The organism is Enterobacter sp. 04-C-12-SI-ECC, assembly GCF_047530715.1.
Lineage (GTDB): Bacteria > Pseudomonadota > Gammaproteobacteria > Enterobacterales > Enterobacteriaceae > Enterobacter > Enterobacter bugandensis.
This window is the reverse complement of record NZ_JBLKDI010000003.1, coordinates 54,950-167,961: the sequence shown is the minus strand read 5'-3', so window position 1 is coordinate 167,961 and position 113,012 is coordinate 54,950. Positions and strand designations below refer to the sequence as shown.

112 protein-coding genes and 1 pseudogene (2 of these 113 running past the window's edge) are annotated in these 113,012 nt (G+C 55.7%); 46 read left to right on the top strand and 67 right to left on the bottom strand.

What is annotated here, in order from left to right; genetic code table 11:
* From kduD to tcyP, 3 genes are all read left to right on the top strand, one after another.
* A protein-coding gene (gene kduD, locus ACMWL8_RS06750) for a 2-dehydro-3-deoxy-D-gluconate 5-dehydrogenase KduD (protein WP_045261586.1) crosses the window boundary here: on the top strand, window positions 1-197 show its end. 565 nt of this gene lie to the left of the window's left edge; the window shows 197 of its 762 coding nt (coding positions 566-762); the start codon falls outside the window, past its left edge; the stop codon is at window positions 195-197.
* Between the two features lie 94 nt (window positions 198-291).
* Window positions 292-882 (top strand): metal-dependent hydrolase, encoded by a 591-nt coding sequence (locus ACMWL8_RS06745; protein WP_032644865.1) that lies wholly within the window; start codon window positions 292-294, stop codon window positions 880-882.
* 129 nt (window positions 883-1,011) lie between these two features.
* Window positions 1,012-2,403 (top strand): cystine/sulfocysteine:cation symporter, encoded by a 1,392-nt coding sequence (tcyP, locus tag ACMWL8_RS06740; protein ID WP_041910456.1) that lies wholly within the window; start codon window positions 1,012-1,014, stop codon window positions 2,401-2,403.
* 48 nt (window positions 2,404-2,451) lie between these two features.
* Here the strand turns inward: tcyP and cedA are convergent, their stop codons facing one another.
* The gene (gene cedA, locus ACMWL8_RS06735; RefSeq protein ID WP_223239595.1) at window positions 2,452-2,727 is read right to left on the bottom strand and encodes a cell division activator CedA; all 276 of its coding nucleotides are present in this window, start codon (window positions 2,725-2,727) and stop codon (window positions 2,452-2,454) included.
* Between the two features lie 168 nt (window positions 2,728-2,895).
* On the opposite strand from cedA, the gene katE reads away from it, so the two are divergent.
* The gene (katE, locus tag ACMWL8_RS06730; RefSeq protein ID WP_045261587.1) at window positions 2,896-5,145 is read left to right on the top strand and encodes a catalase HPII; all 2,250 of its coding nucleotides are present in this window, start codon (window positions 2,896-2,898) and stop codon (window positions 5,143-5,145) included.
* Between the two features lie 111 nt (window positions 5,146-5,256).
* On the opposite strand, the gene chbG is transcribed toward katE, so the two are convergent.
* The 7 genes from chbG to osmE all read right to left on the bottom strand — a co-directional run bounded on the left by chbG (window position 5,257) and on the right by osmE (window position 11,108).
* Complete coding sequence (gene chbG / locus ACMWL8_RS06725) at window positions 5,257-6,006, bottom strand: chitin disaccharide deacetylase (protein ID WP_045261588.1); 750 nt, start codon at window positions 6,004-6,006, stop codon at window positions 5,257-5,259.
* An 11-nt stretch (window positions 6,007-6,017) separates the two neighbouring features.
* Entirely contained in the window at window positions 6,018-7,373 is a 1,356-nt protein-coding gene (locus ACMWL8_RS06720) for a 6-phospho-beta-glucosidase (protein ID WP_045261589.1), read from the bottom strand.
* A 109-nt stretch (window positions 7,374-7,482) separates the two neighbouring features.
* A complete protein-coding gene (chbR, locus tag ACMWL8_RS06715) occupies window positions 7,483-8,325 on the bottom strand; it encodes a transcriptional regulator ChbR (RefSeq protein ID WP_028012801.1) in 843 nt (280 codons plus the stop codon).
* A gap of 5 nt (window positions 8,326-8,330) precedes the next feature.
* Window positions 8,331-8,678, bottom strand: coding sequence for a PTS N,N'-diacetylchitobiose transporter subunit IIA (chbA, locus tag ACMWL8_RS06710; protein WP_028012800.1), 348 nt, complete (start codon window positions 8,676-8,678; stop codon window positions 8,331-8,333).
* A 47-nt stretch (window positions 8,679-8,725) separates the two neighbouring features.
* Window positions 8,726-10,084 carry a PTS N,N'-diacetylchitobiose transporter subunit IIC gene (gene chbC / locus ACMWL8_RS06705; protein ID WP_028012799.1) on the bottom strand — a complete coding sequence of 453 codons (1,359 nt, stop codon included), beginning with the start codon at window positions 10,082-10,084 and terminating at the stop codon, window positions 8,726-8,728.
* Window positions 10,085-10,164: 80 nt separating this feature from the next.
* On the bottom strand, window positions 10,165-10,482 hold the full coding sequence (gene chbB, locus ACMWL8_RS06700; RefSeq protein ID WP_014883474.1) for a PTS N,N'-diacetylchitobiose transporter subunit IIB: 318 nt from the start codon (window positions 10,480-10,482) through the stop codon (window positions 10,165-10,167).
* A gap of 281 nt (window positions 10,483-10,763) precedes the next feature.
* Entirely contained in the window at window positions 10,764-11,108 is a 345-nt protein-coding gene (gene osmE / locus ACMWL8_RS06695; RefSeq protein ID WP_003857836.1) for an osmotically-inducible lipoprotein OsmE, read from the bottom strand.
* 232 nt (window positions 11,109-11,340) lie between these two features.
* Here osmE and nadE point away from each other — a divergent pair, with 232 nt between their 5' ends.
* Together nadE and cho are read left to right on the top strand one after the other, a co-directional pair.
* Window positions 11,341-12,165, top strand: coding sequence for an ammonia-dependent NAD(+) synthetase (gene nadE / locus ACMWL8_RS06690; RefSeq protein ID WP_028012798.1), 825 nt, complete (start codon window positions 11,341-11,343; stop codon window positions 12,163-12,165).
* 121 nt (window positions 12,166-12,286) lie between these two features.
* On the top strand, window positions 12,287-13,165 hold the full coding sequence (gene cho, locus ACMWL8_RS06685; protein WP_032644984.1) for an excinuclease Cho: 879 nt from the start codon (window positions 12,287-12,289) through the stop codon (window positions 13,163-13,165).
* Here the strand turns inward: cho and ves are convergent.
* From ves to ACMWL8_RS06650, 7 genes are all read right to left on the bottom strand, one after another.
* Window positions 13,143-13,700, bottom strand: a complete 558-nt coding sequence (gene ves, locus ACMWL8_RS06680) for an environmental stress-induced protein Ves (protein WP_045261590.1) — start codon at window positions 13,698-13,700, stop codon at window positions 13,143-13,145. The genes cho and ves overlap by 23 nt on opposite strands.
* 297 nt (window positions 13,701-13,997) lie before the next feature.
* Complete coding sequence (gene spy, locus ACMWL8_RS06675; RefSeq protein WP_045261591.1) at window positions 13,998-14,492, bottom strand: ATP-independent periplasmic protein-refolding chaperone Spy; 495 nt, start codon at window positions 14,490-14,492, stop codon at window positions 13,998-14,000.
* Between the two features lie 337 nt (window positions 14,493-14,829).
* A complete protein-coding gene (gene astE / locus ACMWL8_RS06670; RefSeq protein ID WP_045261592.1) occupies window positions 14,830-15,795 on the bottom strand; it encodes a succinylglutamate desuccinylase in 966 nt (321 codons plus the stop codon).
* 10 nt (window positions 15,796-15,805) lie between these two features.
* Entirely contained in the window at window positions 15,806-17,131 is a 1,326-nt protein-coding gene (gene astB, locus ACMWL8_RS06665; protein WP_045261593.1) for an N-succinylarginine dihydrolase, read from the bottom strand.
* Entirely contained in the window at window positions 17,118-18,605 is a 1,488-nt protein-coding gene (gene astD / locus ACMWL8_RS06660; RefSeq protein WP_045261594.1) for a succinylglutamate-semialdehyde dehydrogenase, read from the bottom strand. Before astD ends, astB begins: the two co-directional genes overlap by 14 nt.
* Window positions 18,602-19,636, bottom strand: coding sequence for an arginine N-succinyltransferase (gene astA / locus ACMWL8_RS06655; protein ID WP_028012791.1), 1,035 nt, complete (start codon window positions 19,634-19,636; stop codon window positions 18,602-18,604). Before astA ends, astD begins: the two co-directional genes overlap by 4 nt.
* Window positions 19,633-20,853 (bottom strand): aspartate aminotransferase family protein, encoded by a 1,221-nt coding sequence (locus ACMWL8_RS06650; protein WP_028012790.1) that lies wholly within the window; start codon window positions 20,851-20,853, stop codon window positions 19,633-19,635. Before ACMWL8_RS06650 ends, astA begins: the two co-directional genes overlap by 4 nt.
* A gap of 433 nt (window positions 20,854-21,286) precedes the next feature.
* Here ACMWL8_RS06650 and xthA point away from each other — a divergent pair, with 433 nt between their 5' ends.
* From xthA to ACMWL8_RS06620, 6 genes are all read left to right on the top strand, one after another.
* Entirely contained in the window at window positions 21,287-22,093 is an 807-nt protein-coding gene (xthA, locus tag ACMWL8_RS06645; protein ID WP_241276960.1) for an exodeoxyribonuclease III, read from the top strand.
* A 6-nt stretch (window positions 22,094-22,099) separates the two neighbouring features.
* Window positions 22,100-22,783 (top strand): TVP38/TMEM64 family protein, encoded by a 684-nt coding sequence (locus tag ACMWL8_RS06640; protein ID WP_045261595.1) that lies wholly within the window; start codon window positions 22,100-22,102, stop codon window positions 22,781-22,783.
* Between the two features lie 15 nt (window positions 22,784-22,798).
* Window positions 22,799-23,959, top strand: coding sequence for an ABC transporter substrate-binding protein (locus ACMWL8_RS06635; protein WP_375151291.1), 1,161 nt, complete (start codon window positions 22,799-22,801; stop codon window positions 23,957-23,959).
* Window positions 23,932-25,461, top strand: a complete 1,530-nt coding sequence (locus ACMWL8_RS06630; RefSeq protein WP_045261597.1) for a thiamine ABC transporter permease — start codon at window positions 23,932-23,934, stop codon at window positions 25,459-25,461. The genes ACMWL8_RS06635 and ACMWL8_RS06630 overlap by 28 nt, the downstream gene beginning before the upstream one ends.
* A complete protein-coding gene (locus ACMWL8_RS06625) occupies window positions 25,461-26,081 on the top strand; it encodes an ATP-binding cassette domain-containing protein (RefSeq protein WP_045261598.1) in 621 nt (206 codons plus the stop codon). Before ACMWL8_RS06630 ends, ACMWL8_RS06625 begins: the two co-directional genes overlap by 1 nt.
* 73 nt (window positions 26,082-26,154) lie before the next feature.
* Window positions 26,155-27,462, top strand: a complete 1,308-nt coding sequence (locus ACMWL8_RS06620) for a sulfurtransferase (RefSeq protein ID WP_045261599.1) — start codon at window positions 26,155-26,157, stop codon at window positions 27,460-27,462.
* On the opposite strand, the gene ACMWL8_RS06615 is transcribed toward ACMWL8_RS06620, so the two are convergent.
* Window positions 27,459-28,076: a CDP-alcohol phosphatidyltransferase family protein gene (locus ACMWL8_RS06615; RefSeq protein ID WP_045261600.1), complete on the bottom strand. Its 618-nt coding sequence runs from the start codon at window positions 28,074-28,076 to the stop codon at window positions 27,459-27,461. The genes ACMWL8_RS06620 and ACMWL8_RS06615 overlap by 4 nt on opposite strands.
* Window positions 28,069-28,638: a carboxymuconolactone decarboxylase family protein gene (locus ACMWL8_RS06610; RefSeq protein WP_045261601.1), complete on the bottom strand. Its 570-nt coding sequence runs from the start codon at window positions 28,636-28,638 to the stop codon at window positions 28,069-28,071. Before ACMWL8_RS06610 ends, ACMWL8_RS06615 begins: the two co-directional genes overlap by 8 nt.
* Window positions 28,639-28,713: 75 nt before the next feature.
* Here ACMWL8_RS06610 and ACMWL8_RS06605 point away from each other — a divergent pair, with 75 nt between their 5' ends.
* On the top strand, window positions 28,714-29,130 hold the full coding sequence (locus tag ACMWL8_RS06605) for a pyrimidine (deoxy)nucleoside triphosphate diphosphatase (protein WP_045261602.1): 417 nt from the start codon (window positions 28,714-28,716) through the stop codon (window positions 29,128-29,130).
* On the opposite strand, the gene ACMWL8_RS06600 is transcribed toward ACMWL8_RS06605, so the two are convergent.
* The gene (locus ACMWL8_RS06600) at window positions 29,090-29,362 is read right to left on the bottom strand and encodes a YnjH family protein (RefSeq protein WP_028012780.1); all 273 of its coding nucleotides are present in this window, start codon (window positions 29,360-29,362) and stop codon (window positions 29,090-29,092) included. The two genes, ACMWL8_RS06605 and ACMWL8_RS06600, sit on opposite strands and share 41 nt — an antisense overlap.
* A gap of 227 nt (window positions 29,363-29,589) precedes the next feature.
* On the opposite strand from ACMWL8_RS06600, the gene gdhA reads away from it, so the two are divergent.
* Complete coding sequence (gdhA, locus tag ACMWL8_RS06595; RefSeq protein ID WP_028012779.1) at window positions 29,590-30,933, top strand: NADP-specific glutamate dehydrogenase; 1,344 nt, start codon at window positions 29,590-29,592, stop codon at window positions 30,931-30,933.
* 71 nt (window positions 30,934-31,004) lie between these two features.
* Here the strand turns inward: gdhA and ACMWL8_RS06590 are convergent, their stop codons facing one another.
* The 3 genes from ACMWL8_RS06590 to ACMWL8_RS06580 all read right to left on the bottom strand — a co-directional run bounded on the left by ACMWL8_RS06590 (window position 31,005) and on the right by ACMWL8_RS06580 (window position 34,628).
* Window positions 31,005-32,912, bottom strand: coding sequence for a DNA topoisomerase III (locus ACMWL8_RS06590; protein ID WP_045261603.1), 1,908 nt, complete (start codon window positions 32,910-32,912; stop codon window positions 31,005-31,007).
* Between the two features lie 4 nt (window positions 32,913-32,916).
* A complete protein-coding gene (gene selD / locus ACMWL8_RS06585) occupies window positions 32,917-33,960 on the bottom strand; it encodes a selenide, water dikinase SelD (RefSeq protein WP_045261604.1) in 1,044 nt (347 codons plus the stop codon).
* Window positions 33,961-34,076: 116 nt separating this feature from the next.
* Entirely contained in the window at window positions 34,077-34,628 is a 552-nt protein-coding gene (locus ACMWL8_RS06580) for an NAD(P)H nitroreductase (protein WP_045261605.1), read from the bottom strand.
* Window positions 34,629-34,795: 167 nt separating this feature from the next.
* Here ACMWL8_RS06580 and sppA point away from each other — a divergent pair, with 167 nt between their 5' ends.
* The 4 genes and pseudogenes from sppA (at window position 34,796) to ACMWL8_RS06560 (ending at window position 39,807) form a co-directional block, all read left to right on the top strand.
* Window positions 34,796-36,652: a signal peptide peptidase SppA gene (gene sppA, locus ACMWL8_RS06575; RefSeq protein ID WP_045261606.1), complete on the top strand. Its 1,857-nt coding sequence runs from the start codon at window positions 34,796-34,798 to the stop codon at window positions 36,650-36,652.
* Window positions 36,653-36,715: 63 nt separating this feature from the next.
* Window positions 36,716-37,732 carry an asparaginase gene (gene ansA / locus ACMWL8_RS06570; protein ID WP_028012774.1) on the top strand — a complete coding sequence of 339 codons (1,017 nt, stop codon included), beginning with the start codon at window positions 36,716-36,718 and terminating at the stop codon, window positions 37,730-37,732.
* Window positions 37,733-37,741: 9 nt separating this feature from the next.
* The gene (gene pncA / locus ACMWL8_RS06565; RefSeq protein WP_045261607.1) at window positions 37,742-38,383 is read left to right on the top strand and encodes a bifunctional nicotinamidase/pyrazinamidase; all 642 of its coding nucleotides are present in this window, start codon (window positions 37,742-37,744) and stop codon (window positions 38,381-38,383) included.
* 171 nt (window positions 38,384-38,554) lie between these two features.
* Window positions 38,555-39,807: pseudogene (locus ACMWL8_RS06560) on the top strand (glycoside hydrolase family 18 protein).
* Between the two features lie 51 nt (window positions 39,808-39,858).
* Here the strand turns inward: ACMWL8_RS06560 and ACMWL8_RS06555 are convergent.
* Complete coding sequence (locus ACMWL8_RS06555) at window positions 39,859-40,131, bottom strand: YeaC family protein (protein ID WP_045261608.1); 273 nt, start codon at window positions 40,129-40,131, stop codon at window positions 39,859-39,861.
* A gap of 41 nt (window positions 40,132-40,172) precedes the next feature.
* On the bottom strand, window positions 40,173-40,586 hold the full coding sequence (msrB, locus tag ACMWL8_RS06550) for a peptide-methionine (R)-S-oxide reductase MsrB (RefSeq protein ID WP_028012770.1): 414 nt from the start codon (window positions 40,584-40,586) through the stop codon (window positions 40,173-40,175).
* A 341-nt stretch (window positions 40,587-40,927) separates the two neighbouring features.
* Between msrB and gapA the strand changes: the two genes are divergently transcribed.
* Both gapA and ACMWL8_RS06540 read left to right on the top strand, forming a co-directional pair.
* On the top strand, window positions 40,928-41,923 hold the full coding sequence (gene gapA / locus ACMWL8_RS06545; protein WP_006809136.1) for a glyceraldehyde-3-phosphate dehydrogenase: 996 nt from the start codon (window positions 40,928-40,930) through the stop codon (window positions 41,921-41,923).
* A 75-nt stretch (window positions 41,924-41,998) separates the two neighbouring features.
* The gene (locus ACMWL8_RS06540; protein ID WP_045261609.1) at window positions 41,999-42,883 is read left to right on the top strand and encodes a D-hexose-6-phosphate mutarotase; all 885 of its coding nucleotides are present in this window, start codon (window positions 41,999-42,001) and stop codon (window positions 42,881-42,883) included.
* 78 nt (window positions 42,884-42,961) lie between these two features.
* On the opposite strand, the gene ACMWL8_RS06535 is transcribed toward ACMWL8_RS06540, so the two are convergent.
* Window positions 42,962-43,708, bottom strand: a complete 747-nt coding sequence (locus ACMWL8_RS06535) for a MipA/OmpV family protein (protein WP_023335330.1) — start codon at window positions 43,706-43,708, stop codon at window positions 42,962-42,964.
* Between the two features lie 430 nt (window positions 43,709-44,138).
* On the opposite strand from ACMWL8_RS06535, the gene yeaG reads away from it, so the two are divergent.
* The 3 genes from yeaG to ACMWL8_RS06520 all read left to right on the top strand — a co-directional run bounded on the left by yeaG (window position 44,139) and on the right by ACMWL8_RS06520 (window position 48,037).
* Window positions 44,139-46,073 (top strand): protein kinase YeaG, encoded by a 1,935-nt coding sequence (gene yeaG / locus ACMWL8_RS06530; protein WP_014883443.1) that lies wholly within the window; start codon window positions 44,139-44,141, stop codon window positions 46,071-46,073.
* 74 nt (window positions 46,074-46,147) lie between these two features.
* Window positions 46,148-47,431: a YeaH/YhbH family protein gene (locus ACMWL8_RS06525; protein ID WP_028012767.1), complete on the top strand. Its 1,284-nt coding sequence runs from the start codon at window positions 46,148-46,150 to the stop codon at window positions 47,429-47,431.
* A gap of 99 nt (window positions 47,432-47,530) precedes the next feature.
* Window positions 47,531-48,037 (top strand): YbaK/prolyl-tRNA synthetase associated domain-containing protein, encoded by a 507-nt coding sequence (locus ACMWL8_RS06520; protein ID WP_028012766.1) that lies wholly within the window; start codon window positions 47,531-47,533, stop codon window positions 48,035-48,037.
* Window positions 48,038-48,042: 5 nt separating this feature from the next.
* Here ACMWL8_RS06520 and yoaI read toward each other — a convergent pair whose 3' ends face one another.
* Window positions 48,043-48,147, bottom strand: coding sequence for a small membrane protein YoaI (gene yoaI, locus ACMWL8_RS06515; RefSeq protein ID WP_088205013.1), 105 nt, complete (start codon window positions 48,145-48,147; stop codon window positions 48,043-48,045).
* A 144-nt stretch (window positions 48,148-48,291) separates the two neighbouring features.
* Here yoaI and ACMWL8_RS06510 point away from each other — a divergent pair, with 144 nt between their 5' ends.
* Window positions 48,292-48,738, top strand: a complete 447-nt coding sequence (locus ACMWL8_RS06510) for a DUF441 domain-containing protein (protein ID WP_045261610.1) — start codon at window positions 48,292-48,294, stop codon at window positions 48,736-48,738.
* On the opposite strand, the gene ACMWL8_RS06505 is transcribed toward ACMWL8_RS06510, so the two are convergent.
* Entirely contained in the window at window positions 48,722-49,513 is a 792-nt protein-coding gene (locus tag ACMWL8_RS06505; RefSeq protein WP_045261611.1) for an AraC family transcriptional regulator, read from the bottom strand. The two genes, ACMWL8_RS06510 and ACMWL8_RS06505, sit on opposite strands and share 17 nt — an antisense overlap.
* 99 nt (window positions 49,514-49,612) lie before the next feature.
* On the opposite strand from ACMWL8_RS06505, the gene ACMWL8_RS06500 reads away from it, so the two are divergent.
* The gene (locus ACMWL8_RS06500; RefSeq protein WP_045261612.1) at window positions 49,613-50,800 is read left to right on the top strand and encodes a CynX/NimT family MFS transporter; all 1,188 of its coding nucleotides are present in this window, start codon (window positions 49,613-49,615) and stop codon (window positions 50,798-50,800) included.
* Window positions 50,801-50,831: 31 nt separating this feature from the next.
* Here ACMWL8_RS06500 and ACMWL8_RS06495 read toward each other — a convergent pair whose 3' ends face one another.
* Window positions 50,832-51,539: a CTP synthase gene (locus tag ACMWL8_RS06495; protein ID WP_045261613.1), complete on the bottom strand. Its 708-nt coding sequence runs from the start codon at window positions 51,537-51,539 to the stop codon at window positions 50,832-50,834.
* Window positions 51,540-51,640: 101 nt separating this feature from the next.
* Between ACMWL8_RS06495 and ACMWL8_RS06490 the strand changes: the two genes are divergently transcribed.
* On the top strand, window positions 51,641-51,985 hold the full coding sequence (locus ACMWL8_RS06490) for a DUF488 domain-containing protein (RefSeq protein WP_041910484.1): 345 nt from the start codon (window positions 51,641-51,643) through the stop codon (window positions 51,983-51,985).
* Here ACMWL8_RS06490 and ACMWL8_RS06485 read toward each other — a convergent pair whose 3' ends face one another.
* Window positions 51,986-52,291, bottom strand: coding sequence for a periplasmic protein (locus ACMWL8_RS06485; protein ID WP_045261614.1), 306 nt, complete (start codon window positions 52,289-52,291; stop codon window positions 51,986-51,988).
* Window positions 52,292-52,371: 80 nt separating this feature from the next.
* Complete coding sequence (locus ACMWL8_RS06480) at window positions 52,372-52,626, bottom strand: DUF333 domain-containing protein (protein ID WP_045261615.1); 255 nt, start codon at window positions 52,624-52,626, stop codon at window positions 52,372-52,374.
* 308 nt (window positions 52,627-52,934) lie between these two features.
* Here ACMWL8_RS06480 and ACMWL8_RS06475 point away from each other — a divergent pair, with 308 nt between their 5' ends.
* On the top strand, window positions 52,935-53,954 hold the full coding sequence (locus ACMWL8_RS06475; RefSeq protein ID WP_045261818.1) for a sensor domain-containing diguanylate cyclase: 1,020 nt from the start codon (window positions 52,935-52,937) through the stop codon (window positions 53,952-53,954).
* A gap of 45 nt (window positions 53,955-53,999) precedes the next feature.
* Complete coding sequence (locus tag ACMWL8_RS06470; RefSeq protein WP_049003319.1) at window positions 54,000-54,098, top strand: YoaK family small membrane protein; 99 nt, start codon at window positions 54,000-54,002, stop codon at window positions 54,096-54,098.
* A gap of 126 nt (window positions 54,099-54,224) precedes the next feature.
* On the opposite strand, the gene ACMWL8_RS06465 is transcribed toward ACMWL8_RS06470, so the two are convergent.
* Together ACMWL8_RS06465 and ACMWL8_RS06460 are read right to left on the bottom strand one after the other, a co-directional pair.
* Window positions 54,225-54,473 (bottom strand): GlsB/YeaQ/YmgE family stress response membrane protein, encoded by a 249-nt coding sequence (locus ACMWL8_RS06465; RefSeq protein WP_028012758.1) that lies wholly within the window; start codon window positions 54,471-54,473, stop codon window positions 54,225-54,227.
* A gap of 278 nt (window positions 54,474-54,751) precedes the next feature.
* Window positions 54,752-56,236 (bottom strand): sensor domain-containing diguanylate cyclase, encoded by a 1,485-nt coding sequence (locus tag ACMWL8_RS06460; RefSeq protein WP_235428257.1) that lies wholly within the window; start codon window positions 56,234-56,236, stop codon window positions 54,752-54,754.
* A 172-nt stretch (window positions 56,237-56,408) separates the two neighbouring features.
* Between ACMWL8_RS06460 and ACMWL8_RS06455 the strand changes: the two genes are divergently transcribed.
* Window positions 56,409-57,908 carry an EAL domain-containing protein gene (locus tag ACMWL8_RS06455; RefSeq protein ID WP_045261616.1) on the top strand — a complete coding sequence of 500 codons (1,500 nt, stop codon included), beginning with the start codon at window positions 56,409-56,411 and terminating at the stop codon, window positions 57,906-57,908.
* A 1-nt stretch (window position 57,909) separates the two neighbouring features.
* On the opposite strand, the gene ACMWL8_RS06450 is transcribed toward ACMWL8_RS06455, so the two are convergent.
* The 3 genes from ACMWL8_RS06450 to icd form a co-directional block, all read right to left on the bottom strand.
* Window positions 57,910-58,155: a DUF2543 family protein gene (locus ACMWL8_RS06450; RefSeq protein WP_045261617.1), complete on the bottom strand. Its 246-nt coding sequence runs from the start codon at window positions 58,153-58,155 to the stop codon at window positions 57,910-57,912.
* Window positions 58,156-58,224: 69 nt separating this feature from the next.
* Window positions 58,225-58,572 carry a DUF1304 domain-containing protein gene (locus tag ACMWL8_RS06445; protein ID WP_028012754.1) on the bottom strand — a complete coding sequence of 116 codons (348 nt, stop codon included), beginning with the start codon at window positions 58,570-58,572 and terminating at the stop codon, window positions 58,225-58,227.
* 77 nt (window positions 58,573-58,649) lie between these two features.
* Complete coding sequence (gene icd, locus ACMWL8_RS06440; protein ID WP_003857898.1) at window positions 58,650-59,900, bottom strand: NADP-dependent isocitrate dehydrogenase; 1,251 nt, start codon at window positions 59,898-59,900, stop codon at window positions 58,650-58,652.
* Between the two features lie 117 nt (window positions 59,901-60,017).
* Between icd and rluE the strand changes: the two genes are divergently transcribed.
* The 8 genes from rluE (at window position 60,018) to ACMWL8_RS06400 (ending at window position 67,825) form a co-directional block, all read left to right on the top strand.
* Window positions 60,018-60,671, top strand: a complete 654-nt coding sequence (gene rluE, locus ACMWL8_RS06435; protein WP_045261618.1) for a 23S rRNA pseudouridine(2457) synthase RluE — start codon at window positions 60,018-60,020, stop codon at window positions 60,669-60,671.
* A 9-nt stretch (window positions 60,672-60,680) separates the two neighbouring features.
* Window positions 60,681-61,154: an NUDIX hydrolase gene (locus tag ACMWL8_RS06430; RefSeq protein ID WP_028012752.1), complete on the top strand. Its 474-nt coding sequence runs from the start codon at window positions 60,681-60,683 to the stop codon at window positions 61,152-61,154.
* 40 nt (window positions 61,155-61,194) lie between these two features.
* Window positions 61,195-62,307, top strand: coding sequence for a tRNA 2-thiouridine(34) synthase MnmA (gene mnmA, locus ACMWL8_RS06425; RefSeq protein WP_045261619.1), 1,113 nt, complete (start codon window positions 61,195-61,197; stop codon window positions 62,305-62,307).
* Window positions 62,308-62,333: 26 nt separating this feature from the next.
* On the top strand, window positions 62,334-62,963 hold the full coding sequence (gene hflD / locus ACMWL8_RS06420) for a high frequency lysogenization protein HflD (protein WP_013097081.1): 630 nt from the start codon (window positions 62,334-62,336) through the stop codon (window positions 62,961-62,963).
* Between the two features lie 19 nt (window positions 62,964-62,982).
* Window positions 62,983-64,353, top strand: coding sequence for an adenylosuccinate lyase (gene purB / locus ACMWL8_RS06415; RefSeq protein WP_014883421.1), 1,371 nt, complete (start codon window positions 62,983-62,985; stop codon window positions 64,351-64,353).
* 124 nt (window positions 64,354-64,477) lie between these two features.
* The gene (phoP, locus tag ACMWL8_RS06410) at window positions 64,478-65,149 is read left to right on the top strand and encodes a two-component system response regulator PhoP (protein ID WP_025911763.1); all 672 of its coding nucleotides are present in this window, start codon (window positions 64,478-64,480) and stop codon (window positions 65,147-65,149) included.
* Window positions 65,150-66,613: a two-component system sensor histidine kinase PhoQ gene (gene phoQ, locus ACMWL8_RS06405; RefSeq protein WP_045261620.1), complete on the top strand. Its 1,464-nt coding sequence runs from the start codon at window positions 65,150-65,152 to the stop codon at window positions 66,611-66,613.
* A gap of 90 nt (window positions 66,614-66,703) precedes the next feature.
* Window positions 66,704-67,825 carry a cupin domain-containing protein gene (locus ACMWL8_RS06400; protein ID WP_045261621.1) on the top strand — a complete coding sequence of 374 codons (1,122 nt, stop codon included), beginning with the start codon at window positions 66,704-66,706 and terminating at the stop codon, window positions 67,823-67,825.
* A gap of 42 nt (window positions 67,826-67,867) precedes the next feature.
* Here ACMWL8_RS06400 and pepT read toward each other — a convergent pair whose 3' ends face one another.
* A complete protein-coding gene (gene pepT / locus ACMWL8_RS06395) occupies window positions 67,868-69,091 on the bottom strand; it encodes a peptidase T (protein WP_032644861.1) in 1,224 nt (407 codons plus the stop codon).
* 237 nt (window positions 69,092-69,328) lie between these two features.
* On the opposite strand from pepT, the gene potA reads away from it, so the two are divergent.
* Genes potA through potD form a run of 4 tightly spaced genes read left to right on the top strand, consistent with a single transcriptional unit; the run spans window position 69,329 to window position 73,137 of the window.
* Entirely contained in the window at window positions 69,329-70,477 is a 1,149-nt protein-coding gene (gene potA, locus ACMWL8_RS06390; protein ID WP_167401640.1) for a spermidine/putrescine ABC transporter ATP-binding protein PotA, read from the top strand.
* Window positions 70,461-71,318 (top strand): spermidine/putrescine ABC transporter permease PotB, encoded by an 858-nt coding sequence (gene potB / locus ACMWL8_RS06385; protein WP_045261622.1) that lies wholly within the window; start codon window positions 70,461-70,463, stop codon window positions 71,316-71,318. Before potA ends, potB begins: the two co-directional genes overlap by 17 nt.
* Window positions 71,315-72,106: a spermidine/putrescine ABC transporter permease PotC gene (gene potC, locus ACMWL8_RS06380; protein WP_028012744.1), complete on the top strand. Its 792-nt coding sequence runs from the start codon at window positions 71,315-71,317 to the stop codon at window positions 72,104-72,106. The genes potB and potC overlap by 4 nt, the downstream gene beginning before the upstream one ends.
* Window positions 72,103-73,137: a spermidine/putrescine ABC transporter substrate-binding protein PotD gene (gene potD, locus ACMWL8_RS06375; RefSeq protein ID WP_028012743.1), complete on the top strand. Its 1,035-nt coding sequence runs from the start codon at window positions 72,103-72,105 to the stop codon at window positions 73,135-73,137. The genes potC and potD overlap by 4 nt, the downstream gene beginning before the upstream one ends.
* 39 nt (window positions 73,138-73,176) lie before the next feature.
* On the opposite strand, the gene cobB is transcribed toward potD, so the two are convergent.
* From cobB to lolC, 5 genes are read right to left on the bottom strand one after another with little or no spacing between them, the layout of a single operon-like run.
* On the bottom strand, window positions 73,177-73,998 hold the full coding sequence (cobB, locus tag ACMWL8_RS06370) for a Sir2 family NAD+-dependent deacetylase (RefSeq protein WP_041910499.1): 822 nt from the start codon (window positions 73,996-73,998) through the stop codon (window positions 73,177-73,179).
* A gap of 14 nt (window positions 73,999-74,012) precedes the next feature.
* Complete coding sequence (gene nagK, locus ACMWL8_RS06365) at window positions 74,013-74,924, bottom strand: N-acetylglucosamine kinase (protein ID WP_045261623.1); 912 nt, start codon at window positions 74,922-74,924, stop codon at window positions 74,013-74,015.
* Between the two features lie 54 nt (window positions 74,925-74,978).
* On the bottom strand, window positions 74,979-76,223 hold the full coding sequence (gene lolE / locus ACMWL8_RS06360; protein ID WP_045261624.1) for a lipoprotein-releasing ABC transporter permease subunit LolE: 1,245 nt from the start codon (window positions 76,221-76,223) through the stop codon (window positions 74,979-74,981).
* The gene (gene lolD, locus ACMWL8_RS06355) at window positions 76,223-76,924 is read right to left on the bottom strand and encodes a lipoprotein-releasing ABC transporter ATP-binding protein LolD (RefSeq protein ID WP_008500772.1); all 702 of its coding nucleotides are present in this window, start codon (window positions 76,922-76,924) and stop codon (window positions 76,223-76,225) included. Before lolD ends, lolE begins: the two co-directional genes overlap by 1 nt.
* A complete protein-coding gene (gene lolC / locus ACMWL8_RS06350; protein WP_028012739.1) occupies window positions 76,917-78,116 on the bottom strand; it encodes a lipoprotein-releasing ABC transporter permease subunit LolC in 1,200 nt (399 codons plus the stop codon). The genes lolD and lolC overlap by 8 nt, the downstream gene beginning before the upstream one ends.
* A 257-nt stretch (window positions 78,117-78,373) precedes the next feature.
* On the opposite strand from lolC, the gene ACMWL8_RS06345 reads away from it, so the two are divergent.
* The 3 genes from ACMWL8_RS06345 to ldtC all read left to right on the top strand — a co-directional run bounded on the left by ACMWL8_RS06345 (window position 78,374) and on the right by ldtC (window position 84,159).
* On the top strand, window positions 78,374-79,447 hold the full coding sequence (locus ACMWL8_RS06345) for an acyltransferase family protein (RefSeq protein ID WP_045261625.1): 1,074 nt from the start codon (window positions 78,374-78,376) through the stop codon (window positions 79,445-79,447).
* A gap of 149 nt (window positions 79,448-79,596) precedes the next feature.
* Complete coding sequence (mfd, locus tag ACMWL8_RS06340) at window positions 79,597-83,043, top strand: transcription-repair coupling factor (protein ID WP_045261626.1); 3,447 nt, start codon at window positions 79,597-79,599, stop codon at window positions 83,041-83,043.
* Window positions 83,044-83,193: 150 nt separating this feature from the next.
* Window positions 83,194-84,159, top strand: a complete 966-nt coding sequence (ldtC, locus tag ACMWL8_RS06335) for a L,D-transpeptidase LdtC (protein ID WP_045261627.1) — start codon at window positions 83,194-83,196, stop codon at window positions 84,157-84,159.
* Between the two features lie 152 nt (window positions 84,160-84,311).
* Here the strand turns inward: ldtC and ACMWL8_RS06330 are convergent, their stop codons facing one another.
* The 9 genes from ACMWL8_RS06330 to bhsA form a co-directional block, all read right to left on the bottom strand.
* The gene (locus ACMWL8_RS06330; RefSeq protein WP_045261628.1) at window positions 84,312-84,587 is read right to left on the bottom strand and encodes a hypothetical protein; all 276 of its coding nucleotides are present in this window, start codon (window positions 84,585-84,587) and stop codon (window positions 84,312-84,314) included.
* A complete protein-coding gene (locus tag ACMWL8_RS06325; protein WP_045261629.1) occupies window positions 84,587-85,963 on the bottom strand; it encodes a hypothetical protein in 1,377 nt (458 codons plus the stop codon). The genes ACMWL8_RS06330 and ACMWL8_RS06325 overlap by 1 nt, the downstream gene beginning before the upstream one ends.
* Complete coding sequence (locus ACMWL8_RS06320; protein ID WP_032639699.1) at window positions 85,963-86,220, bottom strand: PAAR domain-containing protein; 258 nt, start codon at window positions 86,218-86,220, stop codon at window positions 85,963-85,965. The genes ACMWL8_RS06325 and ACMWL8_RS06320 overlap by 1 nt, the downstream gene beginning before the upstream one ends.
* Window positions 86,220-86,930, bottom strand: a complete 711-nt coding sequence (locus tag ACMWL8_RS06315; protein ID WP_045261630.1) for a hypothetical protein — start codon at window positions 86,928-86,930, stop codon at window positions 86,220-86,222. Before ACMWL8_RS06315 ends, ACMWL8_RS06320 begins: the two co-directional genes overlap by 1 nt.
* 2 nt (window positions 86,931-86,932) lie before the next feature.
* Window positions 86,933-87,619 carry a hypothetical protein gene (locus ACMWL8_RS06310; RefSeq protein ID WP_045261631.1) on the bottom strand — a complete coding sequence of 229 codons (687 nt, stop codon included), beginning with the start codon at window positions 87,617-87,619 and terminating at the stop codon, window positions 86,933-86,935.
* 3 nt (window positions 87,620-87,622) lie between these two features.
* Window positions 87,623-88,333 carry a hypothetical protein gene (locus ACMWL8_RS06305; protein WP_045261632.1) on the bottom strand — a complete coding sequence of 237 codons (711 nt, stop codon included), beginning with the start codon at window positions 88,331-88,333 and terminating at the stop codon, window positions 87,623-87,625.
* A gap of 13 nt (window positions 88,334-88,346) precedes the next feature.
* The gene (locus ACMWL8_RS06300; RefSeq protein WP_045261633.1) at window positions 88,347-90,485 is read right to left on the bottom strand and encodes an effector protein Tle3 domain-containing protein; all 2,139 of its coding nucleotides are present in this window, start codon (window positions 90,483-90,485) and stop codon (window positions 88,347-88,349) included.
* A complete protein-coding gene (locus ACMWL8_RS06295) occupies window positions 90,482-92,995 on the bottom strand; it encodes a type VI secretion system Vgr family protein (protein ID WP_045261634.1) in 2,514 nt (837 codons plus the stop codon). The genes ACMWL8_RS06300 and ACMWL8_RS06295 overlap by 4 nt, the downstream gene beginning before the upstream one ends.
* A gap of 827 nt (window positions 92,996-93,822) precedes the next feature.
* On the bottom strand, window positions 93,823-94,080 hold the full coding sequence (gene bhsA, locus ACMWL8_RS06290) for a multiple stress resistance protein BhsA (protein ID WP_023332711.1): 258 nt from the start codon (window positions 94,078-94,080) through the stop codon (window positions 93,823-93,825).
* Window positions 94,081-94,324: 244 nt separating this feature from the next.
* On the opposite strand from bhsA, the gene comR reads away from it, so the two are divergent.
* Window positions 94,325-94,960 (top strand): TetR family copper-responsive transcriptional repressor ComR, encoded by a 636-nt coding sequence (gene comR / locus ACMWL8_RS06285; protein WP_045261635.1) that lies wholly within the window; start codon window positions 94,325-94,327, stop codon window positions 94,958-94,960.
* Window positions 94,961-95,019: 59 nt separating this feature from the next.
* Here comR and ACMWL8_RS06280 read toward each other — a convergent pair whose 3' ends face one another.
* From ACMWL8_RS06280 to hinT, 8 genes are all read right to left on the bottom strand, one after another.
* The gene (locus tag ACMWL8_RS06280) at window positions 95,020-95,559 is read right to left on the bottom strand and encodes a glycine zipper 2TM domain-containing protein (protein ID WP_028012731.1); all 540 of its coding nucleotides are present in this window, start codon (window positions 95,557-95,559) and stop codon (window positions 95,020-95,022) included.
* Between the two features lie 193 nt (window positions 95,560-95,752).
* Entirely contained in the window at window positions 95,753-97,057 is a 1,305-nt protein-coding gene (locus ACMWL8_RS06275) for an NAD(P)/FAD-dependent oxidoreductase (protein ID WP_028012730.1), read from the bottom strand.
* A gap of 237 nt (window positions 97,058-97,294) precedes the next feature.
* On the bottom strand, window positions 97,295-97,837 hold the full coding sequence (gene ycfP, locus ACMWL8_RS06270) for an alpha/beta hydrolase YcfP (RefSeq protein ID WP_008500781.1): 543 nt from the start codon (window positions 97,835-97,837) through the stop codon (window positions 97,295-97,297).
* 34 nt (window positions 97,838-97,871) lie between these two features.
* Entirely contained in the window at window positions 97,872-98,897 is a 1,026-nt protein-coding gene (gene nagZ / locus ACMWL8_RS06265; RefSeq protein ID WP_045261820.1) for a beta-N-acetylhexosaminidase, read from the bottom strand.
* Between the two features lie 11 nt (window positions 98,898-98,908).
* Window positions 98,909-99,733 (bottom strand): thiamine kinase, encoded by an 825-nt coding sequence (gene thiK, locus ACMWL8_RS06260; protein ID WP_028012728.1) that lies wholly within the window; start codon window positions 99,731-99,733, stop codon window positions 98,909-98,911.
* Window positions 99,714-100,358, bottom strand: a complete 645-nt coding sequence (gene lpoB, locus ACMWL8_RS06255) for a penicillin-binding protein activator LpoB (protein ID WP_088205017.1) — start codon at window positions 100,356-100,358, stop codon at window positions 99,714-99,716. Before lpoB ends, thiK begins: the two co-directional genes overlap by 20 nt.
* A gap of 13 nt (window positions 100,359-100,371) precedes the next feature.
* Entirely contained in the window at window positions 100,372-100,746 is a 375-nt protein-coding gene (locus tag ACMWL8_RS06250; protein WP_045261636.1) for a YcfL family protein, read from the bottom strand.
* A 1-nt stretch (window position 100,747) separates the two neighbouring features.
* Entirely contained in the window at window positions 100,748-101,107 is a 360-nt protein-coding gene (hinT, locus tag ACMWL8_RS06245; RefSeq protein ID WP_006809243.1) for a purine nucleoside phosphoramidase, read from the bottom strand.
* 340 nt (window positions 101,108-101,447) lie between these two features.
* On the opposite strand from hinT, the gene fhuE reads away from it, so the two are divergent.
* Window positions 101,448-103,637, top strand: a complete 2,190-nt coding sequence (gene fhuE, locus ACMWL8_RS06240; protein WP_045261637.1) for a ferric-rhodotorulic acid/ferric-coprogen receptor FhuE — start codon at window positions 101,448-101,450, stop codon at window positions 103,635-103,637.
* A 71-nt stretch (window positions 103,638-103,708) separates the two neighbouring features.
* Here the strand turns inward: fhuE and ptsG are convergent, their stop codons facing one another.
* The 10 genes from ptsG to fabD form a co-directional block, all read right to left on the bottom strand.
* Entirely contained in the window at window positions 103,709-105,142 is a 1,434-nt protein-coding gene (gene ptsG / locus ACMWL8_RS06235; protein ID WP_028012724.1) for a PTS glucose transporter subunit IIBC, read from the bottom strand.
* A gap of 297 nt (window positions 105,143-105,439) precedes the next feature.
* On the bottom strand, window positions 105,440-106,234 hold the full coding sequence (locus tag ACMWL8_RS06230; protein WP_028012723.1) for a metal-dependent hydrolase: 795 nt from the start codon (window positions 106,232-106,234) through the stop codon (window positions 105,440-105,442).
* Window positions 106,235-106,244: 10 nt separating this feature from the next.
* The gene (holB, locus tag ACMWL8_RS06225; RefSeq protein WP_045261638.1) at window positions 106,245-107,249 is read right to left on the bottom strand and encodes a DNA polymerase III subunit delta'; all 1,005 of its coding nucleotides are present in this window, start codon (window positions 107,247-107,249) and stop codon (window positions 106,245-106,247) included.
* On the bottom strand, window positions 107,246-107,887 hold the full coding sequence (gene tmk, locus ACMWL8_RS06220; RefSeq protein WP_041910511.1) for a dTMP kinase: 642 nt from the start codon (window positions 107,885-107,887) through the stop codon (window positions 107,246-107,248). The genes holB and tmk overlap by 4 nt, the downstream gene beginning before the upstream one ends.
* Window positions 107,877-108,899 carry a cell division protein YceG gene (yceG, locus tag ACMWL8_RS06215; protein WP_045261639.1) on the bottom strand — a complete coding sequence of 341 codons (1,023 nt, stop codon included), beginning with the start codon at window positions 108,897-108,899 and terminating at the stop codon, window positions 107,877-107,879. The genes tmk and yceG overlap by 11 nt, the downstream gene beginning before the upstream one ends.
* Window positions 108,896-109,711, bottom strand: a complete 816-nt coding sequence (gene pabC / locus ACMWL8_RS06210) for an aminodeoxychorismate lyase (RefSeq protein WP_045261640.1) — start codon at window positions 109,709-109,711, stop codon at window positions 108,896-108,898. The genes yceG and pabC overlap by 4 nt, the downstream gene beginning before the upstream one ends.
* A 122-nt stretch (window positions 109,712-109,833) precedes the next feature.
* Window positions 109,834-111,075, bottom strand: coding sequence for a beta-ketoacyl-ACP synthase II (fabF, locus tag ACMWL8_RS06205; RefSeq protein WP_045630098.1), 1,242 nt, complete (start codon window positions 111,073-111,075; stop codon window positions 109,834-109,836).
* A 91-nt stretch (window positions 111,076-111,166) separates the two neighbouring features.
* The gene (gene acpP / locus ACMWL8_RS06200) at window positions 111,167-111,403 is read right to left on the bottom strand and encodes an acyl carrier protein (RefSeq protein WP_003857954.1); all 237 of its coding nucleotides are present in this window, start codon (window positions 111,401-111,403) and stop codon (window positions 111,167-111,169) included.
* Between the two features lie 154 nt (window positions 111,404-111,557).
* Window positions 111,558-112,292 (bottom strand): 3-oxoacyl-ACP reductase FabG, encoded by a 735-nt coding sequence (gene fabG / locus ACMWL8_RS06195; RefSeq protein WP_010429699.1) that lies wholly within the window; start codon window positions 112,290-112,292, stop codon window positions 111,558-111,560.
* A gap of 12 nt (window positions 112,293-112,304) precedes the next feature.
* Window positions 112,305-113,012 carry the 3' portion of an ACP S-malonyltransferase gene (gene fabD / locus ACMWL8_RS06190; RefSeq protein ID WP_045261642.1) on the bottom strand. 222 nt of this gene lie beyond the right edge of the window, so 708 of the gene's 930 nt are visible here — the last part of the coding sequence; its start codon lies off the right edge, out of view; it ends in the stop codon at window positions 112,305-112,307.

Genomic DNA, 113,012 nt, shown 5'->3' with positions numbered 1-113,012 from the left:
GCTACATGGCGACGAACAACACGCAGCAGCTGCGCGATAACGAACAGCGTAACGCGGAGATCCTTGACCGCATCCCGGCGGGTCGATGGGGAGTACCGGATGACCTTCAGGGGCCGGTCGTCTTTTTAGCCTCCCCCGCATCAGATTACGTGAATGGTCACACCTTAGCCGTCGACGGCGGCTGGCTGGCGCGCTGAGGCGCCTTTGTGACAAACAGTTACACCGTCACCTCTTTCGCCCACTGTATAAAAACCCTATACTGTATAAATTGACAGTTTCGTGGGTTTTATCATGACGGCGGAAGGCCACCTGCTTTTTTCAATTGCGTGCGCAGTATTTGCCAAAAACGCAGAACTTACTCCCGTGCTTGCACAGGGAGACTGGTGGCATATTGTCCCTTCCGCCGTTTTAACCTGTCTGCTGCCCGATATTGACCACCCAAAATCCTTCCTCGGACAGCGCCTGAAGTGGGTGTCGAAGCCCATCGCCCGCGCGTTCGGCCACCGCGGGTTTACCCACAGCCTCTTGGCCGTTTTTGGCCTGCTTACGCTTTTCTATTTAAAAGTCCCTGAAAGCTGGATAGTGCCGGGTGATGCCATTCAGGGCATGGTGCTGGGTTATTTAAGCCATATCCTCGCCGATATGCTGACGCCCGCGGGCGTGCCGCTGCTATGGCCCTGCCGCTGGCGTTTCCGTTTTCCGATCCTTGCGCCGCAGAAAGGGAATCAGCTTGAACGCGTGCTGTGCATGGCGCTGTTTGCGTACGCCGTCTGGATGCCGCAAACCTTGCCCGAAAACAGTGCAGTGCGCTGGTCTTCCCAGATGATCAATTCGCTGCAATTTCAGTTCAATCGTTTTATTCATCACCAGATTGAACAGTAAACCAACAAAATCATTCCATTTGTCATAAACCATTCCATTTGGATATAAGCGCCACATCACACTTCTGCTAACCTTCCGCCAACAGGATCGGGAAAAACCGATCCCACATAATAAATCAGGAGAACGGGGATGAATTTTCCACTCATCGCGAACATAGTCGTGTTCGTCGTATTACTATTGCTTCTCGCGCAGGCGCGCCACAAACAGTGGAGCCTGGCGAAAAAAGTACTGGTCGGTCTGGTCATGGGTGTGGCGTTTGGTCTGGCCTTACACGCCGTCTACGGCTCCGATAGTCCGGTACTGAAAGAGTCGATTCAGTGGTTCAACATTGTCGGTAACGGCTACGTCCAACTGCTGCAGATGATCGTTATGCCGCTGGTGTTCGCCTCTATTCTGAGCGCCGTAGCCCGTCTGCACAACGCAACTCAGCTGGGTAAAATCAGCTTTCTGACCATTGGTACGCTGCTCTTTACCACGCTGATTGCCGCGCTGGTGGGGGTGCTGGTTACCAACCTGTTTGGCCTGACGGCCGAAGGTCTGGTTCAGGGTACCGCTGAAACGGCGCGTCTGACCGCAATTCAAACCAACTACGTGGGTAAAGTGGCTGATCTGACGGTTCCGCAGATGGTCCTCTCCTTCATTCCGAAGAACCCGTTTGCTGACCTGACCGGTGCAAGCCCAACCTCTATCATCAGCGTGGTGATCTTCGCGGCGTTCCTGGGCGTGGCGGCGCTTAAGCTGCTGAAAGACGACGCGCCGAAAGGCGAACGCGTGCTGACGGCGATTGATACCCTGCAAAGCTGGGTGATGAAGCTGGTCCGTCTGGTCATGCAGCTGACGCCATACGGCGTTCTGGCGCTGATGACCAAAGTGGTAGCCGGCTCTAACCTGCAGGACATCATTAAGCTGGGCAGCTTCGTTGTCGCCTCTTATCTGGGCCTGGGCATTATGTTCGTGGTGCACGGTATCCTGCTGGGCGTGAACGGCGTCAGCCCGCTGAAATACTTCCGCAAAGTATGGCCGGTACTGACCTTTGCCTTCACCAGCCGTTCCAGCGCAGCGTCTATTCCGCTGAACGTTGAAGCACAGACCCGTCGTCTGGGCGTGCCGGAATCTATCGCCAGCTTCTCTGCCTCCTTTGGTGCTACCATCGGTCAGAACGGCTGCGCGGGTCTCTACCCGGCGATGCTGGCGGTGATGGTTGCCCCAACCGTGGGTATCAACCCGCTGGATCCGGTCTGGATCGCCACGCTGGTCGGGATTGTTACCATCAGCTCCGCCGGCGTTGCAGGTGTCGGCGGCGGTGCAACCTTCGCCGCGCTGATTGTGCTGCCCGCGCTGGGCCTGCCCGTCACGCTGGTCGCCCTGCTGATCTCCGTTGAACCGCTGATCGACATGGGCCGTACCGCGCTGAACGTGAGCGGCTCCATGACTGCCGGTACGCTGACCAGCCAGTGGCTGAAGCAGACCGACAAAGCCATTCTGGAAAGTGAAGACGACGCCGAGCTGGCGCACCGTTAATCTCGATAGAAATAAAAAAACCGCCTGATGGCGGTTTTTTTATGGCTGTTATTCTTCAACCTCTTCATCCTGGCGGATTTGCGTCGCCCATCGCTGGGCTGACTCCGGCACGGAAAACGCCGGCGACCGGCGGAAATGTTCCCCCATCAGGACAAAAGCCACATATTTACCGCGAAGCAGCCAGACATCACGAAAACCATCCACTTTCAGGGCATGGTCAGGCGGCGCGGGCTCAACGCGGGGCACATAGCTAATAACCTGGCGGTTTTGTTGACGAAGAGGTTTCATAAGCGACGGATTCACTAAAGCAAATTCTTGAAGCAGGAAAATTCTATGATAGCCGATCCTGCTGCCTTACGTCGCGCTCCGAGTGGGTGAGATGGCTCCTTTCGTTAATAACGTCATGTGAAAAACGCTTAGTTAGCGAGCTATCTCACGACATTGTTCTATCCTTAATAGGGTTTTTAGCAATGGATAAAGGAGAAGCGTGCAATGTCGAACAAAGATAAATCACATCAATCACCGATTCATGGCACTGAAGAATCTCAACCGGGTATGGACTCTCTCGCCCCTGCTGACGGCTCTCACCGTCCCTCGCCGGGCCCATCAGCCCCTGGCGAACAACCAACCGCGCCGGGAAGCATGAAATCGCCGGACACCGGAAACGAGAAGCTGAAATCGCTTGAGCCACACCGTAAAGGCGGCGAAGGTTTTGCACTCACCACCAATCAGGGCGTGCGCATTGCTGACGATCAAAACTCCCTTCGCGCAGGCGCGCGCGGACCGACCCTGCTGGAAGATTTCATCCTGCGGGAAAAAATTACCCATTTTGACCACGAGCGAATTCCGGAACGCATCGTTCACGCGCGCGGTTCTGCGGCGCACGGCTACTTCCAGCCCTATAAAAGCCTGAAAGCGATCACCAAAGCGGATTTCCTCTCCGACCCGGATAAAATCACGCCGGTCTTTGTGCGTTTCTCCACCGTGCAGGGTGGCGCAGGTTCGGCAGATACGGTGCGTGATATCCGCGGCTTTGCCACCAAGTTTTATACCGAAGAGGGTATTTTCGATCTGGTGGGCAATAACACCCCGGTGTTTTTCATTCAGGATGCGCATAAATTTCCTGACTTTGTCCATGCGGTAAAACCGGAGCCCCACTGGGCCATACCCCAGGGACAAAGTGCGCACGATACCTTCTGGGACTATGTCTCCCTGCAGCCTGAAACCTTACACAACGTGATGTGGGCGATGTCCGACCGTGGGATCCCGCGCAGCTATCGCACGATGGAAGGGTTCGGTATTCATACCTTCCGCATGATCAACGCGGAAGGAAAAGCCACGTTTGTGCGCTTCCACTGGAAGCCGGTAGCGGGCAAAGCCTCGCTGGTATGGGATGAGGCGCAGAAGCTCACCGGGCGCGATCCGGACTTCCATCGCCGCGAACTGTGGGAATCCATTGAAGCGGGTGACTTCCCGGAATATGAACTGGGCTTACAGCTGATCCCGGAAGAAGACGAGTTTAAGTTCGATTTCGACCTGCTTGACCCGACAAAACTCATTCCTGAGGAGCTGGTGCCCGTTCAGCTGGTGGGCAAAATGGTGCTTAACCGCAACCCGGATAATTTCTTTGCCGAAAACGAGCAGGCCGCGTTCCACCCGGGCCACATCGTCCCCGGACTGGATTTCACCAACGATCCGCTCTTACAGGGACGTCTGTTCTCGTATACCGATACGCAGATTAGCCGTCTTGGCGGGCCGAACTTCCACGAGATCCCGATTAACCGCCCAACCTGCCCGTACCATAACTTCCAGCGCGACGGGATGCACCGTCAGGATATTGATACCAACCCGGCAAACTATGAGCCGAACTCCATCAACGACAACTGGCCGCGAGAAACCCCGCCGGGGCCGAAACGCGGCGGATTCGAATCGTACCAGGAGCGTATCGACGGCAACAAAATTCGCGAGCGCAGCCCCTCGTTCGGTGAGTATTACGCCCACCCTCGCCTGTTCTGGAACAGCCAGACGCCGATTGAGCAACAGCACATCATCGGTGGCTTTAGCTTCGAACTGAGCAAAGTTGTGCGCACCTACATCCGCGAGCGCGTGGTCGATCAGCTGGCGCACATTGATATTCAGCTTGCCCAGAGCGTGGCGGATAACCTTGGCATCACGCTAACGGACGAACAGCGCAACCTTGCGCCGCCGAAAGAGGTTAACGGCGTGAAGAAAGATCCATCGCTGAGCCTGTATGCGGTGCCGGGTGGTTCAATTAAGGGCCGCGTAGTCGCCATCCTGCTGAACGACAAAACCCGCGCCAGCGACGTGCTGGGGATTATGCAGGCGCTAAAAACCCAGGGCGTACACGCCAAACTGCTCTATTCCCGCATGGGTGAAGTGACCGCCGACGATGGTTCTGTGCTGCCGGTGGCGGCGACCTTTGCCGGCGCGCCGTCGCTGACCGTCGATGCGGTGATTGTGCCGTGCGGGGATATTGCCAGCCTGCTCAACAACGGTGATGCCATCTATTATCTGCTGGAAGCCTATAAGCACCTGAAGCCCATTGCGCTGTCCGGCGACGCGCGTCAGTTTAAGGCGCAACTGAAGGTTGCCGAGCAGGGTGAGGACGGCATTGTCGAGGGCGATAACGTGGACGATGCGTTTATGATGAAGCTGTTTGATTTGCTCGCCGCGCACCGTGTCTGGTCGCGCAGCAGTAAGATCGATCAGATTCCGGCGTAAAAACCATTCCCGGTTGTGCGGCCTGATGCCCTCACCCACGGGAGAGGGAGAAAACAATAAAAACGGTAACCCAGGTTACCGTTTTGCTTTTACCTCGCCACCCGGCACGTCTTATAGATCCCCAAACGTCCCCAACCGATACCCACGCTCGGCAATGGCGTACTTCAGCGACGGCGACGTCAGGACATCCAGCTCCGCCAGGCGCGGCCAGCAGTAGGCGCTCTTACGCACGGTGTTATCGACAAAGGCGGGATGCGCCATGACCTCCAGCGACCGTTCCCCCCGCGCGGCGGAATCATCCAGCACCTTCAGGAACAGCGCCTCGTCGATCTCGTCGCCGTAAAAGGCGCTGCTGAACCCCTCAGTTGTTGTCACGGCACAGTCCGGCACGCCCTGCGCCTCACGATCCACGCGCATCGCCACGCCTTTGCGTTGGGCAAACGCCGCAACAATCGGGAAAATCGCTGGGATCATGTGCACATGATGGTGGCTGTCGATGTGCGTCGGCGCCTTGCCAAAAAGATCAACAAAGCGGTTGTACTGGCAGTCCAGCTCACGGGCAATCTCTTCGAGCGGCAGAGCGTCCTGCTCCGCCAGATCCCAAATCCATTTGCCCAGCAGACCGTCACGCGTCAGGCCCGGCATGGGTGAAAGCGGCATCCCGAGCGTCAGCACAAAATGCATGCCGACACCCAGCTCTGGCACCTCGCGGCTCAGCTGCGCCGCGTGTTCAACCGCCTCACCGTTCACCAGTGCCGTTGTAGAGGTCACTACCCCGCGGCGACAGGCTTCAATAATGCCGTAGTTCTGGCCTTTCGAAAGGCCAAAGTCATCAGCATTAACGATCAGCAGGTTTTCCATTGTGCGTCCTCTCAGTGTTGTTTGAACTTCAGCTTCTCAATCGTGGCGGCAAAGTTCGGCAACCATTTTTCATGCGCCAGGATCATCTCGCTGGCCAGCTGCTCCGCATCGCGGTCGGAATGCACCAGCGGGCTGAGGTTCAGCGCCAGAAGCACGTCATTGAGTTCACCGCTCAGCGCCGCGTTGCTCGCCGCCACTTCAAAGCCTTTGATGGTGTGGATTAGGCCCATAACTTTGTCGTCGAAGTGGGTGATACGTGGATGCGGTTTAGCCCCCTCACGCCCCAGAATGCAGGTCATCTCGACGGCCCAGTCCGCCGGGATATTGTCGATATGGCCGTGATGCGGCACGTTAACATAGTGCTCCGCCTGCTTGTCGTTGTAGATGGCGTTGATCACTTCACACGCTGCATCGGAGTAATAGGCCCCACCGCGCTGCTCAAGCGCTTTCGGTTTGACGTTCAGGTCCGGATCTTTATATAAATCAAACAGCTGCTTCTCAACTTTCTGAACGATTTGCGCACGCGCGCCGCCCTTATAGTACTCGCCCATTTCGATAGCCAGCATCTCTTTCTGCTTGAAGTAGTAAAGCAGGTACGAGCACGGCAGCAGATTCAGCGAGCGGATCAGCCCTTCGCTGAACGGCAGGTCAAAGATGTTCTTCACGGAGGCCGCGGTCAGGCGACCGGAAGCCACGCCGTCGAGCAGTTCGGCAAAGCGCGATTTTCCGTTCACGATGACGTCTTTAATGAACACCATGTGGTTCAGGCCGAACAGATCGATTGAGAGATCGTCACTGTCGGTCAGCTCCAGCACGTCGCGGATAAACATCTTCATGCCGATCGGGATATTACAGACGCCGATAAAGCGTTTGAAATTGGTATGACGATATACCGCCTCGGTCACCATTCCGGCCGGGTTAGTGAAGTTAATCACCCACGCGTTCGGGCAGATCTCTTGCACATCTTTGACGATGTCGAAAATCACCGGAATGGTACGCAGGCCTTTGAACAGGCCGCCCGCGCCGTTGGTCTCCTGCCCCAGGTAGCCGTGGCTCAGCGGAATACGCTCGTCCAGCTCGCGCGCTTTTAGCTGGCCGACGCGCAGCTGAGTGGTAACGAAATCCGCATCTTTCAGCGCCAGGCGACGATCGAGGGATTTATGCACGGTCATAGGCACGCCCGCTTTCTCAACCATGCGCTTGCACAGGTCGAAAATAATATCCAGCTTCTCCTGACCTTCCTCAACGTCCACCAGCCATAATTCGCTGACTGGTAATTCATGATAACGTTTCAGAAAACCTTCAAGTAATTCCGGGGTATAGCTGCTGCCGCCACCAATGGTTACGACTTTTAATTTCTTTTGCATAATATCTCCCTTAGCGTATCAGGTTAATCGCCTGCAAGGTATAGCGTACTCTTCCCGCTATTTGGGCAAGCCATTAAAGCAATATTTATGGCGGGTAATCCGCCGAAAGTTAATTAATTACCGTTAAATTCTTCCGGTAGCTGTTCGGTGTGAATGAGGTCAACTTCTTAAAAGTTTTAATAAACAGGCTGGGACTGCTATATCCTGACTCATAAGCAATATCGGTGACAGAATAGTTGGTAATTTCCAGCTGTTTTTTGGCAAAATTAATGCGGATTTCATTAATTATTTGCACCGGCGTTTTACGATAATAACGCTGCGTCGCGCGGGTCAGATATTCCTGGGATTTCCCCGAGAGGGATACCATATTTTCCAGCGCATTTTCGCTGAACTGGCCTTTATCGTGCATCAGTTCCACGGTGCTGCGCAGCCACTGTGGAACATCATCCGTCACCTGCTGCTCTTCACGGTGATGCCGCAACCGGTTCATCACGTAGAAGGTCACCGTTTCAATAAATTCATCAAACTCATTGTCGCGGAAGTTAAGCGAGGCGATGACCGTTTCAATCCAGGTCATGAACTCGTTTTTCACACGATATACCTGGGACGCCACAAAGCAGAACGGCACCAGCGGCAGATAGTGCTTCTCAAAGAAGCGTCTGCTGACGCCCACGTTCAGAATGCGGGTCGCGCCAAATTCGTAAAAGCTCTGGTGATAGGAACCCATCGGCAGGAAGACAAAATCCCCTCGCTCCAGCAGGACGCGCTTACCGTTGATCTCCTGGTAGTAGCGGCCGGTCAGAACAATCGTGAACTCATAGTAGTCATGCTGGTGCAGACCGCTGGCGCTCTCCGTCTTGTTGTAGATAACCACGTGAAAATTTTTGCCATTAAACAGTTGCTGTTCAAATGCGGTTTTGATTTCCATCGTGCTGACCTCCTGCTGCTCAATCCGACCTAGTGCATTTTCTCGTGAAGCTCAATCAACTCCGCCACCAGCTCACGCGCCAGCATGGACGTCATCAGGTGATCCTGAGCGTGTACCAGCACCAGGCTGACCTTCATCTTCCCTTCGCCCTGGTCGCTTTCAATCAGCTTTGTCTGCACCAGGTGCGCTTCGTTCAGCGCCGTGCGGGATTGCTCCATCATGGTTTTCGCGGCGGCGAAATCTCCCTGCTTGGCCTGCTTCAGTGCGGCATACGCCAGGCTGCGCGCCTGCCCGGAGTTGATGATGAGGCCCATCACCACTTCTTCGAGATCGTTCTCTGCGGCTTCGTCTGCGACGATACTATCCAAATCTAACATGTTTTAGCTCCTTGTGGCTGGCGCGGGCTTCCCCGCGCCGGTCAATCTTAGAATTTCAGTGAGAGGGCAATTTCCTCTTCGCTCTCTTCTTCATCAATGATGGTGGCAGCTTTGTTCGCAATCGCCACGAACGGCATGTACAGCAGGGTGGCAATCCCGAGGTTGAATATCGCCAGCAGGAAGGCCGCGACGCTACCGTTGGTGTTAAAGAAGGCGCCCAGACCTGCCGGCATGGTCCACGGAGCAATGTTGGTGATCGGTGGAATAATACCCATGTAGTAGGCCGTCAGGGTGATCGCTGCCAGCAGCGGCTGCACCAGGATGAACGGGATAAACATTACCGGGTTCATGATAATTGGCAGACCGAACAGAATCGGCTCGTTAATCTGGAAGATGCCTGATGGCAGGGCCAGTTTCGCCACCTGACGATAGTCAGCGCGACGAGAGACAATAAAGACCGCGATGATCAGACCCAGGGTCGCCCCGGTACCACCCAGGAAGATATAGGAGTCAAGCATCGGCTTCGCCCACACATGGAAGGTTTTACCTGCCGCCAGCGCCGCGTCAACGGAGCCGTACTGCTGGTAAAGCGCAACGTTTTCCAGTGCCCATGGGGTCATAATTCCGCTGTCCAGCGCGGCCAGTGCCAGTGAACCGTGCACGCCGAAGAACCACAGCAGAGAGGTGAAAATCACATACGCCCAACCGACCACGCCACCCATCGACGCCAGCGGCGTAGAGATAGAGTCCATGATGATCTGGTGGAAGTTCGTGCCCCAGTGAGAGAGCGCCCAGGCGATAATCCCCATGATGGAGAGGATAATGAAGCCTGGGATCAACGCGGAAAATGAACGAGAAACGGAGGCCGGCACGCTATCCGGCAGTCGGATAACCCAGTTGCGACGGATAATAAAGGTGAACATTTCTGCCACCACCAGGCCGATAACAATACCGGAGATGATGTTGGCTCCGCCCAGCCAGTTTGCGCCAACGGCGTAGGCTTCACCCACGCTGTAAGGCGTGACGGTCATAAACGCGGCAACGGATAATAATCCGGCGGCCAGCGGATCCACTTTCCGCTCTTCAGCCAGCGCCATCCCAATAAAGAAAGGCGCCATCAGCGACATAATACCCAACGTACCGTTATATACGTTGCCGCCGATGGCTTTAAAACCATTAAGGGTTTCAATAGTGGAAGCGTCTAACCGAATTCCTAATGAATAAAAGAAGGAACCTTCACCAAAGCTCAGAAAAACGTTGTTAATTAAAACGAACATGGCCCCGGCCAGCGTCAACGGCATTAATTTAATAAAACCGTTTTTGATGGCATTAACGTGAGGCTGCTTTCCTATTTTAACAGCAAAAGGAAGGAGTACCTTTTCAAGTGAAGCGATGACTTTACTCATAGGAAAATACCCTTAAATGCCGTAACGCATGTTACGGCGTAATTGTGTGTGAAATAACTCTTTGACGGGAAAAATAAAAATTAATTAGCAGCTTTTTTAATGGCTGCCACAGCAGCTTTAAGTACACCTAAACCATCGATCTTGCCGTACAGCCCCGAGTCGATCACTTCGACCGGTTTATTCGGTAGCAGTCGTTGAATTTCGGGCAACATATAGGCAATTTGCGGCCCCAGTAACACCACATCGGCTTTCTGGCCTTTTTCGCCCGCCAGCGTTTCCGGAAACGCTTCAATCACCACAGGAACTTCATACTTTTCAGCCTGCGCGCGCATCTTTGACACCAGAAGCGAGGTTGACATGCCCGCTGAGCAGAACAGGTAGATATGTTTCTTTTCCATCATAATTTCCCTCTTGTATGACTACCTGCCGTCGCGCTATAACTCGACTCGCTGTCCCGGCAGACAGGTAGCTTGCGTACTGTTGTTTATCGTTGAAGTGAGTATACGCAATGGTACAGAGGGGAGATAATTCTGGATAGGCCTAAATTGTCTCTCATTGACCTGGCTTGTTGACTACCTTCACATTTCAGGCAAATAATTCGCGCAAAGAAATAAGATTAACGTATGAGTAAAAAAACCGGCCCAGAGGCCGGTTTGTTAACATCTTCAGGCAAGCAGGGTTACTGCGCCTTAGGTGCCTGCGGATCGGTGTCGTATTCAGCACAGGTCTGATAGCCGGAGTTAATCACATGTCCGGTATCATCCAGCGCGACGAAGTAGGTTTCTGCCTTACCATCACGTTGACCCAGGATATAAGTCTGACACGTACCGCGCGCGTGAATCATGGTCACTTCAGAAGAAGGCTTGCCGGCGATCGCAGCCACCTGCGAACGTGTCATCCCTTTTTTAACGTCTTTAACCACGGGCTGGGTAAACTGATCCTTGGTGCGATCGTAAGCCGTACACCCTGCCAGCATCGTCAGTACCGCCGCTGCGCTAAGAATTCCTGCTACGTTCTTGTTCATATTCCGTCCTCTTGTTTATCAGCGTGTTATCTAAGCATGGGATAAAAAGTACTATTGTTCAACTTTGTGATTTACGCCAGACGAATTTCGGAAAATTCTAATAAAACAACGATAAGCTGCTAAATCGCCGCAAATTAACGCACTCGAAACTGTGATCCTTGTCGTTTTCCGCCCAAAGGGTTAGTTTTAACAGTTAACACATTCTGTTTATGTTCTGCATACGGAGGGCATGATGGCTCTGCAACAAGAGATTATTCAGGCGCTGGGCGCTAAGCCTGCGATAGATGCACAGGAAGAGATCCGCCGCAGCGTGGATTTTTTAAAGTCGTACTTAAAAAAGAACGCTTTCCTGAAATCCCTGGTGCTGGGCATCAGCGGCGGGCAGGACTCTACCCTGACGGGTAAACTCTGCCAGATGGCGATTTCAGAGCTTCGTGAAGAGACGGGCGACGAAGCGCTGCAGTTTATCGCCGTGCGTCTGCCTTACGGGGTTCAGGCGGACGAACAGGATTGCCAGGACGCCATCGCGTTCATCCAGCCCGATCGCGTGCTTACCGTCAATATCAAAGCCTCAGTGCTGGCAAGCGAGCAGGCGCTGCGCGAAGCGGGCATTGAATTGAGTGATTTTGTGCGCGGCAACGAGAAAGCGCGCGAGCGCATGAAAGCGCAGTACAGCATCGCCGGGATGACCAAAGGCGTTGTGGTAGGCACCGACCATGCGGCAGAAGCGATCACCGGTTTCTTCACCAAATACGGCGATGGCGGCACCGACATCAACCCGATTTTCCGTCTCAACAAGCGTCAGGGCAAGCAGCTGCTCGCCGCGCTGGGCTGCCCTGAGCACCTGTACAAGAAAGCGCCAACAGCGGATCTGGAAGACGATCGCCCTTCCCTGCCGGATGAAGCGGCCCTTGGCGTCACCTATGACAACATTGATGATTATCTGGAAGGCAAAACGCTGGATGAAGGTACCGCGAAAATTATCGAGGGCTGGTACCTGAAAACCGAGCACAAGCGCCACACGCCAATTACGGTGTTTGACGATTTCTGGAAATAAACGCAAAACGTTAATCTTTGCTCCCTCTCCCCTTTAGGGAGAGGGCATCACGCTACCCGGCTCTTTTTTAACCACAGCACACCTGCTACACTGTATACCTGAACAGTATATGGAGCAGTATGTGAGCAGGCGTCAATCCGCCCCGCGTCTTGAGTTTGAAGCGGCGGCTATCTATGAATATCCCGAACATCTTCGCCCCTGGCTTGAGGCGCTGCCCAAACAGCCGGGCGTGTACATCTTTCACGGTGAAAGCGAGACCCTGCCGCTCTACATCGGCAAAAGCGTTAACATTCGCAGCCGGGTGTTATCCCACCTGCGCACCCCGGACGAGGCCGCCATGCTGCGCCAGTCGCGACGCATTACCTGGTTCCAGACGGCGGGAGAAATGGGCGCGCTGTTGCTGGAAGCCCGGCTGATAAAAGAGCAGCAGCCGCTCTTCAATAAGCGCCTGCGCCGCAACCGCCAGCTCTGCTCCCTGCAGATCGCCGACGGCAAGCCGCAGGTCGTCTACGCCCGCGAGGTCGATTTCTCCCACGCCCCGAATCTCTTCGGGCTGTTCGCAAACAAGCGTGCCGCCCTGCAGTCTCTGCAGGCGCTCGCGGACGAGCTGCAGCTTTGCTATAGCCTTTTAGGGCTAGAGGGCACCACGCGGGGCCGCGCCTGTTTCCGCTCCGCTCTGAAGCGCTGCGCGGGCGCCTGCTGCGGAAAAGAGAGCGTTGAGGCGCATCACGCCCGGCTCCTCGCGGGCCTGGCCGGGATCAGCGTCAACTGCTGGCCGTGGGACGGCGCCGTTGCGCTAAAAGAAGTGGGTGAAACCATGACGCAGTATCACATCGTCAATAACTGGCTCTGGCTGGGGGCTGTCGATGATTTAAGCGACGCGGCAACCCTGCTGCGCACCCCCGCGGGATTCGACCACGACGGCTACAAAATCCTCTGCAAGCCCGTATTAGCGGGCAAGTTCGAGATCATCGCGCTCAGTGACCCGGCAGCCAGTTAATTTCACTGAACAGCAGGGTGCCCTGAGACTCCAGCAGACGCAGAGTATGGGTCCCCTCCTGCCAACTGGCGCCCTGATCGGCCGTGAGCAATTTATCACCCAATTGCCACGCCCCGCTTAATACAAACACCACGCCCCCGCGCGAACCAAAGGTGGTAAAAGTACGATCGGCAACCCGCACCTTCGCCTGACAGCAGTCGCGCCGGGTCATGATGTTGAAATCCATCGCCATCCTGCCATCGGAAAGCAGCGCCTTCACCGGCAAATCGCCGGCAAAACTGTAAGGCTGATGCTGTTTAAGGGTATGGCAGAACGCCTGACCGGCATCCAGCGTCACCTCCCCGCCTTCCAGCAGGGTAATGACCCGGTCGACACCGGGAAACGAGGAGAATTCGCCGTTGCTGGCGATGGTCGCAATACTGGCACGCCAGAAAAAATCGCGCGTCGCGGGAGGGATACAGCAAATTTCTCGCGTTTCGCCGGCACCATTGCGCCAGAGGCTGACCGGCATCTTACGAATATCAAAGAACTCCATCACCACTCCTGAATGGCACAACCCGTGCCAGGGCAAGGATATCGCTACCCCTGCAGTCTTGTTTGTTATCGTTAGGTATTCACAGACACAGTATCGGCAGCAGAGCGGGCAGGCCTTAGCGGAACGTTAATAAAAATGCTAACGCCATGACTCTACAGACATTCTCTGAAGCGACTACAGGAGAATACCGCGCTGGCGGCGGCAGGCAAGAGGGCAGAATAGAAAAACCGCCGGTCCTGTCCACAGCGATTTCGCTTTTGTGGACAGGATCCCGGCGGTCTTAAGAGAGTGAACCGATTATTCGGTTGGTGCTGGCATTTTACCTTCCATCGCCGGACGTTCTGTCAGACGCTTCTCAAAATTGGCATTAAACTGTTTTTTCTGTTCCGGGGTCAGAATGTTGTAGATCTTGTTCTGGGTTTCCATGTGGGCCAGCATGCGGGCTTTGTGCTGCTCGGCCATTTTGTCGATCTGCGCTTCGGCTTTCGCCTTATCGAAGCTGTCGCTGGCAATAATGTCATGCATTGCGCGGCGCTCTTCCAGCGGAGGACGCTTCATCTGGTCACGCTGGCTTTTCATGATGTCGCGGATCTGCTGCTTCTGCGCGTCCGTCAGGTTCAAATCTTTGAACATCATCATCTCGTGGTGCATACCCGGCTTGCCTTTATGATGCATCATCATTTTGCCTTCAGTTGGCGCGGCGGTGGTGGTTGCGGTATCTGCGGCGAACGCCATGCTGGTAGCGCCCAGAGCCAGGGTAGAAGCAACAAACAGTGCAGTAAACTTACGCATAATTTATTTCCTTTCTTTCAGTTATTCTTCGGCGCTATGCCGTGTTGACGAGATTAACTTTACGGGGTTTATCGTCAATTAATCAGAGCAACGGTAAAACAATGAAAGTGTAAAAAACAATTTTTCGCCAAATGTGGAGGAAATAAGGATAAAGCGTGGAGAGTTGCAACAAGAAATATTCAATACGATGATTTTAAAGCTATTTAGCAGGAGTATAACGAAGTGACGGTGAATAATAAAGCAATTCGCCAGGAATATTCCGTAAAAGAAATCAGAGCGCTTTAATCGCTAAGAAAACATATTTACTTCCCCTCCCGGATGGTGAGAGGGGAAAGGTTCAGGTGAGTTTTTCCAGCATCAGACCGGCCCGCAGGCCAAACGCTACGGAGGGGTTGGGGAACAGCACATATTCGGTGGTTTTCTGCACCTCATAACGCTCTTCGCCATCTTCCGCCAGCAGAGCCCCTTTGCGAAACGGCGTGAAGTTCAGGGTGTGCGCGGCCATGTGAAGCTGGAAAGCCTCGCTGCGGCGGGTGATCTGCTGAACGACCCGGTACCGCTCAACGGGCTGATGTGCGTGCTCGGTAGCCGTCCCACCGAGCAGCGCCCGAAGCGCGAGCTCCGTTGGCACAAAGCGCGTGAGATCGTTCTGTCCGAACGGTAGCGCTTTTCCCAGCTCCAGCGTACAGGACAGCGCGCCAAACCGTTCGCAAGTGAAGTGAGTAAAGGTCCCGCCCGGCGACTGATGAAACACCAGCGCCTCCAGCCCGGCATCCCCCAGCCAGCTCAGAAACGCTTCATCCCACGGCTGATTGCGCTGCGGCAGAACGCCGAATCTGACATGGTAAGAGGCGCGGATCGCCGTATGCAGATCCAGATGCCAGCGCGCCGGTCCCGCCACGGCAAAAAACGTCGTCACGACGTTCTCCAGCCACTGCGCGCGCGCAGTTTCGTCACTCTGCGGAAACTGCGACCAGCGACCGCCGAACATGCGGTTAATGTCGCTAACCAGGTACCGTTTGTTTTGCGCCAGCGCAGGCGGATTGCCAAGCACCACCAGCACGCGGCACGCAAGGGATATCTCGCCGCGATACAGCGCGCGCAGCAGCCCATCGACGATCTCAACGGGTGCGGTTTCATTCCCGTGGATCCCCGAGGAAAGCAGCAGCGATAACGCACTGCTGGACTTCGGCGTCAGCTCAAGCACCCCGCGCCCCAGCCACCGCCAGCGGAATGAGGGGCCTTCCCCCTCACTCTGGTCCGGCGTTTCATCGGCCAGGGTCAGCGCCAGTAAATTTTCCATATCCACTCCTTTAGCGCTGGAACGGGTAAACCGAGCCCAGCTGCAGGATTGACGATAACGCGTCCAGCGCCTCGCGCCCTTCGCGCAGCAGCTGCGGGTCAACCAGATCGGCCTGCGTCAACCGGTCGCGATAGTAGCGGTCCACCCAGTCGTTCAGGGTGTTAAAGAGCGTCTCATTCATCATGACTGCCGGGTTAACGGCCTGTATTTCATTTGGCGTTAACACGACCCGCAGGCGCAGACAGGCGGGACCACCGCCGTTAGCCATGCTTTCGCGCAGGTCAAACACGCGCAGCTCGTCAATCGGGTTATCAGCCTTCACCAGTTCGGTGAGGTAGCGCCACACGCCCCGATGATCCCGGGACTCCTGCGGCAGCACCAGCATCATGCTGCCGTCATCGCGGCTCAGCAGCTGGCTGTTGAACAGATAGGTTTCGACCGCGTCCTGCACGCTGACCGCCTGCGTTGGCACCTGGATCGGCATAAAGCCGGGCACGCGTTCGTGCAGCGTGGCGAGCAGCTTATCCTGATGGGCAAAGGCCTGCTCATGGCAGAACAGCACCTGGCGGTTGGACACGGCAATCACGTCGTTATGGAACACGCCCTGGTCGATCACGTGCGGGTTCTGCTGGGCAAAAATCACCTGGGAAGGATTGACCTGGTTCAGGCGCGCAACCGCCTGGCTGGCCGCGAGCGTCTGACGCGCTGGATAACGGGTTGGCGCGGCGTGGCCGCCCTCTTCCCGCCCGTAGATAAACAGCTGCACGGCGGGATCGCCGTAATCGCCACCCAGCCGGTTATGGTTGGCCGCGCCTTCGTCGCCAAACATCGCCACCTGCGGCAGGGCCTGATGGATCTCAAAATGGGCGTCATGCTTGAAAATAGCGCGCAGCACGCGCTCGGTGGTGTCCGCTTCGGTGGCGCGATGAAACTTATTATTCAGGTTCGCCACCGTCAGATGGACTTTACCATCCAGCGTATCGGCTGACGGCGCGACGGTGGCCGCGTTTGCCACCCACATTGAAGAGGCAGAGCTTGCCGCAGAGAGCAAATGCGGCGTCTGCGTACCCGCTTTTTCGACGACCTGCTCGTCCGTACCACTAAATCCTAGCTGGCGCAGCACCGCCACGTTAGGGCGTTCCTGCGGCGGGATCACCGCCTGCGGGAAGCCGGCATCCGCCAGCGCCTTCATTTTTAGCAGCCCCTGCTTCGCCGCCAGCTTCGGGTTGGAGACCTGAAAGCGGTGCTTCGTCGAGGCTTCATTACCAAAGGAGAGACCGGCATAGTGGTGCGTCAGCCCCACCAGCCCGTCGAAGTTGACTTCACGCGCTTTCATGACCTTCTCCCTTCGTAAAATCGAGCCCCGGGTTAAGCGTCTCCGGCAGCGTCAGCGCCGGGGTTTCCAGACTCGCCATCGGCCACGCGCAGTAATCGGCGGCATACCAGGCGCTGGCGCGATGGTTGCCCGAGGCGCCCACGCCGCCGAACGGCGCGGTGCTCGCCGCCCCGGTCAGCGGTTTATTCCAGTTCACGATCCCGGCACGCGCTTCCAGCAGCAGTTGTTCAAACTTCTCGCGATGCGGCGATATCAGCCCGCTCGACAGGCCGTAGCGGGTGTTATTCGCCATCGCAATGGCCGCATCAAAATCGTCGTAACGCCAGACACACAGCAGCGGGCCAAACACCTCTTCATCCGGCACGCTGCTCGCACCGCTCATCTCAACGATGCCCGGCGTCAGCAGCGAGGTACCCGGCTGAACCTGCTTCGGCTCCAGCAGGGTTTTCGCCCCGCGCGCAACGTGGCCCTGCCAGGCGTTGAGCACGTTCAGCGCGGCCTGTTCGGAGATCAGCCCGCCGATAAACGGCTGCGGATCGGCATCCCACGCAGCAGGCACCAGCCGCGCGCTCACCTCTACCAGACGCTTCAGGAAGGCATCCCCCTGCGCGCCGCGCTTGACCAGCAGGCGGCGGGCGCAGGTGCAGCGCTGTCCGGCGGTAATAAAGGCGGACTGGATCGTCAGGTGCACCGCAGCGTCGATATCATCAGGATCTTCGACAATCAGCGGGTTGTTGCCGCCCATCTCCAGCGCCAGAATTTTCTCCGGCTGCCCCGCTAGCTGGCGGTGCAGCTGATAGCCCGTTCCGGCGCTGCCGGTAAACAGCAGGCCATCGATATCGCTCAGCGCGCTCAGCGCCTGACCGGTTTCCCTCCCGCCCTGCACGAGGTTCAGCACGCCCGGCGGCAGCCCGGCCTGCTCCCACAGCTTCACCACCGCCTCGCCGGTTAACGGCGTAAGCTCGCTCGGTTTGAAGATGACGGTATTGCCCGCCAGCAGCGCGGGCACAATGTGACCATTCGGCAGATGCCCAGGGAAGTTATACGGGCCAAACACCGCCAGCACGCCGTGCGGACGGTGGCGCAGCGTGGCCGCGCCGTCCGGCATCTCGGTATGCTGCTCGCCGGTGCGGGTGTGGTACGCCTTAACCGAAATAGCGATTTTATTGATCATCGCCGTCACTTCGGTCGCCGCTTCCCAGCGCGGTTTGCTGGTTTCGGACGCGATGATGCGCGTCAGCTCGGCCTTGTTGGCCTCCAGCAGTCCGGCAAATTTTTCAATAAGCGCCTGGCGCTCGGCGAATGGCCGTTTTGCCCACGCGGGAAACGCGTGTCGTGCGGAACGGCAGGCCTGCTCGACCTGCGCGACGCTGGCGTCATTTCCCTTCCACAGCACTTCTTTTCCAACTGGATTGGTTTTTACGCGCTGTTCGCCTTCGCCCGTTACCCAGTCACCGTTAATCCATAATGTCATGCTGTTTTCTCCTCAGGGCAGAGACGCACCAGGCGAACCGTATCGCCGGCGTTACATTTCAGGGCATCCAGCTCTGCAGCCGTCAGCACCAGACGTTCACATTTCGGGTTGGTCCGCACCAGCATGGCGCGGAAGTTGGCGTAATTTTCGTTCGCCACCAGGCATGCCGGCCAGTCACCCGGCGCGGGCTGGCCTTCGGATACCTCAACCAGGCGGCTTTTGCGGATGGCGCGCACGCGGTCGATATCGCACTCAAGCGTTGGCCCGCCGTCAAAGATGTCGACATAGTTACGGTAGCGGAAGCCCTCTTTCTCCAGCACCGCGCGGGCAGGCGCGGTTTGCGGATGCACTTCGCCAATTACCGCCTGCGCTTCAGGCGTTAAGAAATGGGTATAGATAGGATGTTTAGGCATCAGCTCCGCGATAAACGCTTTCTGGCCGGTGCCGCAGAGATAGTCCGCCCGGCTGAACTCCATCGAGAAGAAGCGCTCGCCCAGGCTCTCCCAGAAGGGCGAGTAGCCTTTGTCGTCGATCACGCCGCGCATCTCTGCCACCACTTTTTCGTTAAAGCGATCGCGGAAAGCGGCCATAAACATAAAGCGCGATTTGGAGAGCAGATAGCCGTTGCCCTCTTTGCGCCACGCCGGGTCGAGGAACAGCGTGCAGAGCTCGCTGGCGCCCGTGTGGTCATTGCAGAGAAACAGCGTGGGCAGCGCGTTATAGACGTTCAGCTCTTTCGAGGCGTGAACCATGGTGCCGACGCGGTAGTTGTACCACGGGTCGTTAAGCCCGACGGCCACTTCGATGGCGCAGATCCCGGCCACGCTCCCCGTATCGGTGTCTTCCAGCACGAACACGTAACCCTGTTCGCTTTTTGGCAACGTCCCCTGCCAGGTTTGCAGGGCGCGCTCAATGCGCGCCGACAGCGTTTTTTCATCGGCAGGAAGCGAGGTCAGCCCGCCTCCCGTCTTACCGGCAAGCTGCATGAGCCCGGCAATATCGCCGCGCTCAACGGGACGGATGACCATCATGATGACACCCCGGATTTCACCTTCTCACACGCCAGCGCAAAACGATCCAGACCGGTTTGTACCTCTTCCTCGCTGACAATCAGCGCAGGGGCAAAACGCACCACGTTGGCACCGGCAATCAGCACCATCACGCCCGCTTTTGCCGCTTCCTGTGAAATAAGCTTCGCTTTTCCGGCAAACTCAGCCGTGAGCTCGCAGCCGATCAACAGCCCCAGGCCGCGAATTTCTTTAAACAGGCCAAGCTTGCCGTTGATGGCGTTCAGGCGCTCAACGAACCACTCGTGACGCTGCTTAACGCCCTTCAGCACCTCAGGGGTGTTAATGATGTCGAGCACCTGTCCGGCGACGGCGGTGGCCAGCGGATTGCCGCCGTAGGTGGTGCCGTGGGTGCCCACGGTCATCACGCTGGCGAATTTATCGGTGGTCAGCGTCGCGCCAATCGGGAAGCCGCCGCCCAGCGCTTTGGCGGTAGAGAGAACGTCCGGCGTCACGCCGTAGTGCATATAGGCATACAGCTCGCCGGTGCGGCCCACGCCGGTCTGCACTTCGTCGAAAATCAGGACCGCGTCGTGACGGTCGCACAGCTCGCGCAGCCCCTGCAGGAATGCCTTTTGCGCCGGAAGCACGCCGCCCTCGCCCTGCATCGGTTCGACAATCACCGCGCAGGTGGTGTCGTTAATCAGCTCGCTGGCGGACTGAAGATCGTTATAAATGCCGTGGCGGATATCCGGCGGCAGCGGAGCGAAATCCTGCGAATAAGAAGGCTGGCCACCCGCGCTCACGGTAAAGAGCGTGCGCCCGTGGAAAGCATTTTTAAACGCCACAATCCCGCTCTTGTGCGTCCCAAACTTGTCGTGGGCATATTTGCGCGCCAGCTTCAGCGCCGCTTCGTTGGCTTCCGCGCCGGAGTTACAGAAAAAGACTTTTTCAGCGAAGGTCGCGTCAATCAGCTTTTTCGCCAGGCGCAGTGCGGGCTCGTTGGTAAAGCCGTTGCCGGTATGCCAGAACTTCGCCGCCTGGTCGTTCAGCGCCTGACGCAGCGCCGGGTGGGCATGACCCAGCGCATTCACCGCAATCCCCCCGGCAAAGTCGATATACTCTTTACCCTGCTGATCCCACAGGCGTGAGCCTTCCCCGCGAACCGGAATAAAAGCCGCCGGAGCGTAAACCGGCATCATCCATTCATCGAAATTTTCACGCGTAATTGACAGAGACATAGCGACCTCATCCGGTAAATAAAAAGTTATTTGAATGTTAAATAATTGAGTGTTTGCACTGTGAATGTAGATTGCAGCCTTCGTGCCAGCCAGCGATAAAAATGCATAAACGGGGTGAGGTAACAGAATATCAATAGGTTACAATATGGAGTTATTCACTGTTAGTGCATAAAAAGTGAATATTTTTACGACAAGCGGCGCTTTGCCGCATGAAAATCAGAAAGAGTATGCACAGGCCAAATATAATTCTGGAATTGTGATCGCTCGCGAAATTTATCGGCCCTTTACGCCCTGTTTGAGGGCGAAGCGCGTCAGAATGGTGCAAATATTGCACCACCGGCATTATCTGTCGCAGTTATTGGTCGAACCCGGTAACAGTTGACGCAAATTCTGCTACCATCCATGCACTATTCACCTTGCACTGGCAGCGACTATGAAATTTGTCTCTTTTAATATCAACGGCCTGCGCGCCCGCCCTCATCAGCTAGAAGCCATTGTTGAGCAACATCAGCCAGATGTGATCGGCCTGCAGGAGACCAAGGTTCACGACGACATGTTCCCCCTCGAAGAGGTGGCGAAACTCGGCTACAACGTCTTTTACCACGGTCAGAAAGGTCACTATGGCGTCGCGCTGCTCACCAAAGACACGCCGGTTTCCGTGCGCCGCGGCTTCCCCGGCGACGGTGAAGAAGCCCAGCGCCGCATCATCATGGCGGAAGTGCCCTCCGCGCTCGGGAATATTACGGTCATTAACGGCTATTTCCCGCAGGGTGAGAGCCGCGATCACGAGACAAAATTCCCGGCCAAAGCGAAGTTTTATCAGGATCTGCAGAACTATCTGACGACCGAACTGAAAAAAGAGAATCCGGTGCTGATCATGGGCGACATGAACATCAGCCCGACGGATCTGGATATCGGCATCGGCGAAGAAAACCGCAAGCGCTGGCTGCGCACCGGCAAATGTTCTTTCCTGCCGGAAGAGCGTGAGTGGATGGAGCGCCTGCTGGGCTGGGGCCTGGTGGATACCTTCCGCAATGCCAACCCGGAAACGCAGGACCGCTTCTCGTGGTTTGACTACCGCTCGAAGGGCTTTGACGACAACCGCGGCCTGCGTATCGATCTGCTGCTGGCGAGTACACCGCTGGCGGAGCGCTGCATCGAAACCGGGATCGACTACGACATCCGCAGCATGGAAAAACCGTCGGACCATGTGCCGGTATGGGCTAAATTCAAGCTGTAATCGCGCGTGAACATACGAAAAACACTCTTCCTGTGCGCCCTTCTGGGCGCATTTCTTATGACATTTGTCATTCTGCCGCCTGACACGCTCTCTCTGGCAGGAATTAAAACCCACCAGCAGACGCTACTCTCCCATGTCGATCACGCGCCGCTGCGTAGCGCGCTGATCTTCTTTGCGCTTTACGTGGCGGTTTCCGCTCTCTCGATACCCGGCGCGGCGGTTCTGACCCTGCTGGGCGGGGCGTTATTTACGCTGTGGGAAGGCACCGTGCTGGTTTCGTTTGCCTCCACGCTCGGGGCCACGCTGGCGATGCTCGCCAGCCGTTACCTGCTGCGCGACTGGGTGCAGCGGCGGTTTGCCCGACAGATGGCAACGGTAAATGCGGGCATGGCGCGCGACGGCGCGGGCTATCTTTTTGCCCTTCGCCTGATGCCGCTGTTCCCGTTTTTCCTGGTGAATTTACTGATGGGGCTGACCCGCATCACGGCCCGGCGCTACTGGTGGGTCAGCCAGCTCGCCATGCTGCCCGCGACGGTTATCTTTCTGAACGCCGGGCGGGAACTGGGAAAAGTGGCATCGCTGCGCGATATTTTGTCGCCGGGCGTGGTATTCGCCTTTACACTACTGGGGTTATTACCGCTGGTTACGCGCCGGCTGTTTTCCCGCTATCTCCCTGCTGATAAAAAGTGAGGCATTATGCGCCGTGTGCGTTTTTGCACGTTTCTGACCGGTCTGCTGCTGGCAGCCCCCCTCTGTGCCGCCGACGGCTGGCAAGCTATTCAACAGCAGGCCAAAGGCCAGACCGTCTGGTTTAACGCCTGGGGCGGCGATCCGGCGGTTAACCGCTACCTTGAGTGGGTCAGCGGTGAGATGCAAACGCACTATGCCATCACCCTAAAAATCGTCCCGCTGGCGGATGCCGCCGATGCGGTCAAACGTATTCAGACGGAAGCCGCCGTAGGGCGTAAGACCAACGGCTCGGTCGACCTCCTGTGGGTGAACGGCGAGAACTTCCGCACGCTAAAAGAGGCGAACCTGCTACAAACCGGGTGGGCGCAGGGTCTGCCCAACTGGCGCTATGTCGATACCCGTAAACCCGTTACGGAAGATTTTGCGATTCCAACCGACGGGGCGGAATCGCCGTGGGGCGGCGCGCAGCTGACTTTTATCGCCCGCAAAGCCAGCATGCCAATGCCGCCGGAGGATCCGCAGGCGCTGCTGGCGTACGCGCAGCAGCACCCGGGCAAGGTGAGCTATCCTCGCCCACCCGATTTTACCGGCACGGCCTTTCTTGAGCAGCTGCTGCTGACGCTTACGGCGCATCCCGAGGCGTTACAAAAAGCGCCTGATGATACGTTTGCCCAGGTTACGGCGCCGCTCTGGGCCTACCTCGATAAACTGCACCCGCTGCTGTGGCGTGAAGGAAAAGACTTCCCTCCCTCACCCGCCCGGATGGATGCCCTGCTCGCCAGCGGAAGTCTGAACCTGTCGCTGACCTTTAACCCGGCGCATGCGCAGCAAAAAGTGGCGAGCGGCGAACTGCCTGCCGACAGCTACAGCTTTGGTTTTCAGGACGGGATGCTCGGCAACGTGCATTTTGTCGCTATTCCGGCTAATGCCAGCGCGAGCGCGGGGGCGAAAGTGGTCGCCAATTTCCTGCTGTCGCCGCAGGCGCAGATCCGCAAGGCCGACCCGGCCATTTGGGGGGATCCGAGCGTGCTGGATGCGAAAACGCTGCCCGAAGGTGAAGCGAAACAGCTGCAGGCCCACACGCCTCAGGGGCTGCCGAAGGTGCTCCCGGAGCCGCAGTCCGCGTGGGTGAACGCGCTGGAGCAGGAATGGCTGCGTCGTTACGGCACCCGTTAGGCTGGCTTGTCTGGCTGGCGATGACGGTGATTTATCTGCCGATCCTGCCCGCTGGCACCGTGCTGTTCGCGCCGGCCTTTTCCGTGACAAACTGGCAGCGGCTGCTAAACGATCCTCAGCTGCCGCAGGCAGCCGTTGCCACGCTGGTCTCAACGCTTATCGCTACGCTGGGGGCCTTGTTTATCGCCCTTTCCCTCGTGGCTCTTTTCTGGCCCGGCACCCGCTGGCGGCGCCTCAGCACGCGCCTGCCGTGGCTGCTGGCGATCCCCCACGTGGCCTTCGCCACCAGCGCGCTACTGCTGTTTGCCGAGGGCGGACTGTTTTATCAGGTTTGTACCGTCTGTTCGCCGCCGTTTGACCGCTACGGCGTAGGGCTGGGCCTGACGCTCGCGGTCAAAGAGAGCGCATTCGTGCTGTGGGCCATTTACGCCGTGCTGCCGGAAAAAGGGCTTGCGCAGCAGAAGATCGTCCTGCAAACCTTTGGCTACGGACGTTTTCAGACGCTCAGCTGGCTGATCCTTCCGGCGATCGCGCCAGTCCTCGGGGCGGTGATGCTGGCGGTGCTGGCTTGGTCGCTGTCGGTTGTGGACGTAGCGATCGTTCTCGGGCCCGGCAACCCGCCCACGCTGGCCGTGCTGGCCTGGCAGTGGCTGAGCCAGGGAGACGCGCAGCAGCAGGTGAAAGGAACGCTGCTGTGCCTGGTGCTCCTTCTTTTGCTGGCCGCGCTTGCCGCGCTGGGGTACGGCCTGTGGAAGGTCTGGCGTCGCGCGATTCCGGACCTGAGCGGGACGCGCCGCAGGTTGCATCTCGTCCTGCCTGAACGCGCATTCAGCGGCTTTTTGCCCGCATGCGGCCTCCTTTGCGCCGCCGTGCTGTTGATGCTGGCGCAGCGGGACGACGTAGGTCCCGTGGGAACCAGCCTCTCCTTCGGTCTGCTTTCGAGCCTTATCGCCCTGATCGTCATTTTTCTCTGGCTGGAATGGGGGCCGCAGCGCGGCGCGGCGTGGGTGTGGCTACCGCTCGCCCTTCCGGCACTGCCGCTCGTCACCGGGCAATACGCGATTGCTTTGCATCTGGGTCTCGACGGAGGCTTTATCGCCGTCCTCTGGAGCCATCTGCTGTGGGTGCTGCCGTGGATGCTGCTGGTGCTGCAGCCCGCCTGGCGGCGGATCGATCCCCGGCTTATCCTTACCGCCAGAACGCTCGGCTGGCGGCGGGCAAAAATTTTCTGCCTGCTGAAATGTCCCCTGCTGGTGCGTCCTGCGCTGCTGGCCTTTGCCACCGGCTTTTCCGTCAGCATGGCCCAATATATGCCGACCCTGTGGCTGGGCGCGGGACGTTTCGCCACGCTGACCACCGAGACCGTCGCGCTCAGCAGCGGAGGCAGCATCCCGGTTCTCGCTAACCGTGCCCTGGGATTACTGCTGGTCACGGGCGTCGTATTCGGTCTTGCTGCGCTGTTATCCCGGCTCGCGGGCCGCTACCGTCAAGGATTACGTTAATGCTGAAGGTCAACGATCTCACCATCGAACCGCTTTTCCGCAAGGTCAATTTTTGCGTACCCCGCGGGGAGATAGTCACCCTGATGGGGCCGTCCGGCAGCGGCAAATCGACCCTTTTTGCCTGGATGGTCGGCGCGCTGTCAGAGGATTTTCAGGCGCGGGGCGAAATGTGGATCGGCGAACGCCGCTGCGACGGTTTGCCCGTCGAATCCCGCGGTCTGGGGATTCTTTTTCAGGACGCGCTGCTGTTTGACCCTTTCAGCGTTGGGCAAAATTTGCTGCTCGCCTTGCCTGAGCGGATCGCGGGACGCGCACGGCGAGAAGCGGTCGAGCAGGCGCTGGATTCCGCCGGGCTTGGCGGTCATTACACCAGCGATCCGGCCACCCTTTCCGGCGGAGAGCGCGCGCGGGTTAGCCTGCTTCGCGCCCTGCTCGCAGAGCCGCAGGCGCTGCTGCTGGACGAACCGTTCAGCCGCCTTGATAAAGCGTTACGCACGACGTTCCGGGCATGGGTATTTGACGCCGTCCGCGCGCGCAATATTCCGGTAGTGCTGGTCACCCATGACGAGGACGATATTCCACCCGGCGGCGAGGTGATGGAGATTTCTCGCTGGCAATAATGTGCTAACGCAATGTTTTTCGTTTCGGGAGAGACGACAATGCCCCCCTCTTTTACTGACGTCAGGTTATTCGATGAAACGTGTTTCTCAACTGACCGCGCTGGCCCTGATCTGCGGCCTCGCCTCTTTTTCCTCTCAGGCTGCTGATATGGCCAACGCGATGACGCTGTCTCAGCTTCAGGCGCAGCACGGCGCGGCAATCGACACCCGCCCCAGCGCCTTCTATAACGGCTGGCCGCAGACCCTCAGCGGTCCTTCCGGGCACGAACCCGCTGCGCTCAACCTGGCAGCCGCCTGGCATAGCGCCATGAGCGACGAGCAGATTGCACTTTGGTCAAAACAGCATCAGCTTACCCCTGCGACGTCCATCGCGCTGTATGGCGACGAGAACGATAACCAGGCGGTGAAAGCCCGTCTGGAGAAAGCTGGTTACCGCCACGTTTCGCTGCTCAGCGATGCTCTGCAGACGCCCGACCGCCTGAAGCGCCTGCCCCACTTTGAACAGCTGGTCTACCCGCAGTGGATCCACCGGCTTCAGCAGGGCAAACCGGTGACCGCCGCGCCGGCGGGCGAATGGAAAGTCATAGAGGCGGCCTGGGGCGCGCCGAAGTTTTACCTGCTTAACCACATTCCCGGCGCGGGCTACATTGACACCAACGAGGTGGAAAGCGAGCCGCTGTGGAACAAAGTCTCCGACGACAGGCTGAAAGCAATGCTGGCAAAGCACGGGATCCGTCACGATACCACCGTCATTCTGTACGGGCGCGACGTTTACGCCGCCGCGCGCGTGGCGCAGATCATGCTCTACGCGGGCGTGACGGATGTGCGCCTTCTCGATGGCGGCTGGAAGGCGTGGTCAGATGCCGGTCTGCCAGTTGAGCGCGGTACGCCCGGCAAAGTGGCTCCTGCCCCTGATTTTGGCGCGCCGATCCCCGGCCAGCCGCAGCTGATGGTGGATATGGAACAGGCGCGCGGCATGCTGCACCGTCAGGATGCCTCCCTGGTCAGCATTCGTTCGTGGCCGGAGTTTATCGGCGAAACCAGCGGCTACAGCTACATCAAGCCAAAAGGTGAAATTGCCGGTGCCCGCTGGGGTCACGCGGGCAGCGATGCCACCCATATGGAAGACTTCCATAACCCGGATGGCACCATGCGCAGCGCTGACGACATCGCCGCCCAGTGGAAGCGCTGGAATATTCTGCCGGAACAGCAGGTCGCGTTTTACTGCGGCACCGGCTGGCGGGCATCCGAAACCTTTATGTACGCCCGGGCGATGGGCTGGAAAAATATCGCCGTCTATGACGGCGGCTGGTACGAATGGAGCAGCCACCCGCAGAACCCGGTCACCGCCGGAGAGCGCGGACCAGAGAGTGCTCTCTAACGGGTGAGTGACTTCAGCGTCACGTAGCCGCTCCAGATGCGCGTTGTGGTGGTCAACCAGCACAGCGCGCCGAATATCCACGCGAACAGCGTAAACTGTGCCGGAAACAGGCAGCACAGCACGAACAGCGCGATGGTCTCCGTCCCTTCCGTTAACCCGCCGATATAGTAAAACGACTTATGCGCATAGCCGGGGTTGTCGATATCGTGCTTCGCCGCCAGCGCGGCAAAGGCGAGAAAACTGCTGCCGGTGCCGATAAATGCAAACAACAGCCAGGCCGCCGCCAGCGCATTCTCTGCGGGTGCAGCCAGCGCAAAGCCAAACGGCACCAGCGCATAGAACAGAAAATCGAGGGCGATATCGAGAAACCCTCCCGCATCCGTCAGCCCTCTCCGACGCGCCAGCGCGCCGTCCAGACCATCCAGCAGGCGGTTCAGGACGATGGCGGCCAGCGCCGCCGGATACCAGCCGAGGGCCAGAAACGGCAACGCCAGCAGGCCGATGGCAAACCCGGCAAGCGTTAATCCGTCGGGCGTAACGCCCGGCTTATCCAGCACGGATACCAGACGGTCCAGAGCGGGCTTTACCCGCGGGTGCAGGTGACGGTCAAGCATCAGGCTTCCCTTTAAACGTGGCGCACAGCCCCTGTGCCGGTATATCCAGCGCGGCATTAAACCGGGCCGAGAGATTCTGAAAGGCAATGAGCGCCGTCATTTCAGTGATGGCATCATCCGTAAAGTGGCGTTTCATCGCCGTTTTGATTGCTTCATCCACCCTGGGCGGCGTGGCGGTCACCGCCTCCGCATAGGCCAGCGCCGCGCGTTCCTGTTCACTGAACACGTCAGAATCAGCCCAGCCGCTTACGGCCTGGACTTTATCCAGCGCGCCGCAGCGCTCGGCCAGACGCAGGCTGTTGGCGTCAATGCAGAACGCACAGTGGCACAGCTGCGATACGCGCGTCATAAGCAGCGAGCGCAGCACTGGCGTCAGGCGCGCTTTTCTGCGCTCCAGAAACCCCACAAACAAAGCGACCAGCCAGAACAGACGCGGCATGCGTCCCCACCAGCGCGTGGGGTTCAGCACGGCGCCGAAGTGTTTTTGCTGCATGGCGGCAATGGGTTTTACGCTCGCCGGAAGGGTTGGGATGGGCTCTACCCAGGTGGACGTCTCTTTCACCTGATTCTCCTGATGGCTGGACTCTTTGAAAGGGCACGATAATATGGCGTTTTTCGCTATCAAGTATTGACGACCATGCTAAAAACAGTCGATGTCGTTGCGGCCATCATCGAAAAAGACGACAAAATTTTACTGGCGCAGCGCCCTGCTCACGCCGACCAGCCGGGAATGTGGGAGTTCGCTGGCGGCAAAGTGGAGGCCGGAGAAACCCAGCCTGAGGCGCTTATCCGCGAGCTGCGTGAAGAGCTGGGTATCGAGGCTCAGCCTGAGCAGTACGTGGCGAGCCATCAGCGCGAGGTATCACAGCGGTTAATCAACCTGCACGCCTGGCACGTACCCCGCTTCAGCGGAGAGTTAACGGCGCACTACCACAGCGCGCTGGCGTGGTGTACGCCGGAAGAGGCTTTCAGTTATGAGTTAGCTCCGGCGGATATTCCGCTGCTGGAGGCGTTTATTCTTTTACGCGACGCCAGACCAGCGGATTCGTGCTGATGGTACGTTCATCGCGCTGGCACTGCAGCAGCACGCCATCCGCCTTCACGACGGCCCCTTCAGAATAGTTTTGATCCTGGTAGATGCAGCACTGGTTACACGGCTGCGCGCGCTGGCCGCTGGAGCTAAACACCTCCGGCGGCACGTTCACTTCTACATCCGGGCGAATGCGGTCAGCCTGAGCGCCTGCGGTCAACATCAATGATAACGCGGCCATCACGTAACGGTTCATAGACTTCTCTTCCTGTTGTGTCCTGATAATGACTATAACGGTAAATCGCGCAGAATCTTTAATTTAGCGCGCCATCGCTTTTTGTTATGACGCGGCCCGGGTCATTAATTTCCCTTTCGGTCCACATTTCTGCTTGCTTCACAAAGCGGTACGGGTGGTATAGTCAAAAAAACAACACAAATCGCATAAGCAACATACATTAATTACTATAAGAGGTTCTTATATCTATGGATCAGACACGCTCTCTGGAAAGTTTCCTTGCCTATGTTCAGCAGCGCGACCCGCATCAAAGCGAATTTGCTCAGGCCGTTCGTGAAGTAATGACTACCCTCTGGCCGTTCCTTGAAGAAAACCCGCGCTATCGTCAACTGTCGCTGCTGGAACGTCTGGTTGAACCAGAGCGTGTGATCCAGTTCCGCGTGACCTGGGTGGATGACCGCAACCAGGTACAGGTCAACCGCGCCTGGCGCGTGCAGTTTAACTCCGCCATCGGTCCGTTTAAGGGCGGCATGCGCTTCCACCCTTCCGTGAACCTGTCGATTCTGAAATTCCTTGGCTTTGAACAGACGTTTAAAAACGCGCTCACCACCCTGCCAATGGGCGGCGGTAAAGGCGGGAGCGATTTCGACCCGAAAGGTAAAAGCGAAGGCGAAGTGATGCGTTTCTGTCAGGCGCTAATGACCGAGCTCTACCGCCACCTCGGCCCGGACACCGACGTACCAGCGGGGGATATCGGCGTGGGGGCCCGCGAAGTGGGCTTTATGGCCGGGATGATGAAAAAACTCTCCAACAACAGCGCCTGCGTCTTTACCGGCAAAGGGTTATCGTTTGGCGGCAGCCTGATCCGCCCGGAGGCGACCGGCTACGGCCTGGTTTACTTCACCGAGGCAATGCTCAAGCGTCACGGCTTAGGTTTCGAGGGGATGCGCGTGGCGGTCTCCGGCTCCGGTAACGTGGCGCAGTACGCTATCGAAAAAGCGATGCAGTTTGGTGCCCGCGTGGTGACTGCCTCCGACTCTAAAGGGACGGTAGTGGACGAAGCGGGCTTTACGGCGGAGAAACTGGCGCGCCTGTGCGAAATCAAAGCCAGCCGCGATGGCCGACTTGCCGATTATGCCGCGGAGTTTGGCCTGACGTATCTGGAAGGCAAACAGCCGTGGGGCGTGCCGGTGGATATCGCCCTGCCGTGCGCCACGCAAAACGAACTGGACGCGGACGCCGCGCGCACGCTGATTAGCAACGGCGTGAAGGCGGTGGCTGAAGGGGCGAATATGCCGACCACTATCGAGGCGACGGATCTGTTCCTGGAGGCGGGCGTGCTGTTTGCACCAGGCAAGGCTGCCAACGCGGGCGGCGTGGCGACGTCCGGCCTCGAGATGGCGCAAAACGCGGCGCGGCTCGGCTGGAAGGCGGAGAAAGTAGATGCGCGCTTGCACCACATCATGCTGGATATTCATCACGCCTGCGTGGAGTATGGCGGTGAAGCGTCGCAAACCAACTACGTGCGCGGGGCGAATATCGCCGGGTTCGTGAAGGTGGCGGATGCGATGATTGGGCAGGGTGTGATTTAAGGTTTATATCGTGCGGCCGGGAGCCCCCACCCCGGTCCTCTCCCACAGGGAGAGGGAGAAAACCGGGCGTATCAGGCCGCGCTCTTTTTCTTTTTGAACGGTTTCTTCGCGCCACCACCGGGTGCAACCATGCCTCTGAACCGCTTCACCGGCGTGCTGCGCGCCTGATCGATCAGCTGGTAAAGCGTCCCCACCAGCGGCTGCATAAAGTCCTGATAGCGGCACTGCTTTTCGCTGATTTGCGTCAGCACCGACTCCCAGTGCGCGGTCATGTCCGGCCTTGCGGCCAGCTCCGGCAGAGAGTGTATGAGCGCCCGGCCCGGTTCCGTTGAGTGGATGTAGCGCCCCTTTTTCTCAAGAAAACCTCGCTTAAAGAGCAGCTCGATGATCCCCGCGCGGGTTGCTTCCGTACCCAGTCCATCGGTGGCGCGCAGGATCTTCTTCAGATCTTTATCCTGCACAAAGCGGGCGATCCCGGTCATGGCTGACAGCAGCGTCGCATCGGTGAAGTGGCGCGGCGGCTGGGTCTGACGTTCAACCACTTCGCCCTTCTCGCACAGCAGTTCGTCATCTTTAGCGACCACCGGCAGCGGCGTGCCGTCGTTCTCCTCATCGCGCTCTTTGTTACCGAGGAGCGTGCGCCAGCCCGCTTCCGCGAGGAAACGCGCTTTAGCGATAAACTTGCCTTTGGCAATTTCCAGCTCGATGACGCACTTGCGGAACACCGCGTCCGGGCAGAACTGCATCAGGTACTGACGGGCGATCAGGTTATAGACCTTCGCTTCGTTGTCGGTCAGGTTGACGCTGCTGGCGCGCGCCGTCGGGATAATCGCGTGGTGGGCATCGACCTTTTTGTCGTCCCAGCAGCGGTTATGGGTGTCCGGGTTAACGACGGACTGCGGGAGCAGATCCGGCGCGTGGACGCCGATGGCATTCATCACCGAATGGCGTCCGGCAAAGTGCTCTTCCGGCAGATAGCGGCTGTCCGAACGCGGATAGGTGATCAGCTTGTGGGTTTCGTAGAGTTTCTGGCAGATATCCAGCACGTTCTGCGCGCTGAGGCCAAAGCGCTTCGCGGCCTCAATCTGCAGAGCAGAAAGGGAGAACGGCAGCGGCGCGGGTTCTGATTCCCGTTTATCGTTATAGCTGGTAACGATGGCCGGCTGGCCGGTAATACGGTTAACCACATGCTCCGCCAGCGGACGATGCAGCAAACGCCCCTCTTCATCCTGGTACGACTCGCAGGCGTCGCTCGGTTGCCAGACGGCGGTAAAGCGCTCGTCTTTAGGCGTGACGATATGCGCTTTCACTTCAAAGAAATCTTTGGCGACAAAGTTCTCGATCTCTTCGTCGCGACGCACCACCAGCCCCAGCACCGGCGTCTGCACGCGGCCCACGGAGAGTACGCCCTGATAGCCCGCGTTACGCCCGAGGATAGTGTAGGCGCGGGTCATGTTGATGCCGTACAGCCAGTCGGCGCGGGCGCGCGCTAAAGCAGAGACGCACAGCGGAATAAACTCGCTGTTGGAACGCAGGCGCGAGATCGCCCGCTCAACGGCCTGCGGGTTGAGGTCGTTGATCAGGCAGCGCTGCACCTGCTGGCGCTTTTCCGGCGCCAGCTCAAGATAGTCCAGCACTTCGTCCACCAGCAGCTGCCCTTCTCTGTCCGGGTCACCTGCGTGGACCACTTCCGTCGCCTCATGCAGGAAGCGCTTGATGACGTTAAGCTGTTTGGTGACGGACGGACGAGGCTGAAGACGCCACTTTTCCGGCACGATGGGCAGGTCGTTGAGGTTCCAGCGGGCGTAGCGGCTGTCGTAGACGTCCGGCTGCGCCTGTTCAAGCAGGTGGCCGATACACCAGGTGACCACCTGCCCGTTACCGCATTCGATAAAGCCGTCGCCTTTGCGATGCGGTTTAGGCAACACGTCGGCGATGGCACGGGCCAGGCTCGGCTTTTCGGCAATAAACAACCGCATCGAATTAACGGATCTCAATCATCGGTCGGCCGCCGCGGGCGGTCACCAGTTCGCCGATCGCCGTCAGGGTGATGCCAAACTCGGCGGCCGTGGCCTGAACCTCGGCTTCGGATTCCGGCGTCACCGCCAGCAGCAGGCCGCCGGAGGTTTGCGGATCGCACAGCAGGTTGCGCCATTCTTCAGGCATTTCGCCCATCAGGTGACCGTAGCTGGCGAAGTTGCGCTGGGTACCGCCCGGAACCGCGCCCTGGGCAATGTACTCTTCCACGCCAGGCAGCTTCGGCACGTCCTGATACCAGACCTGCGCCTGCACGCCCGCGCCCTGACAGACTTCAGAGAGGTGCCCCAGCAGGCCAAAACCGGTGACGTCGGTCATCGCCTTTACGCCGTCGATATTGGCGAACGCCGCGCCGGCGAGATTCATCTGGCACATGACTTCCGTCGCCAGACCTTTGTGCTCCGGTTTGAGCAGGGATTTTTTCTCAGCGGTGGTGAGCACGCCAATGCCCAGCGGCTTGGTGAGGAACAGCTTGCAGCCCGCCTGCGCGGTGCTGTTGCGCTTCACGCGCTCGGTCGGCACCACGCCGGTAACGGCCAGGCCGAAGATCGGCTCTGGCGCATCAATCGAGTGGCCGCCGGCCAGCGCAATCCCCGCCTGCTGGCAGGCGAAACGCCCGCCATCAATCACCTCGCGGGCGATTTCCGGTGGAATGGTGTTGATCGGCCAGCCCAGAATGGCGATGGCCATGATCGGCTTACCGCCCATGGCGAAGATATCGCTGATGGCGTTGGTGGCCGCGATGCGCCCGAAGTCGAACGGGTTATCAACAATCGGCATAAAGAAGTCAGTGGTGCTGATAATGCTGGTGCCGTTACCTAAGTCATAAACCGCCGCATCGTCACGCGTTTCGTTGCCGACAAGCAGGTTCGGGTCGACAAACTTCGCCTGTTCACTGTGCAGAATGGTCTCCAGCACTTTCGGGGAAATTTTACAACCGCAACCGGCTCCGTGGCTGTACTGCGTTAAACGAATGGTTTGCTCGCTCATGGACGTCTCCTGTCATCTCAATCGCGCTATGGTAGCGCTCATTCCATAAAGAGGTAAGTATGACTGTCTGAATTCTGCGGCGGATGCTCAGAATCCAGACAGTTTAGCGCGTGTAATTAAAAACGGCTGACGAAAGGCGTGGTGTCCGGCACGCTAATGGTGCTGGAGGCTTTAAGCTGCGGGGTGCCGAGGTAAAGGAAACCGACAATTTTGTCGTGCTCACCGCAGGAGAATCCTGCCCGCACTGCGGCGCTCTCGGTCAGCGGCCCGGTGCGCCAGATACCGTTAAAACCCTGCGCAACGGCGGCCATCTGCATCGCCATCACCGCACAGCCAGCAGACATTTCCTGCTCCCAGACCGGCACCTTATGGTCGGCCTGGCATTTCGCCACGACGGCAATAATCATCGGGGCGCGGAACGGCGCGTTACGCGCCTTGTCGATACCTTTCTCATCCTGCCCGGCGGCAACTGCCCCCTGCTCCAGCAGCTGGCTGAAGCGATCGCGGCCTTCGCCTTCAATCACAAAGAAGTGCCACGGCTGCAGCGTGCCATGATCCGGCGCACGCATGCCGGCGCGCAGAATGTTTTCCAGCTGCTCGCCCGCAGGGGCGGGTTCGGCCAGACGTGACGCGCTACGACGGTTAACAAGCAGTTCGAGTGCATCCATTGGTTAACTCCTTTCTTGAAATTTACTCACAAAATTAACACGACGGCAGATTTTGTTACAGCCTGGCAGGCGATTCCTGCTGACAAGTGGCGGTTGGGTCATTACGATAACCCAACATTACCGTCCAGTGGCGACGGAAACAGTCATTTTCTGGTTAGGGAGAATACATGCGAACCCTTTGGCGAATCTTTGCCGGTTTCTTTAAATGGACGTGGCGACTGCTCAACTTCGTCCGCAACCTGGTGATGAACATCTTCTTCATCCTGCTGGTACTGGTTTGCGCGGGCATCTGGATGCATATCAGCAACACGAATCAGGCGCAGCATTCGACTCGTGGGGCCCTGTTACTCGATATCACCGGCGTGATCGTTGATAAACCGTCCACCAGCAACCGTCTGGGGGTGATCGGCCGCCAGCTGTTTGGCGCGACGTCAGACCGCCTGCAGGAGAACTCCCTGTTCGATATCGTCGATACTATCCGTCAGGCCAAAGACGACCGAAACATCACCGGGATCGTTCTGGATCTGAAAGATTTTGCCGGCGGCGACCAGCCTTCTATGCAGTACATCGGTAAAGCGCTGCGCGAGTTCCGCGACAGCGGCAAGCCGGTGATTGCCGTGGGCGACAGCTACAGCCAGGGGCAATATTATCTGGCAAGCTTCGCCAATAAGATCTGGCTTTCGCCGCAGGGTACGGTCGATCTGCACGGTTTTGCCACCAACGGCCTGTACTACAAATCGCTGCTCGACAAGCTGAAGGTCACCACCCACGTCTTCCGCGTCGGCACCTATAAATCTGCCGTGGAGCCGTTTATCCGCGACGATATGTCCCCTGCCGCCCGTGAAGCGGACAGCCGTTGGATTGGCGAGCTGTGGCAGAACTATCTGGGTACCGTTGCCGCTAACCGTCAAATTACCGCTGAGCAGGTGTTCCCTGGCGCTCGCGGCGTGCTGGATGGACTGCGCAAGGTCGACGGTGATACCGCGAAATATGCCCTCGACAACAAGCTGGTTGACGCGCTGGGCACCAGTGCAGATATCGAAAAAGCCCTGACCAAACAGTTTGGCTGGAGCAAAGAGGACAAAAACTACAGCGCCATCAGCATGTATGACTATGCTGCGAAAAAGCCGGACGATAGCGGCGACAGCGTAGCCGTGGTGTTTGCTAACGGCGCTATCATGGACGGTCAGGAAACCCCGGGGAACGTCGGCGGTGATACTACCGCGTCGCAAATCCGCGATGCACGCCTTGATCCGAAAGTGAAAGCGATTGTCCTGCGGGTGAACAGCCCTGGCGGCAGCGTTAGCGCTTCCGAAGTGATCCGCGCCGAGCTGGCCGCAGCGCGTGCCGCTGGCAAGCCGATCGTCGTATCCATGGGCGGCATGGCCGCGTCTGGTGGGTACTGGATCTCCACGCCTGCCAACTATATTGTGGCGAACCCAAGCACGCTGACCGGCTCGATTGGCATCTTCGGGGTGATTAACACCGTGGAAAACAGCCTGGATTATCTGGGCGTGCATACCGATGGTGTTTCCACGTCGCCGCTGGCGGATGTGTCGATGACCAAATCTCTGCCGCCGGAAGTTTCAGAGATGATGCAGCTGAGCATTGAGAACGGCTATAAACGCTTTATCACGCTGGTTGCCGACTCGCGTAAGAAGACGCCGGAACAGATCGACCAGATTGCTCAGGGCCACGTCTGGACCGGACAGGATGCGAAGAGTAACGGTCTGGTCGACAGCCTGGGCGACTTCGACGACGCGGTGAAGAAAGCCGCCGAACTGGCGAAGCTCAAGCAGTGGCACGTTGAGTATTATCAGGACGAACCGTCGTTCTTCGATATGGTGATGGACAGCATGTCCGTCTCCGTACGCGCCATGCTGCCGGAGGCGCTGCAGGCGTACCTGCCGGCCCCGGTGACCACGGCTGCGAAAGCGATGAAGGCGGAAAGCGATAAGCTCGCGGCCTTTAACGATCCACAAAGTCGTTACGCGTTTTGCCTGACCTGCGCGAACGTCCGTTAAAAACCGTCCCCTCTTCCCGTGAAGAGGGGATTTTTTTCTTTTGAAGAACAAGAACTCACTACCATGCAGAAGAAATCGATTTATGTAGCCTACACTGGCGGTACCATCGGTATGCAGCGCTCTGAAAATGGCTATATCCCCGTCTCCGGCCATCTGCAGCGTCAGCTTGCGCTGATGCCTGAATTCCACCGTCCGGAAATGCCTGACTTCACCATCCATGAATACGAGCCGCTGATGGACTCCTCCGACATGACGCCGGAAGACTGGCAGCACATCGCGGATGACATTAAAGCCCATTACGACCAGTACGACGGCTTCGTGATCCTGCACGGCACCGACACCATGGCGTTCACCGCTTCGGCGCTCTCCTTCATGCTGGAGAACCTGAGCAAGCCGGTGATCGTCACCGGGTCGCAAATACCGCTGGCGGAGCTGCGCTCGGACGGGCAGATCAACCTGCTGAACTCCCTGTACGTGGCGGCGAATTACCCGATCAACGAAGTGTCGCTGTTCTTTAACAATCGCCTGTATCGCGGCAACCGCACCACCAAAGCCCATGCCGACGGTTTTGACGCCTTTGCCTCCCCTAACCTGCAGCCGCTGCTGGAAGCGGGTATTCATATCCGTCGTCTGGGAACGCCTCCGGCACCGAACACCGCCGGCGAGCTGATTGTGCATCCGATTACCCCGCAGCCGATTGGCGTGGTCACCATTTATCCAGGCATCTCCGCGGACGTGGTGCGCAACTTCCTGCGTCAGCCGGTGAAAGCGCTGATCCTCCGTTCCTATGGCGTCGGCAACGCTCCGCAGAACGGCGAATTTCTGAAGGAGCTTCAGGAAGCCAGCGAGCGCGGAATTGTGGTGGTAAACCTGACCCAGTGCATGTCTGGCAAGGTCAATATGGGCGGCTATGCCACCGGCAACGCGCTGGCGCACGCGGGGGTGATCAGCGGCTTCGATATGACCGTTGAGGCGACGCTGACTAAACTTCACTATTTACTGAGTCAGGATCTGGACATTCAGTCCATTCGCCGCGCAATGATGCAAAACCTTCGCGGCGAGCTGACCCCGGACGAATAAGGAGCTCTCATGAAGCAACGCGCCCTGCTACTGGTCGACTTGCAAAATGATTTCTGCGCGGGCGGCGCGCTGGCCGTCGCCGAAGGTGACAGCACCGTTGACGTGGCAAATACCCTGATTGGCTGGTGCAAAGCCCGCGGTGAAGCGGTTGTCGCCAGCCAGGACTGGCACCCGGCGAACCACGGCAGCTTTGCCAGCCAGCACAACGTTGAGCCTTTCACCCAGGGTGAACTCGACGGTCTGGCGCAAACCTTCTGGCCGGATCACTGCGTACAGCAGACCGAAGGAGCGGAGCTGCACCCGCTCCTGAATCAGAAGGCCATCGACGCGGTGTTCCATAAAGGTGAAAACCCGGTTATCGACAGCTACAGCGCGTTTTTCGATAACGGGCATCGCCAGAAGACGGCACTGGACGCGTGGTTACGTCACCATGAAATCACGGAGCTGATCGTGCTGGGTCTGGCGACGGATTACTGCGTGAAGTTTACCGTGCTGGACGCGCTCCAGCTGGGTTATACCGTTAGCGTCATCACCGACGGCTGTCGCGGGGTGAACATCCAACCACAGGACAGCGCCCAGGCGTTTATGGATATGGCCGCCGAAGGTGCAACGCTGTATACGCTGGCAGACTGGCAGGAAACGCAGGCGTAGCCTTTTAAGCCGGGTGGCGCTGACGCTTACCCGGCAAAACCCCTCCCAATCCCCATAAAGTGAACTCCCTCGCATCCTCAGCGAAGCGGCAATGCTATTCTCTTCAGGCTGTTTTTTCGCCACGCCTTTTCTGTGGCGTGGTTATTTTTATTAAGTCAAAGAGGAACTTGTATGAAACGTTTGCCCCTGCTGGCAGCATTACCCTTGCTTTGCGCGTCGCTTGCTTCCGCCGCGCCTCTGATGTCCGTGGGCTACTTTAACGGGGGTGGCGATGTCACCGCCGGACCGGGTGGCGATATCAATAAACTGGACGTTCGTCAGATCACCCACCTGAACTACTCGTTTGGGCTTGTTTATAACAACGAGAAAGACGAGACCAACCCCGCGCTGAAAGATCCGGCGAAGCTGCATCAAATCTGGCTGTCGCCAAAAGTGGCGTCCGATCTGGCCTTAATCCCCACTCTGCGTAAGCAAAACCCGAACCTGAAAGTCCTGCTCTCCGTTGGCGGCTGGGGGGCACGCGGTTTCTCTGGCGCAGCGGCAACCCAGGAGAGTCGCGCGGTGTTTATCCGCTCCGCGAAGGAAATTGTTGAGAAATACGGTCTGGACGGGATCGATCTCGACTGGGAATATCCGGTCAACGGCGCGTGGGGGCTGGTTGCAAGCCAGCCAGCCGACAGGGATAACTTCACCGCCCTGCTGAAAGAGATGCGCGACGCGTTCGGGCAGAAAAAGCTGGTGACCATTGCGGTGGGGCGAATGCGGAAAGTCCGAAAAGCTGGGTGGATGTCAAAGCCATCGCCCCGCTCCTCGACTACATCAACCTGATGACCTACGACATGGCGTACGGGACACAGTACTTCAACGCGAACCTGTATGACTCCAGCGCCTGGCCAACGGTGGCTGCCGCCGACAAATACAGCGTCGATTTTGTGGTGAACAACTATTTGGCCGCCGGCCTTAAGCCGAAGCAGATGAACCTCGGGATCGGTTTTTACGGCCGCGTACCGAAACGTGCGGTTGAACCGGGCATTGACTGGAGCAAGCCGGACGCGCAAAAAAATCCGGTCACACAGCCCTACTTTGGACCGCAGGAGATCGCCCTGTTTAAGTCGCTCGGCTATGACCTGACTAAAGATACCTACGTGAAGTACAACGATATCGTGAAGAAGCTGCTGAACGATCCGCAGAAACGTTTTACCGAGCACTGGGACGACCAGGCGAAGGTACCGTGGCTCTCGGTAAAGGGTGCCGATGGCAACGCACTGTTTGCGATTTCGTATGAGAATCCGCGTTCTGTCGCGATCAAGGCGGACTACATCAAAGAGAAAGGCCTCGCCGGGGCGATGTTCTGGGAGTACGGAGCAGACGACAATAATCAGTTAGCGAAACAGCTGGCGGAGTCGCTCGGGATCCCGCACTAAGGTGTATTGTGCCGGGTGGCGCTAACGCTTACCCGGCCTGCATGTAGAGCATTATTTGAAAGTCGCAATCGGCTTCGGCGTGATGCCAAAATCTTCCTTCAGCTCGCGCTTGCTCTTCATCACCATCTGACCGTTAGTGTCGATAGTCATGTGTTGCGCATCGGTGTTATTGCGCGCCTGCCACAGCATCACAAGCTGCAAACTGTTCTCTTTTTGCTCAGGCGTGAGCGCCACACCGTCCGGCCATTTTCCCAGCTCAACGGCGGTCACCAGACGCTGATAAACTTCCGGGGTCATCCCGTTAATCATGTCCTCAATATTCACGATCTCTCCCTTTCAAAGGAATAATTTGCTGAATCGTTTTTTCAACCCTTAATCTGGTCGCCGTTTTCATCATCGGTGAAGCTCATTGAGGCTGAATTCACGCAGAAACGCTCACCCGTTGGCTGAGGACCGTCCGGGAAGACGTGCCCCAGGTGCGCGTCGCAGTTACCGCAGCGAATTTCCGTGCGCACCATACCGTGCGACGAGTCGGTCAGATAGCGGATTGCGTCATCGCTCACCGGCTCGTAAAAGCTCGGCCAGCCGCAGCCGGAGTCGTATTTCGTTTGTGAATTGAACAGCGGGGCATCGCAGACCAGACAGTGATAGACACCGTCTCGCTTGTTGTGCAGTAATCGCCCGGTAAATGGCGGCTCCGTGCCGTGATTCTGGGTCACGTAAAACTGCATTTCGGTAAGGTTTTTTTTCAGATCGTCAGGGTTATGTTGGTTCGACATATGCTTACATCTCGCTGTAGAAACAGACATCTTTTAACCCGGATTCTAACAAAACATTAACACCCTTGCGTGCACTTTTGTTCTAAACTTATGTGTCGCGAAAAGGCGGTCAGGCAATTGTGATCACGTTCACATTTTTATCCTGCGAGGACTTTAAAATTCCGGGCGCAGCCCCCATGTGGTTGCAAGCTCAAAGGGAAAGTGAGGCGAGTCAGTCGCACAAACGTTAGTCACAGGATTGATTTGTCGCAATGATTGACACGATTCCGCTTGACGCTGCGTAAGGTTTTTGTAATTTTACAGGCAACCTTTTATTCACTAACAAATAGCTGGTGGAATATATGACTATCAAAGTAGGTATCAACGGTTTTGGCCGTATCGGCCGTATTGTTTTCCGTGCTGCTCAGAAACGTTCTGACATCGAAATCGTTGGTATCAACGATCTCCTGGACGCTGAATACATGGCGTACATGCTGAAGTACGACTCAACTCACGGTCGTTTCGACGGCACCGTTGAAGTGAAAGACGGCCACCTGGTTGTTAACGGCAAAACCATCCGCGTTACTGCTGAGAAAGACCCAGCTAACCTGAAATGGAACGAAATCGGTGTTGACGTTGTTGCTGAAGCAACCGGTATCTTCCTGACCGACGAAACTGCACGTAAACACATCACTGCGGGTGCGAAGAAAGTTGTTCTGACTGGTCCTTCCAAAGACAACACCCCAATGTTCGTTCGCGGTGCAAACTTCGAAACTTACGCTGGCCAGGACATCGTTTCTAACGCATCCTGCACCACCAACTGCCTGGCACCGCTGGCTAAAGTGATCAACGACAACTTCGGCATCATCGAAGGTCTGATGACTACCGTTCACGCGACCACCGCTACTCAGAAAACCGTTGATGGCCCGTCTCACAAAGACTGGCGCGGCGGCCGTGGCGCGGCTCAGAACATCATCCCATCCTCTACCGGTGCTGCTAAAGCTGTAGGTAAAGTACTGCCAGAACTGAATGGCAAACTGACTGGTATGGCGTTCCGCGTTCCAACTCCTAACGTATCCGTTGTTGACCTGACCGTTCGTCTGGAAAAAGCTGCTTCTTATGAAGAAATTAAGAAAGCAATCAAAGCTGCTTCCGAAGGCCCAATGAAAGGCGTTCTGGGTTACACCGAAGACGACGTTGTATCTACCGATTTCAACGGCGAAGTGTGCACTTCCGTGTTCGATGCTAAAGCAGGTATCGCACTGAACGACAACTTCGTGAAACTGGTTTCCTGGTACGACAACGAAACCGGCTACTCTAACAAAGTACTGGACCTGATCGCTCACATCTCCAAATAAGTTGAGATGAGTGATTGATCCAAAAAGGCGACTTCGGTCGCCTTTTTTATTGTTTTTTAGACAGAGGATTGCTTAATGATAAATAAAATTTTTGCACTTCCGGTAGTCGAACAACTTACCCCTGTGCTCTCCCGCCGTCAGATTGACGGTGCCGACGTTATCGTCGTTGACCACCCGCGCGTTAAAGCCTCCGTGGCGCTGAACGGCGCACACCTGCTCTCCTGGAAACCGGAAGGCGAAGCGGAGGCGCTGTGGCTGAGTGACGCCACCTCGTTCAAAAAAGGGGATGCGATTCGCGGCGGCGTACCGATCTGCTGGCCGTGGTTTGGCCCGTCCGTACAGCCGGGTTTGCCTTCTCACGGTTTCGCCCGTAACCAGCAGTGGACGCTGAAAGCGCATAACGAAGATGACAACGGCGCAGTGCTGACCTTTGAGCTGCAGGCTAATGATGAAACCCGCGCCCTGTGGCCGCATGATTTCACCCTGTATGCCCGCTTCAAACTGGGTCAGAGCTGCGAGATTGAGCTGGAAGCCCACGGCGAGTTCGAGACCACCTCTGCCCTGCATACCTACTTCAACGTGGGTGACATCAATGCAGTGAAGGTGAGCGGCCTGGGCGATACCTTTATCGACAAAGTTGATAACGCGAAGGAAGGTAAGCTGAGTGACGGCGTTCAGGCGTTCCCTGACCGTACTGACCGCGTCTATCTGCATCCGGAAGCGTGCAGCGTGATCCACGACGGTGCTCTGAACCGCGGCATTGAGGTGGTTCATCACCATCACAGCAACGTGGTGGGCTGGAACCCGGGGCCTGCACTCTCCATCAGCATGGCCGACATCCCTGATGACGGTTACAAAACGTTCGTCTGCGTGGAAACAGCCTGCGTGACGACCCCGCAAAAAGCGAGCGAGGAAAAGCCGTCTCGTTTAGGGCAGACAATTCGCATCGTTAAGCGATAAGGTCGCTGCACCACACCAAAGCAAACGGGGCGCAAGCGCCCCGTTTTGATGCAATGATTGCACCGCAATAATGCACAATCAGAACTTGTAGGTCACACCCACCGAGAAGATGCCAGCCCAGGACTTATCAACCATCGGGCTATCCTTCACTTCGTCGCTCAGACGCTCGTAACGGCCGGTACCGTAGACGCTCCAGTCGCCGAGGAAGTTATAGCTCGCGGTCAGCTCCAGGTAAGGATCCCAGCCATCATCGGCGCTGTAGCTTTTCAGCCCACTGCGGCGGGACTCGTTTTTAGAAACGCCGTAGTAATAGTCGTTGTAGTTTTCACTGTTGTACTGCACGCCGATACCCGGCGTCAGGGTGAGCCCACCGTTGGTATAGCGATACAACCACGCCAGATCCCAGATAAAGCCGTTGCTGTTATCCAGCGTATCACCCGCCAGGGCCGTACGGAGGAAGCCATACTGGGTGTTATGCACGTATGAAAGCCCGGCCATCATGGAGCTTTTGCGCTTGTCGAGCTGGCGAAGCGCGTGGCTGTCGCTGTCGCCCGGCTTGAAGTGCGTTGGATCGTAGTAGGCCATGATAGAAAGCTTATCGGCCGTATCGTTCCACAGATAGTAGCCGCCGCCGAGACCGCGGAACCAGAAGTTATCGCCTTCATAGGTGATAACGGGTACAGGATAAACATCGCGGTCATACTGTTTGTATGGGCTGTTAATGACGCCAACGCCCGCACCCACCGTCCACTGACTTTCCGCCTGAGCGGTGCTAACTGCGGTCGCGGCAAGGATGCCCAATGCCAGAAGTTTGAGTTTGGTCACAATCCATTCTTTCCTGTAGTCAAATAATCAGCGGGTGAAGTGTAACCGCCATTCCCGTACATCCCAAAATTTTTTGCCTGCTAATCAGTCTGATTAACCCATTATTTTTAACTTTTCAGATGACAACCCGCTTTCATTTATATGACCGCTGAATGAAAAACGTGCTTAAGCCTTATAACCAGGGTGGAAATTTTTGGATGAGTTATTGATATGTCATTGAAATTAGTTTTTCTCAGCATGCAAGTTTGGCAAATGCCATCTACGCTTAAATTTAAGAAGAGTTTTCCTGAACACCTGCGGTTCTTAGCGTCTGACCTGGCACACAGGTTGCTGCTCTGGCAGTGGGGTGCGAGAGATTCTCTTCCGGGAGCCTCCACTACTCATACGAACGGCTCTTATCCTGTGCTAAAAAACGAAAGGACGGCATGCCATGAATATATTCGATCACTATCGCCAGCGCTACGAAGCTGCCAAGGACGAAGAGTTCACACTGCAGGAGTTTCTTACCATTTGTCGGCAAGATCGCAGTGCCTATGCCAATGCGGCAGAACGGCTATTGATGGCTATCGGTGAGCCAAACATGGTTGATACTGCCCTGGAGCCACGGCTTTCCCGTCTATTTTCGAATCGGGTGGTCGCCCGATATCCGGCGTTCGAAGAGTTCTATGGTATGGAAGATGCCATTGAACAGATTGTCTCCTATCTGAAGCATGCCGCCCAGGGTCTGGAAGAGAAGAAACAGATCCTCTATTTACTCGGCCCCGTCGGCGGCGGTAAATCCTCGCTGGCTGAACGCCTGAAGTCGCTGATGCAGCGCGTACCGATTTACGTGCTGAGCGCCAACGGCGAACGCAGCCCGGTGAACGACCATCCGCTGTGCCTGTTTAACCCGCAGGAAGATGCGCAAATTCTGGATAAAGAGTTTGGCATCCCGCGTCGCTACCTCGGCACCATTATGTCGCCGTGGGCGGCAAAACGCCTGCACGAATTTGGCGGTGATATCACCAAATTCCGCGTCGTGAAAGTGTGGCCATCCATCCTGGAGCAGATCGCTATCGCCAAAACGGAACCGGGTGATGAGAACAACCAGGATATCTCGGCGCTGGTGGGTAAAGTCGATATCCGTAAGCTGGAAAACTTCGCACAAAACGACCCGGATGCCTATGGCTATTCTGGTGCGCTGTGCCGCGCCAACCAGGGGATTATGGAATTCGTCGAGATGTTTAAAGCACCGATCAAAGTGCTGCATCCTCTGCTGACGGCGACCCAGGAAGGGAACTACAACGGGACGGAAGGTATCTCCGCCCTGCCGTTTAACGGGATTATTCTCGCCCACTCGAACGAATCGGAATGGGTAACCTTCCGTAATAACAAAAACAATGAGGCCTTCCTTGACCGCGTGTACATCGTCAAGGTGCCTTATTGCCTGCGGATCTCCGAAGAGATCAAAATTTACGAAAAACTGCTTAACCACAGTGAGCTGGTGCATGCGCCATGCGCTCCTGGCACGCTGGAAACGCTCTCGCGCTTCTCCATCCTGTCGCGTCTGAAAGAGCCGGAAAACTCCAGCATCTATTCGAAAATGCGCGTCTACGACGGTGAAAGCCTGAAAGATACCGACCCGAAAGCGAAATCGTACCAGGAATACCGCGATTACGCCGGGGTTGATGAAGGGATGAACGGCCTCTCCACGCGTTTCGCATTTAAGATCCTCTCCCGGGTCTTTAACTTCGACCACGCGGAAGTGGCGGCCAACCCGGTTCATCTGTTCTACGTCCTGGAGCAGCAAATCGAGCGCGAGCAGTTCCCGCAGGAGCAGGCTGAACGCTACCTTGAGTTCCTGAAAGGCTACCTGATCCCGAAATACGCCGAGTTCATTGGCAAAGAGATCCAGACGGCCTATCTGGAATCCTATTCAGAATACGGGCAGAACATTTTCGACCGCTATGTCACCTATGCTGACTTCTGGATCCAGGATCAGGAGTACCGCGACCCGGATACCGGCCAGCTGTTTGATCGTGAATCCCTGAACGCGGAGCTGGAGAAAATCGAGAAGCCTGCCGGGATCAGCAACCCGAAAGACTTCCGTAATGAGATTGTGAACTTCGTCCTGCGCGCCAGAGCGCATAATAACGGGCGCAATCCGAACTGGACCAGCTACGAGAAGCTGCGCACGGTTATTGAGAAGAAAATGTTCTCCAATACCGAAGAGCTGCTGCCGGTGATCTCGTTTAACACCAAAACCTCAACCGACGAGCAGAAGAAACACGACGATTTTGTCGACCGTATGATGGAAAAAGGCTACACCCGCAAACAGGTTCGCCTGCTCTGCGAATGGTATCTGCGCGTGCGTAAATCGTCCTAAAACAAGTGCCCGGTAGCGCCTGCGCCTGCCGGGCCAACAAAAACGCAAGTTGGCAAATGCAGTACGGGGGGTATATGACCTGGTTTATTGACCGGCGTCTTAACGGCAAAAACAAGAGCACGGTGAACCGCCAGCGCTTCTTGCGCCGTTATAAAGCGCAAATTAAACAGTCGATCTCCGAGGCCATCAACAAACGCTCGGTGACCGACGTCGACAGCGGCGAGTCTGTCTCCATCCCTACCGATGACATCAGCGAACCGATGTTTCATCAGGGGCGCGGCGGCCTGCGCCATCGCGTTCATCCAGGTAACGACCACTTCGTTCAGAACGACAGAATTGAGCGCCCTCAGGGCGGCGGCGGTGGTTCAGGAAGCGGTCAGGGGCAGGCCAGCCAGGACGGTGAAGGCCAGGATGAGTTCGTTTTCCAGATTTCGAAAGATGAATATCTCGACCTGCTGTTTGAGGACCTTGCGCTGCCGAATCTTAAAAAGAATCAGCATCGTCAGCTTAACGAGTATAAAACCCATCGCGCGGGCTATACCGCTAACGGCGTGCCCGCCAATATCAGCGTTGTGCGTTCGTTGCAGAATTCTCTGGCGCGTCGCACGGCCATGACGGCAGGCAAACGTCGCGAACTGCGCGAGCTGGAGAGCAGCCTGAAGGTCGTGGAAAACACGGAGCCGGCGCAGCTGCTGGAAGAGGAGCGCCTGCGTAAAGAGATTGCCGAGCTAAGAGCGAAGATCGACCGCGTGCCGTTTATCGATACCTTCGACCTGCGCTACAAGAACTACGAAAAACGTCCCGAACCCTCCAGCCAGGCGGTGATGTTCTGTCTGATGGACGTCTCCGGCTCGATGGACCAGGCCACCAAGGATATGGCGAAGCGTTTCTATATCCTGCTCTACCTGTTCCTGAGCAGAACCTATAAGAACGTGGAAGTGGTCTATATCCGCCATCACACCCAGGCCAAAGAGGTGGATGAACATGAGTTCTTCTACTCCCAGGAGACCGGGGGGACCATCGTATCAAGCGCCCTGAAGCTGATGGATGAAGTAGTGAAAGAGCGTTACGACCCGGCGCAGTGGAACATTTATGCCGCGCAGGCGTCGGATGGCGACAACTGGGCCGACGACTCACCGCTGTGTCACGAGATCCTGGCGAAGAAAATTCTGCCGGTGGTGCGTTACTACAGCTATATCGAAATCACCCGTCGCGCCCACCAGACCCTGTGGCGGGAATATGAACATCTGCAGTCCATGTTCGATAACTTTGCCATGCAGCATATCCGCGATCAGGATGATATTTATCCTGTGTTCAGGGAGCTGTTCCACAAGCAATCTGCTACCAGCAATGCATAACCCAACAGCCAGCGAATCCGCTGGCTGTTTTCTTTCGACCCCGTTTATCCCGTGCTAATGTAGCAAGCTGCATACTGGATTATCACCGGGAAAATTGTGATGACTGACGACGTTATGGGGACAAGTACCCACCATCAGCTGATTACCTTACTCACCGAGCAGGGCGCGCGTTTTCGCGTCATGGAGCACGAGGCGGTGGGGAAATGCGAAGCGGTGAGTGAAATTCGCGGGACCGATCTGCGCCAGGGGGCAAAAGCCCTGGTCTGCAAGGTGAAGGGCAACGGCGTTAAAAAACATGTACTGGCGATCCTGGCCGCCGACCTGCAGGCCGATCTGAGCCAGCTTGCCAGCCATTTTGGCGGGCTTAAAGCCTCCCTCGCCAGCCCGGCCGAGGTCGATACCCTTACCGCCTGCGTTTTTGGCGCGATCCCGCCCTTTAGCTTCCATCCTGATTTGGCGCTGGTGGCCGACCCGCTGCTGTTCGAGCGTTTCGACGAAATTGCTTTTAACGCCGGTTTACTGGAGAAATCCGTGATCATGGACACCCAGGATTACCTGCGCATCGCCCGTCCTGAGCTTGTAAACTTCCATAAGGCGTCGTCGTGACGGCGCTAGCCTCTTCTTTCCAGAAACAGCACGGAGGCGACGAGAATCACGGCAATAGCGAAAAACGATGAGGAGATAATGAGCGTTTCAACAAACATGTGATCGTTCATGATGGCGATCCCTTTGCGATACCTGCCTTCGTTTTAATCCGCGTAAATGACAGGGTAATGACAGCGATAAAATCTTTTAAACGCTGTCCTCCGCCGCGTTTACGCGTACAGTAAGCAGAATAATTATTCTGGCAAGGATCCCCCATGTTTGACCCGACTCTGCTCATTCTTCTGGCGCTCGCCGCGCTCGGCTTTATCAGCCATAACACCACCGTCGCCATCTCGATTCTGGTGCTGATTATTGTGCGCGTGACCCCGTTAAATAGCTTTTTCCCGTGGATAGAAAAACAAGGCCTCACCATCGGGATCATCATTTTAACCATCGGGGTGATGGCTCCCATCGCCAGCGGCACCCTTCCCGCCTCAACGCTGCTGCACTCGTTTGTGAACTGGAAATCGCTGGTGGCGATCGCGGTGGGGATTTTTGTTTCGTGGCTGGGCGGACGCGGCGTGACGCTGATGAGCAGCCAGCCCTCGCTGGTGGCGGGCCTGCTGGTGGGCACGGTACTCGGCGTGGCGCTCTTCCGCGGCGTGCCGGTAGGCCCGCTGATTGCGGCAGGGCTGGTGTCCCTGTTTATCGGGAAGTCATAGTCAGGCTGGCCATGTAACGCGCCGGCGTCTGGCCCAGCCCCTTTTTGAACATGGTGATAAACGCGGTGGTAGAGTCATAGCCCAGAGACTGTGCCACCTGCTGCACCGATTTCCCGCTAATCAAATGCTGTAACGCCACGATCAGCTGAAGCTGGTGACGCCAGCGGCGAAAGCTTAAACCGGTCTCTTTGACCACCAGCCGCGCCAGGTTGCGTTCACTCATCGCGAAATGGCTCGCCCACTGTGCCAGCGTCTGCCAGGCGGCGGGCTCTTCCGCCATCTTCTCGCTCATCAGCCGGATTTTAGGATGGGGAGAGACGGGCAGCTGCAGATGCTCCTGGCGCTGGAGCGGCAACTCGTCAAACAGGACGTCCACCAGACGCGATGTGGCCGCAAGATGCAGCTGTTCTCGCGGTTTTTCCGCCAGGGATAAAATCAGCTCCCGCACCAGGGGAGAGATTTTCAGGGTGCAGCAGCGGTCGGGCAGGCTGGCGGCACCAGGCTCAATAAACAAAAAGCAGAGCTGCGCCCCCGGCGTGGCCCTGTTGCTGTGCGGCATTTGGCCTGGGATCCAGACGGCATACTGGGGCGGTACCATCAGCATCGCATTTTCCACTTCGCAGGTGATCGCGCCGCCAAGGGCCAGAATCAGCTGCCCCTTACGGTGTTGATGCTGCGGAATATATTGTTCTTCCGTCACCACGCGGATGCGAAACGCGACGGCCGCATCGTGCTGGCTATCAGGATCGTAGCCGTCCAGTCCCAGACCAATCATCAGGTTGTCCGATATTAGCGATAAACTGTCATTTTAGCCTGATTTCAACCGCTGAGAAAATCGGTATTGTGTGCGCTCGCTTGAACGTATGAGAACACAATGACTACTGCTCTTCGCACCTCAGGAAAACAGGGCGCGCTGTTGATCGCAGGCATCCTGATGATTGCCACCACGCTTCGCGTCACCTTTACCGGCGCAGCGCCGCTGCTCGACACTATTCGCCTTGATTATGGCTTAAGTACGGCGCAAACCGGTCTGCTGACCACCCTGCCCCTGCTGGCCTTTGCTCTTGTCTCCCCGCTCGCGGCGGGCGTTGCCCGGCGTATCGGCATGGAGCGCAGCCTGTTTATCGCCCTGATGCTGATTTGCATCGGGATTGCGGTTCGCTCCCTGCCTTCCGCTACCCTGCTTTTCATCGGAACGGCGGTGATTGGTTGCGGGATCGCGCTGGGGAATGTGCTGCTGCCCGGCTTAATTAAGCGTGATTTCCCAGGCCAGGTTGCCCGACTCACGGGCGCCTATTCCCTGACGATGGGTGTCTCTGCCGCGTTAGGCTCGGCGCTGATCGTACCTCTGGCTCAGGGTGATGCGGGCTGGCATGGCGCGCTGCTGATGCTGATGGCGTTTCCGCTGGTCGCACTGCTGCTCTGGCTGCCGCAGTGGCGTCAGAAACACGTCGCAACGGTAACGGGCGCAGGCGCGCTGCATAACCGCGCGATCTGGCGCTCGGCACTCGCCTGGCAGGTGACGCTCTTTCTGGGGATTAACTCGCTGATTTATTACGTCATCATCGGCTGGCTGCCGGCAATACTGCTCAGCCATGGCTTCAGCGAAGCGCAGGCCGGCTCGGTGCACGGCCTTTTACAGCTTGCCACGGCCGTGCCGGGGCTTGCCGTTCCGCTCGTCCTCCAGCGCCTGAAGGATCAGCGAACCATCGCCGGAGCGGTTGGGCTGATGTGCGCGGTTAGCGCGGCGGGTTTGTGGTTTATGCCTGAGATGGCGGTAATGTGGACGCTGGTGTTTGGCTTTGGTACCGGGGCAACGATGATCCTCGGCCTGACGTTCATCGGCCTGCGCGCCAGCTCCGCACACCAGGCGGCAGCGTTGTCCGGTATGGCACAGTCTATTGGTTATCTGCTCGCCGCCTGCGGTCCGCCGCTGATGGGTAAAATTCACGATTCGGCTGGAGACTGGCGGATCCCGCTTCTCGCCTGCGCGCTGGCCGCTGTCGTCATGGCCATCTGCGGCGTACTTGCCGGGCGCGACCGGGAAATCGCGCCCCGATAAACACGGTGGCAGACCATCGGGTCTGCCTTTTTTACCCGCGCGCCGCGCGCAGCATTGCCTGCACCAGCACCACCGGACGCCCTTCCAGCGCAGCACGCTCGTGCTGGAATAAGGTGATCACAAAGAACGGATGGGTCACCAGCTCCGCAGCGCGGATTTCCCCCTGCTCGTCCCAGCCCGTCACGCGCATATCACCGCTCTCCAGTTCCTGAGCAAATGCCGCCGATACGCCATAGTTACAGTGATAACCCTCTACGATTTCCGACTTTCCGTAGGCCTTCGCGATCAGCGTATTATTGCGCAGCTCAATGGCATCGGTTTTTTCCACCAGCGAGCAGGTCAGCGGCGCAATCACCATCGTGCCTTCGGTATCCGTCTCAGCATGTGCCGCGTCGCTCCAGCCCAGCACGTTACGGGCATACTCAATTAACGCATGCTGGAACCCACCGCAGGTGCCCAGGAACGGAATGCTGTTTTCACGCGCGTAGCGTGCGGCAATAAAGGCCGCCTCGGTATTTTTATAGGGGCTTGCTGGAACCAGCCAGATGGCATCGTAGCCCACCAGATCCTCAGAACTGGTTAATTCCGTGGTGGCAAGCCAGTCGTAATCGGCGGTGAGGTCAAGGACCGCGGCGGCGTCGTCAATGGCCAGCGGGATCGCCTTGTGTGCAATAACATCAGGATTGTAATCGCCAACCAGCGCAATGCGCAGCGTCGTTTTAACCGGGAGGTGTTCCATGAAAGGTTCCTTATGCCAGAGTATTATCAGATAACATAAGGAACCTCAGACTACCGATCTTCTGCAATTATCACAATACCTTAAATTGGGAGGGTGGAATTATGATTCAGTGCAAACGCGTCTATGAACAGGCGAGCCCGGGCGATGGCTATCGGGTTCTGGTGGACAGGCTCTGGCCCCGCGGGGTGAAAAAAACGGACCTCGCGTATGACGAATGGTGTAAAACACTCACACCGTCCAGCGCGTTACGCAAGGACTTTCATAGCGAAGCGATTGATTTCGCAGCCTTCACTAAAGCCTACAAGGAAGAGCTGGCGCAGCATAAGGACGAAGGAGAGCGTCTGGCGGCGCTGGCGAAAAAGCAGACCGTAACACTGCTCTACGGCGCGAAGGACACGAAGCAGAATCACGCTCTGGTCTTAGCCGACTGGCTGCGCCATCTGTGATCAGCTGACCGCCAGCTCATCCTGAATTTGCGGAGCTTCGTCCGGGGTGAGCGGCATCAGGTGTTCGGCGCGAACAAACGCAAAGCCGTGCTGATTGTCAAAGGCGTAGACGTCTCCCGTCACCAGCCAGAGCGCGCGGTCCGCGCTTGCGGGTAACTGCGTCATCACGCCGTTGACCGGGTTAACGAAACGCTGGCCGGGCTGGCAGAGACCAAATAGCTCCACAGATTTACCAATATTGCGACGGCCTGACGCCGTGCGGGCACCGACGATCATCGCCACGCTGCCCGGTTTAAGCTGAAACATACTTCTCTCGCGGTAACGGTAGCCAGAAATTGGCTAAGAATAATCCTAAAGAGAAGTGTATCGCAGCTACTGTCCCTCTGTCACCTGGCAGGTTGCGGATGATCGCGACGATAGAGCGTCCATTCGTCGATCACTTCGCCACCGGGCAGCTTGCACTCGGTGCGGACCCCCTGCGGGCTTTGAATTGGGACCTGTTCCCCGCCCTTTTCCAGGCAGTAAACGGAAGCCGGGTTCGCCATGCCCACGGCGTGCGGCGGTTTCGGGGCATCGGGTGGGGTTGTTTTTGCGGTGCAGGCAACCAGGGGAAGCGCCAGCGCCAGTAGCAGAAATCTCATCTTGTTGATCCTTTTGACATCATCATTGGCTAAGGGTAACGGCTTGTCGCCGCTTTCTCCATGATTTCTCCATTCTAACTGCACTTTTCAACGCTACAGTCTGGCATGTTCTCACTTTGACCAGAGAACATCATTCCGTAATCAAGATGTCTTTGCCCCGTTCTCAACAACGGGGCTTTTTTTCCCGCCTGCTGCCTACCTCTCCATATATTAAATTTTCTATATTCATGTTTTACTATGCCGGAAGCCTAAAAATTCAGCATAACATGCAGATGCAGACGTCTTCTGCCTGGGAGTCATTCTACGTCATGTCGGATCTTATCCTCGCTCGCGTTTCAGAAACCCTTGCCACCGAGCAATCCCTTGAAAGCCTCGTTCGTCAGCTGCTGGAGATGCTGGAAATCGTCACCGACATGGAGTCGACTTACCTGACGAAGGTGGATATAACAGCCCGGCTGCAGCATATCCTCTATGCCCGAAACAGCAAGCAGATGACTATCCCGGAAGGGTTAAGCGTGCCATGGGATGAAACGCTGTGTAAGCGCGCGCTGGATAGCGACACATTATTCAGTAACGATGTTCCCGAGCGCTGGCCGGAGTGTGAAGCGGCGAAAGCACTCGGCATTACCACTTACATGAGCATCCCCGTTCATCTTGCCGATGGCTCGCTTTACGGTACGCTCTGCGCCACCAGCACGGCAAAAAAACCGCTCAGCGAACGCGGTGAACAGATATTAAAACTTTTCGCCGGGTTGATCGGTCAGTACATTCAAAAAGAGTCTCTGGTCACCCAGCTTCGTGAAGCCAATGCGGCCCTCATTGCACACTCCTATACCGATGCTCTGACCGGTCTGCCCAATCGTCGCGCCATTTTTGAGGATTTAACGACCCTGTTTTCTCTGGCGAGGCATCTGAAACGTAACGCCATCATTGCGTTTATCGATCTGGATGATTTTAAACTGATTAACGATCGCTACGGGCATGAAGCAGGCGACCAGTTCCTGATTGAAGTGGGCAAGCGTTTGACCGCAGAAAAACAGCAGGACGATATCATCGGCCGGCTGGGCGGCGATGAGTTCCTGGTGGCCACTCTGAGCAACGTCGAGGATGAGGAGCAAATCCACCTTCTCAGAACGCGCCTCAGCGCCCGAATTGCGGGGGAATACTGGCTGGGTAGCATCAGCATCATTTATCCTGGCGCCAGCCTCGGCGTTATCGAAGTGGATCCCGGCGTAACCGATCCGGACAGTGCGTTACGTGCCGCAGATATCGCGATGTATCAGGATAAGAAAGGAAAAAGCAAAACAGGCTTTCTCGCGATGGATTAACCCCGTACACTCTACGGCGTTATAAAAACCGAAACAGGTGATGATATGAGAATAGGGATCCTCTTCCCGGTCGTTATTTTTATAACGGCGGTGGTATTTCTGACGTGGTTTTTTGTCGGTGGTTACGCTGCTCCGGGGGCATAAATGAGAAAAACCACCCTTATAATGTTGATCGTTGCCGTCGTGGCGTTTGCCGGCACGCAGTTTGGCTGGTGGTAAACCCGTTACGCAAAAAGGCCGCCATATGGCAGCCTTTTTAACGCTTCAGTATTAGCTTTTGATCTTTCTGTAGATAAACAGCACAACCAGCGCGCCGATTACCGCGACCGCGAAACTGCCGAAGTTAAAGCCATCGACTTTACCAAAACCGAACAGCGTACTGATCCAACCGCCGACTACCGCGCCGACAATACCCAGTATTATGGTGACGATAAACCCACCGCCATCTTTGCCCGGCATGATCCACTTCGCCAGAATACCCGCAATAAGCCCAAAGATAATCCAGGATAAAATTCCCATAACTTTCCTCTCTGTATGGTTTTTGTCATTAAATCAACGACACAAAAAGGATAGCACAGGATCTGAGAAAGGAAATTTGTGATAAGCCTCACAGAGAGAGTCTGCGCATTTCTTCATCAACATGCCCTTACACAAGAACTGTGGGGTTGCATCTTTTATTGAGAAAGATTATCTTTCTCAATACTGAATAGTTGAGATAAACACTCAGGTATTCAGTACGACATTGCTCACATTGCTTCCAGTATTTCTTGCCCACTCATGAGTGGGCTTTTTTTTGATCAAGCCCCAACGAAAGCGTACCGGTTGCGCCCGCCGCGTTTTGCCTGATAGAGCGCCTGGTCGGCAGCATTAATAATATTCTGCTGGCTACCCGCGATGTTGACAGCACGCGCACTGGAGACCCCTACGCTTACCGTGACCCGCCCGAAGGGGCTAAACGAGTGTTCAATTTGCTGAGAGAAAACATAGCGAATAATCGTCTGCGCAAGGCGGAGCGCCTCCTGGATATCCGTTTCAGGCAAAATCAGCGCAAACTCCTCCCCGCCATAGCGCGCCACAATCTGGTTGTCGCGGGTGAGACTTTCCCTGAGGCAGTTTCCCAGCAACGCCAGGCATCTGTCCCCTTCCGGATGACCGTAGTTATCGTTGTACTTTTTGAAGTAGTCCACATCCACAAGGAGCAGCGAAACCGGCGCGTCCTTTGCCGCACACGCCGCAATTTCCGAGACGATTTTTTCATCAAAGATGCGCCTGTTATAAAGCCCTGTCAGCGCATCCTCCGAGGCAATAATCTTTAGCGCTTTGTTATCCCGTGCTTTTCTGGATAGGTCGGAATAGAGGAAACAGGACGCCACGATGAGCGTCGCGGTAAACACCAAAATAAGTGCGGCAAGCTGAATCGCTTGCTTGCGCCACGGTGAAAGGGCTTCATCAATGCTTACCGCTACCGTCGTAACCAGTCCGTAGCGTCTGTTTTTCTCATAGGCATAAATGCGTTCGATTTTATCAAACCTGGAGACAGAGCTGGCTATCCCTGTATTTTGTACCTTGAGGTATTTTCTGAAGAGAGGTGAGTCAGAAAAAATCGTACCGATATAGTTATTTTTAAAGGGATAACGAATCAGTAAAACGCCTGCTTGCGTCGTTAAACCAATAACGCCCGCGTGACCAATATTAATCTGTCCATAAAGTGCCAGAAAATTTTCGATACCCAGCGTCACCACCACAACACCGTTAAATGCACCGGTGTGGGTTTCAAGGCGTCGGCTAAGAGTAATAACCCATTTACCATTGGTTCTGCTTATCACCGGCTCACCAATATAAATCTGCTGACTTTTATTTTCCTTGTGATAGACAAAAAATGCCCTGTCCGCGCCATTATGGGGGCCCGCAAAATTTTTGTGCAATGCAGTGAAGATATCCCCATGCGCATCATAGACAACCACATTATTAATCTGAGTAAGAAGATTATCCTGATTGCTTATCATTCGCTGAATATTGATCGCCTGTTGCGGGGTCATACCATAAATTTCGATTGTGTCGGAAACGGTGGTAATCAACATTTCACTTTGGCGAATGATCCCTTCCGTGTAGACGTTAAGGGTATGGCTCAGGTTGGCAACGCTGGTATTGATTTGCTGGATTGACTGCTGTCGGGACGTGGCAATCTGGACGGCAAGCGACAATGAAACAATCAATGAGACAATGATGACGGTAATGGTTGTTGTGTAAAAAGTATTTTTCACATGCACGAGCTTTTCCACCTTATCACGCCTGGCATCCCTGGCTGACAACTCTTGTCACTGTAACAAAGCTCAGGTTAAGAGGAAAACAAATTGCACTTAAGCATAACGGCTGCCGTTATTATCAGGCTTGTAGCTTGCACTGCCTGTGATAAGATTTGAGAGATGAGGGAGCGGACAGGGTATCTGGAAAATGAAAAAGATCATTGCCGTTACTATCGTTTCAGCGTTTCTGGTCTTCCTGTCTCTTTTTGCGGTTAATGCAGTTATCGGGAGCCAGCAGAAGAGCAAACAGCTTGAGATTTCCCGAACCCTTTTACAGCATTCAGAAAGTCTGACCCAGAGCGTGGCGCAGACGCTCAAAAACCTGACCACACAGGGATGCGACAGAGACAGCCTCGATCGCTACCGGCAGGTCAAGCTCGAAAGCCGCTATGTCGCTGACGTCGGTTTTATTGAAAAGGGAAAAATAGTCTGTACCGCTTTTTGGGGTAAACTCGTTAATCCTGTCCCGCTTCCTGAAGAGCTCCATGAAACGCCCAGAGGATTTCTCCTCGCGCAATTTTCGAGAAAAGATTTTTTTACCGGCAATGCGGCCATCTATAATAATCACATTATCTTCACCTCCCGCTATGCTTACGATAAATTCACCCCGGTTACGGAGAGCTATTCTCTGAGCACCACCACCAGGGACTTAAGCAGAACGTTTTTTTCGGCTACGCCTGAATTAAACCAACAGAGCGAACTGAATTCCTCCTTGTTTACCCTGACCCTCACCCGGTGCAGCACCACGTGGGATTTGTGCGTCATTGTGAAGCATCACAACGCGGGACTGGCCTCGTTATCTCCCGTTGTATTTATCGTTCTCGCGGTCATTTTATGTTTTATCTGGATTGCGATAACGCTCTTTTTCTTTCGACTCAACGAGGACCGGTTCTCCCTGGAGCGGACGCTGGTCAAAGCTGTTATCACTAATACTATCGGCGTTCATTACCAGCCCATTGTTCGGATTGAGGATAAAAAAATTGTAGGTGTGGAGGTCTTGTCGAGATGGCGTGACGCAAGATACGGTGACGTCTCCCCGGAACTGTTTATTCCATTAATCAAAAAAATTGGCCTGTATAAAAATTACTATATTAATATTCTCCAAAAATCCCTTTCGGATATCGCGCCACTTATTATTAAATATCATCTGGTTGTTTCGCTCAATGTTGGCCGAACGGAAATTGAAGACGGACAGTTTATCAGCATTTTGCGCCGTAGCTGTTTAGCTAATAACATTCCGCTCTCTCTGATCAAAATCGAGCTTTCTGAAAAAGCCATTTCAACGGGGAATATTCTGGAAGATTTCTGCAAGGATTTAAAAAACCTTGGCGTGAGAATATCCATTGATGACTTCGGGGTGCAAAACTCAAACCTGGCAAGGCTTTCGCTGCTTGAATATGATGAGATCAAAATCGACAAGTCGCTGGTCGATGGCATCAGTGAACATTACAAGCAGAACATTTTTGTCATCTTTAGCGACGCCCTCGCAAAACTGAATAAAACGCTTGTTTTCGAAGGCGTAGAGAGCGAAATACAGTATCGCTTTATTGCTGAAAGATACCCCGAGGCGCTGATTCAGGGATGGTATTTCTCAAAATCCGTCACCCGAAGCGAGCTTGCGAAGCGACTCGCTGGGATCGCGCGGTAGGTTACTCGTTTCCCCACTGATTGAGAAAGTTCGCAATATCATCAATACGATCGGCACGAACCCCGGCTTCACGCGCCATCTCCTGCTGAGCTTCCTCATCGATCTCCTCATTATTCGACAAACGCGTGAGAAGCAGCTGGAAATAATGCGCCAGCGAATCCTGCTCTGACTCACTCACGGGCTTTGTGGCTTCCGTCGCGTACTCTTCGACGATGTCATAATACTTCAGTGGGATTTCGTTATTCATAACAGCGTTAACCTTTGAGGGTGAAGCCACAAGTATATCCGACGACGTACGGTTAACCAACGCGTTGCGTCAGATAAGCAGGGCAAGCAGGGCTGCAAGAGCAGGTATGGCCTGAACGTACAGTATCTTTCGGCTGGCGGTCGCTGCGCCAAAGAGTCCGGCAATCAACACGCAGGTCAGGAAGAAGATGGCCACAGATATACCCTTTTCACCAAGCCAGAGGCTCCAGAGCAGACCCGCAGCCAGAAAACCATTATACAGCCCCTGATTCGCGGCCAGCACGCGGGTGTCGCGCGCAAAATCGGGACGCAGATTAAAGGCCTTGTGCCCTGTTCTGGTGTTCCACAGGAACATTTCCAGCACAAGAATGTAGATATGGATGAATGCAACGACAGCGATAAGAACAGTAGCGAGCATCGTGTTATTTCCCGTAGGCAGAGGCAAAAAAAACGGGAACCCTCAGGCCCCCGCTCTTGTTTAACCCAGAATCTGGATTACATGTTCGCGATAATCGCGTCGCCAAACTCTGAGCATTTCAGCAGCTTAGCGCCTTCCATCAGACGTTCGAAATCGTAAGTTACGGTTTTCGCGTTGATTGCGCCTTCCATACCCTTCACGATCAGGTCTGCGGCTTCGAACCATTCCATATGGCGCAGCATCATCTCTGCGGAGAGGATGATAGAGCCTGGGTTCACTTTGTCCTGGCCTGCGTATTTTGGTGCAGTACCGTGGGTTGCTTCGAACAGGGCGCACTCGTCGCCGATGTTCGCGCCAGGGGCGATACCGATACCGCCAACCTGTGCCGCCAGGGCGTCAGAAATGTAGTCACCGTTCAGGTTCATACAGGCGATCACGTCGTATTCAGCAGGACGCAGCAGGATCTGCTGCAGGAACGCATCGGCGATCACATCTTTAATGATGATCTCTTTGCCGGTGTTCGGGTTCTTGATCTTCTGCCACGGGCCGCCGTCGATCAGCTCACCGCCGAACTCTTCGGTCGCCAGCTGGTAGCCCCAGTCTTTGAACGCGCCTTCGGTGAACTTCATGATGTTGCCCTTGTGAACCAGGGTCACAGAATCACGGTCGTTGGTGATCGCGTATTCGATGGCCGCACGCACCAGGCGCTTGGTCCCTTCTTCAGAGCACGGCTTAATGCCGATACCGCAGTGCTCAGGGAAGCGAATTTTCTTCACGCCCATCTCTTCGCGCAGGAATTTAATCACTTTTTCTGCATCAGCAGAGTCCGCTTTCCACTCGATGCCCGCGTAGATGTCTTCTGAGTTTTCGCGGAAGATAACCATGTCGGTCAGTTCAGGGTGCTTAACCGGGCTTGGGGTGCCCTGATAGTAACGAACCGGACGCAGACACACGTACAGGTCCAGCTCCTGACGCAGCGCCACGTTCAGAGAACGGATGCCGCCGCCGACCGGAGTGGTCAGTGGGCCTTTAATAGCAACGCGGTAGTCGCGGATCAGGTCCAGCGTTTCTGCTGGCAGCCAGACGTCCTGGCCATAAACTTGCGTCGATTTCTCACCGGTGTAAATTTCCATCCAGGAAATTTTACGCTCGCCTTTGTAGGCTTTCTCAACAGCGGCATCAACCACTTTCAGCATTGCCGGGGTAACGTCTACACCGATACCGTCGCCTTCGATGAACGGAATAATCGGATTGTGAGGAACGTTAATCTTGCCGTTTTGCAGGGTGATCTTTTTACCTTCCGCCGGAACAACTACTTTGCTTTCCATTAACCTCTCCTTCGAGCGCTTCTGGTTGTTACTGATCTTATGTTAATAAATTGTAATGAGCCCTTCGATAGTACCTGATTGTCCTGCGCCATGAAAGGTCTTCGTTATTAGGCTATAATGCGGCAATTGATAACGCCTGAAAATACCATGAAGAAAACTTCTTTTACAAAACACCGGGTTGAGCGATTCAGCTCGCGACAAGCCGCCAGACGACCGCAAGAAACCCAGCCAAAGCGGGTTATTCTGTTCAATAAACCCTACGATGTTTTGCCGCAGTTTACCGATGAGGCCGGACGCAGCACGCTGAAGGATTACATCCCCGTTCAGGGCGTCTACGCCGCTGGTCGCCTGGACCGGGACAGCGAAGGACTTTTGGTCCTAACCAACGACGGCGCCCTACAGGCAAAGCTTACGCAGCCGGGCAAACGCACCGGCAAAATTTACTTTGTGCAGGTTGAAGGCGAGCCGGACGAAGAGACGCTGGCGAAACTGCGCAGCGGGGTGACGCTGAACGACGGTCCCACCCTGCCCGCTGGTATTGAACGCGTGAATGAGCCGGAGTGGCTGTGGCCGCGTAACCCACCCATTCGCGAGCGCAAATCCATCCCGACAAGCTGGCTCAAAATCACCCTGTATGAAGGCCGCAACCGCCAGGTGAGGCGAATGACCGCGCACGTCGGCTTCCCTACCCTACGTCTGATTCGCTACGCCATGGGCAGCTACACGCTGGATACGCTGGCAAACGGCGAATGGCGCGACGCTGCCCCTTAAGGAGAAACGATGTTTAAACCTCATGTTACGGTTGCCTGCGTGGTGCACGCGCAGGGAAAATTCCTCGTTGTGGAAGAGAGCATCAACGGCAGGGCGCTGTGGAATCAGCCTGCCGGGCATCTTGAAGCCAATGAAACGTTGCTGCAGGCCGCGAAGCGCGAGCTCTGGGAAGAGACCGGCATTCGCGCTGAGCCCCAGCACTTCATTCGCATGCACCAGTGGATTGCGCCCGACAGCACCCCATTCCTGCGCTTTTTATTCGCCGTTGAGCTTAGCGAAACGTGCGCCACAGAACCGCATGATGACGATATCGATCGCTGCCTGTGGGTCACCGCCGAGGAGATCCTGAACGCGCCAAACCTGCGCTCGCCGCTGGTTGCGGAAAGCATCCGCTGCTGGCAGTCAGGCGCACGCCTGCCGCTGGGTGTCATCGGAGAATTTAACTGGCCGTTTACAGAGGGTGTCAACGGTGGGGGGGCGTGATAGAATACGCCGCCTTGAAGTTCAATGTCGTGAGTATTCCATGTCAGATAACAGCCAGAAAAAAGTGATCGTCGGCATGTCCGGCGGTGTCGATTCCTCCGTTTCCGCCTACCTGTTGCAGCAACAGGGCTATAAGGTGGAGGGCCTGTTCATGAAGAACTGGGAGGAAGACGATGGCGAGGAATACTGCACTGCCGCAGCGGATCTCGCCGACGCGCAGGCCGTATGCGACAAGCTCGGCATTGAACTGCACACCGTTAACTTTGCCGCAGAATACTGGGACAACGTCTTTGAACTGTTCCTGGAAGAGTACAAAGCGGGCCGTACCCCGAACCCGGATATTCTGTGCAACAAAGAGATCAAATTTAAAGCCTTCCTGGAATTCGCCGCGGAAGATCTGGGCGCTGACTACATTGCGACCGGTCACTACGTGCGTCGTGCGGACGTGAATGGCAAAAGCCAGCTGCTGCGCGGCCTCGACGGCAATAAAGACCAGAGCTACTTCCTTTATACGCTGAGCCACGAACAGATTGCGCAAAGTCTGTTCCCGGTCGGCGAACTGGAAAAGCCGGAAGTGCGTAAAATTGCCGAAGAGCTGGACCTGATCACCGCGAAGAAAAAAGACTCCACCGGTATCTGCTTTATCGGCGAGCGCAAATTCCGTGATTTCCTGGGCCGCTACCTGCCTGCACAGCCAGGTAAAATTGTCACCGTTGATGGCGACGAGATTGGTCAGCATCAGGGGCTGATGTACCACACCTTAGGCCAGCGTAAAGGCCTCGGTATTGGTGGGACGAAAGAAGGCAGCGAAGATCCGTGGTACGTGGTCGACAAAGACGTCGAAAACAATATTCTGGTGGTGGCTCAGGGTCACGACCACCCGCGTCTGATGTCCGTTGGCCTTATCGCACAGCAGTTGCACTGGGTCGATCGCGAGCCCCTGAAAGGCACGCTGCGCTGCACGGTGAAAACGCGCTACCGCCAGACCGATATTCCTTGCACCATCACCGCGCTTGATGACGACCGTATTGACGTCCGTTTCGACGAGCCGGTCACCGCCGTTACACCGGGCCAGTCTGCTGTCTTCTACAGCGGCGAAATCTGCCTGGGCGGCGGGATCATTGAACAGCGCCTGCCGCTGCCCGCTGTTTAACCGATTGCACACATAAAGGAGACCGTGTGGCGAAGAATTATTATGACATCACCCTTGCGCTGGCAGGAATTTGCCAGTCTGCTCGTCTGGTGCAACAGCTGGCGCATCAGGGTCACTGTGACGCTGATGCCCTGCACGTTTCGCTCAACAGCGTTATCGACCTCAACCCCGGTTCAACCCTGGGCGTGTTCGGCGGCAGCGAAACCAATCTTCGTCTCGGTCTTGAAACCCTGCTTGGCGTGCTTAACGCCAGCAGCCGTCAGGGGTTAAACGCGGAACTGACCCGCTACACCTTAAGCCTGATGGTGCTTGAGCGTAAGCTGAGCGCGGCAAAAGGCGCGCTCAATACCCTGGGCGATCGCATCGCCGGGCTACAGCGTCAGCTCGACCATTTTGACCTGCAGTCTGAAACGCTGCTGAGCGCCATGGCGGGCATTTACGTTGACGTCATCAGCCCGCTGGGCCCGCGCATTCAGGTCACCGGCTCCCCTGCCGTGCTGCAAAGCCCGCAGGTGCAGGCGAAGGTACGCGCTTCCCTGCTGGCTGGGATCCGCGCCGCCGTGCTGTGGCATCAGGTTGGCGGTGGCCGCCTGCAGTTAATGTTTTCTCGTAATCGCCTGACTACTCAGGCAAAACAAATTCTTGCTCATTGTTAACCTCCCGGAGTTGCGAATTATGGAATTATCCTCACTGACCGCCGTATCCCCTGTCGATGGACGCTACGGCGATAAAGTCAGCGCGCTGCGCGGGATCTTCAGCGAATATGGTTTGCTGAAGTTCCGTGTTCAGGTTGAAGTACGCTGGCTGCAGAAGCTGGCCGCCCAGGCAGCAATCAAGGAAGTTCCTGCTTTTGACGAAAAGGCAAACGATTACCTTGATAAAATCGTTGCTGAGTTTAGCGAAGAAGATGCCGCGCGCATTAAGACCATTGAACGCACCACCAACCACGACGTGAAAGCGGTTGAGTACTTTCTGAAAGAGAAAGTGGAAAGCGTCCCGGCCCTGCATGCGGTATCCGAGTTCATTCACTTCGCCTGTACGTCCGAAGATATCAATAACCTGTCTCACGCGCTGATGCTCTCCACCGCGCGTAAAGAAGTGGTGCTGCCTTACTGGCGTAAAATCATCGACGCGGTGAAAGCGCTGTCCGTGGAATACCGCGACATTCCGCTGCTTTCCCGTACTCACGGCCAGCCAGCCACACCATCCACGATGGGTAAAGAGATGGCGAACGTGGCGTACCGTATGGAGCGCCAGTATCGTCAGCTGGAGCAGGTTGAAATTCTGGGTAAAATCAACGGCGCGGTCGGTAACTACAATGCCCACATTGCCGCGTACCCGGAAGTGGACTGGCATCAGTTCAGCGAAGAGTTCGTGACCTCTCTGGGGATCCAGTGGAACCCGTACACCACCCAGATTGAGCCGCACGACTACATTGCAGAGCTGTTTGACTGCATCGCGCGCTTCAACACCATCCTGATCGACTTCGATCGCGACGTGTGGGGCTACATCGCGCTGAACCACTTCAAGCAGAAGACCATCGCCGGGGAAATTGGCTCCTCCACCATGCCGCACAAAGTGAACCCAATCGACTTCGAAAACTCCGAAGGCAATCTGGGCCTGGCGAATGCCGTGCTGCAGCATATGGCGAGCAAGCTGCCGGTATCCCGCTGGCAGCGTGACCTGACCGATTCCACCGTGCTGCGTAACCTGGGCGTGGGCATTGGCTACGCGCTGATCGCGTATCAGTCCACCCTGAAGGGCGTGAGCAAGCTCGAAGTGAACCGTGACCGTCTTCTGGACGAGCTGGATCACAACTGGGAAGTATTGGCAGAGCCGATTCAGACCGTGATGCGCCGCTACGGTATCGAAAAACCGTACGAGAAGCTGAAAGAGCTGACACGCGGTAAACGCGTCGATGCCGAAGGCATGAAACAGTTTATCGACGGTCTGGCACTGCCGGAAGAAGAGAAAACCCGCCTGAAGGCCATGACTCCGGCGAATTACATTGGCCGCGCCATCACTATGGTTGATGAGCTGAAGTAATGTTCCTTCCCCCCCTTTCCGCCCGGAAAGGGGGTTGCTTTTCCCCGGTTTACTGAATGTTTATCCCCACAGCAACATAATCAGCGTTAAACTATTCATACTATTTATTCTGGGAGAAAAGATGATGCGCGTACTGGTTGTTGAGGATAACGCATTGCTACGCCACCACCTGAAGGTTCAGCTTCAGGAGATGGGACATCAGGTGGATGATGCTGAAGATGCAAAAGAAGCCGATTATTATCTCAATGAACACCTGCCGGACATCGCCATTGTCGATTTAGGCCTGCCTGATGAAGACGGCCTGTCGTTAATTCGTCGCTGGCGCAGCCATGACGTTTCCCTGCCGGTTCTGGTTCTCACCGCCCGCGAAGGCTGGCAGGACAAAGTTGAAGTGCTCAGCGCCGGTGCGGATGATTACGTCACCAAACCGTTTCACATTGAAGAAGTGGCGGCGCGCATGCAGGCGCTGTTACGCCGCAACAGCGGGCTGGCTTCACAGGTTATCTCCATTCCGCCTTTCCAGGTGGATCTCTCCCGTCGCGAGCTGTCGATTAACGATGAAGTGATCAAGCTCACCGCGTTCGAATACACCATTATGGAAACGCTGATCCGTAACAGCGGAAAAGTAGTGAGCAAAGACTCCTTAATGCTCCAGCTCTACCCTGACGCTGAGCTGCGCGAGAGTCACACCATAGACGTGCTCATGGGCCGTTTGCGTAAGAAAATTCAGGCGCAGTATCCGCAGGACGTGATTACGACCGTCCGCGGCCAGGGCTACCTGTTCGAATTACGCTAAATGAGACGGATTTTGCGCCACATTCTGCCCCTCTCGCTGCGGGTTCGTTTTTTACTGGCAACGGCCGCGGTGGTGCTGGTGCTGTCGCTCTCCTACGGTCTGGTCGCCCTGGTGGGCTACAGCGTCAGCTTCGATAAAACGACCTTTCGACTGTTACGCGGCGAAAGTAATCTGTTTTATACCCTGGCCACATGGGAAGACAACCACATCACCGTTGAAATGCCGGAGAACCTGGATCAACAGAGTCCTACTTTAGCCCTGATTTACAATGAAAAGGGAAAGTTGCTTTGGGCGCAACGCGATATTCCGTGGCTGGCGAAAAGCATTCGTCCGGAGTGGCTCAAAACCAACGGGTTTCATGAGATAGAAGCCGATCTCAATACCACCAGCACGCTGATTCGCGAAGATCGCTCGATGCAGCAAAAGCTCAATGAAATCCGGGCTGACGATGCCGAGACGGAAATGACGCACTCGGTGGCGATCAATATCTACCCGGCGACCATGAACATGCCGCAGTTAACCATTGTGGTGATCGACACCATTCCGGTTGAGCTAAAACGTTCCTATAAGGTCTGGGGCTGGTTCGTTTATGTTCTGGCCGCAAACCTGCTGCTGGTGATCCCGCTGCTTTGGGTGGCGGCGTGGTGGAGCTTGCGCCCTATTGAGTCCCTGGCGCGAGAGGTGCGCGAGCTTGAGGAACATCATCGTGAAAAGCTCAATCCGGAAACGACTCGTGAGCTGACCAGCCTGGTGCGTAACCTCAATCGCCTGCTGAAAAGCGAGCGTGAACGCTATGATAAGTACCGTACGACCCTGACCGACCTCACCCACAGCCTGAAAACGCCGCTGGCCGTAATGCAAAGCACCCTGCGTTCCATGCGCAGCTCAAGGCTGAGCGTCGACGATGCCGAGCCGGTGATGCTGGAACAAATCAGCCGAATCTCGCAGCAAATTGGCTACTATCTGCACCGCGCCAGCATGCGTTCCGGCAGCGCGCTGCTGAGCCGCGAGCTGCACCCGGTGGCCCCGCTGCTGGATAATCTCACGTCCGCCCTTAACAAGGTGTATCAGCGTAAAGGGGTCAACATCAGCCTCGATATTTCGCCTGAAATTAGCTTTGTAGGCGAAAAAAATGACTTTATGGAAGTGATGGGCAACCTGCTGGATAACGCCTGTAAATACTGCCTGGAGTTTGTTGAAGTATCGGCGCGCCAGACGGATAACGAGTTACACATTATCGTTGAGGATGATGGCCCCGGGATCCCGATTAATAAACGTGATGTGGTGTTCGATCGCGGTCAGCGAGCGGATACGCTGCGCCCCGGTCAGGGCGTGGGTTTAGCCGTCGCCCGCGAGATTGTCGACCAGTATGACGGAAAAATCGAAACCAGCGAAAGCTTGCTCGGCGGGGCCAGAATGGAAGTGATTTTTGGTCGTCAGCAGCCCACATCGGACGATAGTTAACCCGTTATGTGAAAAATGCGAGGATCTCGCAGCCGGGGGGCTGAGCTTCCGTTATAATCCGAGTCAGTAAGAGCCTGCGGATAAAAAAATATGGATTATCATTTAACACTTAACTGGCCCGAGTTTATTGAACGTTACTGGCAAAAGCGCCCGGTGGTTCTGAAACGCGGGTTCAGCAACTTTGTCGACCCTATCTCACCTGACGAGCTGGCCGGTCTGGCCATGGAAAACGACGTCGACAGCCGTCTGGTCAGCCACCAGGACGGGAAATGGCAGGTCAGCCACGGTCCTTTCGAAAGCTACGATCATCTCGGCGAAAGTAACTGGTCGCTGCTGGTGCAGGCGGTTAACCACTGGCACGAGCCGACTGCCGCGCTAATGCGCCCGTTCCGCGCCCTGCCAGACTGGCGAATGGACGATCTGATGATCTCCTTCTCCGTACCTGGCGGCGGCGTGGGTCCGCATCTGGACCAGTACGACGTGTTTATCATTCAGGGTACGGGCCGCCGCCGCTGGCGCGTGGGCGAAAAAGTGCCGATGAAGCAGCACTGCCCGCACCCGGATCTGCTTCAGGTGGATCCGTTCGAAGGCATTATCGACGAAGAGCTGGAGCCAGGCGATATTCTCTACATTCCGCCAGGATTCCCTCACGAAGGTTACTCCCTGGAGAACTCGCTGAACTACTCTGTCGGGTTCCGCGCGCCGAGCGGCCGCGAGATGATCAGCGGCTTTGCCGACTACGTCCTGCAGCGCGAGCTGGGAAGCTATCGCTACAGCGATCCGGATGTGCCTGAGCGCGAGCATCCGGCAGACATCGTGCCAGAAGAGCTGGATAAGCTGCGCGGCATGATGCTGGATCTGATCAACGAGCCGGAACATTTCAGGCAGTGGTTTGGCGAATTTATCAGTCAGTCACGCCACGAGCTGGACGTTGCACCGCCGGAGCCGCCGTATCAGGCAGATGAGATCTATGATGCGCTGCAGCAGGGTGACAAGCTGGTTCGTCTGGGCGGATTACGCGTGCTGCGCATTGGTGAAGAGGTCTTCGTCAACGGTGAGAAGCTCGACTCCCCGCACCGTCCGGCGCTGGAAGCCATTGCCAGCCATATGGTACTCACTGCAGAAACCTTTGGCGACGCGCTGGAAGATCCGTCATTCCTCGCGATGCTGGCCGCGCTGGTCAACAGCGGATACTGGTTCTTTGAGGACTGAGTTGTGACAATGCCCGGTGGCGCTGCGCCACCGGGCTTTTTCTTACCGCTTCGCGGTTAACTCGGCTATGCGCACAATCACCTTCACCGCCTTTTCCATCCCTTCCAGCGTCACAAACTCATGCTTGCCGTGGTAGTTATAGCCCCCGGTAAACAGGTTCGGGCACGGTAGCCCCATAAATGACAGCTGCGAGCCGTCAGTGCCGCCGCGAATCGGTTTTAAGACCGGTTCAATATCGCAGTCTCGCATCGCCTGCTGGGCGATATCCAGAATGTGCGGATGGGCCATCACCTTGTCGCGCATATTGTAATAGCTGTCTTCAATGATCAGCTCAATATAGCAGTCAGGATGCAATCCCTTCCCAACCTTCTTGGCGATCTCCATCATTTTGCGCTTGCGCGCCTCAAAGGCTTTACGGTCGAAATCGCGGATGATGTAGTGCATCTGCGCGCTGTCCACGGTGCCTTTGATGCTGGTGAGGTGATAAAAGCCCTCGTACCCCTCTGTCTGTTCAGGGCTCTCTTCCGCCGGGACTTCCGCATGAATACGCGACGCCAGCGACAGCGCGTTCACCATCACCCCTTTGGCAGATCCTGGGTGAACGTTGTTTCCGACAATTTTTATGGTCACCGACGCCGCGTTGAAGTTTTCATACTCCAGCTCGCCCACGCCACCGCCGTCGACGGTATACGCCCACTGCGCGTTAAAAGCGTCCACGTCGAAGTGCTTCGCGCCCTTACCCACCTCTTCATCTGGGGTAAAAGCAACGCGGATGTCCCCGTGCGGGATGTTTTTACCTTTCAGCACCGCCAGCGCCGTCATGATTTCAGCGATGCCCGCCTTGTCATCCGCCCCCAGCAGCGTTTTGCCGTCGGTGGTGATCAGCGTCTGCCCGAGCAGCTGGTGCAGCACCGGGAACATCACCGGAGAGAGCACTTCGTCGCCAATCCCCAGCGCGATATCACCGCCGCGGTAGTTTTCCACGATCTGCGGGTTCACGTGTTTGCCGCTAAAATCAGGTGAGGTATCGACATGAGAAATAAAGCCAATCGCCGGAATATCACCCGGCACATTCGCCGGCAGCGTTCCCATCACAGTGCCTTTTTCGCTTAACGTGACGTTGACCAGCCCCATGGCCTCAAGCTGCTCTTTAAGCAGGTTTAACAACTTCCACTGGCCTTCGGTGCTTGGCACCTGGCGGACACCCGGCTTAGATTGGGTATCCAGCGAAACATACTGTAAAAAACGCTCAAGTAATTTATCCATGCAGTCACCCTCACTTTTTGTGACAACATTATCAGTAAGCATCAAAACGCAAATATTGCGTCAGGTCACTTTTATCCCGCAAACGAGAACTTTTTACGTTTATATCTTTATGCGTTAATAAATGTAGCTTATGAATCAGTGACAAGGATTGGCGATTACGGGGGATTGCCGTAGAATGTCCGCCCTCATTACGAGTCACCAAGGTGGTTACACACAAACCCCGCTTCAGTCTGCTGCCTGAGGCGTCTATATGGGACAGCGCAAAAATTGAATACACAATCCCGTTCTCGTTCACCGCTGGTGCAACTGGAACGAATTCGTAAAAGCTTTGATGGCAAAGACGTCATTTCCGACCTCAACCTGACCATCAATGATGGTGAGTTTCTTACGCTGCTTGGCCCTTCCGGCTGCGGCAAAACCACCGTACTGCGCCTTATCGCCGGGCTGGAAAGCGTTGATAATGGCCGCATCCATCTTGAGAACCAGGACATAACCCAGGTTCCTGCCGAAGATCGCCACGTCAATACCGTTTTTCAGAGCTACGCCCTGTTCCCGCACATGACCGTGTTTGAGAACGTGGCGTTTGGCCTGCGGATGCAAAAAACCCCGGCTAATGAGATCGAACCGCGCGTCACCGAAGCCCTGCGCATGGTTCAGCTGGAGACGTTTGCCCAGCGAAAGCCCCACCAGCTCTCCGGCGGTCAGCAGCAGCGCGTGGCCATTGCCCGCGCGGTCGTCAATAAACCGCGCCTGCTTCTGCTGGATGAATCCCTCTCCGCGCTGGATTACAAGCTGCGCAAGCAGATGCAGAACGAGCTGAAAGCGCTACAGCGCAAGCTCGGCATCACCTTTGTCTTCGTCACCCACGATCAGGAAGAGGCGCTGACCATGTCAGACCGTATCGTGGTAATGCGTGACGGTAAGATTGAACAGGACGGTACGCCGCGTGAAATTTACGAAGAGCCGAAAAACCTCTTCGTCGCCAGCTTTATTGGCGAGATCAATATCTTCAACGCCACCGTGCTTGAGCGTCTGGATGCACAGCGCGTTCGCGCGAACGTCGAGGGACGCGACTGCATTATCACCGTGAACTTTGCCGTCGAGAAAGGACAAAAACTCAACGTCCTGCTGCGCCCGGAAGATCTCCGCGTTGATGAGATCCACGACACGGCCGACGTCGAAGGTCTGATCGGTTACGTTCGCGAACGTAACTATAAAGGGATGACCCTCGAGTCCGTTGTGGAACTGGAGAACGGCAAAATGGTGATGGTCAGCGAATTCTTTAACGAGGACGATCCTGACTTTGACCACTCTCTTGACCAGAAAATGGTTATCAACTGGGTAGAAAGCTGGGAGGTTGTGCTGGCTGATGAAGAACACAAGTAAGTTCCAGAAGGTGGTCATTGCCACGATCGTCGGTTGGCTTGTGTTATTTGTCTTTTTACCCAACCTGATGATCATCGCCACCAGCTTCCTGACCCGCGACGATGCAAACTTCGTTTCGTTGGTCTTTACGCTGGAAAACTACGCGCGCCTGCTCGATCCGCTCTATTTCGACGTGCTGTTGCACTCGCTCAATATGGCGCTGATTGCCACCGTGGCCTGCCTGCTGCTGGGGTACCCTTTCGCATGGTTCCTGGCGGGACTGCCGCAAAAGGTGCGCCCGCTGCTGCTGTTTCTGCTGATTGTGCCGTTCTGGACCAACTCGCTGATTCGCATCTACGGGCTGAAAATCTTCCTCAGCACCAAAGGCTACCTCAACGCGTTTCTGCTGTGGCTGGGCGTGATTGATACGCCAGTGCGCATCATGTTTACCCCAGGTGCGGTAATCATTGGCCTGGTCTATATCCTGCTGCCGTTTATGGTGATGCCGCTCTACTCCAGCATTGAGAAGCTCGATAAACCGCTGCTGGAAGCGGCAAAAGATCTGGGGGCCAGCAAGCTGCAGACCTTTATCCGCATTATCATTCCGCTGACCATGCCCGGTATTATTGCGGGCTGTCTGCTGGTCATGCTCCCGGCGATGGGCCTGTTCTACGTGTCTGACCTGATGGGCGGGGCGAAAAACCTGCTGATTGGGAACGTGATCAAGAGTCAGTTCCTGAACATCCGCGACTGGCCGTTCGGCTCCGCGACCAGCATTACGCTCACGGTGGTGATGGGGCTGATGCTGCTGGTCTACTGGCGCGCTTCTCGCCTGCTCAACAAGAAGGTGGAACTCGAATGATCGGTCGACTGCTTCGCGGCGGTTTTATGACCGCCATTTACGCTTACCTTTATATCCCGATTATCATTTTGATCGTGAACTCGTTTAACAGCTCGCGGTTCGGGATCAACTGGCAGGGGTTTACCACCAACTGGTACAGCCTGCTGATGAACAATGACAGCCTGCTGCAGGCCGCACAGCACTCGCTGACGATGGCGATCGTCTCCGCCACCTTCGCCACGCTGATTGGCTCGCTGACTGCCGTGGCGCTGTATCGCTACCGTTTTCGCGGCAAGCCGTTCGTCAGCGGCATGCTGTTTGTAGTGATGATGTCGCCGGACATCGTGATGGCGATTTCGCTGCTGGTGCTGTTTATGCTGCTGGGCGTACAGCTTGGTTTCTGGTCACTGCTGTTTTCCCATATCACCTTCTGCCTGCCGTTTGTTGTGGTCACCGTCTACGCGCGTCTGAAAGGGTTCGACGTGCGCATGCTGGAGGCGGCGAAAGATCTGGGTGCCAGCGAGACGATCATCCTGCGCAAAATCATCCTGCCGCTGGCGATGCCAGCCGTCGCCGCCGGATGGCTGCTCAGCTTTACCCTGTCGATGGATGACGTCGTGGTTTCCTCCTTCGTGACCGGGCCGAGCTACGAAATTCTGCCGTTGAAGATCTATTCGATGGTAAAAGTTGGCGTCTCACCGGAGGTGAACGCGCTGGCGACCATACTGCTGCTGTTTTCGCTGGTTCTGGTGATCGCCAGCCAGGTTCTTGCTCGTGATAAAACAAAATCTCAGGGGACAATGAAATGAAAAAAATGCTCGCCGCTGCGGCGCTGGTGCTTGGCATGGGTGCCGCGCACGCTGATGACAGCAAAACGCTCTACTTCTACAACTGGACGGAATACGTGCCGCCGGGCCTGCTGGAGCAGTTCACAAAGGAGACGGGCATCAAGGTGATCTACTCGACCTACGAGTCAAATGAAACCATGTACGCCAAGCTCAAAACCTACAAGGACGGTGCCTACGATCTGGTCGTTCCTTCCACCTACTTTGTCGACAAAATGCGCAAAGAGGGCATGATCCAGAAGATCGACAAAACGAAGCTAACTAATTTTTCAAACCTCGATCCTGAGATGCTCAACAAGCCGTTCGACCCGAATAACGACTACTCCATTCCGTACATCTGGGGCGCGACGGCGATTGGCGTGAACAGCGAGGCCATCGATCCGAAAACGGTCACCGGCTGGGCGGATCTGTGGAAACCGGAATACAAAGGCAGCCTGCTGTTAACCGACGACGCGCGTGAAGTGTTCCAGATCGCGCTGCGTAAGCTTGGCTATTCCGGTAACACCACCGATCCGAAAGAGATCGACGCGGCTTACAACGAGCTGAAAAAGCTGATGCCTAACGTGGCGGCATTCAACTCTGATAACCCGGCAAACCCGTATATGGAAGGCGAAGTAAACCTGGGGATGGTGTGGAACGGCTCTGCGTATGTTGCCCGCCAGGCCGGGACGCCGCTGGAGGTGGTCTGGCCGAAGGAAGGCGGGATCTTCTGGATGGATAGCCTCGCGATCCCGGCCAACGCGAAGAACGTGGACGGTGCGCTGAAGCTGATTAATTTCCTGCTGCGTCCGGACGTGGCGAAACAGGTAGCCGAGACGATTGGCTACCCGACGCCAAACCTGGCCGCCCGCAAGCTGCTGAAGCCTGACGTGGCTAACGATAAGTCACTCTATCCGGATGCCGAAACCATCAGCAAAGGAGAATGGCAGAACGATGTAGGCGACGCGAGCCGCCTTTACGAAGAGTATTATCAGAAGTTAAAAGCAGGTCGTTAATCCAATACATAACGGGCGACGCAACGTCGCCCGTTACTCTTACAGCCCCTTCAGAAGCTTATCTACAAACGCTGGCACCACCTCGCTCGCCAGGCCATATTGCTTCTCTTCAAACTCGCTGCCCACCTGGCTCGGCTCCAGATTGAGCTCCACCGTATGCGCCCCGTGCAGTCGCGCTTCGTGAACAAACCCCGCCGCCGGGTAAACGTGCCCTGATGTGCCAATAGCGATAAACACGTCCGCCATCGCCAGCGCGCTGTAGATCTCATCCATCCCCAGCGGCATTTCGCCAAACCAGACCACGTGCGGACGCAGGCGCGACGGGAACTGGCAGCAGTGGCACTTGTCCTCTGGCAGCACGTCCTCTTTCCAGTCCAGCACCTGGCCGCTCCAGGCGCAGCGAACTTTAAGCAGCTCGCCATGCATGTGGATGATGTTCTTGTTACCGGCCCGCTCGTGCAGGTTGTCGATATTCTGCGTCACCAGCAGAAAACGATCCCCGAGCGCCTCTTCCAGCTTCGCCAGCGCCAGATGCGCCGCGTTTGGCGCAATCTCAGGCTGCTGAAGCTGCCGACGGCGAGCGTTGTAAAACGCCTGCACGAGATCCGGATCGCGGGCAAAGCCTTCCGGCGTCGCCACGTCCTCGACGCGGTGCTCTTCCCACAGCCCGTCTGCCGCACGGAAGGTTTGAATTCCTGACTCGGCGGAGATCCCCGCCCCGGTCAGTACCACCACTCTGGGTTTATCCATCGCTTCTGGCATGATTCTGTCTCTGAAAAAGATCCGCTGGCGCAAGCGCTCTCGTAAGCGGCGTTTGTTTTTGCGAAAACGGCTGAGTCGACCCTGGCGACGCGACAGCATAAAGACCTCGTAAACTAATCGGTGAGATGAAGGAATGCGGCTCCGCGCATGCCTCCCGCGTCCCCGTGTCGCGCGCGTTCAATGCGCGGCACGCGGGCGACCGGCAATAAATGTCGGGGCAGACGCCCGGACAACCGTTCCGTAATCGCAGTAAAGTTTGACAGCCCTCCCCCGATCACCAGCAGATCCGGGTCGACGATGGTGAGAATATTTCCCAGACACACCGCCAGCAGATCCAGATAGCGCTCGACGTGTTCACGCGCCTGCGCATCCCCCTGCTCCCACAGGGTAATGATTTGAGGGGCCTCAAGTTTCTGATGATAGAAGTGTTCGTAAAGCCATGCAAACCCGCGTCCTGAGAGATAGTTCTCGATACAGCCGTGCTGGCCGCAGCCGCAGCGGGTCAGTGGGAAATCACGCCCCACCACCTCCAGCGCATCCACCGGGAGACGGATATGACCAAACTCCCCGGTGATGTAGCTGCGCCCGGTAATCGGCTTGCCGTTGATGACAATCCCCCCGCCTACGCCGGTACCGAGGATCAGCCCCATCACCAGCGGATAGCGGCGGAATTCATCGTCCCAGGCTTCAGAGAGGGCAAAGCAGTTGGCATCGTTATCTAAACGCACGTCGCGTTCAAGGAGGGCCGAGAGGTCGGCGCGGAGCGGTTTACCGCTGGCGGCAGGCACGTTGGCCGCGTACAGCGTGCCGTCATCGGTTTCCGGCATCCCCGGAATACCGATGCCGACGCTGCCTTTCACGCCAAAGCGTTCATCCGCCTGCGCCACCAGCGCGGCAATGGCGGTTAAAAATTCGTCGTAGCTTTCGCGCGGCGTGTGAACGCGGGTTTCCCACTGCAGTTTGAGGTCTTTATCAAACACGCCGAGCGCAATCTTGGTGCCGCCAATATCAAATCCATAATACATAACGCATTCCTCTTTCTGACATAGCGGCCTCAGGACCGCTACACCATGACGTAATTACTGGCCACTTAATACCCTCGCCGGATCAATTCGGCTTGCGCGACGCGCCGGATACCAGCTTGCCAGCAGACTCAGTAAAAGTGCTGTAACCAGCACATAAAAAACGTCCAGCCAGTGCAGTTCAGACGGCAGGAAGTCAATAAAATAGATGTCACCGGACAGGAACTGGTGACCAATAAGCTTTTCAATCCCGTTGATAATCGGCGTCAGCTGCAGGGAAACCACCACGCCAATCACCACGCCGCAAAGGCTGCCGAACAGACCCGCCAGCAAACCGTACCAGACGAAGATGGCGCGAATAAGACCGTCTTTTGCTCCGAGGGTACGCAGCACGGCGATGTCGCCGCTCTTGTCCTTAACCGCCATTACCAGCGTCGAGACGATATTAAAGCACGCGACGCCAATCACCAGCACCATCGCCAGATACATGATCGCACGGATCATCTGGATATCACGGTACATATAGCCGTAAGTGCCGATCCAGCTTTTGATGTAGACATAGTTATTGGTCACGCTGCCCGCGTCACGCACCAGTTTGTTGGCGTTAAAGACGTCGTTCACCTTAATCGCAATGCCCGTCACGCTGTCGCCCATGTCGAGATACTGGCGAGCATCCTCCATCGGCACCATCGCAAAGCTGTGGTCAAGCTGACCGCTCAGCTGAAGAATACCGGTAACGTGCAGGCGCACGCGTTTTGGCTGCTGCAGTTTGTGATCGGCGCTGGCATTCGGGATCATGATTGACACCCAGTCGCCCTGCTTCACCTTCAGGGCATCAGCAACGCCTTTACCCATAATGATCTGCTGCTCGCCGGCCTTAAAGTTCGCCCACGCGCCGTTCTGCACATATTTCGGCAGCGCGCTGAGCCGCTCCTCCTGGGCCGGATTCACCCCTTTCACCTGAATGGCGCGCAGGTTTACCCCGCTCTCCACCAGCCCGGTAAAGTTAATGTATGGCGCGGCCGCGGCAATGCCCGGCACTTTTTCCACTTTGGCGAGCGCATCGCTCCAGTTGGCCCACGGCTGGTTAACCGGCTCGATCTCCCCGTGCGGCACCACCGCCAGAATGCGGTTATTCAGTTCGCGCTCAAAGCCGTTCATGGCGCTTAAGCCGACAATCAGGACCGCCACGCCCAGCGCAATACCGATGGTGGAGATCACGGAGATCAGCGACACCATACCGCCGCGACGGCGGCCGCGGCTAAAGCGTAACCCGATGAGTAACGATAACGGTGACGCCATTACTCTGCCCCCATCAGGGTCAGTTCCGCATTCAGATGGCCGTCGCGCATCTCAAGCTGGCGACCCATGCGTTTTGCCAGCTGCAGGTCGTGAGTCACCACCAGAAACGCGGTTCCCTGCGAGGCGTTTAGCTCGCCGAGAAGCTGGAAGATACTGTCCGCATTGCGCGCGTCGAGGTTACCGGTAGGCTCATCCGCCAGCACCAGACGCGGGTTGTTGACCAGCGCACGGGCAATTGCCACGCGCTGGCGCTCGCCGCCGGACAGCTCCGACGGACGGTGGTTTCCGCGATGGCCCAGCCCTACCGCTTTCAGCATGTCGCTGGCGCGGGCGTTAATCTCTGCCGGTTTCTTTTTGCCAATCAGCAGCGGCATCGCCACGTTTTCCAGCGCCGTGAAATCCGGCAGCAGGTGGTGGAATTGGTAGATAAAGCCCAGCTCGCGGTTACGTAGCTCGGCCTTCGCCGCAGAGGACATTTTGCTCATCGGCTGACCGGAGAAGATCACGTCGCCGTTGGTTGGCGTGTCCAGCCCGCCCAGCAGGTGCAGCAGCGTACTTTTGCCCGAGCCGGAGCTGCCGACAATCGCCATCATCTCGCCCTCGCCCACGCTGAAGCTCACATTGTGCAGCACGTCAGTCTGCACAGTGCCTTCCTGATAGCGTTTGGACAGGTTGTCGCATTGCAACAGGATCTTATTCATAACGTAAAGCCTCAGCGGGTTGAGTGGCGGCAGCGCGCCAGGAAGGATAAAGCGTAGAAAGCAGCGCAATGGCCATCGCGGCCAGCGCAATTCCGACCACCTGCAGCGGCTCGATAGCCACCGGCAGCGCCGCGCCGTCAAGCAGCGCGCCGATGATCGGCATTAAGTTATTAAGCTGGCTGGCAAGCAGTGCGCCGAGCACGGCGCCCAGCAGCGCGCCGATAATGCCTGCACTGGCCCCCTGCACCATAAAGACCGCCATGATCTGGCGCGGCGTCAGACCCTGGGTTTGCAGGATGGCGACTTCGCCCTGCTTCTCCATCACCATCAGGCCCAGCGAGGTGATGATGTTAAATGCAGCCACGGCGACGATCAGGCTCAGCAGCAGCCCCATCATGTTTTTTTCCATACGCACGGCCTGGAACAGCTCGCCTTTACGCTCGCGCCAGTCCTGCCATTTGGTGCCGTCCGGCAGTTTTTGCTGGCTGAGGGTATCGACCTTCAGGGGCTGATCGAGCCACAGGCGCCAGCCGGTGATATTTCCCGCCGGGTAGCGCATCAGGCGTGACGCATCCTGAATATTCACCAGCATCTGATAGCCGTCAACTTCGCTGTTGGCGGCAAAAGTACCAATCACGTTAAACAGGCGCTGGCTCGGCAGGCGACCCATTGGCGTAAACTGGCTGGCGGACGGCACCATCACGCGCAGCTGATCGCCACGGTTGACGCCAAGCTGCCCGGCAAGCTGCTCACCCAGAATCACGTTGTATTTTCCGGCTTCCAGATCGGTTTGCTTCACGTTAACCAGGAACGGCGTCAGCGGGTCTTTTTGCGCTGGGTCAATCCCCAGCATCACGCCGACCGCCACGCTGCGGGCGCTTTGCAGCACCACATCGCCAGTGGTTAAGGGCGCAACGCGCGTGACGCCCTGTAACTTCGCCGCGCTTTCCGGCAGCTGTTGCGGGTTAACGGAACCGTTATTCGATGAGAGAACGGCCTGCGGCATCAGCCCCAGGATGTTGTTTTGCAGCTCGCGCTCGAAGCCATTCATGACGGAAAGCACCGTCACCAGAGCCATCACGCCGAGCGTAATGCCAATAGTCGAAAGCCAGGAGACAAAGCGACCGAAGCGGTCCGCGGCGCGCCCACGCATGTAACGTAAGCCTATGAAGAGTGCGACAGGTTGATACATGAAGTCCGTCTGTTTGCTGATAGCAGACCCACGAGTATATAAGCGAATCCGTTAAGGGTAAATGACTGAAACCGTAAGCTTTGGTAATCATTTTTCCGAAAAACTCAGATAAATCAGGGTGGTACTTTCCATTTCCCCTCTGGACAGTCTCCACCTTTTCCGAAAAACGTCCCAATACAGACAGTTACCCGTTACATCTCTCTGTCGTTTTAGAACAATTGCCCCTACGTTTATGGCAAAACTGGTATGGGTTACCAATGAAACAAAAAGCATTATGGATTAATCAGATAAAAGGGCTGTGCATCTGTCTGGTGGTGATTTACCACTCGGTCATCACCTTTTATCCTCATCTCAGCGGGCTACAGCATCCGCTCTCCGGTCTCCTCGCCAAATGCTGGGTCTATTTTAACCTCTATCTCGCCCCGTTCCGGATGCCGGTTTTCTTCTTTATCTCCGGCTATCTGATCCGTCGTTATATTGATGAGGTAGACTGGCGCACCAGCCTCGACAAGCGGATCTGGAGCATTGTCTGGGTTCTGGCGCTGTGGGGGATCCTGCAATGGCAGGCGCTGACCCACCTGAACGCCTGGCTGGCGCCCGATCGCGAGCTTGCCACCTCGTCGAACGCGGCCTACGCCGATTCCCTGGCAGGATTTGTGCGGGGCATGCTCACCGCCAGCACCAGCCTGTGGTATCTGTATGCTCTGGTGGTCTACTTCACGCTGTGTAAACTGCTGAGCCGCTGGAAGCTGCCGGTACTCGGACTGCTTGCGCTGGCGAGCATCGCGATCAACTTCCTGCCGCTGCCGTGGTGGGGAATGAACAGCGTGGTACGCAACATGATCTACTACAGCCTGGGGGCGTGGTATGGCGCCGAGCTGATGGCGTGGATGAAAAGCTTCAACCTGCGCCGCACCTGGCTGGCTACTGGCGCTTTCGCGGCCGTCTCCGTGGTGCTGTGGTTTGCTAACGTTCCTCTCCTGCTTTCTCTGCTGTCGATCGTGTTGATCATGAAGCTGTTCTACAGCCTTGAGCAGCGTTATGCCGTACATCCCAACAACCTCCTGAACGTGATTGGCTCAAACACCATTGCGATCTATACCACCCACCGCATCTTAATTGAGGCCTTCAGCCTGATCCTGATCGGCGAGATGAATGCCGCTTACTGGCCGGTCTGGGCAGAGCTGTGCTTAATTCTGATCTACCCGTTTGCCAGCCTGCTGATCTGTACCCTTGCCGGGCTTGGGGTGCGTAAAATTTCCACCTCGCTGTTCGGGGACCTTTTCTTCTCTCCTCCGTCTACGCGGAGCCTGTCACCTGCCACCCGTTAATGCCCTCTCCGCCCCCGTTTTGGGGGCGTTTAGCCCTGCCGTGCGGTTACAATTTGCTTATGTAAAACGATCGAGGATAATAAAGACATTGCGTATCAGTGATATGCCCCAATACTGTTGGTATATCCATAAGAGACTCTGACATAGCCATGCCTGAACACTATCGTTATTCCTTGCCCGTCAAAGCGGGCGACCAGCGCCAGCTGGGTGAACTCACGGGCGCGGCGTGCGCCACGCTGGTGGCAGAAATCGCTGAGCGGCACCCTGGCCCGGTGGTGCTGGTTGCCCCGGATATGCAAAACGCCCTGCGCCTGCACGACGAAATTCGCCAGTTCACCGATAGCCTGGTGTTCAGCCTGGCCGACTGGGAAACGCTGCCGTATGACAGTTTCTCCCCGCATCAGGAGATCATCTCCTCGCGCCTGTCGACGCTCTATCAACTCCCGACCATGCAGCGCGGCGTGCTGATTGTGCCGGTGAATACCCTGATGCAGCGCGTCTGCCCGCACAGCTACCTGCACGGCCACGCGCTGGTGATGAAAAAAGGCCAGCGCCTGTCTCGCGACACCCTGCGAGACCAGCTTGACGGCGCCGGCTATCGCCATGTCGATCAGGTGATGGAGCACGGGGAATACGCGACCCGCGGCGCGCTGCTCGACCTTTACCCGATGGGCAGCGACCAGCCGTATCGTCTGGACTTTTTCGATGATGAAATCGACAGCCTGCGCGTCTTCGACGCCGACACGCAGCGCACGCTGGAGGAAGTGGAGTCCATCAATTTACTGCCCGCACATGAGTTCCCGACGGACAAAACCGCGATCGAACTGTTCCGCAGCCAGTGGCGCGACAGGTTCGAGGTGAAGCGCGACGCGGAACATATTTATCAGCAGGTCAGCAAAGGCACGCTGCCTGCCGGGATCGAATACTGGCAGCCGCTGTTCTTTAACGAGCCGCTGCCTGCCCTGTTCAGCTACTTCCCGGCGAATACGCTGATTGTTAACACCGGGGATATCGACGCCAGCGCCAGCCGCTTTGAAAGCGAAACCCGCGCTCGCTTCGAAAACCGGGGCGTTGACCCGATGCGTCCGCTGCTGCCGCCGGAAGCGCTGTGGCTGCGCACCGACGAGCTCAACGCCGAGCTGAAGCGCTGGCCGCGCATGCAGCTGAAAACCGATTCGCTTGCCGATAAGGCCGCCAACACTAACCTCGCCTTCCGGACGCTGCCGGACCTGGCCGTACAGGCGCAGCAGAAATCCCCGCTGGATAATCTGCGCAAGTTCCTGGAGTCCTTTACCGGGCCGGTGGTGTTCTCCGTTGAGAGCGAAGGCCGCCGCGAAGCTTTGGGTGAGCTGCTGGGACGCATTAAGGTGGCGCCGAAGCGCATCCTGCGCCTGAGCGAAGCAACCGGAAACGGTCGTTACCTGATGATCGGCGCCGCCGAGCACGGGTTCATCGACACGCTCAACAACCTGGCGCTGATTTGCGAAAGCGACCTGCTGGGTGAGCGCGTCGCGCGCCGCCGTCAGGACAGCCGTCGGACCATCAACCCGGACACGCTGATCCGCAACCTGGCCGAGCTGCATCCGGGCCAGCCGATTGTGCACCTGGAGCATGGCGTTGGGCGCTATCAGGGGATGACCACGCTGGAAGCGGGCGGCATTAAAGGTGAATACCTGATGCTGACCTACGCCAACGACGCCAAACTCTATGTGCCGGTTTCGTCGCTGCACCTGATCAGCCGCTATGCGGGCGGCGCGGAGGAAAATGCGCCGCTGCACAAACTGGGCGGCGACGCCTGGGCGCGTGCACGCCAGAAAGCGGCGGAAAAAGTGCGCGACGTAGCCGCCGAGCTGCTGGATATCTACGCCCAGCGCGCGGCCAAAGAGGGCTTCGCCTTTAAGCATGACAAGGAACAGTATCAGCTGTTCTGCGACAGCTTCCCGTTTGAAACCACGCCGGATCAGGCCCAGGCGATCAATGCCGTGCTGAGCGACATGTGCCAGCCGCTGGCAATGGACCGTTTAGTCTGCGGCGACGTCGGCTTCGGTAAAACCGAAGTGGCGATGCGCGCCGCCTTCCTTGCGGTTGAAAACAACAAGCAGGTAGCGGTGCTGGTGCCAACCACCCTGCTCGCTCAGCAGCACTTCGACAACTTCCGTGACCGCTTCGCCAACTGGCCGGTACGCATCGAGATGCTGTCGCGTTTTCGCAGCACCAAAGAGCAGACGCAGATCCTGGAGCAGGCAAGCGAAGGCAAGATCGATATTTTGATCGGCACTCATAAGCTGCTGCAAAGCGACGTGAAGTGGAAAGATTTGGGGCTGCTGATCGTCGACGAAGAGCACCGCTTCGGGGTGCGTCATAAAGAGCGCATCAAAGCGATGCGCGCCGACGTCGATATCCTGACCCTGACCGCGACGCCGATCCCGCGAACCCTGAACATGGCGATGAGCGGCATGCGCGATCTGTCGATTATTGCCACGCCGCCGGCGCGCCGTCTGGCGGTGAAAACTTTCGTCCGCGAGTACGATAATCTGGTGGTGCGTGAGGCCATTCTGCGTGAAGTGCTGCGCGGGGGGCAGGTCTATTACCTGTATAACGATGTCGAAAATATCCAGAAAGCCGCCGACAGGCTGGCGGAACTGGTACCGGAAGCGCGTGTTGCCATCGGTCACGGGCAGATGCGCGAGCGCGAGCTGGAGCGGGTGATGAACGACTTCCACCACCAGCGCTTTAACGTGCTGGTATGTACCACCATCATCGAAACCGGGATCGACATTCCAACGGCGAACACGATTATCATCGAACGCGCGGATCACTTTGGCCTGGCCCAGCTTCACCAGCTGCGCGGCCGCGTCGGTCGTTCGCACCATCAGGCCTACGCCTGGCTGCTGACACCGCATCCGAAAGCGATGACCACCGACGCGCAAAAGCGTCTGGAAGCCATCGCCTCGCTGGAAGACCTCGGCGCAGGCTTCGCGCTGGCCACGCACGATCTCGAGATCCGAGGTGCCGGTGAACTGCTGGGTGAGGACCAGAGCGGCTCCATGGAGACCATCGGCTTCTCGCTCTATATGGAGCTGCTGGAAAACGCGGTGGACGCCCTGAAGGCCGGGCGCGAGCCGTCTCTGGAAGATTTGACCAGCCAGCAAACCGAGGTCGAGCTGCGAATGCCTTCCCTGCTGCCGGACGATTTCATTCCGGACGTGAATACCCGCCTGTCGTTCTACAAGCGCATCGCCAGCGCGAAGAATGAGAACGAGCTGGAAGAGATTAAAGTGGAGCTGATCGACCGCTTCGGACTGCTGCCAGATGCTGCGCGTAACCTGCTGGATATCGCGCGCCTGCGCCAGCAGGCGCAGAAGCTGGGCATTCGCAAGCTTGAGGGCAACGAAAAAGGCGGCGTCATTGAATTTGCCGAGAAGAACCACGTCAACCCGATGTGGCTGATCGGCCTGCTGCAAAAACAGCCGCAGCACTTCCGTCTTGATGGCCCGACGCGACTGAAATTTACCCAGAAGCTGACGGAGCGCAAAACGCGCATGGACTGGGTGCGTAACTTTATGCGTCAGCTGGAAGAGAACGCTGTCGCGTAACTCGCCCTTCCCCCCCGTTAGCGCAGTGCTGGCGGGGGACAATTTACAAACTCTTTGCACTTCACCCGATCTTCCCGACACACCCATTCGCCATAATTATCTTTAACCCCTTATAAAACAATAACCTTATCATTTACATGGATTATGGTGATGATGACCTCTTCGCGTTTTACCCGCTGGATAACCCTGTTTGCGCTGGCAGCCACCGTCGCGGTTGCGCTTCCTGCGCGGGCAAATACCTGGCCCCTTCCCCCGCCCGGCAGCAAGGTGGTGGGCGAAAACCGTTTTCATGTGGTTGAAAACAATGGTGGCTCACTGGAAGCGATAGCCAAAAAATATAACGTCGGTTTTCTGGCCCTGCTGCAGGCGAACCCCGGCGTCGATCCGTACGTCCCGCGCGCGGGCAGCGTACTGACGATTCCGTTACAGACTATCCTGCCGGATGCCCCGCGGGAGGGGATCGTGATCAACCTGGCGGAGTTGCGTTTGTACTATTACCCGCAGGGTAAAAATGAGGTTACCGTCTACCCTATCGGTATTGGTCAACTGGGCGGCGATACGCTGACGCCGACGATGGTCACCACCGTCTCGGATAAACGCGCTAACCCAACCTGGACGCCGACGGCCAACATTCGCGCCCGCTATAAGGCCCAGGGCATCGATCTTCCTGCCGTGGTTCCGGCAGGCCCGGATAACCCGATGGGTCATCACGCGATCCGCCTTGCCGCATACGGCGGTGTGTACCTGCTGCACGGTACGAACGCGGATTTTGGCATCGGCATGCGCGTCAGCTCCGGCTGCATTCGTCTGCGCGATGACGATATCAAAACGCTGTTTAACGTCGTTACGCCGGGAACGAAGGTGAATATTATCAATACGCCGATTAAGGTCTCTGAAGAGCCAGGCGGCGTGCGGCTGGTTGAGATTCACCAGCCGCTATCAAAAAATATCGGCGACGATCCCCAGACGTTACCCATTAACCTGAATGCCGCGATGGTGAGCTTTAAAACAAATGCGAATACCGATAGCCTGGTTATGGAGCGCGCGATGGAAGCGCGGTCAGGCATGCCGACCAATGTCACCCGGCATCACGATGTTGTCCAGCAGTCCATGTAAGACGGAAAGTAAAACGCCCTGCACGTCTGCTTTACTTAAGGCTCGCGTGACTTAAACCTGAACGGATATTTAGATGACACATAAAGCACTGAACGATCGTATCGTCGGTGCTTTTTTTCTGGCAGGAAATCCCGGATACATAATCAACATCATTAAAAAACCTTATAGTCTGTGAAAATTCTCAGCGGCACACAAATATAGCATTCCTGTCGGGAAGGGATACGTATCGGCATATATAAGTGGTAGATTCCTGGAGAGTCCTTCAATGATTTTAATTTATTATATGCACCCCAGTGCTTTTTGTTCCTGTAATCAAAAGACAAATCAATATCCACCACCATTAACGCAAGCATTACACCGAGGGCCAAATCACCATAATAAAATACAGATTTATGAGGTAAAATAAGATCGATTAGTTCATTCATCATTACAGCCCCATGTGCTGGTAAGCTTTATCACTCTGTAGCCAGGTAATAAATACGCCTGCAGCCGTAAACAATCCAGTACATATTACAAACAGAATAACCAGGAACCCGCCAGAAATATCTTCACCCTCGTTAACGCTGAAACCAAACATAGTTAATATAACAGCGAAAAATAACATCATTCCGGATAGTCCGGCGGAAGACCACGGTGGAGTGTACATTTTTTCCGCCGGATAATCGGGCTGATGGGTTAATCTGGATGATACCGCCGTAATAGAAAACTTTTTCTGTTCGGATGCCGCCACAAACTGGTCACCCTGTGCATACGTTACTGCATCTGATGCCAGCGCCAGTGCCAGCCACGGATACCCTGCGGAATGCTCACCGAGCGACATTTCAAGCTCCAGCCGATCCGGTACGACTTTTTTTTCGTCCAGCACTTCCAGCAGCGGATACTTTTCTGTGCGCGTTAAACCGGTATACCAGATCTGTTTGGGTTTACTGACAGCCTCCGCACGCAGATAAACAGGTACTGCATTTTCTACGTCAATAACCCCCGTCATCGGTTGATAAAGATAAACAGGTTTTTCTCCTTCCGTTTTAACGTAGTAATTCGTCAGGAGAAGCGCGGTAGCATTCTCCATCCACTTGCATTCCCCTTCTTCAGTATGCAAATCTACACAGATAAGCAGGCGTTCAACGACGTAGCCGTTCGTCTGTTTTATCCACTCTGTGACTAACGTATAGTCCGGGCATTCATGCAAAAATGTGATTTTTTTGGTTGAAATCCCGGAACGTTCAAGCACACGCCGGAGTTCATCGCTACAGGATTCATCCCCACCTCGCACCCATACAAGCGCTTCAATCTGCCTGTACCGGGAGAGTTTTTCCATCATCGGCTCCAGGAGGTGGATAATTGCCTGCCCGGCTCGCGTGAAATCGAATGATTTATCCAGGTCAATTTTCAACGGCATTTTGGCGGCCAGCGGAAACTCCCCCTCCAGTTTCAACATGTTCAGTGCCAGTTCCTTTGTTGCCTTTGGCGGGGTCAGTATCGACCAGCCAGCCAGGATGATGTTACGCCTGGCATAGCTGACAACCTTGTATTCCTGCCGTGCCGCAATCAATAACCGCGTTTCTATGTAGTGTCTGTGCGCGTTATACGCAATACAGAACGCCTGTACTAAAAAGGTTACTACAGCGACAGGTATTACCACGGCATCAACAAGAAAACCTGAATCAACATGTTTATTACCCGGCCAGGTGACAGCCCGGATACCAGTACAAACAATCACCACGAGCACATAGACGACACACACACCAATAGTGGGAAAGTCATGTTTAAATTCGTTCTGCTTAGGGTAAAGCCACCAGTTCATCACACGGCCCCCGCAGTGGGCAGTGTGGTGCGAATAACACAGCCGCACGCCGCTTTACAGCCATCCACGACCACGCCCCGGCCGTTCATCGTCCATGTCGGATGGCTCTCTTTAATGGGGAACGTCCCCTTGTGTTCGGGACACATCACCTCATCCCCTTTCAGCGCGACAGGCATGCCCATAAACTGCGCACCTGACGCCTTAATTACCTTCCCGCCGCTCACCAGCGGGTCATTCAGTCGAATTACGCCGTTCATCAGTATCCTTTCCTTCCTGCGTCCATATCGCAGCGCATATGGTCCCAGCCGGTATAATCTTTCACTTCCGGTACTTTATCGGGTAAGCCCTGATAGTTAGTCTTAAACTGGGCTGTATCCTCTTTCAGACCTTGTTTAGTTATGTAGTCCAGCCCCCATGCAGGGCCAGCATTGCTTGGCTCCAGCTTACCGTTTACCTTACCTCCCATACCGTCATCCACGGTATATTCAATCCCAGGACCACCGGGCTGAATGCGCGGGTCATCAAACGGTTTGGACGACATATACAGTCGATGTTTGGTCTGCAAAAAACCCTGATCGTTGACCACTGTGAAGGAAAGAGCATCTTCCTGCTGTGGGGCATTCATTCCATTAAGATCATTTTCACCAGGGGAAAACTGTGCAATTTGCCAGGTCTGCCCATAATCTTTCGAAACCCTAAATCCACCAACACCCCAACCAGTTATTGCAATATATTTCTCAGATGGATGGACATATTTTTGGGTAAATATCCGGTAAAACTGGCTGACAGGCTCCGTGTGGATACCCCGCAGTGTATCCGTATACCAGAGCTCGCCCTCACAGTCCCAGCCCTTCAGCTCCAGATAACGGTGATCGTCAAACCGATAAACCACCTGCGTCGGCGGCTCTGAAGCCTTGCAACCGGCCACCAGCAGCAGCGCGGTCAGCACTGAAAAAAGTCCTTTCATGGCTATCTCCCTGCATCCATATTGCATTGCATATGGTCCCAGCCGGTATAATCTTTCACTTCCGGTACTTTATCGGGTAAGCCCTGATAGTTAGCCTTAAACTGGGCTATATCCTCTTTCAGACCTTGTTTAGTTATGTAGTCCAGCCCCCAGGCTGGACCAGGTGAACGGGGTTCCAGAACTTGCACAGTCCCGTCCTGTAGCTTGTAAGTAATGCCGGGTCCACCCGTAGCGAGACGAGGATCATCAAACGGCTTGGACGACATATATAGTCGGTGTTTGGTCTGCAAAAAACCCTGATCGTTGACGACAGTGAAGGAAATAATGTCGTCGTAAGGAGGCGAAGAATCACCGTTAGGCTCGTTTTCTCTGGGAGCAAACGCCGAAGGATACCAGGTTTGCCCATAATCTTTCGAAACCATAGCCCCTGGAGAATCCCATGTAGGAATAGCAATATAACGTTCAGAAGGATGAATAAATTTTTTGGTGTAAATCCGGTAAAACTGACTGACAGGCTCAGAGTGAATACCCCGTTGTGTATCGGTGAACCAGAGTTCACCTTCACAGTCCCAGCCCTTCAACTCCAGATAACGATGGCCATCGAACCGGTACACTACCTGCGTCGGTGGTTCTGAAGCCTGGCAACCGGCCACCAGCAGCGCGGTCAGCACTGAATAAAGTCCTTTCATCTTTTAACGCCCCGCATCCATATCACAGCGCATATGGTCCCAGCCGGTGTATCCCTTCACTTCCGGAACCTTATCGGGTTGATTCTGCCAATTGGTTTTAAGTTGCTCAGTAGAGCCTTCTAAACCTTGTTTGGTCATATACACCATTCCCCAAGGCCAGCCAGGTGAACGAGGTTCCACTTTCCCGCTTACCTTTTGCCCAGTTCCGTCGTCAACGGTATATTCAATCCCAGGACCACCAGCGGCAAGGCGCGGGTCGTCAAACGGTTTGGACGACATATACAGTCGATGTTTGGTCTGCAAAAAACCCTGATCGTTGACGACCGTGAAGGAAAGAACATCTTCCTGCTGTGGGGCATTCATTCCATTAAGATCATTTTCACCAGGGGAAAACTGTGCAATTTGCCAGGTCTGCCCATAATCTTTCGAAACCCTAAATCCACCAACACCCCAACCAGTTATTGCAATATATTTCTCAGATGGATGGACATATTTTTTGGTAAATATCCGGTAAAACTGGCTGACAGGCTCCGTGTGGATACCCCGCAGTGTATCCGTGTACCAGAGTTCACCCTCGCAGTCCCAGCCCTTCAGCTCAAGATAACGATGGTCATCGAACCGGTACACTACCTGCGTTGGCGGCTCTGAAGCCTTGCAACCTGCGGCCACCAGCACTGACACCAGGGCAATACCTGCTGTACGTTCTATCTTCATGCTTGTCTCCCTGTCACGATTCCCACCACGATTTTTGTTTCGCTATTCCCAGGTCGCTGTCAGATTTTGGCTTAGGCATATCCCATTGTAGATTTGCCACTTCCTGATTCCCTGTTGCCAGATCACGGGATGGCTTAACCGACGTGGCATTGTTAAACTGGTTTTCCACGCCGAACTCACCTTTAGGCAGAACATCTTCAGGTTTATTCATAAACCATTTTGTTGTTTCATCATTCAACTTTCCGGTTCTGTAATAATCTACAGCTGACTTGAACCCATTCTGCGGGTCTCGCCAGTCTGCGCGGTGTAACAAGCCTTCCCAGAACTTACCCGCCTGATAGTCAAAGGACTTGCACTGACCGATAGCCAGGTCGAACGCCATCGCGTGCGACGGTGCAAATTCACTGGCGACGATAGAAGAGTGCTGGCTGTAGCCTACCGGATCGGTGTTCTGCCACTCCTTTTCAAGTTCGTCACGGGATTTAAGCCAGGTCAGCGTCAGCTGAGAAAAATCTCTCGTTCCCGTCACTTCACCGCGAATAACTTCATGCCCCCGGTCAAAACTTTCCACCTGCAGCTCATTCGGCGTTAATACATGACCCGGTTGCCAGCTGATACGCTGATAGTTATCAAGCGTATAGCTAGCCGATGCCGTGCGCGAAATGGCACTGGCTTTAGCTGAATAGGAAATGTAGGCATCCGGGCTGTTCGGATCGATATACGCGGTGTACGGTTTATCACTGGTCTTCGGATCGTTATCCGGATGGTTATCCTGCCCCATGAGTTTGAAAATAAACGGCTCCGGCAGTTCTTCGCCGTTAATCACCACATCGCTGTACGAATATCCCGCATTCATCACCGGCGTGGTACTGAAATCCCCCTTTCGCTCCGGTGCCATCTTAAACGGCTCCGTCTCCAGTCGCCCTACCCAGCGGTGCTGGCAGAACACACGCTGACGCAGGTTAGGAATGCCAGCAGCTAACTTATCGGGAATACCCCGCCAGCCAAATCCCTGGATGTTTTGCAGGGAGACGGTACCGTCCTGCGGACACCAGTAGTTATAAACCTTACCGTTATTGTCACGACGATACTTAGCATCCTTCCTCAATGGGTTATCGGAAGGCTTGCGTGATGCGCAGCTGGCTTCCATCGCCAGCATATCCGCGTCTGACAGATCACCGCCTTTGTACTGAGTGCCCATCAATGCACAAAAATGTTTAAACGTTTCCTGACGGGCAAACGCCGTCTGGTGATGGCCGGGCTGGGCGTCTTCACTAAGACGTCCTTCCAGCGAATACGGTGAGTGGTTCAGAATGGTGCAATTAACCGGATCAAAACTCTCCTGTTTGACCAGCATAGTTGCCAGCATGGTGATAATCGTGCCCTGGCTGTGCGCCACTACATTAATAACATCCTTCCCGGTCACTGGATTTCGGCGGATAGTCAGGATCAAATCCGCCAGACGCTGCGCGGCAAAGAATTGATAGATACGGTGCGGGTTCGGAAAGATGGGGTGCGTGTAATCGCCGCCGTTCATGTGTAATGTGGCAAACCCTGCGGCGGCCAGCGCCGCGCCACCAGCTCCCGGTCCTAACATATCGGGGATGTTGGTTGTCGCATTGGCAAACGTCCCTCCACCTTTGGCAAAATTCGTATCGAGGGCGTTTTTGAAATTATCGTTCTGGTACTTATACGCGCCTTTGCCGTCGTTACCCAGTGCCGCTTTTTTCTTCTCGTCATTCTCCTGATAAGCATCAAACGACAGGTGCGCATTGTTTCCCTGCCTGTAAACCTCTTCCCTGTAGCGTTGCTGGTCTGCAACGTAATCCTCGTGCGTTATCGGCTTGTATCCCCAGTAAAACGGGATAACCGGTGAACGGCCGGGGTGCGCAATTCTATATTCCCCCCATTTATGCGCGTAAAAATCCTGACGATTAAGACGCTTACTCAGGCCCGCAAGAATGCCTTTCTCCTGATTCTGATACGCTTCGCCCACGTCATTCACCCCGTGGACCAGAATTACAATCCCCGGCATCGGGCGCGGCACGCCAACGCGACGGGTCTGGGCCACCTCCCCCAAATCTTTGTGTACCGGAATATCCCCTTCTGATATGACCCGTGGGGCATACGGGCTTTGTCTGGCTTCCGTCATTCCATTAACTCCATTTTGTAGGTGTCCAGGTCATCAGCATCGAGTAATGCTGAATGGCCGTTGCTGTCCGTTATGCCTTCCACCACTTTTCCGGCCGAGCTGGTCAGCCTGAATTTTTTGTTCGCGAGAATTTGCTCCGGGTCATCTCCGGCGTGCAGCTGGTAGCGGAGCTTAAATGCGCCCTGATTGAACGACGGGACCGTGACATGCGCGCTTTCCGGGCCGTCATACTTAAGATTTGGCCCTTTCAGTTCGATTCCCGTCGGCGAGAAGATGGTGACCAGTCCGTTCGGACTGACGCGTATTCCGCCACCGCCACAGACCAGCTGTATGCCTTGCTTGGCGCTGCCGTTCAGTTGCCCGGTGGTGCTCGCCATCGTGAAATCATTCTGCGAGAGCATATGCATGGCACCGCGCTGGGCCTGCGTCGTGATATCCCCGGCACCGGCAATCATCTGAATGCCGAGCTTGCGGGCAAACAGCGAGAGTTTTTCCCCCACGGCCAGAGAGAATTTTTTCACCACGTTTACGCTGGTATCCTGGCCCGCAGTCACAATCACATCTTTCCCGGCAGACAGTTGCAGACTGTCCGGCGTGACGTGTGCCTGCCCTTTGTCGGCATAGGTAAGCAGACCCGGCCCTGCCAGATTACTCAGCACCTGGTTCAGCTGGTTTTGCTGATCGGTTTCCACATTACTGGCCCCGGCCGTCAGTGCGCTTTGTTGCAGCGTCATTGCCAGCGACAACGCTTTCTCCAGCTGCGCAATGGCGGCCGTCATATCCAGTTGCTTACCCACAGCACGCGGTTGCGCCTCCGTGGTGATCATCACCCCTTTGGCCGCACGGAGCGCCATGTGATTGTCAGTACGCGCTTCCACACCTTCACCGCGCTGCTTTCCCTCTGCGTCAACGAGGTGTCCAGCGCTGACCTGGCTCTTGCCGTACTCCGTGGAAATCTTGATGTGTTCCTGACCGCGGCGGTCCTCCAGGCGGATTTTGTTTGAAGCAGCAGTGCGGATCACGTTGCGGGTGTCGTTGCGGTTTGTAACCAGATCAGGGTGCGCGCCGTCATGCATGACATGCGCAATAAAGGGCCGGTCCGGATCGCCGCCTTCAAAGGCTACAGCCACTTCTGTGCCGTCCAGCAGCGGGAAATGAAAACCAAACACATCCCCGCCGTACGGTCTGCCCAGACGCATCAGCGCACTTTCAAAACCGTCACGTTTCTCGTCGAGGTCAAAATCAAACTTCACGCGATATCGGCCCCGGGCATCGACTCCGGCATAAGTGTGATCCCGATTGATGGCCGCCACGCGACCGGGTACCGTACCGGCAATCACCGGTCGCGGCAGATATTCCGGACGATAGCTGTAGCCGTTCAGATAAGGGATCCCTTTCAGGATGGCGCGGTAGTGCTGTGCGCGACTGCCGGATAGCGTCATTGTGGTGACAAGAAAACCGTGCTTAAACCCGTCAGGAATATCCCCTGTCGGGTGGAACATCACACCCGGCAGCAGTGCCGGGTCACTGGTTGTTCCACCCAGCACACTCTGTTTGTTCAGCAGGCGCTCATAGCGCAGGCGCGCGTAGAACGTGGCTGTTTCCGCCTCTTCACCGTAAAAATCGCCGTTCTCCAGATAATGATCGGCATAGTGATACTGTTTGCCGCTAGTTATCCCGTCGGGAATATCATTATCGAAAATGGTTTTATCCGCCTGTGGCGAAAATGGATTGCGGTAGTTATACGTACGCACCAGCACGCTTTCGGGAATGAGTTCGTATTGTTCTTCGAGCTCGGTAATGTATTCTTCATGACAGGTCATGCCGGAATGGCGGACGTACGGCAGCGGCTTATCGCTGAAGACATAGCGGCGGCCACCGTCACCAAAGATAACCACCGTTTCGCCCTGCACCTTGTCGTGGTTTTCAAAGCGGAACCAGATCCCTACCTCGGCCAGCAGACGGCGGATAAACTGGAGATCGGTTTCCTTCCACTGAATGACCATTTCCCTTCGGGGATAGCTGCGACTCAGCTGGTCAAAATCAATGTTGTAGCCTTCAAACAGACTGCTTTCCTTCATCAGCTGAGTGACGAGCTCGGGTACGGTTACATCCATGTACACGGCCGAGCGGTAATTTCGGTCCAGCAGCGCCAGTTCATGCTCCAGCACACACTCGTACAGGGCTTCATCGGCAGATGACTTCAGACGGGAAAACGACGTGATCACCCCGTTAATCTGGCGCACCGGCAGCCAGGGCTCCTGATCGTACCAGCCTGCTTTCGGATTCGGGGCACGCAGAATAAATTCCGCGCTCTGATTGAGGACTTCGTTGACTGCAATGTTTGATGTTGGGCTGGTAAAGCGGATGGTGTAGCGGTAGGGCTTACTGAGTTCTTCTTCCCCGGTAAAAGAGTGAACATCCGGTAAAACAGATTTGCCTCGTGTAAAATACAGTAAATAACGGTTTAACGTATCCTGTTGCTGAACAATGCCTGATGGTCCTTCCATCGCCAAATATCCCTGTTAAAAATGACTTTTTATTAAAAATACAATACGCCCACAGTCCATTTAATAAAACGCCATTCCGTAACACATCACAGAATGTTACAAAATACATATCATTCAGTTTAAAGATAAATAAGACAAAAACATTCACACCACAAATAAAAAAAGACCAACAATAACGCCTTGGCCATATATAATAATTCAGCCGGTAACAACAATATGGACGACGCATTTTTCTTGTGAACGCATCATCAGATATTCAGGAACCGCTGCCAAAGGATAATTCAGACCTTTTTCCTGATATAAATCACTCTTCCCTGGCGAACAGCAATAAATATTAAACCGCTTCGCCGCAGGATAAGAATATAGGCAGTTTCCGTAAGCGGGATTTTATCTGCCATCAGTCTGTGAGGATAAAGTCCGTCCCGGTATCCCGGGTTCGCAGGAGGCGGCAACGAGGTGCTGTTTAAACTCAGGAGAATACTCAGGGCAGCCTTTTCGCCTACCGGGAGTCACATTTTTCCGTATATCTGACACGTTGATACCCACCACTTATTTGGTGGACACCACGTTGTTGGATGCATCAGATTATGACCAGACGGCCCTCGCAGGACGCATCCAGAGAGCGGAAAAAAGTATCCAGTCGGACGGGAAAGCATCCGCAACGAAGTCCATATCGAGTTCAGACGTAAAAAATCCGGGCCAGAGGGGCTGAACCCGGATTGTTTCTTACTGGCAGGATCGTTCAAGTGTTCTTAAACGATCGGCATTACTGCACATGTGCAGGGCGTTTTTTATTGCAGTGGCATAAATGAGGGTTTATGCGCGGATTATTTGTAGATAACAGCGGTGCCGTGCAGGGTGTTAGGACCGGTCACAGAGGTGATGCGGTAAGATTTTGCACCCATTGCTTCCGCTTTTTGTGCCAGCTGATCTTCCAGAGAGCCCAGGTTAGTCCCGGCAGAGGCAGAGATCGTCCCGACTTTATGCTGATCGGCTGGAGTGGACTGTACCTGTACAGCAGCAAAGCTTGCGAAAGAGAGTGAACTCAGAACAGCAGCAGCGATGAGGGTTTTTACGTTTTTCATGATGTTTACCTTTAGCAGATGAATTTTTAGGTCGTTAGCTATTTAGTTAACGATCGATAGGTAAATCATAAATGTGATCCAGCTCACGCGTCAACACATTTTTATAACGAGCATTAATTAAATTTTAAAATTGTTATTTTTCATACATATATGATTAATTTATTTTTAAGCATTCTGCACTGGTGGTGGGTTGCGTTTATTTTTATAATGGTCATTCAACAAACCAACAGAGGACCAACGGCAAATGACAACCGACGTCACGAGTTGTGTGAAGAAAAGCCGTGGCCGACCAAAAGTGTTTGACAGGGATGCAGCGCTTGATAAGGCCATGACTCTCTTCTGGCAACATGGGTATGAAGCGACCTCGCTTTCCGATCTGGTAGAAGCCACCGGAGCTAAAGCGCCGACGCTGTATGCTGAATTTACCAATAAAGAGGGGCTGTTCAGGGCGGTGCTGGACAGGTACATTTCGCGCTTTGCGGCGAAACACGAAGCCCAGCTATTTTGTGAAGAGAAAAGCGTTGAACAGGCGCTACGGGATTACTTCACCGCCGTTGCCACCTGCTTCACCAGTAAAGATACGCCTGCGGGCTGCTTTATGATTAACACCTCTGCCACCCTGGCGGCATCCTCAAAAGAGATTGCCAATACGGTGAAATCCCGTCATGCGATGCAGGAGGAGACGCTCAGCGCATTTCTGGCTCAGCGCCAGCAGCGCGGTGAAATTCCCGCGCACTGCCAGCCTCAGATGCTGGCGCAATACCTGAGCTGTATTTTACAGGGAATGTCGATCAGCGCCCGTGAAGGAGCGACGCTGGAAAAACTGCAGAACATTTCCGACACCACGCTTCGCCTGTGGCCTGAACTGCTCAAAATCTGATGCAAAAAAAAGCTCCTCAGCCTGAGCGCTTGAGGAGCTAAGTTCAGAGAACATCTTTTTTACGCTTTGTTATTCAGTACCAGCTGGCCGTTTCCATCCAGTGGAATTTGGGTGCCCGGGTCTTTATCCATGCGGATTTTGCCCTGCTGATCGCCAATTTTGTAGGTCACGTCATAGCCCAGCATTTTTTCCGACTTGTCATAGACGGTTTTACAGCGCTGCTGGGTCGTGGTGTAAGTATCGTTATCCTGCATTGCGCCCTGCACCTGGTTACCGGCATAGCCGCCACCCAGCGCGCCGACCACGGTCGCGACATCTTTACCCCGACCACCGCCAAACTGGTGACCAATCACCCCACCCGCTACCGCACCCAGAACAGAGCCGGCAATACGGTTTTCATCCTGTACCGGACGACGGTGGGTTACGGAGACGTTACGGCACTCCTGACGTGGGGTTTTTACGGTTTCTTTAATAGGCGTTGCAGAAACCACCTGCGCATACTGCGGGCCGCGATCTAAAACGTTGAGACTGGCAACAGCAGCCACACCTAACGCAGCTGCGACACCGATCCCTATACCCGCCAACATTGATTTATTCACGGGACTTCCTCCTTTGTTGCTATTGGTAACAATTCTGCTATGGAGGCGCGGCTTCGCCAATAAGACAAAGGATCAAAAAGTGGACATCGGGGAGAGATATATCGCGTTTAGGAGAACTCTTAAGCACCTAATCCACGACGAGCAGCATGATATGCTAAAAAATCCCTCCGGAGGGCCCGGAGGGAGTGAAAGATTAGTGCAGCTTCAGACGTGGACGAATGACGCGGTTGATTCTGCCCACCAGCATCATCAGGCCCGTTTTAAAGTAACCGTGCAGCGCGATCTGGTGCATACGGTACAGGGAGATATACACGAAGCGTGCAATGCGCCCTTCCACCATCATCGAGCCACGCATCAGGTTACCCATCAGGCTACCGACGGTAGAGAAGTTTGACAGCGATACCAGAGAACCGTGGTCTTTATAGACATACGCCTTCATTGGCTTGCCTTTGTACTGCGCCAGGATGTTGTGCAGCACCAGGCTTGCCATCTGGTGCGCGGCCTGAGCGCGCGGCGGCACGAAGCCCCCTTCAGGACGCGCGCAGGAGGCACAGTCACCAATAGCGAAGATTTCAGGGTCGCGCGTGGTTTGCAGCGTCGGCTCGGTGACCAGCTGGTTAATGCGGTTCGTCTCCAGACCACCGATATCTTTCATAAAGTCAGGCGCTTTGATACCTGCCGCCCAGACCATCAGATCCGCTTTGATGTACTCGCCGTCTTTGGTGTGCAGTCCACCTTCGTCAGCGCTGGTCACCATGGTCTGCGTCAGGACGCGCACGCCCAGTTTCGTCAGTTCATTGTGCGCTGCGCCGGAAATGCGCGGAGGCAGCGCAGGCAGAATACGCTCACCCGCTTCAACCAGCGTCACGTTCAGCGCTTCGTTAGTTAACCCTTTGTAACCGTAGCTGTGCAGCTGTTTAACCGCATTGTGCAGCTCTGCGGACAGCTCAACGCCTGTCGCGCCGCCGCCTACAATGGCAATGTTAACCTTGCCATTTGCACCCAGATTGCTGGTGTACTTCAGGAACAGGTTCAGCATTTCCTGATGGAAACGACGCGCCTGGTGCGGGTTATCGAGGAAGATACAGTGCTCTTTAACGCCCGGCGTGTTGAAGTCGTTGGAGGTACTTCCGAGCGCCATCACCAGCGTGTCATACGCCAGCTTGCGCTCGGGGACCAGCAGCTCGCCTTTTTCATCACGCAGCTCGGCCAGGGTAATGGTTTTGCTCTCACGGTTGATGTCAACCACCGAGCCCAGCTGGAACTGGAAATGATGGTTGCGCGCGTGCGCCAGATAGCTCAGCGCGTCCACGCCCTCATCCAGTGAGCCGGTCGCCACTTCGTGCAGCAGCGGTTTCCACAGATGACTGTGGTTACGATCCACCAGCGTGATTTTGGCTTTTTTACCGCGCCCCAGCTTCTTGCCCAACTGTGTGGCCAGCTCCAGCCCGCCAGCACCACCGCCTACAATCACTATCTTTTTCAATGGCGTAGTCAACGTGACCCCCTCAAATTATTAACCAATTGTTAATTAAAAGTTATGAAAATAACCCTTAATTAACAACAGGTTACAGCACTGAAACCATTCAGGTGCATTGAGAATAACACGTCAGGCGCATTGGTCATACCAAAATTGATATGCATCAAGTTTTGATGGCTTAAAAGTAGACAATTCTGGACAAAAAGAAACCCGGTGCGCGTTCGCGACCGGGTTTCTGAAGTGGCAGGCTGTGGTTTAGCCCAGCGTTTTAAAGGCTTTGATGCGCTGGAGGTGCGGGGAGATGTTCTTGAACTTGTGGGTCTGCTCTTCGTCCCAGACGATCTCGTAATAGTGATGCAGCAGCTCTGCGGCCCGATGGCTGTTCAGTGCTTCATCATTACGCGAGAGGATCACCAGACAGCGATCGCGGTTTTTCTCACGGAAGTTGCTCACGCACTTGGTCGCAATATCGACATACTCTTCCGGGCGGTCAATTTTGCCTTCCATGTTCTCATTCGGGAAAAGGTTAGGATTGAAGACCACCTGGCGGATGTCGCACAGGAAGCCAATCCGCTCCGCCCAATAGCCGCCCAGCCCCACGCCGCAAATCAACGGGCGATCGTCGACGTTAAGCTGCAGCATCTTGTCCACCTCTTTGAGCAGATGCTGCATATCATGCTTTGGATGGCGCGTGCTGTAGCTAATCAGCCGTACATCGGGATCGATAAACTGCAGCTGTAGCACCTTCTCATGATTACCAGGACTGTTTGAGTCAAAACCGTGTAAATAGATGATCATTGTCTTCTCACCACGCTACGCCTTCCGGGAGGGTTTACAGGCTGGCTTTATGTGCCTGCCAGCGCTCATTCAGGTCTTCAAGCCGGGCGTTGACCGACTTCCAGCGCGCCGAATCCATCAGCTCCTGACGGCTAAATGAACCTTTATGATACAAATGCGTAACACGCTCTGCATTGATCGGTGACAGGTTATCCAACACGCTAACGGCACCTTTACGATTATTGCAGACCAGGATCATATCGCAACCTGCATCCAGCGAGGCCTGACCGCGCTCAGCATAGCTGCCCATGATTGCCGCCCCTTCCATCGACAGATCGTCGGAGAAAATGACGCCGTTGAAACCCAGCTCCTGGCGCAGAACGGTTTTCAGCCAGTGCGGGGAGCCGCTGGCAGGACGCGGATCCACATCGCTGTAAATCACGTGCGCGGGCATAATGGCGTCCAGCTTGTTATCGGTGATAAGCGAGCGGAACACCGACATATCTTTGGCGCGAATTTCCGCTTCCGGACGCGGGTCGCGCGGGGTCTCTTTGTGGGAATCCGCCGTCACCGCCCCGTGGCCCGGGAAGTGTTTCCCGGTGGTTTTCATTCCCGCCTCGTGCATCCCGTCGATAAACCGGGTCGCCATTGCCAGCGCAATACGCGGATCTTCATGGTAGGAGCGCTCGCCAATCGCGGCGCTGATATGGCCCACGTCCAGCACCGGAGCAAAACTGATGTCGATATCCATGGCAATCATTTCGCTGGCCATCAGCCAGCCGGCTTCCTGCGCCAGTTTCCCACCCTCTTCCGTGCCGAGCAGCGCGGCAAAAGACTGGGCTGCCGGCAGGCGGGTAAAACCGTCGCGAAAACGCTGCACGCGGCCGCCTTCCTGATCGACGGCCACCACCAGATGATTGCGCGACGCGGCGCGGATCTGGCGCACCAGTTCACGCAGTTGCGCCGGATCGTGATAGTTGCGGGTAAACAGGATCAGGCCGCCCACCAGCGGATGCGCCAGAATTTCACGCTCCTCCGCATCCAGCTCAAACCCTTCTACATCCAACATGACTGGACCCACACTCACCTCTCTTATCCTTTCGTTTGTAACTGGCGCCAGGCATCGTCTGCCAGCGCAATAAATTGTTTATCTCTGGACTGCTGCAAACGCATCTCAAACCAGCCCGCCATCAGCATGATGACCCAGGGCCGCCAGCGTCTCACCTGGCGTGCCAGCGCATCGGCGTTAAAGTGCGCAACGCTGGCATACTCTCTGATGAGTTTCTGCCGCGCGGCTTCACTTTCCGTCCAGACCGCGGCCAGCTCCAGCGCCACATCGCCGTCTCCGGCATATTCCCAGTCGATAAGCCTGGCGCCCTGTGGCGTATGTACGATGTTCCCGGCGTGTACATCCATATGTAACGGCGAGAGCCGAATCGGTTGCGGCTCGCCCGCTTTACGCAGCCGTTTGAGATGCGCAAGCCACACTGGGGTACGTCTTGCTGGAGAGGCTTGTTGCCAGTAGTTTTCCAGCAGTGGAAGTAAGGCGATTCGCCACCCCAGACGCTGTTGCTGGTGCAGATGATACAGCATCGCCGCAAGCGCTGGGGTGTCCGGCAGCGCGCTTTTTACCTCCCCCTCCAGATAGTCGACGGCCATCCAGCCCTTGCTGAAAAATCGGGGTTCAGGCACGAGATCCGACGGAAGCCGTTTGAGGGCGCGAAACTGACGGCGAAACTGGAAAGCCGGGGCGAAGGGATCGTGGTTCTGCCGCAAGACCAGACGGTGCGTGCCCCGCGCTATAATGCAACTCGCGCCGCTAAGCCCGGAGTGGGCCTGCGGCGCGATAAGGCGGTACTGTGGAAAATAACGCGTCAGAATCTCTTCACGCGTGGTGTCATTGTTGCGTAACCGCACCTTTACCTGACCAGATAATTTCGCCTGTCTGAACCAGCATCAGCTGCATCTGCAGGGCTGGGGTATTCACGTTACCGGTCGCATTAGAGTACAGCACATACTGGGCGCCAACGTTGCGGGCAATGCCAATCGCCTTGCTGCGGGTGCCGAGGCTATCCTGCGGCGACAGGCCCAGCTGCTGTTTGGCTAACGCGAGCTGCTGAGCAGAGACCAGCGTAAACTTACCGTTGTTTGCCAGTGCATTGCGCAGCGTTTCTGTCGCTTCGCCCGCGTTCAGCGAACCGTTGGTACGGTTGTTCACGCTATCGACCAGCAGCACGCTGCCTGCCGTCACGCCCTGAGCCTGCAGCATTTTACCGACCATCGGCTGCATCGCACCGTTCCAGTCGTAATGGCGCACGCGCGGCGCAGGTTGTGACGTCTGGTCCTGATGTTCAATCGGGCCAGGCTGTGACGGAATAGACGGTACAGACGGCACGGTTGGCTGGGTCTGCGTTGGCGGTGTCGGCTGCTCGGTACCCGGCTTTGCCTCTTCCACAGGTGCTGGCTGTTCTGTACGGGTCACACACCCTGCGAGGAACAGCGCGAATGCGGTCACGAGCGCATAACGGCTCATATTTTTAATCAAGGTTCACCCCTTAGAGATAAAGATAAAGTCTCACCTTATGCGCACCCAGATAGCTGGCGCTGTCATAGAGCGTTACCGACGACCTTGCCGGAAGAGTGACGCTGCGCGGCGCCTCCAGCGGGTGCATCTCAAGACCTCTTACGTCATACCAGAAAAAACGGTAGTGGACCGTCACCGGTTCATTTCTTTCGTTATAGAGCGTAGAGGAGGCAGAAGATTTAATTTCACTGATGGTCAGTGCGGGCTGTTGCGCCGTGATGCCCGCAGCCAGCACGGAGGATTCCATTACCAGCGTCTGTTCATCGCTGACGGGGATCGCCGGACGCGTGCTGCACCCCACAACCATCATCATCATTACCAGCGCTGCAATACGCCCTTTAAACATGTTACAGACCTTTGTGAGCCAGCATCGGTCCCAGCGGACGTCCACCCAGCAGATGCATGTGAATATGATAAACTTCCTGGCCGCCATGACGATTACAGTTCATGATCAGACGATAACCGTCTTCCGCTATGCCTTCCTGCTCGGCAATTTTCGCCGCCACCGTCAGCATACGACCTAACGCCACTTCGTGCTCGGTTTTTACGTCGTTTACGGTCGGAATCAGAATATTAGGAATGATAAGGATGTGTGTCGGTGCCTGAGGGGAAATGTCCCGGAAAGCCGTTACCAGTTCATCCTGATAGACGATATCCGACGGGATTTCGCGGCGAATAATTTTACTGAAAATCGTTTCTTCAGCCATGACCTTTTCCTTTTTTGTTAGGTGCGTCCGCTGTTAACACACTCTCTGGAGGACTGTGTGACACAATTCAAGAGTATGAGCGAGTTTCTCCTGTCCTTTCAACCTTCTCCCCCGAATTCTTTGCTGAATATTCATCAGCTGACTGAAGAGTGACCGCTCGCGTGCCTTAACGGGCTGAAACATTATTTCAGTTTCGCACGACACATCTGTTTACAGCATTAATGGCAATGCGTATATTTCGCATTTGCATTTTCATGCGCATTTTTAACATAGAAAACGACGTCAGACCGTATTTGTGGGACTGACGCAAACACTCTTCACCGTTCATAAGGGTTTGATAATGTCTTTCATTGATCACACCAGGGATGGGCAACGTCAGCCTGTCGCAACGCCTTCGTTGCTGGCAGCCTGTATTGCTATGGCATTGACGCCAGCCGCCGCTTTCGCTGCATCAGCAACCGAAGACACCGTCGTCGTGGATGGAGGTTTTGACAATACGCAGGATCCTTCCGCAAGTCAGGACCGGGATTACAGCGTAAAAACCACCACCACCGGCACAAAGCTGTTGCTGGTTCCCCGCGATATCCCACAGTCCGTTAGCGTCATTAGCCAACAGCGCATGGCGGATCAGAACCTGCAGTCCATCGGTCAGGTGTTGACTAACACCACGGGCGTAACGGCGCAGGTGCAGGACAGCGATCGTACCGTATTTTACTCGCGCGGATTTTTCGTCAGTAACTACGCTTTTGACGACCTGCCAACCTCCATCAGCGAAGTGTGGAACTTCGGCGACACCGCCGCCGATACCGCGATTTACGACCGTATCGAAGTGGTTCGCGGCGCGACCGGGCTGATGTCCGGCACCGGTAACCCGGCGGCGTACGTCAATATGGTGCGTAAGCATGCGGACAGCAATGAGTTCAAAGGCAATGTCTCGGCCAGCTACGGCAGCTGGGACAAACAGCGCTACGTGCTGGATCTCCAGGCACCGCTGGTAGAGTCCGGGAAGGTACGGGGACGCCTGATTACGGGCTATCAGGACAACGACAGCTTCGTGGATAACTACCACTACCGGAAGAAGTTCCTCTACGGCGTGGTGGATGCGGACGTCACCGACAGCACCACCCTCTCTGTAGGGTATGAATATCAGGAAAGCCACACCGCCGATCCGACCTGGGGCGGATTGCCGACCTGGTACAGCGACGGGAGTAAAACCGACTACAATCGCAGCCAGACCGTCGCGCCTGACTGGGCCTACTCGGACAAGGATAGCACTCGCATCTTCGCTAACCTGACCCAGCGTTTCGACAACGGCTGGGAAGCGCACGTCAACGGCATGCACGCGGAGACCAACTTCGACAGCAAGCTGATGTATATGTCCGGCTATCCGGAAAAAGAGACCGGGGCGGGCATGGTTGGCTACGGCGGCTGGAACAGAGGTGAACGCAAACAGGATGCGGTTGATGCCTTCCTGCGCGGCGGCTTCGATCTTTTCGGCCGCCAGCATGAGATGATGTTTGGCGGCAGCTTCAGCCGACAGCGCAACCACTATGACAACAGAATGCCGGATGCGCTGTACGGCATGGTGGACGTGGGGAATTTCAAAAACTGGAACGGAAATATCGCCGATCCGCAGTGGACGCCGTGGAAGCTCTACAGCCAGGATGACATTCGCCAGTCCTCAGCGTACACCTCCGCCCGCTTCTCGCTGGCTGACCCGCTGCACCTGATCCTCGGGGCGCGCTACACCAACTACAACATTCGCTATAACCCGGCGGGCTCTCCTGACACCCGACTGGAAAGCACTGAAGATGACGTAACGCCTTACGCGGGCCTGGTCTACGATATCAACGAAGACTGGTCGACCTACGTCAGCTATACCTCCATCTTCCAGCCGCAGGACAAGCGCGACGCCAGCGGACGTTATCTCGATCCAACCACGGGCAAAAGCTACGAAGCCGGTGTTAAAGCAGACTGGTTTAATACCCGTCTGACCACCTCGCTGGCGATTTTCCGCATCGAGCAGGATAACGTGGCGAGCAACACCTATACCTACATGCCGAGCGGTGAGTCGATTTATGAATCGCTGGACGGCGTGGTCAGCAAAGGGATTGAGTTCGAGCTGAACGGCGCCCTGACCGATAACTGGCAGCTGACGTTCGGCGCGACCCGCTACATTGCGGAAGATAAGAACGGCAGCGCTGTCAGTTCCGATCAGCCGCGCACGACAATGAAGCTGTTTACCCGTTATCAGCTGCCAATGCTGCCGGCGCTGACGGTGGGCGGTGGCGTAAACTGGCAGAACAAAGTTTGGACGGATGTGGACGGTGGCCCGGCGGGACAATCCCGCGCAGAGCAAGGCAGCTACGGACTGGTTAATCTGTTCAGCCGCTATCAGGTCACCAAAGATTTTGCTATTCAGGCGAACGTCAACAACGTGTTCGACAAAGAGTATTACGATTACGTCGGCTCTTACGTGGTTTATGGCGCACCGCTGAACGTCTCGGTGAGCGCAAGCTACGACTTCTGAGTGTTGGCACCACAAACCACAGCAATAAAAAAGGCAGCCATTCGGCTGCCTTAGTCTCCCCAGGTCACAGCTTAGCTGTTGCGGATGTACTCATCCATTTCGGTTTTCAGGTTATCGGATTTAGTACCGAAGATAGCCTGAACGCCCGAACCTGCAACAACCACGCCCGCTGCACCCAGTTTTTTCAGACCCGGCTGGTCCACTTTCGCAACGTCGGCAACGCTCACACGCAGACGAGTGATGCACGCGTCCAGGTTAGTGATGTTCTCTTTACCGCCGAACGCAGCAACCAGTGCCGGAGCCATTTCGCTGGTCGCGCCTGCTTTGCTGTCTTCAGTTGCATCTTCACGACCCGGAGTTTTCAGGTCCAGTGCTTTGATCAGCACGCGGAAGATGGTGTAGTAAACAACGGCGTAGCACGCACCCACGATTGGGAACAGCCACAGCTTGCTGCTGTTACCGGACAGAACGATGAAGTCGATCAGGCCGTGAGAGAAGGACGTACCGTCACGCATACCCAGCAGGATACAGATTGGGAACGCCAGGCCAGCCAGTACAGCGTGGATGATGTACAGGATTGGCGCAACGAACATGAAGGAGAACTCGATCGGCTCGGTGATACCGGTCAGGAACGAGGTCAGCGCCGCGGAGATCATGATACCGCCCACTTTTGCACGGTTTTCTGGCTTAGCAGAGTGCCAGATTGCAATCGCAGCAGCCGGCAGGCCGTACATTTTGAACAGGAAGCCACCAGACAGTTTACCTGCAGTTGGGTCACCCGCCATGTAACGTGGGATATCGCCGTGGAACACCTGACCTGCTGCGTTGGTGAATTCACCAATCTGCATCTGGAATGGAACGTTCCAGATGTGGTGCAGACCGAATGGCACCAGGCAACGCTCGATGAAGCCGTAGATACCGAACGCGACAACCGGGTTCTGGTAAGCAGCCCACTGAGAGAAGGTCTGGATAGCGGAACCGATTGGTGGCCAGATGAAGGAGAGGATCACGCCAGTGAAAATCGCTGCCAGACCAGAGATGATCGGAACAAAACGCTTGCCCGCGAAGAAGCCCAGATACTCAGGCAGCTTGATGCGATAGAAGCGGTTGAACATATACGCTGCAATCGCACCGGAGATGATACCGCCCAGAACACCGGTATCTGCCAGGTGTTTCGCGGCAATCTCTTCTGCCGGTAAATGCAGAACCAGCGGCGCAACCACAGCCATGGTTTTCACCATGATGCCGTAAGCAACCACTGCAGCCAGCGCAGAAACGCCGTCGTTATTGGTGAAGCCCAGCGCCACACCGATAGCGAAGATCAGAGGCATGTTAGCAAAGACGGAACCGCCTGCTTCAGCCATCACATGGGAAACTACGGCTGGCAGCCAGCTGAAGTTAGCAGAACCGACACCCAGCAGGATACCTGCGATAGGCAGTACGGATACTGGCAGCATCAGCGATTTACCGACCTTTTGCAGGTTAGCAAATGCATTCTTAAACATAATTGAGAGTGCTCCTGAGTATTTGTGCTTTTTTTACGCTTTCACGCATTGGCCCGGGGGGAGTACCGTGCCGTGGACAGGACATCTAAGCGCCCTTTATTTATTACACAGAGTAAAATAATTCCCTCTGAGTTTGTTTGACGGCTATCACGTTTCAGCTTAAGACGGTCGAAAAACTTTCAGTAATTTACAAAAAGCATGTCTGGATGTTTCTAAGAACACCGTCACCGCCCCAAATGAGGCGGTGAACTTTACTCGTTTTATTTATTAATTACGAGCCTAAAAAAAACAGGCTTATCAGACGGATTGCAGGCGGGCGGGGTCGATATGGAACAGCGCAGAGAAGTTTTGCGTCGTGACGCGGGCCAGCTCTTCGATACTGACGCCTTTAAGCACGGCCATGTACTCTGCGACGTCTCGCGTCATGGCCGGCTGGTTCTCTTTACCGCGATGCGGTACCGGCGCCAGATACGGAGAGTCTGTTTCCACCAGAATGCGATCGAGCGGGACATAGCGCGCAGCATCACGGAGCTGCTCAGCGTTACGGAACGTCACGATCCCGGAAAACGAAATATAAAACCCCAAATCAAGCAGTTTACCCGCCGTTTCTCTGTCTTCTGTGAAACAGTGTAGTACGCCACCGCAATCCGTCACGTTTTCTTCCCGGAGGATCGCCAGCGTATCGGCGCGCGCATCGCGCGTATGTACGATGACCGGTTTATTCAGTTCGCGGCCGATGCGGATATGGTTGCGGAAAGACGCCTGCTGGCGCGCTTTCGTTTCCGGCGTGTAAAAATAGTCCAGCCCGGTTTCACCCATCGCCACGACGCCCGCTTCTGCTGCCAGTCGTCGCAGCTCTTCTACGTCATACTCTTCGTCCTGGTTCAGCGGATGAACGCCGCAGGAGAACACCACGTTATCGCGATCGCCCACCAGCTCACGCATTGAGCGATACCCTGGCAGCGTCGTCGCCACCGCAAGACAAAATTTCACATCGCGGGCAGCGGCTTTTGCCAGCACGTCATCCACGTCGTTGTGCAGGGATTGATAATCCAGGCCATCAAGATGGCAGTGTGAGTCGACTAAAAACATAATGTCTCTCTCAGAGATGGGAAACAGGCGGCGTAACGCCCGGTTGCAGGTAGTGTTCAATACGCAGTAACTGGTCGGTCAGCAAAAGCTCGCGATTAAGACCCGTCACGGTTAAAAGCTGTTCGCGGCTCTCGCAAACATCATGAAGGATAGCGTGCAGAGACGCGCCTGTAAGGCGGCTTGCCAGCATGTTCACCAGGGGCCACGCGTCCGGGTTAGTCAGCAGCGTAGCCCCTTGCTGGATTTTTAGCGCATCGAGCAATAAGGAGGCCAGCCAGTGCAGACGCTCGACGGCCCGATCGCTATTCAGCGCAGGCAGTAAACTCAGCCAGTCCTGGTTGTTAAGTGAAGCCTCAACGGCCCGGCAGAGCGCTTCTCGCTGCGACCAGACGTCAGGCTGTAGTAATGCCAGCGCCGCCGCGGGGGCGCCGCTGCTGAGGCGCAGCGCAGACAACGCACTCTCCTGTGACGTTGTCACCTCTCGCTCAAGCCAGCTTAACGCCCACGATTCCTGAGGTACCGCCAGATGATGGAGACGACAACGGCTGCGAAGCGTCGCCAGTAAACGTCCCGGGTCCCGGCAGGAAAGGAAAAACCACGTCTTTTCCGGCGGCTCTTCCAGTGTTTTAAGCAGCGCGTTCGCCGCCGCCTCGGTAAGCAACGCAGCGTCGTTGAGCCAGACCACTTTTGCCCCGCCCAGACGCGCATGTTCGTACAGTTTCTCGCTGACTTCACGCACGGCATCAATGCCAAGCGCGCTTTTGCCCTTCTCAGGCTCAAGCGTGTAATAGTCAGGATGCGTGCCAGCCTGCATCAGCTGGCAGCCGCGGCATTTACCGCAGCTTTTATGCCCTTCCGGCTGCTGGCACATCAGAAAACGAGTGATGGCGTAGATCAACGCATCATCCCCCATTCCCGGCAACGCCTGAATCAGTAACGCATGATGCCCCCGACCGGCCTGATAGCTGGCGATCAGCTGTTCAAAGTGCGGGCGCAACCATGGATACCATTTCATGCCTGCTGCTCCTGTAGCCACTGCGTAACGGTCTGTTGAATATCGCGCGTGACGTCGTCCAGAGATTGCGTGGCATCAATGGTACGAATTGCGCTGTCCCGTGCGGCCAGCTCAAGATAGCGTGCGCGCGTGCGGTTAAAGAAATCGAAAGACTCTTGCTCAATGCGGTCCAGTTCGCCGCGCGCGCGGGCGCGCCTGAGACCCACTTCCGGGGTCACATCCAGGTAGAGGGTCAGGTCCGGGCGAAAATCCCCCAGCACGGCATCGCGAAGGGTTGCCAGCATCGCCTGGTCAATACCGCGTCCGCCGCCCTGATAGGCCTGAGTCGACAGATCGTGACGGTCGCCGATCACCCACTTGCCGTCGGCCAGCGCAGGTTTAATCACGGTCTCAACCAGCTGGACGCGCGCCGCATAGAACATCAGCACTTCGGCTTTGTCAGTAATAACCTCGTCGCCAACGGATTTAATATCCAGCACCAGGCTGCGCAGTTTCTCCGCCAGCTGAGTACCGCCCGGCTCGCGGGTAAAGACCATGTCAGCGACGCCAAGCGATTTCAGCGTATCCACTACCACGTTACGGGCGGTGGTTTTACCCGCCCCTTCGAGTCCCTCAATGACAATGTATTTACTGCGCATTTTTTTCCTTAAGTGCCTTCAGATAGTCCTGAACAGAGCGATTATGGCTGGCAAGGTTGGTGTTAAAGGTATGCCCCCCTTTCCCATCAGCCACAAAATAGAGGTACGGTGTTTTGGCCGGGTGCGCGGCGGCTTTGAGCGAAGCCTCGCTCGGCGTGGCTATCGGGCCCGGCGGCAAGCCGTTAATCACGTAGGTATTATACGCCGTTGGCGTCTCCAGATCTTTTCTGGAGATCTTGCCGGCATAGCTCTCGCCCATGCCGTAGATGACGGTCGGGTCGGTTTGCAGACGCATGCCGATGCGCAGGCGGTTGATAAATACCGACGCGACCCGGTCGCGCTCGGCCGCCACGGCCGTCTCTTTCTCAATGATCGAGGCCATTGTCACAAACTGGTTTTGATCTTGATAAGGCAGCCCGTCCATGCGCCCTTCCCAGGCAGAATCAACTGCCTCAACCATCTTTTTGTGTGCCCGTTTAAGAATCGCCACATCGGTCGTGCCCGCCGTATACATCCAGGTGTCTGGCCAGAACCAGCCTTCCACCCACTCAGGATGTTCAAATTTCAGCTCCTCGGCGACCGTCTCATAGCGATCGTCTTTGAGCGTGTGCTTGATGTAAGGCGCATCACGCAGCTGCTTGAGGTAATCGCTTAAGCGCATCCCTTCAACAAAGCGCAGCGGGAACTGTGCCTCTTTACCGCTTTCCAACAGCTGCAGCATCTCTCTGACGGTCATGCCGGGCGTAAAGCGATAGGTACCAGCCTTGAAGTGAGACAGTTCAGGCTCGATACGCAATAACCACTGGAACACGCGTGGACGGTTGATGATTTTATCCCCGTAAAGCTGCTCGCCCAGCGCCATCCGCCCGGTACCGGCTTTCAGGGTAAAAATCGTCTCGTCTTTAATCAGGATTTTACTGTCCGCCAGCTGGCGAACCTTCCATACTCCCGCTCCGCCGGCAATACCCAGCGCAACAATCAGGAGAAGGACAAAGCGCAACATTTTCTTCATGACTTTTTGATTTGCTCACATATCGGGGCTAAAAACGTAAAGAGCTCTCGCGAAGACCAGCGCTGTTGACCATACGCCCGAACGGGTATAACAGGCATCAGCGCATTGCAGATCACAACTTCATCGGCGGACAGCAGCGCCTCTTCCTTCGCGTTTACTTCGACAACGCGAAAGCCTGCATGTGCCAGCTGTTGCAAACAAAACTGGCGCATGATGCCGTTAACCCCAGCCTGCTCCAGCGAAGGGGTGAAGACCTCACGGCCCTTCCGCCAGAGTAAATTAGCCGCACAGCATTCCGTAATGAACCCTTCGCTGTCAAGGACTAGCGCCTCATCGGCGTCCGTCTGTTCAAGATGAGTACGAATAAGCACCTGTTCAAGGCGGTTAAGATGTTTTATTCCGGCGAGCATAGGGTTTCGCCCCAGCCGTACCGGGCTCAGCGTCAGCGTTATCCCCTCCTCACGCCAGCGCGCATAGTGAGCAGGATACGCTGATACGGAAAGAATACGCGTGGGATGCTGACAGGCGGAACCGCTGTACCCTCGCCCGCCGCTGCCGCGGCTAAGAATAACTTTTAAAACGCCGTTTGTATTACCTGACGCCAGCCGGCGCATCTCGCGCTCGAGAATGTCCCACTGCATGAAGGGAATCAGCAATTTCTCGCAGGCTTTTTGTAAACGACGGATATGGGCGTCAAGCAGGCTCACCTCACCGTCAAGAATACGCGCAGTGGTGAAACAGCCATCGCCAAACTGGATTGCCCTGTCGCTTGCCGGCAGTGTTTCTTGCTCAAGGCCATTAATGAGAAACATGGTGTCTCCTTATGCGTGAAGGCTCAGTCTGGCAGGATGTTAAAAGCCGGACAAGGGGATTTTCCCTAATAAAAAAGGCCCGCCAAGCGGACCTTTTTTTTATAGCTTTCAGGCAGTCAGGCTCAGACCTTTTTGAAGATCAGAGAACCATTCGTGCCGCCAAAGCCGAAGGAGTTACACAGGGTGTACTCCATACCGCTAACCTGACGCGCTTCGTGCGGAACGAAGTCCAGATCGCAACCTTCATCCGGGTTATCCAGGTTGATGGTTGGCGGCACAGCCTGATCGCGCAGCGCAAGGATAGAGTAGATTGACTCTACTGCACCCGCCGCACCCAGCAGGTGACCGGTCATGGATTTCGTGGAACTGACCATTACGCGGCTGGCAGCCTCGCCGAAGATAGACTTAACCGCCTGCGCTTCTGCTTTATCGCCTGCAGGCGTAGAAGTGCCGTGCGCGTTAACGTAGCCAATCTGTGCAGGGGTAATACCCGCATCACGGATCGCATTTTCCATCGCCAGCGCAGCACCCGCACCGTTCTCCGGAGGAGACGTCATGTGATACGCATCGCTGCTCATCCCGAAGCCAACGACTTCAGCATAAATTTTCGCGCCACGTTTTTTCGCATGTTCGTACTCTTCCAGTACGAGCATACCTGCGCCGTCACCCAGCACGAAACCATCGCGGTCTTTATCCCACGGACGGCTCGCCGCCTGAGGGTTATCGTTACGGGTAGAGAGCGCACGCGCTGCGCCGAAACCACCAACACCCAGTGGGGTACTGGCTTTTTCAGCACCGCCCGCAACCATAGCATCTGCATCGCCGTACGCAATGATACGCGCGGCCTGGCCGATGTTATGTACGCCAGACGTACACGCGGTAGCGATAGAGATGCTTGGCCCACGCAGGCCGAACATAATGGTCAGGTGACCTGCCACCATGTTAACAATCGTGGACGGAACGAAGAACGGGCTGATCTTACGCGGTCCGCCATTCATCAGCGATGTATGGTTTTCCTCGATCAGGCCAAGACCACCAATTCCGGAGCCGATAGCGGCGCCGATACGGGTTGCGTTCTCTTCCGTAATCTCAAGGCCAGAATCCTGCATGGCCTGAACGCCAGCGACAATTCCATATTGAATGAAGGCATCCATCTTGCGCTGTTCTTTGCGCGAGATGATCTCTTCACAGTTAAAATCCTTTACTAAGCCAGCAAATTTCGTTGCATAGGCGCTAGTATCGAAATGGTCGATTAGGCTGATGCCGCTCTGACCGGCAAGGAGAGCTTTCCAGGTGGACTCTACGGTATTGCCGACAGGAGACAACATGCCAAGTCCGGTCACAACTACACGACGCTTAGACACGTTTGTCCTCCAGGGAGGGATAAAAAAAGAGATACGTGGGACTAAAAAAGATAAAACTCAGGCGGTCGAATGACCGCCTGGAGATGTTCACTTACGCCTGGTGGCCGTTGATGTAATCAATGGCAGCCTGAACGGTGGTGATTTTCTCAGCTTCTTCGTCCGGAATCTCAGTATCAAACTCTTCTTCCAGAGCCATTACCAGCTCAACGGTGTCAAGAGAATCTGCGCCCAGGTCTTCAACGAAGGAAGCGGAGTTCACAACTTCTTCCTGCTTAACGCCCAGCTGTTCGCCGATAATTTTCTTAACGCGTTCTTCGATAGTGCTCATACTCTTAAATTTCCTATCAAAACTCGCTTTCGCGATGGTTTTCGTAGTGTATAAAATGTTGAAAAATTTGCAACTAAATCCCGGCAGGTCTTACCACGATTTTACGTTATTTTGAGGCCATTTGCCCTAATAACGCAAATATTTTCGATCGTGATTAAACCATGTACATCCCGCCGTTGACGTGGAGGGTCTCACCAGTGATGTAACCCGCTTCGTCAGAGGCTAAAAATGCAACCGCACTGGCGATTTCTTTAGGGTCGCCAAGACGACCCGCCGGAACTGCCGCCAGCGTACCCGCACGCTGATCATCAGTCAGCGCACGCGTCATGTCCGTTTCAATAAAGCCCGGAGCAACAACGTTTACAGTAATCCCGCGGGACGCGACTTCACGCGCCAGCGACTTACTGAAACCGATCAGACCTGCTTTCGCCGCAGCGTAGTTAGCCTGACCAGCATTTCCCATGGTACCAACCACAGAACCAACAGTGATAATACGACCATGACGCTTTTTCATCATAGCGCGCATTACCGCTTTTGACAGACGGAATACAGATGACAGGTTGGTTTCGATAATATCGTTCCACTCATCATCTTTCATTCGCATCAGCAGGTTGTCGCGAGTGATCCCGGCATTATTGACCAGAATATCCACTTCACCAAACTCTGCGCGAATATTTTCCAGAACAGATTCGATAGATGCAGGTTCGGTCACATTCAGTACCAGACCTTTACCGTTCGCACCCAGATACTCGCTGATGGCCTGAGCGCCATTCTCGCTGGTTGCTGTACCAATCACCTTCGCGCCGCGCGCGACCAGTGTTTCAGCAATTGCACGCCCGATACCGCGGCTTGCGCCAGTAACCAGGGCAATTTTTCCTTCAAAACTCATGGTATTCCTCTTTTATTGCGAGAGTGCCGCTGACATCGCTTCCGGCTCGTTAATCGCCGAGGCAGTCAGGGTGTCAACAATACGTTTCGTCAGACCGGTGAGGACTTTACCAGGACCGACTTCATAAAGGTGCTCAACGCCCTGAGAGGCCATAAACTCAACGGTTTTGGTCCACTGTACCGGGCTATAGAGCTGGCGAACCAGTGCGTCACGGATAGCCTCCGGCGCGGTTTCGCATTTCACATCGACGTTGTTCACAACGGAAATCGTCGGTGCGTTAAAGGTAATTTTTTCCAGCTCAGCCGCCAGTTTCTCGGCTGCGGGCTTCATCAGTGCGCAGTGAGACGGTACGCTGACCGGCAGCGGCAGTGCGCGTTTGGCGCCCGCGGCTTTACAGGCAGCACCGGCACGTTCAACGGCTTCTTTATGACCAGCAATAACAACCTGGCCCGGCGAGTTGAAGTTAACCGGAGAAACCACCTGCCCTTCAGCAGATTCTTCACACGCTTTTGCAATCGCGGCATCATCCAGACCAATAATGGCAGACATGCCACCCATTCCTTCTGGCACCGCTTCCTGCATGAATTTACCGCGCAGTTCTACCAGGCGCACCGCGTCAGCAAACGCAATCACACCGGCGCACACCAGCGCAGAGTATTCACCCAGGCTATGGCCCGCGAGCAGCGCTGGCGCTTTACCGCCCTGCTGCTGCCATACGCG

Excerpts from the sequence above, each read along its gene's own strand:
- chbA (WP_028012800.1), bottom strand. The coding sequence starts at position 8,678 with ATGTTAGATTTGGATAGTATCGTCGCAGACGAAGCCGCAGAGAACGAT.
- ACMWL8_RS06490 (WP_041910484.1), top strand. The coding sequence starts at position 51,641 with ATGATTCAGTGCAAACGCGTCTATGAACAGGCGAGCCCGGGCGATGGC.
- icd (WP_003857898.1), bottom strand. The coding sequence starts at position 59,900 with ATGGAAAGCAAAGTAGTTGTTCCGGCGGAAGGTAAAAAGATCACCCTG.
- ACMWL8_RS06510 (WP_045261610.1), top strand. The coding sequence starts at position 48,292 with ATGTTTGACCCGACTCTGCTCATTCTTCTGGCGCTCGCCGCGCTCGGC.
- ACMWL8_RS06625 (WP_045261598.1), top strand. The coding sequence starts at position 25,461 with ATGCTGAAGGTCAACGATCTCACCATCGAACCGCTTTTCCGCAAGGTC.
- ACMWL8_RS06630 (WP_045261597.1), top strand. The coding sequence starts at position 23,932 with ATGGCTGCGTCGTTACGGCACCCGTTAGGCTGGCTTGTCTGGCTGGCG.
- ACMWL8_RS06605 (WP_045261602.1), top strand. The coding sequence starts at position 28,714 with ATGCTAAAAACAGTCGATGTCGTTGCGGCCATCATCGAAAAAGACGAC.
- ACMWL8_RS06320 (WP_032639699.1), bottom strand. The coding sequence starts at position 86,220 with ATGAACGGCGTAATTCGACTGAATGACCCGCTGGTGAGCGGCGGGAAG.
- ACMWL8_RS06345 (WP_045261625.1), top strand. The coding sequence starts at position 78,374 with ATGAAACAAAAAGCATTATGGATTAATCAGATAAAAGGGCTGTGCATC.
- chbG (WP_045261588.1), bottom strand. The coding sequence starts at position 6,006 with ATGGAAAACCTGCTGATCGTTAATGCTGATGACTTTGGCCTTTCGAAA.
- pepT (WP_032644861.1), bottom strand. The coding sequence starts at position 69,091 with ATGGATAAATTACTTGAGCGTTTTTTACAGTATGTTTCGCTGGATACC.
- ACMWL8_RS06525 (WP_028012767.1), top strand. The coding sequence starts at position 46,148 with ATGACCTGGTTTATTGACCGGCGTCTTAACGGCAAAAACAAGAGCACG.
- ldtC (WP_045261627.1), top strand. The coding sequence starts at position 83,194 with ATGATGACCTCTTCGCGTTTTACCCGCTGGATAACCCTGTTTGCGCTG.
- phoP (WP_025911763.1), top strand. The coding sequence starts at position 64,478 with ATGCGCGTACTGGTTGTTGAGGATAACGCATTGCTACGCCACCACCTG.
- sppA (WP_045261606.1), top strand. The coding sequence starts at position 34,796 with ATGCGAACCCTTTGGCGAATCTTTGCCGGTTTCTTTAAATGGACGTGG.
- ACMWL8_RS06250 (WP_045261636.1), bottom strand. The coding sequence starts at position 100,746 with ATGTTTAAAGGGCGTATTGCAGCGCTGGTAATGATGATGATGGTTGTG.
- astE (WP_045261592.1), bottom strand. The coding sequence starts at position 15,795 with ATGGAAAATTTACTGGCGCTGACCCTGGCCGATGAAACGCCGGACCAG.
- astD (WP_045261594.1), bottom strand. The coding sequence starts at position 18,605 with ATGACATTATGGATTAACGGTGACTGGGTAACGGGCGAAGGCGAACAG.
- potD (WP_028012743.1), top strand. The coding sequence starts at position 72,103 with ATGAAAAAAATGCTCGCCGCTGCGGCGCTGGTGCTTGGCATGGGTGCC.
- ACMWL8_RS06500 (WP_045261612.1), top strand. The coding sequence starts at position 49,613 with ATGACTACTGCTCTTCGCACCTCAGGAAAACAGGGCGCGCTGTTGATC.
- cobB (WP_041910499.1), bottom strand. The coding sequence starts at position 73,998 with ATGCTGTCGCGTCGCCAGGGTCGACTCAGCCGTTTTCGCAAAAACAAA.
- purB (WP_014883421.1), top strand. The coding sequence starts at position 62,983 with ATGGAATTATCCTCACTGACCGCCGTATCCCCTGTCGATGGACGCTAC.
- ACMWL8_RS06620 (WP_045261599.1), top strand. The coding sequence starts at position 26,155 with ATGAAACGTGTTTCTCAACTGACCGCGCTGGCCCTGATCTGCGGCCTC.
- ACMWL8_RS06450 (WP_045261617.1), bottom strand. The coding sequence starts at position 58,155 with ATGAATAACGAAATCCCACTGAAGTATTATGACATCGTCGAAGAGTAC.
- ACMWL8_RS06430 (WP_028012752.1), top strand. The coding sequence starts at position 60,681 with ATGTTTAAACCTCATGTTACGGTTGCCTGCGTGGTGCACGCGCAGGGA.
- astA (WP_028012791.1), bottom strand. The coding sequence starts at position 19,636 with ATGATGGTCATCCGTCCCGTTGAGCGCGGCGATATTGCCGGGCTCATG.
- ACMWL8_RS06400 (WP_045261621.1), top strand. The coding sequence starts at position 66,704 with ATGGATTATCATTTAACACTTAACTGGCCCGAGTTTATTGAACGTTAC.
- mnmA (WP_045261619.1), top strand. The coding sequence starts at position 61,195 with ATGTCAGATAACAGCCAGAAAAAAGTGATCGTCGGCATGTCCGGCGGT.
- ACMWL8_RS06295 (WP_045261634.1), bottom strand. The coding sequence starts at position 92,995 with ATGGAAGGACCATCAGGCATTGTTCAGCAACAGGATACGTTAAACCGT.
- selD (WP_045261604.1), bottom strand. The coding sequence starts at position 33,960 with ATGAGCGAGCAAACCATTCGTTTAACGCAGTACAGCCACGGAGCCGGT.
- xthA (WP_241276960.1), top strand. The coding sequence starts at position 21,287 with ATGAAATTTGTCTCTTTTAATATCAACGGCCTGCGCGCCCGCCCTCAT.
- nadE (WP_028012798.1), top strand. The coding sequence starts at position 11,341 with ATGGCTCTGCAACAAGAGATTATTCAGGCGCTGGGCGCTAAGCCTGCG.
- potB (WP_045261622.1), top strand. The coding sequence starts at position 70,461 with ATGAAGAACACAAGTAAGTTCCAGAAGGTGGTCATTGCCACGATCGTC.
- pabC (WP_045261640.1), bottom strand. The coding sequence starts at position 109,711 with ATGTTTCTCATTAATGGCCTTGAGCAAGAAACACTGCCGGCAAGCGAC.
- chbC (WP_028012799.1), bottom strand. The coding sequence starts at position 10,084 with ATGAGTAAAGTCATCGCTTCACTTGAAAAGGTACTCCTTCCTTTTGCT.
- fhuE (WP_045261637.1), top strand. The coding sequence starts at position 101,448 with ATGTCTTTCATTGATCACACCAGGGATGGGCAACGTCAGCCTGTCGCA.
- ACMWL8_RS06330 (WP_045261628.1), bottom strand. The coding sequence starts at position 84,587 with ATGATGAATGAACTAATCGATCTTATTTTACCTCATAAATCTGTATTT.
- ACMWL8_RS06465 (WP_028012758.1), bottom strand. The coding sequence starts at position 54,473 with ATGGGAATTTTATCCTGGATTATCTTTGGGCTTATTGCGGGTATTCTG.
- ves (WP_045261590.1), bottom strand. The coding sequence starts at position 13,700 with ATGGAGTTCTTTGATATTCGTAAGATGCCGGTCAGCCTCTGGCGCAAT.
- gapA (WP_006809136.1), top strand. The coding sequence starts at position 40,928 with ATGACTATCAAAGTAGGTATCAACGGTTTTGGCCGTATCGGCCGTATT.
- ACMWL8_RS06650 (WP_028012790.1), bottom strand. The coding sequence starts at position 20,853 with ATGTCTCTGTCAATTACGCGTGAAAATTTCGATGAATGGATGATGCCG.
- fabG (WP_010429699.1), bottom strand. The coding sequence starts at position 112,292 with ATGAGTTTTGAAGGAAAAATTGCCCTGGTTACTGGCGCAAGCCGCGGT.
- holB (WP_045261638.1), bottom strand. The coding sequence starts at position 107,249 with ATGAAATGGTATCCATGGTTGCGCCCGCACTTTGAACAGCTGATCGCC.
- ACMWL8_RS06615 (WP_045261600.1), bottom strand. The coding sequence starts at position 28,076 with ATGCTTGACCGTCACCTGCACCCGCGGGTAAAGCCCGCTCTGGACCGT.
- osmE (WP_003857836.1), bottom strand. The coding sequence starts at position 11,108 with ATGAACAAGAACGTAGCAGGAATTCTTAGCGCAGCGGCGGTACTGACG.
- phoQ (WP_045261620.1), top strand. The coding sequence starts at position 65,150 with ATGAGACGGATTTTGCGCCACATTCTGCCCCTCTCGCTGCGGGTTCGT.
- rluE (WP_045261618.1), top strand. The coding sequence starts at position 60,018 with ATGCGGCAATTGATAACGCCTGAAAATACCATGAAGAAAACTTCTTTT.
- ACMWL8_RS06745 (WP_032644865.1), top strand. The coding sequence starts at position 292 with ATGACGGCGGAAGGCCACCTGCTTTTTTCAATTGCGTGCGCAGTATTT.
- potC (WP_028012744.1), top strand. The coding sequence starts at position 71,315 with ATGATCGGTCGACTGCTTCGCGGCGGTTTTATGACCGCCATTTACGCT.
- ycfP (WP_008500781.1), bottom strand. The coding sequence starts at position 97,837 with ATGATCATCTATTTACACGGTTTTGACTCAAACAGTCCTGGTAATCAT.
- chbB (WP_014883474.1), bottom strand. The coding sequence starts at position 10,482 with ATGGAAAAGAAACATATCTACCTGTTCTGCTCAGCGGGCATGTCAACC.
- tcyP (WP_041910456.1), top strand. The coding sequence starts at position 1,012 with ATGAATTTTCCACTCATCGCGAACATAGTCGTGTTCGTCGTATTACTA.
- ACMWL8_RS06230 (WP_028012723.1), bottom strand. The coding sequence starts at position 106,234 with ATGTTTTTAGTCGACTCACACTGCCATCTTGATGGCCTGGATTATCAA.
- ptsG (WP_028012724.1), bottom strand. The coding sequence starts at position 105,142 with ATGTTTAAGAATGCATTTGCTAACCTGCAAAAGGTCGGTAAATCGCTG.
- pncA (WP_045261607.1), top strand. The coding sequence starts at position 37,742 with ATGAAGCAACGCGCCCTGCTACTGGTCGACTTGCAAAATGATTTCTGC.
- ACMWL8_RS06505 (WP_045261611.1), bottom strand. The coding sequence starts at position 49,513 with ATGATTGGTCTGGGACTGGACGGCTACGATCCTGATAGCCAGCACGAT.
- ansA (WP_028012774.1), top strand. The coding sequence starts at position 36,716 with ATGCAGAAGAAATCGATTTATGTAGCCTACACTGGCGGTACCATCGGT.
- acpP (WP_003857954.1), bottom strand. The coding sequence starts at position 111,403 with ATGAGCACTATCGAAGAACGCGTTAAGAAAATTATCGGCGAACAGCTG.
- ACMWL8_RS06300 (WP_045261633.1), bottom strand. The coding sequence starts at position 90,485 with ATGACGGAAGCCAGACAAAGCCCGTATGCCCCACGGGTCATATCAGAA.
- ACMWL8_RS06590 (WP_045261603.1), bottom strand. The coding sequence starts at position 32,912 with ATGCGGTTGTTTATTGCCGAAAAGCCGAGCCTGGCCCGTGCCATCGCC.
- lolC (WP_028012739.1), bottom strand. The coding sequence starts at position 78,116 with ATGTATCAACCTGTCGCACTCTTCATAGGCTTACGTTACATGCGTGGG.
- ACMWL8_RS06720 (WP_045261589.1), bottom strand. The coding sequence starts at position 7,373 with ATGCAAAAGAAATTAAAAGTCGTAACCATTGGTGGCGGCAGCAGCTAT.
- mfd (WP_045261626.1), top strand. The coding sequence starts at position 79,597 with ATGCCTGAACACTATCGTTATTCCTTGCCCGTCAAAGCGGGCGACCAG.
- ACMWL8_RS06310 (WP_045261631.1), bottom strand. The coding sequence starts at position 87,619 with ATGAAAGGACTTTATTCAGTGCTGACCGCGCTGCTGGTGGCCGGTTGC.
- ACMWL8_RS06540 (WP_045261609.1), top strand. The coding sequence starts at position 41,999 with ATGATAAATAAAATTTTTGCACTTCCGGTAGTCGAACAACTTACCCCT.
- msrB (WP_028012770.1), bottom strand. The coding sequence starts at position 40,586 with ATGTCGAACCAACATAACCCTGACGATCTGAAAAAAAACCTTACCGAA.
- lolE (WP_045261624.1), bottom strand. The coding sequence starts at position 76,223 with ATGGCGTCACCGTTATCGTTACTCATCGGGTTACGCTTTAGCCGCGGC.
- yeaG (WP_014883443.1), top strand. The coding sequence starts at position 44,139 with ATGAATATATTCGATCACTATCGCCAGCGCTACGAAGCTGCCAAGGAC.
- ACMWL8_RS06475 (WP_045261818.1), top strand. The coding sequence starts at position 52,935 with ATGTCGGATCTTATCCTCGCTCGCGTTTCAGAAACCCTTGCCACCGAG.
- yceG (WP_045261639.1), bottom strand. The coding sequence starts at position 108,899 with ATGAAGAAAATGTTGCGCTTTGTCCTTCTCCTGATTGTTGCGCTGGGT.
- hinT (WP_006809243.1), bottom strand. The coding sequence starts at position 101,107 with ATGGCTGAAGAAACGATTTTCAGTAAAATTATTCGCCGCGAAATCCCG.
- ACMWL8_RS06325 (WP_045261629.1), bottom strand. The coding sequence starts at position 85,963 with ATGAACTGGTGGCTTTACCCTAAGCAGAACGAATTTAAACATGACTTT.
- yoaI (WP_088205013.1), bottom strand. The coding sequence starts at position 48,147 with ATGAACGATCACATGTTTGTTGAAACGCTCATTATCTCCTCATCGTTT.
- ACMWL8_RS06455 (WP_045261616.1), top strand. The coding sequence starts at position 56,409 with ATGAAAAAGATCATTGCCGTTACTATCGTTTCAGCGTTTCTGGTCTTC.
- katE (WP_045261587.1), top strand. The coding sequence starts at position 2,896 with ATGTCGAACAAAGATAAATCACATCAATCACCGATTCATGGCACTGAA.
- ACMWL8_RS06470 (WP_049003319.1), top strand. The coding sequence starts at position 54,000 with ATGAGAATAGGGATCCTCTTCCCGGTCGTTATTTTTATAACGGCGGTG.
- spy (WP_045261591.1), bottom strand. The coding sequence starts at position 14,492 with ATGCGTAAGTTTACTGCACTGTTTGTTGCTTCTACCCTGGCTCTGGGC.
- ACMWL8_RS06480 (WP_045261615.1), bottom strand. The coding sequence starts at position 52,626 with ATGAGATTTCTGCTACTGGCGCTGGCGCTTCCCCTGGTTGCCTGCACC.
- astB (WP_045261593.1), bottom strand. The coding sequence starts at position 17,131 with ATGAAAGCGCGTGAAGTCAACTTCGACGGGCTGGTGGGGCTGACGCAC.
- comR (WP_045261635.1), top strand. The coding sequence starts at position 94,325 with ATGACAACCGACGTCACGAGTTGTGTGAAGAAAAGCCGTGGCCGACCA.
- ACMWL8_RS06305 (WP_045261632.1), bottom strand. The coding sequence starts at position 88,333 with ATGAAGATAGAACGTACAGCAGGTATTGCCCTGGTGTCAGTGCTGGTG.
- nagK (WP_045261623.1), bottom strand. The coding sequence starts at position 74,924 with ATGTATTATGGATTTGATATTGGCGGCACCAAGATTGCGCTCGGCGTG.
- ACMWL8_RS06580 (WP_045261605.1), bottom strand. The coding sequence starts at position 34,628 with ATGGATGCACTCGAACTGCTTGTTAACCGTCGTAGCGCGTCACGTCTG.
- lolD (WP_008500772.1), bottom strand. The coding sequence starts at position 76,924 with ATGAATAAGATCCTGTTGCAATGCGACAACCTGTCCAAACGCTATCAG.
- bhsA (WP_023332711.1), bottom strand. The coding sequence starts at position 94,080 with ATGAAAAACGTAAAAACCCTCATCGCTGCTGCTGTTCTGAGTTCACTC.
- ACMWL8_RS06600 (WP_028012780.1), bottom strand. The coding sequence starts at position 29,362 with ATGAACCGTTACGTGATGGCCGCGTTATCATTGATGTTGACCGCAGGC.
- ACMWL8_RS06520 (WP_028012766.1), top strand. The coding sequence starts at position 47,531 with ATGACTGACGACGTTATGGGGACAAGTACCCACCATCAGCTGATTACC.
- ACMWL8_RS06445 (WP_028012754.1), bottom strand. The coding sequence starts at position 58,572 with ATGCTCGCTACTGTTCTTATCGCTGTCGTTGCATTCATCCATATCTAC.
- ACMWL8_RS06485 (WP_045261614.1), bottom strand. The coding sequence starts at position 52,291 with ATGTTTCAGCTTAAACCGGGCAGCGTGGCGATGATCGTCGGTGCCCGC.
- gdhA (WP_028012779.1), top strand. The coding sequence starts at position 29,590 with ATGGATCAGACACGCTCTCTGGAAAGTTTCCTTGCCTATGTTCAGCAG.
- tmk (WP_041910511.1), bottom strand. The coding sequence starts at position 107,887 with ATGCGCAGTAAATACATTGTCATTGAGGGACTCGAAGGGGCGGGTAAA.
- ACMWL8_RS06315 (WP_045261630.1), bottom strand. The coding sequence starts at position 86,930 with ATGAAAGGACTTTTTTCAGTGCTGACCGCGCTGCTGCTGGTGGCCGGT.
- ACMWL8_RS06495 (WP_045261613.1), bottom strand. The coding sequence starts at position 51,539 with ATGGAACACCTCCCGGTTAAAACGACGCTGCGCATTGCGCTGGTTGGC.